General features: G+C 73.0%; 96 protein-coding genes, 3 tRNA genes and 3 pseudogenes (2 of these 102 cut by a window edge). 57 read left to right on the forward strand and 45 right to left on the reverse strand.

Translation table 11 applies throughout. From position 1 onward, the window contains the following. The 3 genes in view from cobA to ACYVAP_RS07290 are tightly spaced (each overlapping or abutting the next) and all read left to right on the forward strand, a layout consistent with a single transcriptional unit that may run on beyond the window. On the forward strand, window positions 1-87 hold the final stretch of the coding sequence (gene cobA / locus ACYVAP_RS07280) for a siroheme synthase family protein (protein ID WP_498860147.1). Its footprint begins 1,203 nt before the window's first position; the window shows 87 of its 1,290 coding nt (coding positions 1,204-1,290); its start codon lies off the left edge, out of view; it ends in the stop codon at window positions 85-87. Beyond that, complete coding sequence (locus ACYVAP_RS07285) at window positions 84-962, forward strand: uroporphyrinogen-III synthase (RefSeq protein WP_498860148.1); 879 nt, start codon at window positions 84-86, stop codon at window positions 960-962. The genes cobA and ACYVAP_RS07285 overlap by 4 nt, the downstream gene beginning before the upstream one ends. Next, window positions 959-1,720, forward strand: a complete 762-nt coding sequence (locus ACYVAP_RS07290; protein WP_498860149.1) for a sirohydrochlorin chelatase — start codon at window positions 959-961, stop codon at window positions 1,718-1,720. Before ACYVAP_RS07285 ends, ACYVAP_RS07290 begins: the two co-directional genes overlap by 4 nt. Window positions 1,721-1,750: 30 nt before the next feature. On the opposite strand, the gene ACYVAP_RS07295 is transcribed toward ACYVAP_RS07290, so the two are convergent. The 4 genes from ACYVAP_RS07295 to ACYVAP_RS07310 all read right to left on the reverse strand — a co-directional run bounded on the left by ACYVAP_RS07295 (window position 1,751) and on the right by ACYVAP_RS07310 (window position 5,353). Continuing rightward, complete coding sequence (locus ACYVAP_RS07295) at window positions 1,751-2,650, reverse strand: hypothetical protein (RefSeq protein ID WP_498860150.1); 900 nt, start codon at window positions 2,648-2,650, stop codon at window positions 1,751-1,753. A gap of 91 nt (window positions 2,651-2,741) precedes the next feature. Then, window positions 2,742-3,281, reverse strand: coding sequence for an HNH endonuclease (locus tag ACYVAP_RS07300; protein WP_264451705.1), 540 nt, complete (start codon window positions 3,279-3,281; stop codon window positions 2,742-2,744). A 136-nt stretch (window positions 3,282-3,417) separates the two neighbouring features. Beyond that, window positions 3,418-3,501 (reverse strand) — tRNA-OTHER (locus ACYVAP_RS07305). A gap of 316 nt (window positions 3,502-3,817) precedes the next feature. After that, the gene (locus ACYVAP_RS07310; RefSeq protein WP_498860151.1) at window positions 3,818-5,353 is read right to left on the reverse strand and encodes a UDP-N-acetylglucosamine 1-carboxyvinyltransferase; all 1,536 of its coding nucleotides are present in this window, start codon (window positions 5,351-5,353) and stop codon (window positions 3,818-3,820) included. A 244-nt stretch (window positions 5,354-5,597) separates the two neighbouring features. Between ACYVAP_RS07310 and nagE the strand changes: the two genes are divergently transcribed. From nagE to ACYVAP_RS07350, 8 genes are all read left to right on the forward strand, one after another. Continuing rightward, window positions 5,598-7,559: a PTS sugar transporter subunit IIABC gene (gene nagE, locus ACYVAP_RS07315; protein ID WP_498860152.1), complete on the forward strand. Its 1,962-nt coding sequence runs from the start codon at window positions 5,598-5,600 to the stop codon at window positions 7,557-7,559. A 347-nt stretch (window positions 7,560-7,906) separates the two neighbouring features. Further along, window positions 7,907-8,962 (forward strand): type 2 periplasmic-binding domain-containing protein, encoded by a 1,056-nt coding sequence (locus ACYVAP_RS07320; protein ID WP_498860153.1) that lies wholly within the window; start codon window positions 7,907-7,909, stop codon window positions 8,960-8,962. Between the two features lie 31 nt (window positions 8,963-8,993). Continuing rightward, window positions 8,994-10,070 carry an ABC transporter ATP-binding protein gene (locus tag ACYVAP_RS07325; protein ID WP_498860154.1) on the forward strand — a complete coding sequence of 359 codons (1,077 nt, stop codon included), beginning with the start codon at window positions 8,994-8,996 and terminating at the stop codon, window positions 10,068-10,070. A 23-nt stretch (window positions 10,071-10,093) separates the two neighbouring features. Next, a complete protein-coding gene (locus tag ACYVAP_RS07330; RefSeq protein ID WP_498860155.1) occupies window positions 10,094-11,875 on the forward strand; it encodes an ABC transporter permease in 1,782 nt (593 codons plus the stop codon). Next, window positions 11,872-12,855: a glycerophosphodiester phosphodiesterase family protein gene (locus ACYVAP_RS07335; RefSeq protein ID WP_498860156.1), complete on the forward strand. Its 984-nt coding sequence runs from the start codon at window positions 11,872-11,874 to the stop codon at window positions 12,853-12,855. Before ACYVAP_RS07330 ends, ACYVAP_RS07335 begins: the two co-directional genes overlap by 4 nt. After that, the gene (locus ACYVAP_RS07340; protein ID WP_498860157.1) at window positions 12,852-14,021 is read left to right on the forward strand and encodes a LacI family DNA-binding transcriptional regulator; all 1,170 of its coding nucleotides are present in this window, start codon (window positions 12,852-12,854) and stop codon (window positions 14,019-14,021) included. Before ACYVAP_RS07335 ends, ACYVAP_RS07340 begins: the two co-directional genes overlap by 4 nt. After that, on the forward strand, window positions 14,018-14,986 hold the full coding sequence (locus tag ACYVAP_RS07345) for a phosphodiesterase (RefSeq protein WP_498860158.1): 969 nt from the start codon (window positions 14,018-14,020) through the stop codon (window positions 14,984-14,986). The genes ACYVAP_RS07340 and ACYVAP_RS07345 overlap by 4 nt, the downstream gene beginning before the upstream one ends. Then, window positions 14,983-15,825, forward strand: a complete 843-nt coding sequence (locus ACYVAP_RS07350) for an HAD family hydrolase (RefSeq protein ID WP_498860159.1) — start codon at window positions 14,983-14,985, stop codon at window positions 15,823-15,825. The genes ACYVAP_RS07345 and ACYVAP_RS07350 overlap by 4 nt, the downstream gene beginning before the upstream one ends. A gap of 36 nt (window positions 15,826-15,861) precedes the next feature. Here the strand turns inward: ACYVAP_RS07350 and ACYVAP_RS07355 are convergent, their stop codons facing one another. From ACYVAP_RS07355 to ACYVAP_RS07380, 6 genes are all read right to left on the reverse strand, one after another. Then, complete coding sequence (locus tag ACYVAP_RS07355) at window positions 15,862-16,905, reverse strand: Gfo/Idh/MocA family protein (protein ID WP_498860160.1); 1,044 nt, start codon at window positions 16,903-16,905, stop codon at window positions 15,862-15,864. Continuing rightward, on the reverse strand, window positions 16,902-17,708 hold the full coding sequence (locus ACYVAP_RS07360; protein WP_498860161.1) for a ThuA domain-containing protein: 807 nt from the start codon (window positions 17,706-17,708) through the stop codon (window positions 16,902-16,904). Before ACYVAP_RS07360 ends, ACYVAP_RS07355 begins: the two co-directional genes overlap by 4 nt. 62 nt (window positions 17,709-17,770) lie before the next feature. Beyond that, window positions 17,771-19,465: a glycoside hydrolase family 13 protein gene (locus ACYVAP_RS07365; RefSeq protein WP_498860162.1), complete on the reverse strand. Its 1,695-nt coding sequence runs from the start codon at window positions 19,463-19,465 to the stop codon at window positions 17,771-17,773. Between the two features lie 63 nt (window positions 19,466-19,528). Further along, window positions 19,529-20,431 (reverse strand): carbohydrate ABC transporter permease, encoded by a 903-nt coding sequence (locus ACYVAP_RS07370; RefSeq protein WP_498860163.1) that lies wholly within the window; start codon window positions 20,429-20,431, stop codon window positions 19,529-19,531. Then, window positions 20,428-21,342, reverse strand: coding sequence for a carbohydrate ABC transporter permease (locus ACYVAP_RS07375; RefSeq protein ID WP_498860164.1), 915 nt, complete (start codon window positions 21,340-21,342; stop codon window positions 20,428-20,430). The genes ACYVAP_RS07370 and ACYVAP_RS07375 overlap by 4 nt, the downstream gene beginning before the upstream one ends. Before the next feature lie 35 nt (window positions 21,343-21,377). Continuing rightward, window positions 21,378-22,658, reverse strand: coding sequence for an ABC transporter substrate-binding protein (locus ACYVAP_RS07380; protein ID WP_498860165.1), 1,281 nt, complete (start codon window positions 22,656-22,658; stop codon window positions 21,378-21,380). A gap of 120 nt (window positions 22,659-22,778) precedes the next feature. Here ACYVAP_RS07380 and ACYVAP_RS07385 point away from each other — a divergent pair, with 120 nt between their 5' ends. Further along, complete coding sequence (locus ACYVAP_RS07385) at window positions 22,779-23,975, forward strand: ROK family transcriptional regulator (protein ID WP_498860166.1); 1,197 nt, start codon at window positions 22,779-22,781, stop codon at window positions 23,973-23,975. A 36-nt stretch (window positions 23,976-24,011) separates the two neighbouring features. Here ACYVAP_RS07385 and ACYVAP_RS07390 read toward each other — a convergent pair whose 3' ends face one another. Beyond that, window positions 24,012-25,349 carry a glycoside hydrolase family 125 protein gene (locus tag ACYVAP_RS07390; RefSeq protein ID WP_498860167.1) on the reverse strand — a complete coding sequence of 446 codons (1,338 nt, stop codon included), beginning with the start codon at window positions 25,347-25,349 and terminating at the stop codon, window positions 24,012-24,014. A 341-nt stretch (window positions 25,350-25,690) separates the two neighbouring features. Here ACYVAP_RS07390 and ACYVAP_RS07395 point away from each other — a divergent pair, with 341 nt between their 5' ends. Beyond that, the gene (locus ACYVAP_RS07395; protein ID WP_498860168.1) at window positions 25,691-26,536 is read left to right on the forward strand and encodes a Gfo/Idh/MocA family protein; all 846 of its coding nucleotides are present in this window, start codon (window positions 25,691-25,693) and stop codon (window positions 26,534-26,536) included. Window positions 26,537-26,649: 113 nt separating this feature from the next. Here ACYVAP_RS07395 and ACYVAP_RS07400 read toward each other — a convergent pair whose 3' ends face one another. The 4 genes from ACYVAP_RS07400 to ACYVAP_RS07415 all read right to left on the reverse strand — a co-directional run bounded on the left by ACYVAP_RS07400 (window position 26,650) and on the right by ACYVAP_RS07415 (window position 30,453). Then, a complete protein-coding gene (locus ACYVAP_RS07400; RefSeq protein WP_498860169.1) occupies window positions 26,650-27,228 on the reverse strand; it encodes an NADPH-dependent F420 reductase in 579 nt (192 codons plus the stop codon). Between the two features lie 227 nt (window positions 27,229-27,455). Further along, window positions 27,456-28,568, reverse strand: a complete 1,113-nt coding sequence (locus ACYVAP_RS07405) for a Gfo/Idh/MocA family protein (protein WP_498860170.1) — start codon at window positions 28,566-28,568, stop codon at window positions 27,456-27,458. A 23-nt stretch (window positions 28,569-28,591) separates the two neighbouring features. Then, window positions 28,592-29,326: a sugar phosphate isomerase/epimerase family protein gene (locus ACYVAP_RS07410; protein ID WP_498860171.1), complete on the reverse strand. Its 735-nt coding sequence runs from the start codon at window positions 29,324-29,326 to the stop codon at window positions 28,592-28,594. 83 nt (window positions 29,327-29,409) lie between these two features. Then, complete coding sequence (locus tag ACYVAP_RS07415) at window positions 29,410-30,453, reverse strand: LacI family DNA-binding transcriptional regulator (protein WP_498860172.1); 1,044 nt, start codon at window positions 30,451-30,453, stop codon at window positions 29,410-29,412. Window positions 30,454-30,638: 185 nt separating this feature from the next. On the opposite strand from ACYVAP_RS07415, the gene helR reads away from it, so the two are divergent. Further along, entirely contained in the window at window positions 30,639-32,867 is a 2,229-nt protein-coding gene (helR, locus tag ACYVAP_RS07420) for a HelD family protein (protein WP_498860173.1), read from the forward strand. Between the two features lie 24 nt (window positions 32,868-32,891). Here the strand turns inward: helR and ACYVAP_RS07425 are convergent, their stop codons facing one another. The 3 genes from ACYVAP_RS07425 to ACYVAP_RS07435 form a co-directional block, all read right to left on the reverse strand. Next, window positions 32,892-33,380 carry a hypothetical protein gene (locus tag ACYVAP_RS07425; protein ID WP_137770650.1) on the reverse strand — a complete coding sequence of 163 codons (489 nt, stop codon included), beginning with the start codon at window positions 33,378-33,380 and terminating at the stop codon, window positions 32,892-32,894. 114 nt (window positions 33,381-33,494) lie between these two features. Further along, on the reverse strand, window positions 33,495-34,994 hold the full coding sequence (locus tag ACYVAP_RS07430; protein WP_498860437.1) for a peptide MFS transporter: 1,500 nt from the start codon (window positions 34,992-34,994) through the stop codon (window positions 33,495-33,497). A 205-nt stretch (window positions 34,995-35,199) separates the two neighbouring features. Then, the gene (locus ACYVAP_RS07435) at window positions 35,200-36,699 is read right to left on the reverse strand and encodes a phytoene desaturase family protein (RefSeq protein ID WP_498860174.1); all 1,500 of its coding nucleotides are present in this window, start codon (window positions 36,697-36,699) and stop codon (window positions 35,200-35,202) included. Between the two features lie 108 nt (window positions 36,700-36,807). Between ACYVAP_RS07435 and ACYVAP_RS07440 the strand changes: the two genes are divergently transcribed. The 4 genes from ACYVAP_RS07440 to ACYVAP_RS07455 all read left to right on the forward strand — a co-directional run bounded on the left by ACYVAP_RS07440 (window position 36,808) and on the right by ACYVAP_RS07455 (window position 42,092). Further along, window positions 36,808-37,674, forward strand: a complete 867-nt coding sequence (locus tag ACYVAP_RS07440) for a siderophore-interacting protein (RefSeq protein ID WP_264450015.1) — start codon at window positions 36,808-36,810, stop codon at window positions 37,672-37,674. Between the two features lie 106 nt (window positions 37,675-37,780). Then, the gene (locus ACYVAP_RS07445; RefSeq protein WP_498860175.1) at window positions 37,781-39,109 is read left to right on the forward strand and encodes an O-acetylhomoserine aminocarboxypropyltransferase/cysteine synthase family protein; all 1,329 of its coding nucleotides are present in this window, start codon (window positions 37,781-37,783) and stop codon (window positions 39,107-39,109) included. Between the two features lie 80 nt (window positions 39,110-39,189). Continuing rightward, on the forward strand, window positions 39,190-40,422 hold the full coding sequence (locus ACYVAP_RS07450; protein ID WP_498860176.1) for an FAD-dependent oxidoreductase: 1,233 nt from the start codon (window positions 39,190-39,192) through the stop codon (window positions 40,420-40,422). Between the two features lie 167 nt (window positions 40,423-40,589). After that, window positions 40,590-42,092 carry an MDR family MFS transporter gene (locus tag ACYVAP_RS07455; RefSeq protein ID WP_498860177.1) on the forward strand — a complete coding sequence of 501 codons (1,503 nt, stop codon included), beginning with the start codon at window positions 40,590-40,592 and terminating at the stop codon, window positions 42,090-42,092. A 138-nt stretch (window positions 42,093-42,230) separates the two neighbouring features. Here ACYVAP_RS07455 and ACYVAP_RS07460 read toward each other — a convergent pair whose 3' ends face one another. The 3 genes from ACYVAP_RS07460 to metG all read right to left on the reverse strand — a co-directional run bounded on the left by ACYVAP_RS07460 (window position 42,231) and on the right by metG (window position 44,921). After that, window positions 42,231-42,440, reverse strand: a complete 210-nt coding sequence (locus tag ACYVAP_RS07460) for a hypothetical protein (RefSeq protein WP_498860178.1) — start codon at window positions 42,438-42,440, stop codon at window positions 42,231-42,233. Further along, on the reverse strand, window positions 42,437-42,964 hold the full coding sequence (locus ACYVAP_RS07465) for a Fic family protein (protein ID WP_498860179.1): 528 nt from the start codon (window positions 42,962-42,964) through the stop codon (window positions 42,437-42,439). The genes ACYVAP_RS07460 and ACYVAP_RS07465 overlap by 4 nt, the downstream gene beginning before the upstream one ends. Window positions 42,965-43,130: 166 nt before the next feature. Continuing rightward, window positions 43,131-44,921, reverse strand: a complete 1,791-nt coding sequence (gene metG, locus ACYVAP_RS07470; protein WP_498860180.1) for a methionine--tRNA ligase — start codon at window positions 44,919-44,921, stop codon at window positions 43,131-43,133. 390 nt (window positions 44,922-45,311) lie between these two features. Between metG and ACYVAP_RS07475 the strand changes: the two genes are divergently transcribed. After that, window positions 45,312-46,706, forward strand: coding sequence for a UTP--glucose-1-phosphate uridylyltransferase (locus tag ACYVAP_RS07475; RefSeq protein ID WP_498860181.1), 1,395 nt, complete (start codon window positions 45,312-45,314; stop codon window positions 46,704-46,706). A gap of 415 nt (window positions 46,707-47,121) precedes the next feature. Here ACYVAP_RS07475 and ACYVAP_RS07480 read toward each other — a convergent pair whose 3' ends face one another. After that, entirely contained in the window at window positions 47,122-47,511 is a 390-nt protein-coding gene (locus ACYVAP_RS07480) for a heavy metal-responsive transcriptional regulator (RefSeq protein WP_010552305.1), read from the reverse strand. Window positions 47,512-47,616: 105 nt separating this feature from the next. Between ACYVAP_RS07480 and merA the strand changes: the two genes are divergently transcribed. Next, the gene (gene merA / locus ACYVAP_RS07485; RefSeq protein WP_498860182.1) at window positions 47,617-49,020 is read left to right on the forward strand and encodes an NAD(P)/FAD-dependent oxidoreductase; all 1,404 of its coding nucleotides are present in this window, start codon (window positions 47,617-47,619) and stop codon (window positions 49,018-49,020) included. Window positions 49,021-49,402: 382 nt separating this feature from the next. After that, a pseudogene (locus tag ACYVAP_RS07490) lies at window positions 49,403-49,588 on the forward strand (transposase); the annotation flags it as partial. Window positions 49,589-49,623: 35 nt separating this feature from the next. Here the strand turns inward: ACYVAP_RS07490 and ACYVAP_RS07495 are convergent. From ACYVAP_RS07495 to ACYVAP_RS07505, 3 genes and pseudogenes are all read right to left on the reverse strand, one after another. Continuing rightward, window positions 49,624-50,441, reverse strand: a pseudogene (locus ACYVAP_RS07495) (AAA family ATPase). Further along, window positions 50,438-51,835 carry a transposase gene (locus ACYVAP_RS07500; RefSeq protein ID WP_498860183.1) on the reverse strand — a complete coding sequence of 466 codons (1,398 nt, stop codon included), beginning with the start codon at window positions 51,833-51,835 and terminating at the stop codon, window positions 50,438-50,440. Before ACYVAP_RS07500 ends, ACYVAP_RS07495 begins: the two are co-directional and overlap by 4 nt. Before the next feature lie 7 nt (window positions 51,836-51,842). After that, the gene (locus ACYVAP_RS07505; protein ID WP_006590953.1) at window positions 51,843-52,439 is read right to left on the reverse strand and encodes a recombinase family protein; all 597 of its coding nucleotides are present in this window, start codon (window positions 52,437-52,439) and stop codon (window positions 51,843-51,845) included. Between the two features lie 193 nt (window positions 52,440-52,632). Between ACYVAP_RS07505 and cmtR the strand changes: the two genes are divergently transcribed. The 3 genes from cmtR (at window position 52,633) to ACYVAP_RS07520 (ending at window position 54,571) form a co-directional block, all read left to right on the forward strand. After that, entirely contained in the window at window positions 52,633-52,992 is a 360-nt protein-coding gene (cmtR, locus tag ACYVAP_RS07510) for a Cd(II)/Pb(II)-sensing metalloregulatory transcriptional regulator CmtR (protein ID WP_006590980.1), read from the forward strand. After that, window positions 52,989-53,591, forward strand: coding sequence for a cadmium resistance transporter (locus ACYVAP_RS07515; RefSeq protein ID WP_062949375.1), 603 nt, complete (start codon window positions 52,989-52,991; stop codon window positions 53,589-53,591). The genes cmtR and ACYVAP_RS07515 overlap by 4 nt, the downstream gene beginning before the upstream one ends. Before the next feature lie 83 nt (window positions 53,592-53,674). Next, window positions 53,675-54,571, forward strand: a complete 897-nt coding sequence (locus tag ACYVAP_RS07520; RefSeq protein ID WP_498860184.1) for an aldo-keto reductase family protein — start codon at window positions 53,675-53,677, stop codon at window positions 54,569-54,571. On the opposite strand, the pseudogene ACYVAP_RS07525 reads toward ACYVAP_RS07520, so the two are convergent. Next, window positions 54,532-55,448: pseudogene (locus tag ACYVAP_RS07525) on the reverse strand (helix-turn-helix transcriptional regulator). The gene ACYVAP_RS07520 and the pseudogene ACYVAP_RS07525 overlap by 40 nt on opposite strands. A 398-nt stretch (window positions 55,449-55,846) precedes the next feature. Continuing rightward, the gene (locus ACYVAP_RS07530; RefSeq protein ID WP_498860185.1) at window positions 55,847-59,308 is read right to left on the reverse strand and encodes a bifunctional proline dehydrogenase/L-glutamate gamma-semialdehyde dehydrogenase; all 3,462 of its coding nucleotides are present in this window, start codon (window positions 59,306-59,308) and stop codon (window positions 55,847-55,849) included. A gap of 239 nt (window positions 59,309-59,547) precedes the next feature. On the opposite strand from ACYVAP_RS07530, the gene ACYVAP_RS07535 reads away from it, so the two are divergent. After that, on the forward strand, window positions 59,548-59,919 hold the full coding sequence (locus tag ACYVAP_RS07535) for a hypothetical protein (RefSeq protein ID WP_137770667.1): 372 nt from the start codon (window positions 59,548-59,550) through the stop codon (window positions 59,917-59,919). 127 nt (window positions 59,920-60,046) lie between these two features. Here ACYVAP_RS07535 and ACYVAP_RS07540 read toward each other — a convergent pair whose 3' ends face one another. Then, a complete protein-coding gene (locus tag ACYVAP_RS07540; RefSeq protein ID WP_498860186.1) occupies window positions 60,047-60,673 on the reverse strand; it encodes a thymidine kinase in 627 nt (208 codons plus the stop codon). A 58-nt stretch (window positions 60,674-60,731) separates the two neighbouring features. Then, window positions 60,732-61,967 (reverse strand): GNAT family N-acetyltransferase, encoded by a 1,236-nt coding sequence (locus ACYVAP_RS07545; protein WP_498860187.1) that lies wholly within the window; start codon window positions 61,965-61,967, stop codon window positions 60,732-60,734. A gap of 90 nt (window positions 61,968-62,057) precedes the next feature. Between ACYVAP_RS07545 and ACYVAP_RS07550 the strand changes: the two genes are divergently transcribed. The 8 genes from ACYVAP_RS07550 (at window position 62,058) to holA (ending at window position 73,001) form a co-directional block, all read left to right on the forward strand. Further along, window positions 62,058-63,014, forward strand: a complete 957-nt coding sequence (locus ACYVAP_RS07550; RefSeq protein ID WP_498860188.1) for a sugar phosphate isomerase/epimerase family protein — start codon at window positions 62,058-62,060, stop codon at window positions 63,012-63,014. 134 nt (window positions 63,015-63,148) lie between these two features. Then, complete coding sequence (locus ACYVAP_RS07555) at window positions 63,149-64,180, forward strand: 3-oxoacyl-ACP synthase III (RefSeq protein ID WP_137770671.1); 1,032 nt, start codon at window positions 63,149-63,151, stop codon at window positions 64,178-64,180. Further along, window positions 64,177-66,843, forward strand: a complete 2,667-nt coding sequence (locus tag ACYVAP_RS07560) for an alpha/beta fold hydrolase (protein WP_498860189.1) — start codon at window positions 64,177-64,179, stop codon at window positions 66,841-66,843. The genes ACYVAP_RS07555 and ACYVAP_RS07560 overlap by 4 nt, the downstream gene beginning before the upstream one ends. Then, window positions 66,840-67,835 (forward strand): NAD-dependent epimerase/dehydratase family protein, encoded by a 996-nt coding sequence (locus tag ACYVAP_RS07565; protein ID WP_498860190.1) that lies wholly within the window; start codon window positions 66,840-66,842, stop codon window positions 67,833-67,835. The genes ACYVAP_RS07560 and ACYVAP_RS07565 overlap by 4 nt, the downstream gene beginning before the upstream one ends. A 53-nt stretch (window positions 67,836-67,888) precedes the next feature. After that, window positions 67,889-68,596, forward strand: coding sequence for a vitamin K epoxide reductase family protein (locus tag ACYVAP_RS07570; protein WP_498860191.1), 708 nt, complete (start codon window positions 67,889-67,891; stop codon window positions 68,594-68,596). A 291-nt stretch (window positions 68,597-68,887) separates the two neighbouring features. After that, the gene (locus tag ACYVAP_RS07575) at window positions 68,888-69,604 is read left to right on the forward strand and encodes a ComEA family DNA-binding protein (protein WP_498860192.1); all 717 of its coding nucleotides are present in this window, start codon (window positions 68,888-68,890) and stop codon (window positions 69,602-69,604) included. Beyond that, window positions 69,604-71,979, forward strand: coding sequence for a ComEC/Rec2 family competence protein (locus ACYVAP_RS07580; RefSeq protein WP_498860193.1), 2,376 nt, complete (start codon window positions 69,604-69,606; stop codon window positions 71,977-71,979). Before ACYVAP_RS07575 ends, ACYVAP_RS07580 begins: the two co-directional genes overlap by 1 nt. Window positions 71,980-72,014: 35 nt before the next feature. Then, window positions 72,015-73,001, forward strand: a complete 987-nt coding sequence (holA, locus tag ACYVAP_RS07585; RefSeq protein WP_264449992.1) for a DNA polymerase III subunit delta — start codon at window positions 72,015-72,017, stop codon at window positions 72,999-73,001. A gap of 180 nt (window positions 73,002-73,181) precedes the next feature. Here the strand turns inward: holA and rpsT are convergent, their stop codons facing one another. After that, entirely contained in the window at window positions 73,182-73,448 is a 267-nt protein-coding gene (rpsT, locus tag ACYVAP_RS07590; RefSeq protein ID WP_137770678.1) for a 30S ribosomal protein S20, read from the reverse strand. 326 nt (window positions 73,449-73,774) lie between these two features. Next, window positions 73,775-74,458 (reverse strand): type II toxin-antitoxin system PemK/MazF family toxin, encoded by a 684-nt coding sequence (locus tag ACYVAP_RS07595; RefSeq protein ID WP_498860194.1) that lies wholly within the window; start codon window positions 74,456-74,458, stop codon window positions 73,775-73,777. 100 nt (window positions 74,459-74,558) lie between these two features. Between ACYVAP_RS07595 and ACYVAP_RS07600 the strand changes: the two genes are divergently transcribed. The 5 genes from ACYVAP_RS07600 (at window position 74,559) to hemW (ending at window position 81,121) form a co-directional block, all read left to right on the forward strand. Beyond that, window positions 74,559-76,256 carry a circularly permuted type 2 ATP-grasp protein gene (locus ACYVAP_RS07600; protein WP_498860195.1) on the forward strand — a complete coding sequence of 566 codons (1,698 nt, stop codon included), beginning with the start codon at window positions 74,559-74,561 and terminating at the stop codon, window positions 76,254-76,256. Further along, on the forward strand, window positions 76,246-77,160 hold the full coding sequence (locus ACYVAP_RS07605) for an alpha-E domain-containing protein (RefSeq protein ID WP_264449989.1): 915 nt from the start codon (window positions 76,246-76,248) through the stop codon (window positions 77,158-77,160). The genes ACYVAP_RS07600 and ACYVAP_RS07605 overlap by 11 nt, the downstream gene beginning before the upstream one ends. A gap of 261 nt (window positions 77,161-77,421) precedes the next feature. Continuing rightward, entirely contained in the window at window positions 77,422-79,293 is a 1,872-nt protein-coding gene (gene lepA, locus ACYVAP_RS07610; RefSeq protein ID WP_137770682.1) for a translation elongation factor 4, read from the forward strand. Further along, a complete protein-coding gene (locus ACYVAP_RS07615) occupies window positions 79,290-79,958 on the forward strand; it encodes an MOSC domain-containing protein (protein ID WP_498860196.1) in 669 nt (222 codons plus the stop codon). Before lepA ends, ACYVAP_RS07615 begins: the two co-directional genes overlap by 4 nt. Beyond that, entirely contained in the window at window positions 79,955-81,121 is a 1,167-nt protein-coding gene (hemW, locus tag ACYVAP_RS07620; protein ID WP_498860197.1) for a coproporphyrinogen-III oxidase family protein, read from the forward strand. The genes ACYVAP_RS07615 and hemW overlap by 4 nt, the downstream gene beginning before the upstream one ends. Window positions 81,122-81,218: 97 nt before the next feature. Here the strand turns inward: hemW and ACYVAP_RS07625 are convergent, their stop codons facing one another. From ACYVAP_RS07625 to ACYVAP_RS07640, 4 genes are all read right to left on the reverse strand, one after another. Then, entirely contained in the window at window positions 81,219-82,079 is an 861-nt protein-coding gene (locus ACYVAP_RS07625; RefSeq protein ID WP_498860198.1) for a DUF4870 domain-containing protein, read from the reverse strand. A 142-nt stretch (window positions 82,080-82,221) separates the two neighbouring features. Beyond that, complete coding sequence (locus tag ACYVAP_RS07630; RefSeq protein WP_498860199.1) at window positions 82,222-83,115, reverse strand: DUF3097 domain-containing protein; 894 nt, start codon at window positions 83,113-83,115, stop codon at window positions 82,222-82,224. A 74-nt stretch (window positions 83,116-83,189) separates the two neighbouring features. Next, window positions 83,190-84,047: a DNA-3-methyladenine glycosylase family protein gene (locus ACYVAP_RS07635; protein WP_498860438.1), complete on the reverse strand. Its 858-nt coding sequence runs from the start codon at window positions 84,045-84,047 to the stop codon at window positions 83,190-83,192. After that, on the reverse strand, window positions 84,044-84,556 hold the full coding sequence (locus ACYVAP_RS07640) for a methylated-DNA--[protein]-cysteine S-methyltransferase (RefSeq protein WP_498860200.1): 513 nt from the start codon (window positions 84,554-84,556) through the stop codon (window positions 84,044-84,046). The genes ACYVAP_RS07635 and ACYVAP_RS07640 overlap by 4 nt, the downstream gene beginning before the upstream one ends. A 219-nt stretch (window positions 84,557-84,775) precedes the next feature. Here ACYVAP_RS07640 and hrcA point away from each other — a divergent pair, with 219 nt between their 5' ends. The 3 genes from hrcA to ACYVAP_RS07655 are packed head-to-tail and all read left to right on the forward strand — an operon-like array spanning window position 84,776 to window position 87,814. Then, the gene (gene hrcA, locus ACYVAP_RS07645) at window positions 84,776-85,786 is read left to right on the forward strand and encodes an HrcA family transcriptional regulator (RefSeq protein ID WP_498860201.1); all 1,011 of its coding nucleotides are present in this window, start codon (window positions 84,776-84,778) and stop codon (window positions 85,784-85,786) included. A gap of 46 nt (window positions 85,787-85,832) precedes the next feature. Beyond that, window positions 85,833-86,975: a molecular chaperone DnaJ gene (gene dnaJ, locus ACYVAP_RS07650; RefSeq protein WP_259359790.1), complete on the forward strand. Its 1,143-nt coding sequence runs from the start codon at window positions 85,833-85,835 to the stop codon at window positions 86,973-86,975. 44 nt (window positions 86,976-87,019) lie between these two features. After that, window positions 87,020-87,814 carry an RsmE family RNA methyltransferase gene (locus ACYVAP_RS07655; protein ID WP_498860202.1) on the forward strand — a complete coding sequence of 265 codons (795 nt, stop codon included), beginning with the start codon at window positions 87,020-87,022 and terminating at the stop codon, window positions 87,812-87,814. Window positions 87,815-88,019: 205 nt separating this feature from the next. Here the strand turns inward: ACYVAP_RS07655 and ACYVAP_RS07660 are convergent, their stop codons facing one another. Continuing rightward, a complete protein-coding gene (locus tag ACYVAP_RS07660) occupies window positions 88,020-88,565 on the reverse strand; it encodes an NADPH-dependent FMN reductase (protein ID WP_498860203.1) in 546 nt (181 codons plus the stop codon). A 74-nt stretch (window positions 88,566-88,639) separates the two neighbouring features. On the opposite strand from ACYVAP_RS07660, the gene ACYVAP_RS07665 reads away from it, so the two are divergent. From ACYVAP_RS07665 to leuA, 6 genes are all read left to right on the forward strand, one after another. Further along, window positions 88,640-89,014, forward strand: a complete 375-nt coding sequence (locus tag ACYVAP_RS07665) for a histidine triad nucleotide-binding protein (protein ID WP_498860204.1) — start codon at window positions 88,640-88,642, stop codon at window positions 89,012-89,014. Beyond that, window positions 89,011-90,072 (forward strand): PhoH family protein, encoded by a 1,062-nt coding sequence (locus ACYVAP_RS07670; protein ID WP_498860205.1) that lies wholly within the window; start codon window positions 89,011-89,013, stop codon window positions 90,070-90,072. Before ACYVAP_RS07665 ends, ACYVAP_RS07670 begins: the two co-directional genes overlap by 4 nt. After that, window positions 90,069-90,530 carry an rRNA maturation RNAse YbeY gene (gene ybeY / locus ACYVAP_RS07675; RefSeq protein WP_498860206.1) on the forward strand — a complete coding sequence of 154 codons (462 nt, stop codon included), beginning with the start codon at window positions 90,069-90,071 and terminating at the stop codon, window positions 90,528-90,530. Before ACYVAP_RS07670 ends, ybeY begins: the two co-directional genes overlap by 4 nt. Before the next feature lie 16 nt (window positions 90,531-90,546). After that, window positions 90,547-91,869, forward strand: a complete 1,323-nt coding sequence (locus ACYVAP_RS07680) for a hemolysin family protein (RefSeq protein WP_498860207.1) — start codon at window positions 90,547-90,549, stop codon at window positions 91,867-91,869. Next, window positions 91,859-92,818 (forward strand): GTPase Era, encoded by a 960-nt coding sequence (gene era / locus ACYVAP_RS07685; protein ID WP_498860208.1) that lies wholly within the window; start codon window positions 91,859-91,861, stop codon window positions 92,816-92,818. The genes ACYVAP_RS07680 and era overlap by 11 nt, the downstream gene beginning before the upstream one ends. 331 nt (window positions 92,819-93,149) lie before the next feature. Beyond that, window positions 93,150-94,859 (forward strand): 2-isopropylmalate synthase, encoded by a 1,710-nt coding sequence (gene leuA / locus ACYVAP_RS07690; RefSeq protein ID WP_498860439.1) that lies wholly within the window; start codon window positions 93,150-93,152, stop codon window positions 94,857-94,859. 76 nt (window positions 94,860-94,935) lie between these two features. On the opposite strand, the gene ACYVAP_RS07695 is transcribed toward leuA, so the two are convergent. Further along, window positions 94,936-95,970: an EamA family transporter gene (locus ACYVAP_RS07695; protein ID WP_498860209.1), complete on the reverse strand. Its 1,035-nt coding sequence runs from the start codon at window positions 95,968-95,970 to the stop codon at window positions 94,936-94,938. A gap of 92 nt (window positions 95,971-96,062) precedes the next feature. Here ACYVAP_RS07695 and ACYVAP_RS07700 point away from each other — a divergent pair, with 92 nt between their 5' ends. Next, window positions 96,063-96,989 carry a LysR family transcriptional regulator gene (locus tag ACYVAP_RS07700; protein ID WP_498860210.1) on the forward strand — a complete coding sequence of 309 codons (927 nt, stop codon included), beginning with the start codon at window positions 96,063-96,065 and terminating at the stop codon, window positions 96,987-96,989. A gap of 88 nt (window positions 96,990-97,077) precedes the next feature. Here the strand turns inward: ACYVAP_RS07700 and ACYVAP_RS07705 are convergent, their stop codons facing one another. Then, a complete protein-coding gene (locus ACYVAP_RS07705) occupies window positions 97,078-97,815 on the reverse strand; it encodes an EcsC family protein (RefSeq protein ID WP_264449931.1) in 738 nt (245 codons plus the stop codon). A gap of 176 nt (window positions 97,816-97,991) precedes the next feature. On the opposite strand from ACYVAP_RS07705, the gene ACYVAP_RS07710 reads away from it, so the two are divergent. The 3 genes from ACYVAP_RS07710 to ACYVAP_RS07720 all read left to right on the forward strand — a co-directional run bounded on the left by ACYVAP_RS07710 (window position 97,992) and on the right by ACYVAP_RS07720 (window position 100,623). Further along, entirely contained in the window at window positions 97,992-98,756 is a 765-nt protein-coding gene (locus tag ACYVAP_RS07710) for a class I SAM-dependent methyltransferase (protein ID WP_498860211.1), read from the forward strand. A gap of 53 nt (window positions 98,757-98,809) precedes the next feature. Beyond that, complete coding sequence (gene recO, locus ACYVAP_RS07715; protein WP_264449929.1) at window positions 98,810-99,541, forward strand: DNA repair protein RecO; 732 nt, start codon at window positions 98,810-98,812, stop codon at window positions 99,539-99,541. Window positions 99,542-99,798: 257 nt separating this feature from the next. Then, a complete protein-coding gene (locus ACYVAP_RS07720; protein ID WP_498860212.1) occupies window positions 99,799-100,623 on the forward strand; it encodes an undecaprenyl diphosphate synthase family protein in 825 nt (274 codons plus the stop codon). On the opposite strand, the gene ACYVAP_RS07725 is transcribed toward ACYVAP_RS07720, so the two are convergent. Genes ACYVAP_RS07725 through ACYVAP_RS07745 form a run of 5 tightly spaced genes read right to left on the reverse strand, consistent with a single transcriptional unit; the run spans window position 100,526 to window position 104,130 of the window. Next, window positions 100,526-101,062, reverse strand: coding sequence for a DedA family protein (locus ACYVAP_RS07725; protein ID WP_498860213.1), 537 nt, complete (start codon window positions 101,060-101,062; stop codon window positions 100,526-100,528). The two genes, ACYVAP_RS07720 and ACYVAP_RS07725, sit on opposite strands and share 98 nt — an antisense overlap. Then, on the reverse strand, window positions 101,062-101,469 hold the full coding sequence (locus ACYVAP_RS07730; protein WP_264449926.1) for a Fur family transcriptional regulator: 408 nt from the start codon (window positions 101,467-101,469) through the stop codon (window positions 101,062-101,064). Before ACYVAP_RS07730 ends, ACYVAP_RS07725 begins: the two co-directional genes overlap by 1 nt. Before the next feature lie 56 nt (window positions 101,470-101,525). Further along, the gene (locus ACYVAP_RS07735; protein WP_498860214.1) at window positions 101,526-102,410 is read right to left on the reverse strand and encodes a metal ABC transporter permease; all 885 of its coding nucleotides are present in this window, start codon (window positions 102,408-102,410) and stop codon (window positions 101,526-101,528) included. Continuing rightward, a complete protein-coding gene (locus ACYVAP_RS07740) occupies window positions 102,407-103,183 on the reverse strand; it encodes a metal ABC transporter ATP-binding protein (RefSeq protein WP_498860215.1) in 777 nt (258 codons plus the stop codon). The genes ACYVAP_RS07735 and ACYVAP_RS07740 overlap by 4 nt, the downstream gene beginning before the upstream one ends. Beyond that, window positions 103,180-104,130: a metal ABC transporter substrate-binding protein gene (locus ACYVAP_RS07745; protein ID WP_498860216.1), complete on the reverse strand. Its 951-nt coding sequence runs from the start codon at window positions 104,128-104,130 to the stop codon at window positions 103,180-103,182. Before ACYVAP_RS07745 ends, ACYVAP_RS07740 begins: the two co-directional genes overlap by 4 nt. 137 nt (window positions 104,131-104,267) lie before the next feature. Between ACYVAP_RS07745 and ACYVAP_RS07750 the strand changes: the two genes are divergently transcribed. Next, window positions 104,268-105,659 (forward strand): glycine--tRNA ligase, encoded by a 1,392-nt coding sequence (locus tag ACYVAP_RS07750; protein ID WP_498860217.1) that lies wholly within the window; start codon window positions 104,268-104,270, stop codon window positions 105,657-105,659. Between the two features lie 89 nt (window positions 105,660-105,748). Here ACYVAP_RS07750 and ACYVAP_RS07755 read toward each other — a convergent pair whose 3' ends face one another. After that, a complete protein-coding gene (locus ACYVAP_RS07755) occupies window positions 105,749-106,822 on the reverse strand; it encodes an LLM class flavin-dependent oxidoreductase (RefSeq protein ID WP_498860218.1) in 1,074 nt (357 codons plus the stop codon). Between the two features lie 213 nt (window positions 106,823-107,035). On the opposite strand from ACYVAP_RS07755, the gene dusB reads away from it, so the two are divergent. From dusB to dnaG, 3 genes are read left to right on the forward strand one after another with little or no spacing between them, the layout of a single operon-like run. Then, complete coding sequence (dusB, locus tag ACYVAP_RS07760) at window positions 107,036-108,316, forward strand: tRNA dihydrouridine synthase DusB (protein ID WP_498860219.1); 1,281 nt, start codon at window positions 107,036-107,038, stop codon at window positions 108,314-108,316. A gap of 3 nt (window positions 108,317-108,319) precedes the next feature. Further along, window positions 108,320-109,669 (forward strand): deoxyguanosinetriphosphate triphosphohydrolase family protein, encoded by a 1,350-nt coding sequence (locus ACYVAP_RS07765; protein WP_498860220.1) that lies wholly within the window; start codon window positions 108,320-108,322, stop codon window positions 109,667-109,669. 4 nt (window positions 109,670-109,673) lie between these two features. After that, window positions 109,674-111,641 carry a DNA primase gene (gene dnaG / locus ACYVAP_RS07770; protein ID WP_498860221.1) on the forward strand — a complete coding sequence of 656 codons (1,968 nt, stop codon included), beginning with the start codon at window positions 109,674-109,676 and terminating at the stop codon, window positions 111,639-111,641. 196 nt (window positions 111,642-111,837) lie between these two features. Here the strand turns inward: dnaG and ACYVAP_RS07775 are convergent. Then, window positions 111,838-111,911: transfer RNA gene (locus ACYVAP_RS07775), tRNA-Ile, on the reverse strand. Between the two features lie 264 nt (window positions 111,912-112,175). Here ACYVAP_RS07775 and ACYVAP_RS07780 point away from each other — a divergent pair. Further along, window positions 112,176-112,251, forward strand: a tRNA-Asn gene (locus ACYVAP_RS07780). A gap of 80 nt (window positions 112,252-112,331) precedes the next feature. Further along, window positions 112,332-112,701, forward strand: the 5' portion of a protein-coding gene (locus ACYVAP_RS07785) for an OsmC family protein (protein WP_498860222.1). The gene runs 110 nt beyond the window's last position; 370 of the gene's 480 nt are visible here — the first part of the coding sequence; the start codon lies at window positions 112,332-112,334; its stop codon lies beyond the right edge, outside the window.

Below are 112,701 nucleotides of genomic sequence, written 5' to 3' on the forward strand. Positions count from 1 at the left end.
GGCCTGCTGCTGCCCGTCCCCCTCACCGCCCCCGCCGCCGGCACGGCGACGCCGGGCCCGACCACCCCCAGGGAGCTCATCACGTGACCACCGCCCCCGCCATGCTCTCGACGACCCTCCGCGGCCGTCGCATCGTGCTCGCCCTGGACCGGCGGGCCGAGGACCTCGCCGCCGCCCTCGAGCGGCACGGCGCCGAGATCCACCACGCCCCGGCGCTGAGCATGATCCCGCACGTCGACGATCCGCAGCTGCTCGCCACGACCCGTGAGCTGCTCGCCGATCCGCCGTCGATGCTCGTGGTGACGACGGGGGTGGGCCTGCGGGGCTGGTTCGAGGCGGCGGAGTCCGCGGACGTCGACGAGCGGCTGCGGGAGGCCCTCGCCGGGGCGAGCGTCATCGCGCGCGGGCCCAAGGCGCGCGGTGCCGCCCAGCAGGCCGGGCTCGCCGTCGACTGGGTCGCGGAGAACGGCACCTCCGCCGAGATCGCCGAGCACCTGTCCACCCTCGACCTGCAGGGCGTGCGGGTCGCCGTCCAGCACCACGGCTCCGGGGCCGACGGCCTCGACGAGCACCTCGCCGCGCTCGGCGCCGAGGTCGTGAACCTCACCGTCTACCGCTGGGGACCGCCGCGCGACCCCGCCGCCGTGCACCGCTCCGTGCTCGAGGCGAGCCGCGGCGAGGTCGACGCCGTGCTCTTCACCGCCGCCCCCGGCACCGAGAACTGGCTGCAGGCCGCGGAGGCCGCCGGCGTCATGCCCGGCATCACGGAGCACGCGGAGGCCGGTGACCTGCTGTTCGCCGCCGTCGGCCCGCTCACCGCCGGGCCGCTCGTGGATCGCGGCCTGCCCGCCCTGCTCCCCGAGCGCAGCCGCATGGGGGCGCTCGTGCGCGCCGTCGTCCAGCACTACACGCCCGACGCCCGCGCCGACCCCGCCGGTCCCCGAGGAGGGAACCCGTCATGAGCATCGTCATCGCCTGCTCCCACGGCACGCGCTTCGCCGAGGGCCGCGCCGAGATCGCCCGCGTGCGCGAGGCCCTCGCCGCCGCGCTCCCCGGGGACACGGTCCTCGAGGCCTTCGTCGACGTCGAGCAGCCCGAGGTCGCCGACGTCGTCGCCCGCGCCGTCGGCACCGCACGCGAGTCCGCCCCGGCATCCGAGGACGACACCGCCCGCAGCGTCGAGGTGGTCGTCGTGCCCCTGCTGCTCTCCACCGGGTTCCACACCGGCGTCGACATCGCGGGATCTGTCGAGCCGTGGCCCGAGGCCGTCGCCGCCGCCCCCATCGGGCCGCACCCGCGGCTCGTCCTCGCCCTCCGCGACCGCATCGCGGACCTCCCCGGGAACGACGCCGGGCACCGCCCCGGCGACCACGTGGTCCTCGCGGCCGCCGGCTCCTCGGACCCCGCCGCCGCCGTGGCCGTCCGCCAGATGCGGGACCTGCTCGCCCGCTGGCTGCCCTGCCCGGTGACCATCGGCTACGGGGCCGGCGCCGCGCCGTCGATCCCGGACGCGGTGGACTGCGCACGCTCCTCCGGTGCGCGTCGCGTCATCGCCGTGAGCTACGTGCTCGCCCCGGGGCACTTCGCGAACCTCGTCACCGCCGCCGGCGCGGATCTCACGACGGCGCCGCTGGGCGCGCACCCGGCCGTCGTCGACGTGCTCGTCGAGCGGCGCCGCGCCGCCGCCTCCATCGCGGCGGGGCCGCTCGCGACCGTCTGACCGTCGCGGTCCCGCCCGGGCTCGACCGGGTCAGACCCCCGCGAAGGACATCACCGCCACGGCGGTCTCCTCCGGAGCGCCCTGGTTCAGGGAGCGCTGCACCGTCCAGGGATCGCCCTCCGCGAAGGTGGTCGCGATGTCCTCGTCCGTGAGCAGCTCCGACCCGTCGTCGCAGCGGTACCAGCTGAACCGGCCGTTCCAATGCGTGTCGTGGTCGTGGGCGACCGTCGCGCAGAGGGCCCCGTCCTCGAGCTCGACGGTCATCGGGATCGGCTCCCCCTCGGACCCGAGCCCCGCGTCCAGGGCCTCGCGAGCGGTGGGGGAGTCGAAGCGCATGGCCGTGCGCTCGAGCGGGTCCGTGATGCACACCGTCGTGTCGCCGTCCTCGATCATGCAGGCGAGGAGGCTGTCCGCGGTCGCCCCGCAGGTGAACACGTCCTCCTGCTCGGAGTACGGCGAGACCGTCGGGCCGCCGAAGGAGCACGGGTCGTCCTCGCGCTCCTCGATCGTCCAGGAGTCGTCCACCCAGAGCGTCGTGAGCTCGGTGGAGCCGGAAGCGGGGGCGTCGCCCGGCGCGGGCGAGGTGTCCTCCTCCGCCGTGCCGTCCTCGCCGCCGTCCTCGGGCTCGGTCGGATCCCCGGTCTCGGCGTCGTCCCCGGCGCGGGTGGCCTCGATCGACATGGGGGAGGTGCTCTCCGTGGGGGCCTCGGAGGTCGACTCCGACGTGGGGCTCGCGGAGTCCTCCCCGGTGGCCTCCTCCGTGGGCGTCGCGGACTCCTCGGCGCCGCTCGTCGAGGCGGAGGGCTGCTCCTCCGCCGCACCGCCGCACGCGGTGACACCCAGCAGGAGCAGCGGCAGCGCCGCGAGCAGCGTGAGGAGACGGCGACGGAGGAGTGCGGCGCGCACGGACGGGGCGGATGAGCGGGGCACGGGACGGCTCCTCGTCGTCGATCGGACCTGGGGCGACCCATTCCACCGATCGTGGGCGACGAGCACAAGCCCCGCGGGCTCGGGCGGCGGATCAGCCGGCGATGCGGTCCGTGTCCACGATGATCAGCTCCATGTGCCCGCCCGCGGTGCGGTAGGCGCGGGAGGGGTCGTAGGGATCGAAGCGCAGCGCCATCCCCGCCTCCTCGGGAGTCCGGTCCGCCTTGCGGTTGTTGCACTCCTTGCAGGCGCACACGAGGTTCAGCCAGGAGGACTCGCCGCCGCGGGAGCTGGGCAGCACATGGTCCACGGTCGCGAGCAGGGCGTCGCACGCGGGCGTGCGGGAGACGCTGCGGCCGCAGTAGGCGCAGCTCCAGTGATCGCGCTCGTGCACGGCCCGGTAGGAGAAGCCGATCGAGCGCTGGCCGATGCCCTCCACCCAGGCGCCGCTGAGCTCACGTGTCAGGGCGAGCACCGTCGGCACGATGCGGTCCTCGACGATCGCGAGCTCGACGGGCTCCGCGACGCCGCGCCGGATCATGCCGAAGGCATGGCGCACGCTCGTGGTATGGAGCATCTCGCCGATGCCGGTGAAGGGGTCGTACCCCTTGTTGAAGACTCTGACCTGGCCCATCACCGACCACCTCCACGGAGCACGAGTCGCCGCCCCGGCATCGGGGCCGGAGCGAACGACTCGTCGTTCAGCACTCTCCGCATCGCCGCGCGCAGGCGCGGGAGCGGCTCTGGATGTCCCGGTGCCAGGGGACCCGTGGGAGGGGCGGGGATCGAACCCGCGAAGGGCGCTCTCGCCGTGAGGCAGGGAGCGGTGCGACGTGCCATGTCGCTGCCCTCCCTTCGCCGCGGTGCTCAGACCGCGGGCATCGGCAGGAGGAGCGTGCCGGCCGACGCATCGGCCGTTCGTCGGTGCTCGTGATGCTGCGTGCGCATCGGCTCCATGGCTCCTCCTTCCCCTGATGCTGCTGGTCGTCGCGGGCACAGCGCCCGCAACCTCGTCCAGACTGCCGCAGGGCGGGGCGGGTGGCAACCGATTTATCCGGAACAGGGGATGAATGCTCGGTGACCCGGGCAGGCGACCCCGGGGGCGTCAGGAACGGGCGACGCCCGCACCCCCGGGTGCGGGGAGCGGGCGTCGGCCGGGACGGAGGTGGATCAGATGTCGCGGAAGGTGGCGATCTTCGCGCCCAGGGCGTTGAGGCGCTCGGCAAGGTCCTCGTAGCCGCGGTTGATGACGTAGACGTTGCGCAGCACGCTCGTGCCCTTGGCGGCGAGCATCGCCAGCAGGATCACCACGGCGGGGCGCAGCGCGGGCGGGCACACGAGCTCCGCGCCGCTCCAGCGGGTGGGGCCCTCGATGAGCACGCGGTGCGGGTCCATGAGCTGCACACGGCCGCCGAGCTTCGTGAGGTCGGTGAGGTAGATGGCGCGGTTCTCGTAGACCCAGTCGTGCAGCTGGGTGCGGCCCTGCGCGGTCGCCGCGATGACGGCGAAGAACGGCAGGTTGTCGATGTTCAGGCCCGGGAACGGCATGGGGTGGATCTTGTCGATCGGGGCGGTGAGCTCCGAGGGATGGGTCGTGATGTCGACGAGGCGGGTGCGTCCGTTCGCGGCGAGGTACTCCTCGGAGCGGTCGTACCGGAAGCCCATGTCCTCGAGGACCGCGAGCTCGATCTCCATGAACTCGATCGGCACGCGGCGCACCGTGATCTCGGAGGAGGTGACGATCGCGGCGGCGATGAGGCTCATGGCCTCGATCGGGTCCTCGCTGGGCGCGTAGTCCACGTCGGTGCTGATCTCCGCGACGCCGCGCACGCGCAGGGTCGTCGTGCCGATCCCGTCGATGCGGACGCCGAGCTTCTCGAGGAAGAAGCAGAGGTCCTGGACCATGTAGTTCGGGCTCGCGTTGCGGATGACCGTCTCCGTCTCACGGCGGGCGGCGGCCAGGAGCGCGTTCTCGGTGACGGTGTCGCCGCGCTCGGTGAGGACGATCGGCTTGGCGGGGGAGGTGCCCGGGTCGAGGGTCGCCTGGTAGTGGCCCTCGGTCGCGACGACCTGCAGGCCGAACGGGCGCAGCGCCGTCATGTGCGGCTCGACGGTGCGGGTGCCGAGGTCGCAGCCGCCGGCGTAGGGGAGCTGGAACTGCTCGGCACGGTGCATGAGCGGGCCCATGAACATGATGATCGAGCGGGTGCGGCGGGCGGCGTCGGCGTCGATGGCCTCGAGGTCGAGCTGCTCGGGGACCATGATCTCGAGGTCGTTGTCCTCGTTGAGCCAGCGGGTGCGCACGCCGATGGAGGTGAGCACCTCGAGCAGGCGGTTGACCTCCTCGATGCGCGCCACGCGGCGCAGCACGGTCGTGCCGCGGTTGAGGAGGGAGGCGCACAGCAGCGCGACGCCCGCGTTCTTCGAGGTCTTCACGTCGATCGCGCCGCTGAGGGTGCGGCCGCCCTCGACACGCAGGTGGGTGGGGCCGGAGGTGCCGATGCCGACGAAGCCGGAGTCGAGCACGCGACCGATCTTCGCGAGGGTGTCGAGCGTCATGTTCTGCTGGCCCTGCTCCATGCGGTGCACGGCGCTCTGGCTCGTGGCGAGCTCGGTGGCGAGCTCGCTCTGGGTGAGTCCGGCGTGCTGTCGTGCGTCGCGGATGAGGGATCCGATGCGGGAGCGGTAGTCCTCGGTCGTCGTCATGCGGGGAGCGTATCTCAGATATGAGATAGAGAGTGGAGGTGGTGTGGGCGTCCCGGGTGAGCCTCGACACCCACGGGGAACCGTTCCCGGGGAACGCCCAGGCCAGACGGTGGGCCGCCGGTCCGAGCGGTCCGAGGCCTCGCGCCGACCGCTCGATCGCGTGCAGAATGGGGCCCGTTTGTGACCGGGGGAGCGGTGATACGAGCGGTATCGCGCACCCCGGCTTCTTCCTCGAGAGGTAACGATGAAGTTCTTCCAGCGCCTGGGCAGATCCCTGATGCTGCCCGTCGCCGTCCTGCCCGTCGCCGCGATCCTCAGCGGCATCGGCTATTGGATCCTCACCGGCACCGGCGACCCGAACAACGTGATCGGCGTGTTCCTCACACTCGCCGGCAACGCTCTGCTGAACAACCTCGCCCTGCTCTTCGCGATCGGCGTCGCGCTCGGCATGGCCACCAAGCCCGACGGCACCTCCGCGCTCGCGGGCCTCGTCTCCTGGCTCACCGTGACGACGCTGCTGGACCCCGAGAACGTCGCGACCTTCCGCGGGATCGACGTCGGCGAGGTCAACCCCGCCTTCGACAACCTGCAGAACGTGTTCGTCGGCATCCTGTGCGGCCTCATCGGCGCCTGGTCCTACGACCGCTTCAAGGACACGAAGCTCCCGGACGCCCTCGCCTTCTTCTCGGGCCGCCGCTCCGTGGCGATCATCAGCGCGGGGCTCTCGCTCGTGCTCGCTCTCGCCCTGTTCTTCGTGTGGCCGCTCGTCTACTCGGGCCTCGTCGCCTTCGGTGAGTTCATCGTGACCCTGGGCCCCGTGGGCGCGGGCATCTACGGCTTCCTCAACCGCCTGCTCATCCCGCTGGGTCTCCATCACGCGCTGAACTCGGTGTTCTGGTTCGACGTCGCCGGCATCAACGACCTCGGCAACTTCCTCAACGCCACCGGCACCCGCGGCGTCACCGGCCAGTACATGACCGGCTTCTTCCCGATCATGATGTTCGGCCTGCCGGGCGCCGCCCTCGCGATGTACACGACCGCGAAGACCTCCCGCCGCAAGATCGCCGCGGGCGTGCTGCTCTCGAGCGCCGTGGCGAGTTTCGTGGTGGGCGTGACCGAGCCCCTCGAGTTCTCCTTCATGTTCCTCGCCCCGGGGCTCTACCTCGTGCACGCGATCTTCACCGGCATCTCGATGGCGATCAGCGCGATGCTGCCCGTGCGCATGGGCTTCGGCTTCTCCGGCGGCTTCATCGACCTCGTGCTGGGCTGGGTGAACCCGATGGCGCAGAACCCGTGGGCGATCCCCGTGATGGGCATCTTCTGGTTCGTCGTCTACTTCCTCGTCTTCCGCTTCATCATCCGCCGCTTCGACCTCAAGACCATCGGCCGTGAGGATGACGAGGACCTCGAGGAGACGGACCCCGCCGCCACGGAGCAGAAGGGTGACAAGTACGCCGTCACCGCGACCGCCTTCCTCGCCGCCCTCGGCGGCAAGGAGAACATCCTCGACCTCGAGAACTGCGCGACCCGCCTGCGCATGGAGATCGCGGACACCTCGAAGGTCGACGAGCCCGCGCTGCGCCGTGCCGGCGCCGCCGGGATCATGAAGCCCGGCGGTCGCTCCGTGCAGGTCATCTACGGCACCTCCGTGCAGTTCGTGAAGGACGCCATGGAACGGATCATGAGCGGCCAGGAGGCCCCGGCCTCGACGGCCGCGGTCGATCACGCGGCGTCCGACGGCGCGACGACCGGGGCAGCGTCGGCCGGCGGTGCCACGGCCGGCACCGCGACCCGCGTGGGCCACCTCGTGCGCCTGCGTGCGCCGCTGCCCGGCACCGTCGTCCCGCTCTCCGAGGTCCCGGACCCCACCTTCGCGAAGGAGCTCATGGGGCCCGGCCTCGCGATCGAGCCCGAGGGCGGGCTCGTCGTCGCCCCGGCCGCCGGCTCCGTCACCCACGTCTTCGACACGGGCCACGCCGTGGCGCTCACCCTGGACGACGGCACCCAGCTGCTCATCCACGTGGGCCTGGACACCGTGCAGATGAAGGGTGAGGGCTTCGAGCGCCTCGTCGCGACCGGGGACCGCGTCGTCGCGGGTGATCCGCTGCTGCGGGTGGACCTCGCCGCCGTGCGCGCCGCCGGCCATCCGACGATCACCCCGCTGGTCGTGCTCGAGGACCCGGAGGCGGTCATCGAGCTCGTCTGAGCCCCAACCCCGCCGGGTGCGCTCCTCGGAGCACGCCCTGCTCGACGGCCCCTCGTCGCGGTCATGCACCGCGGTGAGGGGCCGTCATCGTGCCCGGGGCCTTGCGGGGGCGTCGAGGAGGTCCTATCGTGGCCGGTCATCGATAGGGGGAGCGCTCCCCCTTGTTCGATGGCTGTTCATCTTCTCCTGCGGTCGCCGTCGCCCGCAGGTCACTCCCGACGACGAGAGTCCTCGCAAGGGGGAGCGCTCCCCCTCCTGCTCCACGGCACCGGGACCGACCCGGCGCCACCCCGCATCGCCCGTCCTCCGCACCGGGGCCCCGCCCCGAGCACAGAAAGTGGTCCGCCATGCGCCAGCTCCTCAAGGCCTCCGCCGTCCTCGCCTCCGCCGCCCTCGCCCTCACCGCCTGCGGCACCGCCGGCGACGCCGCCTCCGGCTCCGACGACCCGTTGATCGTCTACACCAACTCCAACTCCGACGGCCGCGCCGAATGGCTGACCGAGCAGGCCGCCGAGGCCGGCTTCGAGATCGAGGTCGTCGGCCAGGGCGGCGGGGACACGACCAACAAGATCCTCGCCGAGGCCGGCAACCCCGTCGCCGACGTCGTCTTCGGGCTCAACAACGTCTACTTCAACCAGCTCGTCGACGCCGGCACCATCGACCCCTTCACCCCGGAGTGGTCCGACGAGGTCGATCCCGAGCTCGGCGATGCCTCGGGGGAGGGGAACTACTGGCCGATCGTGCAGCAGGCGATCCTCTTCACCTACGACGCGGACAGGACCTCCGCGAAGGACGCCCCCGCGGACCTCACCGACCTCTGGAACGATCCGGCCTACCAGGGCCGCTACCAGTCCGAGATCAGCACCGGCGCGGCCACCACCCAGATCGTCATGGCCGGGATCCTCACCCGCTACCAGGACCCGGACGGGGAGCTCGGCGTCTCCGAGGAGGGCTGGCAGCAGATCGAGGCCTACTTCGCGAACGGCAGCCCGGCCGTCGAGGACGTCGACCTCTTCCAGCGGCTCAGCGACGACGAGGTCGACTACGGCCAGATGGCCTCCTCCGGCATCCCCGCCCGCGAGGAGTCCTACGGCTTCACCGCCGGCCACCTCGAGCCCGAGGTGGGCGTGCCCTTCGTCGTCGAGCAGGTGGGCGTCATCGAGGGCACCGACCAGCTCGACGAGTCGCAGGCCTTCATCAACTGGTTCGGCAGTGCCGACGTGCAGGCGGCGTGGTCCGCCGAGTTCGACTCGATGCCCGTGAACCAGGGCGCGATCGACGCCGCCGATCCGGCGATCGTCGAGTTCCACGAGGGCCTGCAGCGCCAGGACATCGACTGGGGCTTCGTCACCGAGAACCTGGGCGGCTGGATCGAGAAGATCGAGCTCGAGTACCTGGGCTGATCCCGACCCGACCACCGAGGAAGGCAGAACGATGATCCGCTTCGACGGCATCCGGGTCGACTACGGCGACTTCACCGCGATCCACGACCTGGACCTCCATGTCCGCGAGGGGGAGTTCTTCACGCTCCTGGGCCCCTCCGGCTGCGGCAAGACGACCGCCCTGCGCACGCTCGCCGGGTTCATCACGCCCACCGCGGGCGACCTCCATGTCGCGGGCCGGCGCGTGACCCATCTGCCCAGCGACAAGCGGGGCATCGGCATGGTGTTCCAGAACTATGCGCTGTTCCCGTCCCTGGACGTGTACGAGAACATCGCCTTCGGGCTGAAGGTCCGCAAGGAGCCGCGGGCGGACGTCGACCGGAAGGTGCGGGAGATCGTGGAGCAGGTGGACCTCGCGCCCGCGCAGCTCGGCAAGAACCTCGCGGACCTCTCCGGAGGGCAGCAGCAGCGTGTGGCGATCGCCCGGGCGCTCGTGCTCCGCCCGGAGATCCTGCTGCTGGACGAGCCCCTGTCCAACCTCGACGCGAAGCTCCGCGCCCAGCTGCGGGTCCAGCTCAAGGACCTCCAGGAGCGGTTCGGCATCACGACCGTCTACGTCACCCACGATCAGGACGAGGCGCTCTCGATGAGCGACCGGATCGCCGTGTTCCACGACGGGCGGGTCGAGCAGGTGGGCACGCCGGAGGAGATCTACGACGCCTCCGCCACGGAGTTCGTGTGCCACTTCATCGGCGACGCGAGCCGGCTGGGGCCCGAGCTGGTCGGCGAGCTCTCCCGCCGCTCGGGCGGCGACCTGGATCCGGCGCTGCCGTCCTACGTGCGTGAGGAGAAGGTGCGCCTGGCCGTCGGTCCCGGCATGCCGACGCCCGGCGCGCTGCAGGGGACCGTGCGCCGCCGCCGCTACCACGGGCTGCGCTCGAGCTACGAGGTCGAGGTGCTCGGCAGCCTCGTGACGGTCATGCGGAGCGAGGACGGCTCCGCCCGTCCGGAGGTCGGGGAGGAGGTGGGCGTGCACCTCGATCCCGCCGCTGTGCTCCAGTACGGCCAGGGGTCCTCCGTCGGCGACGTCCCCTCCGCCGTCCCCGCCACCGCGGGCGCGACCCGATGACGGGCCGCGGGAGCATCCGCAGCATGCTCCGCTCCCCGCTCGTGTGGGTCGTCGGGGTCGTGCTCACCTGGTTCGTGGTCGCCCTGCTGGTCTGGCCCAACGCGAACCTCCTGCTGCAGACCTTCGCGCCCGAGGGCACGCCCACCCTCCGCGCGGTCGAGAAGCTCGCCTCCTCCGAGCGGGCGATGACCTCGCTCGCGCACTCCTTCCTGCTCGCCGCGGTGCTCTCCGTGACCGTCAACGTGGTGGGCGTCTTCATCGTGCTCGTCACCCGCTACTACGACATCACAGGCGCCCGCTTCCTGTTCCTCGGCTACGCGACGACGCTCGTCTACGGCGGGATCGTGCTCGCCGCCGGGTGGCGCTTCGTGTACGGGGCCGACGGCATCGTCACCGGTCTCCTGCAGAGCGTGCTCCCCGGGCTGCCCGAGGACTGGTTCAGCGGCTTCCCCGCTGTCGTCGTCGTGATGACCTTCGCGACCACGACGAACCACCTGCTGTTCGTCTCCGGTGCCCTGGGGAAGGTGGACCATCAGACGATCGAGGCGGCTCGCGCCATGGGCGCCTCGGAGTGGACGATCCTGCGGCGGATCGTGCTGCCGATGATGCGGCCCGTGCTGTTCGCGGTCACGGTCCTCACCTTCCTGGGCGGCCTCGGGGCGCTCTCCGCGCCGCAGGTCCTCGGCGGCCGGGACTTCCAGACCGTCGCGCCGATGATCCTCACCTTCGCCTCGAGTCCCGGATCCCGGGACATCGCGGCGCTGCTCGCCCTCGTGCTCGGCGTGGCGACCGTGCTGCTGCTCATCGTGCTCACGCGGGTGGAGAAGGGCGGCACCTACTTCTCGATCTCGAAGGTGTCCTCCGCGCTCGTGAAGCAGCGGATCGCGAACCCGGTGCTGAACGTCGCCGTCCACGTGCTGGCCTACGCGCTGTGCGCGGTGTACCTCGTGCCCGTGGCCGTGATCGTCCTGTACTCCTTCGTCGACTCGCGGTCGATCGGTGCCTCCGAGCTAAGCCTCGGCGCGATGAGCCTGGACAACTACGTGCGGGTGCTCGGCGACGGCCGCACGCTGCGACCCTTCCTGGTGAGCGTGGTGTACGCGGGGCTCACGGCCGTCATCAGCGTCGTGGGGCTGCTGTTCGTCGCGCGGATCCTCGTGCGCTGGCGGAACCCGCTCACGGCCGCGGTCGAGTACCTGCTGCACATCCCGTGGATCCTGCCCACGACGCTGATCGCCCTGGGCCTGATCATCAGCTTCGATCATCCGAGCCCGCTCGTGGGCTGGCAGGTGCTCACGGGGACCGCGGTGATCCTGCTGATCGCCTACGTGATCGGCAAGATCCCCTTCACCCTGCGCCTGCTGAAGGCCGCCTTCGCCGGGGTCGACGGCCGGCTCGAGGAGGCCGCCTCCCTCATGGGCGCCCGGTCGCTGACAGTGTTCCGGAGGATCCTGCTGCCCTCCGTGCTGCCCACGGCTCTCGCGATCGGGGCGCTGAACTTCAACAGCCTGCTCGACGACTACGACACCGCGGTGTTCCTCGCCCACCCGCTGTACCAGCCGCTGGGGCTCGCCATCAAGGCGGCGACGGAGGGGGACGCGAACCTCGACGGACGCGCGGACACCTTCGTCTATACCGTGCTGCTCATGATCATCACCGGGGCCACCATGTACCTCGTCTACGGCCGCGGTGTGCGCGGTCGCCCGCGTCGCCGGCGGATCGACGGCCCGGGCACGCCTGAGGCCGCCACCACCGGCCCCTCCACCGCCGGCTCCTCCGCGCGGCTCGTCCGGAGCGGGCGATGAGCCCCATGACGGCCGCCGGAGGGCGCGGCCCCGCCGCCACCGCACCGCGGGAGCTCGGGCGGCCCGAGCACGCCGCCGTGAACCGCGTCCTCGCCGAGCGCCTCGCGCGCCGTCGGCCCCTCGTCCTCGCCCATCGCGGCACCGCGATCGGCTCCGTCGCGGAGAACACTCTCGCCGCGGCCCGGGCGTCGATCGCCTCGGGCGCCGACATGGTGGAGATCGACGTGAGCGCCTCGACGGACGGCCGCTTCTACTCCTTCCACGACGGCACCGAGCAGGAGAACCTCGGCATCGGCACGAACCTGTGCACGCTCGACGCCGCGCGCATCGAGGAGCTGCGGTACGTGCGGGTGGACCGCCGGGAGCGGCCCGCCAGGGTCGAGCCGCTGCTCGAGCTGCTGGGTGCCCTGCGCGACCACCGCGGCCCGGACGGCGAGGAGGCGCTCGTGAACGTCGACCGCTCCTGGCCCTGGTGGCCCACGCTGCTGCCGCTGCTCGACCGCCTGGACATGACCGGCCGCCTGCTGCTGAAGTGCCCCGCGACGGCGACCGCGGCGCTCGACGTGCTTCGCGCGCAACCGGTGAAGCACCCCTTCGTGCCGATCTGCACCGAGCCCGAGCAGGTGGAGGACCTGATCGAGGACCGCGACCTGAACCTCGTGGGCGTCGAGCTGCTCGCGGGCACCGAGGACTACCCGTTCGTCGACGCCGGGTACATCGCGTCGCTGCACGCGCGGGGACTGCTCGTGCTCGCCAACGCCGAGGTGCTCACGAACGACCGGCCGCTGTTCGCCGGGTATGACGACGAGCGTGCGCTCGCCGAGGGCCCGGAGGCGGGGTGGGGACCGCTGATCGACCTCGGTGTCGACGTGGTGCAGACGGACTGGCCGTGGCTCCTGCATGCCTATCGTGAGCGTCGTGACGGCGACGCCTCCGCGCGACGCCCGGCGGAGCCCGACGACGCAGGAGACCAGGCATGAACGACGCAGGACGCACGGAGCGCACGGGGGACGGCCGGGACACGACGGGAGGGGACTACGCCCCGACGCCCGACGACGGCCCGACGGCGCCGCGTCCCCGTGCCCGCGTGCGCCTCGAGGACGTCGCCGCCGCCGCGGGCGTCTCCCGCACCTCGGCCTCCCGCGTCATGCTCGGGCAGGGGAAGGTCTCCGAGGAGACCCGACGCCGTGTGCTCGCGGTCGCCGACGAGCTCGGCTACGTCACCAACGTCGCCGCGAGCGAGCTCGCCTCCGGGGGCTCCTCCACCGTGGGCCTGCTGCTGCGGGACGCCTCGAACCCGGCCTACGGCCTGCTGTTCACCCAGCTGCAGCGCGCCGCGGCGGAGGCCGGGATCACGCTCGTGTCGATGACGATCCTCCACGACGAGAACGGACGGCGGCAGGTCGCGAGCCTGCACCACCTCATGGGCATGCGCGTCGCCGGTCTCATCGTCGCGACCGGCGGGGTCACGAGCGAGCAGCTCGAGCCCTTCCGGAACCGGCTCCCGATCATCCGCGCCGGCCGCCCGGAGACGAGCGGGAGGATCCACGCCGTCTCCTACGACGAGGAGGACGCGGGCCGCCGGCTCGCCGAGCACCTCCTCGGCCTCGGCCACCGCCGCATCGTCGTCCAGCTCGCCCGGCCCGAGGATTCCTACCCCGAGCACGTGCGCGGCACCGCGACCGCCCGGGCGCTCGAGGAGGGCGGGGCGACCGTGCACCGCCTCGTCTACCGACCGGGGGCGGACAGGATCGACGAGGCGATCGCGCTCGTGCGCGAGGACGGCGCCACCGCGATCACGGTCCCCAACGACCTGCGCCAGCTCGTCCTCATCCGTCGCCTCCGCGAGGCCGGGCTGCGCACCCCCGAGGACGTCGCGACCACGGGCTGCGACGGCATCCTGCCCGGCGTGGACCTGCTGGGCCTGACCACCGTGCGGATCGCCGTCGAGGAGGTCGCCGACCGCACGATCGCCCACATCGCCCGCATGATCGGCGTGCTCCCGGCCGGCCCCGGCCGCACCGACGCCCCGGGCCCCGACGACCCCGCCGGGGGTCCGCTCGTCCACGAGCGCGTGCCCGGCACCCTCCTCACCGGCGTCACCGCCGGCCCCGCCCCGCACCCCACCGGAAGGACCCCTGCATGAACCGCCCCGACCCCCGGAGCCCGAGCGGGACCGGACCCACCGACGCGCGGGGTGCCCTGCGCGCCGCGGAGCACCCCCGCGCCCAGCACACGCTCGTGCACCTCTCCGACACCCACTTCGTGCCACCGGGGCAGCTGCTCGCGGGCGTCGCCCCCGTGCGCGACCACCTCGAGGAGCTGCTCGAGGACCTCGTCGCCACGAACCTCCGTCCCGAGGCGCTCGTCGTCACGGGCGACCTCGCGGACGCCGGCGAGGCGCTCGCCTACCGGGACCTGCGCGGACTCGTCGAGCCCGTCGCCGAGCGCCTCGGCGCCGAGCTGATCTGGGTGATGGGCAACCACGACCACCGCTCCACGATGCGCACCGAGCTGCTGGGCCTCCCCGCGGACGACTCCCCGTACGACCGCGTCGTCCAGCTCGGCGGGCTGCGGATCATCGTCCTGGACACGACCGTGCCCGGCCACGCCCACGGCGAGATCCGCCCGGCCCAGCACGACTGGTTGCGCGAGGTGCTCGCGACCCCGGCCCCGGAGGGGACGATCCTCGCCCTGCACCATCCGCCGATCCCGTGCGTCCAGGACCTCGCCGTCACGGTCGAGCTGCGCGATCAGGGCCCCTTCGCCGAGGTGCTCGAGGGCACGGACGTGCGGGCGATCATCGGCGGCCACTTCCACTACTCGACCTTCGCGAGCTTCGCGGGGATCCCCGTCTCCGTCGCCTCCGCCACCTGCTACACGCAGGACCTCCAGACCCCGGACCGCGGCACCCGTGGCCGGGACACGTCGCAGGCGTTCAACCTCGTGCACGTCCACGAGGACACGATCATGCACTCGGTGGTGCCGCGCGGCGGCGGGGAGACCGTGGGACGGCACGTCGACGGCCCCACGACCGCTCGGATGCTCGCCGAGCAGGGCCTGTACATCCCCGAGGCCCCCGTCCCCGCCCGCTGGTCGGGCCGGCGATGAGGCTCCCCGAGGGCAGGCGGATCGTCTTCCTCGACATCGACGGCACGATCATCGCCCACGACGGCACGATCCTCGACTCCGCGGCCGCGGCGATCCGCGAGGCCCGGGCGGCGGGGCACCTCGTGCTGCTCGCCACCGGGCGCTCGCCGCGCGAGGTCGACCCGCGCCTCGAGGAGATCGGCTTCGACGGCGCCGTCCTCAGCGCAGGGGCCTTCGTGCGGATCGACGACGCCTGGATCATCGAGCACCCCATGCCCGCGCCGATGGTGCGGAGGATGGTCGAGGGCTTCGACGCGCTGGGCCTCGACTACGCGCTGCAGGCGCGGGACGGCGTCCATCCCAGCGCCGGACGGCGTGAGGACGTGCGCGAGGTGCTCGGGATCGACGAGGCCCAGCTGGGGGAGGCGGCCGAGGGGGCCGCGCACGCGCACGTCGCGAAGGCGGTGTTCCTGGGGCGCGAGCCGGACGCCTTCGCCCGCGTACACGCCCTCCTCGCCCCCGAGGGGTTCACGGTCATCACCGGCACCATGCCGAGCCTCGGCACCGGCGGCGGGGAGGTCTCCCCGGGGGACGTGAGCAAGGGCGCCTCGATCCTCGAGCTGCTCGAGCGGGAGGGCATCGACCCGTCCCGGGCGATCGGGATCGGCGACAACAACAACGACCTCGAGATGCTCGCGGCGTGCGGGGTGGGCATCGCCATGGGCAATGCGACCGCCGAGGCCCTCGCCGCGGCGGACGAGATCACCGGGGCCGTGCACGAGGACGGTCTCGCGGAGGCCTTCGCCCGGCACGGGCTGATCGCGCGTCCCCGGGCACGACGGGACCCCGCCGCGCCCTGAGCTGCGACGGGGTCCGGTGCGGGGCTCCTGCGCCGGTCAGGGCAGGCGCACCTCCTCGACCTGCCCGGAGACGGCGGAGCGGGTCGCCGCCTCCATGAGGGCGAGGCTGCCGAGGTTCGCCGCGCCGGCGGTCTCCGGGGCGGTGCCGTTCGCGATCGCCTCGGCGAACAGGGCGAGCCCCGCGGAGCGGCCGTAGAGCTCCTGCTCGGGCAGGGCGATCTCCTCGACGGTGCCGTCGGCGCCGCGCAGGGAGACGCGGTCCTCGTCCGCCGGGTGGGGGAGGTGGCCGCCGCCGCGGCTCGTGAAGGACAGCTCGCCGTCCTCGCCGGTGATCCGCCACTCGCCCGCCCACGGGGTGGGCTCGCCGCGGCTCAGCCAGCTGCCGCGGTAGGAGACGAGCAGGCCGTCGGCCATCTCGATCGTCATGAGGGCTGAGGCCTCCTCGACGTACTTGCTGTACGAGGGGTCCTTGACCTTCGTGTAGACCCGCAGGGCCTCCTGACCGGTGACCTTGCGGAGCAGGTCGAAGTGGTGGATCGCCATGTCGTGGATCAGCGGGTGCGGGAACCGGTAGTGGGGGTGGTCGGCGAAGGGCCGGTCGTTGTCCCACTGGCGGAAGTCGATGCTGATCCCGGCGAGCTCGCCGACGGCGCCCTCGGCGAGCAGCCGCTGCGCCTCCCGCGGGGCCGGGTAGTTGCGGTAGTTCTGGCTGACCTGCACCACGAGCCCCAGCTCCGCGGCGCGGCGGGAGACCGTCGCGGCGTCCTCGACGCTCGTGGCGAAGGGCTTCTCGACGATCACGTGCTTGCCTGCCTCGAGCGCCTCGAGGGCGAGCGGGGCATGGGTGACGGCCGGCGCCGTGATGACGACGGCGTCGGCCTCGACGCCCGCGAGGGCGGCGGTGAGGTTCGGGAAGGTCTGGTCCTCGCGCAGGCCCAGGTGCTCCTGGACGGCGCGGAGGGTCGGCTCGCTCGGGTCGGCGATCGCGACGACCTCGACGGCGTCGACCGCGGGGATCGCGGTGCGCGCCCAGTCGCCGCCCCAGCCGCCGAGGCCCACGTGGATGAGCCGGAGCGTCATCGGGTGGCCTCCTCGGTGGTGGTGGTGGTGGTGGTGGCGGTCTCGGCGGTGGATGCGGCGGCGCCCGCGAGGGCGGCCCAGTCGCGGCGGGCGGGGTTCGAGACCGCCGGGGTCGCGCGGACCTCCGAGGCCGGCGCCGCCCACTGCACGGCGTTCGCGAGGACGCGACGCACCTGCGGGTGGAAGTAGACGGGGTACTCCTGGTCGCCGGGGCTGAAGTAGAAGATGCGCCCGCGGCCGCGGGTGAAGGTCACGCCGGAGCGGAACACCTCGCCGCCCTCGAAGGAGCTGATGAACACCTGGTTCTCGGGCTCGGGGATGTCGAAGTGCTCGCCGTACATCTCCTGCTTGTCGATGACGAAGGGCTGATCGACGCCCGCGGCGATCGGGTGGCCGGGGGAGGTGGTCCACACGATCTCCCGCTCGCCCTCGTTGCGCCAGGAGAGCGAGCAGGTGGTGCCCAGCAGGCGGGTGAAGATCTTCGAGAAGTGACCCGAGTGCAGGACGATCAGCCCCGTCCCGCCGAGGACGGCCTCCTGGACGCGGGCGACGACGGCGTCGTCGACCTGGTCGTGGCCGATGTGGCCCCACCAGAGGATGACGTCGGTGCGCTCGAGCACCTCGGCGGTGAGACCGTGCTCGGGATCGGCGAGGGTCGCGGTGGCGACCTCGACCTCGTCGCCGAGCAGCTCGGCGAGGCCTTCGGCGATCGCGCCGTGGATGCCGGAGGGGTAGATCGCGCGGATCTCCTCCTGGGTGGATTCGTGGATGTTCTCGTTCCAGACGAGGACGCGGGTGGTCATGTCGCGGATGCTCCTGTTGGCGTTGTCGTTGTCGTTCGGCGTGGCCGGTCCCGGGGCCCGGCTCAGCGCCGGATCCAGGCCGTCGTGCCCGCGGGGAGCACGGCGGCGCCGTCGGCCGCCGCCTCGAGCGGGCCGCTCGCGAGGAGCAGCTCGCCGGCGGGGAGCGTCGTGCCTGCGGCGCCGAGGTTCGCGACGGTGAGCCAGCCGCCGGGTCGCTCGAAGGCGAGCACCTCGCCGCCGTCGATGCCCGCGGCCCAGGTGAGCTCCTCGGCTCCCTGGAGCTCGCGGCGCAGGCGCAGCGCCTCCCGGTACAGCTCGAGGGTCGAGCCGGGCACGCCGTCCTCCGCCTGCACGGACGAGCTGCCGAACCAAGCAGGCTGGGGGAGGTGCGCGCCGCCCTCGCCGAAGCCGAAGGAGGAGCCCTCGCGGGTCCACGGCAGCGGCACGCGGCAGCCGTCGCGGCCCACGCCGTCGAAGCCGCGGTTCTCCGGGGTGGTGCGGAAGAACGCCGGGTCCTGCCGGTCGGCGTCGGGGATCTCCGCGACCTCGTGCAGGCCCAGCTCCTCACCCTGGAAGAGGTAGGCGCTGCCGGGCAGGGCGAGCTCCACGAGCGTCGCCGCGCGGGCGAGCCGCAGCCCGCGCTCGCGGTCGATGCCCTCCTCGGGGCCGCCCTCGGCGAGCCAGGCGGTGCCCTGCTTCTCGCGACGGCCCTCGAGCGGCGGCAGGCCGTAGCGGGTCGCGTGGCGCACCACGTCGTGGTTCGAGAGCACCCAGGTGCTCGAGGAGCCGGAGAGGGCGGACTGCTCGAGGTTCGCGGTGATGATGCGGCGGAAGGCGCCCGCCTCGGGGTCGGCGACGAGCAGGTCGAAGTTGAAGGCCTGCCCGAGCCCCTCGGGGCTCGCGTACCGGGCGCGGCGCTCGGGGGAGTCCACCCAGGCCTCGGCGACGGCGGTGCGGGGCGGGTCGTACTCGTCGAACACGCGCCGCCACTCGGCGTAGATCTCGTGGACCTCGTCGCGGTCCCACAGCGGGTGGGTGCCGTCCTTGGGCATCGCGGAGAGCTCCGCGGAGGAGGGGAGCACCTCGGTGAGGTCCTTGGCGAGGGAGTTCGCGACGTCCACGCGGAAGCCGTCCACGCCGCGGTCCGCCCAGAAGCGGAGGGTGGTCAGGAAGTCCTCGCGCACCTCGGGGTGCGCCCAGTTGTAGTCGGGCTGCTCGGTGGCGAAGGTGTGGAGGTACCACTGCCCGTCCTCGACGCGGGTCCAGGCGGGGCCGCCGAAGGCGCTCGTCCAGTCCGCGGGCGGGAGCTCGCCGTGCTCGCCGAGGCCGTCGCGGAAGATGTACCGCTCCCGCTCGGGGGAGCCGGGCCCGGCGGCGAGCGCCGCGCGGAACCAGGCGTGACGGTCCGAGGAGTGGTTGGGGACGATGTCGACGACGACGCGGATCCCGGCCCCGTGGAGCGCGGCGACCATGGCGTCGAAGTCCTCGAGGGTCCCGATGCGCGGGTCCACGCCGCGGGGGTCGTCCACGTCGTAGCCGCCGTCGGCCAGCGCCGAGGGGTAGAAGGGGCTCAGCCACACGGCGTCGACGCCGAGCGCGCTCAGGTAGGGCACGCGGGAGGTCACGCCGCGCAGGTCGCCGATGCCGTCGCCGTTCGCGTCGGCGAAGGAGCGGGGGTAGATCTGGTAGACGGCCGCCTGGCGCCACCAGGTGGGGTCGGGGGCCGGGGCGGCGGGGTCGGCGGCGGGGACGGTCATGGGAGGGAGCTCCTCGGATCGGTGTCGGGTGGTCGGGGTGGGGACGTCAGCGGCGGGGCCGAGTCACTTCACGGCACCCTGGGTGAGGCCGGAGATGACCCAGCGCTGCGTGATCGCGAAGACGACGATCGCCGGGGCCATCGCCATGAGGTAGCTCGCGAAGGCGACGTTGTAGCTGTTGGAGAACTGCGTCTGGAACATCTGCTGGAGCACGGGGATCGTCTGCAGCTCGGGGTTCGAGGTGATGAGGCTCGGCATCATGAAGTCGTTCCACGAGCCGAGGAAGGCGAAGATGCCGACGGTCGCCGCCATGGGGCCCAGCAGCGGCAGGATCAGCCGGAGGAACACCTTCACGGTGCTCGCGCCGTCCATGCGCATCGACTCCTCGAGCTCGATCGGGATCGAGCGCAGGAAGGCCGTGAACAGCATGGTGTTGAAGGCGAGCGCGAAGACGATGTGCAGGATCGCGACGCCGAGCGGGTTGTCCAGGCCCACGATGCCCGTGAGCCGCACCTGCGGCAGGGCGACCACGGGGAAGGGGATGAACATCGCCGCGAGCAGGTAGAAGAACGACCAGCGGAACAGGCGGCGGTCCCAGTTGCGCACGATCGCGTAGGCGGCGAGCGCGGAGATGATGATCTCCCCGGCCACGGAGACGGCGGTGACGAACACGGAGACCGCGAAGGCGCGCGGGAAGTCGGTGAGCTCCCAGGCCCCGGTGAAGCCCTCGAGGCTCCACGGGGAGGGGAGGCTGAACGCCTTCCCGTCCATGGCCTGGGCGCCGGTCTTGAAGGCCATCGAGACGGTCACCAGCAGCGGCACGAGCACGCTGAGCGAGCAGACCAGCAGGATCACGGTGAGCCCGGTGGCCCGACGGCCGCTGCGGCTGCCGCGACGGGGGCGTCGCGGGGCGGAGGAGGCGTCACCCGTGACGCCGGGACGGGGGAGAGTGGTCGAGGTGCTCATGCGCCGAAGCTCGCCTTCCCGCGCGTGATGCGCAGCTGCACCACGGCGATGATGATGCTGATGACGAAGAAGACCGCGGCGTTGGCCATCTGGTAGCCGTAGTCGCCGCCGCTGAATCCCTTGAAGATCGACATGGCGACGCTGCGGGTCGCGGTGCCGGGGCCGCCGTCGGTGAGTCCCACGATGATGTCGTAGGCGTTGAGGTAGTTCTTGAAGCCCAGGATCGTGTTGATGACGACGTAGCCGGAGACGAGCGGCAGCGTGAGCCGCCGCAGCTGCTGGAACCCGGTCGCGCCGTCGATCGCGCCCGCCTCGTAGACCTCGGCGGGGATCGTCACGAGCCCGGCGATGTAGATGAGCATCGTCGAGGGGATCGTGGACCACGCCGTGACGATGACGATCGCGATCCACGCGAGGTCCTCGTTCGCGAGGATCGAGGAGGAGAGCGCGTCGATCCCGAGGGCCTGCCCGATCGCCGGGAGCGAGTTCGAGAACAGGAACTGGAAGACGAAGGCGATGATGATGCCGGAGATGACCATCGGCAGCACGAAGATCGTGCGCAGCAGCGACTGCAGGCGGATCCGGGCGGTGAGGCCGAGCGCGAGGGCGAAGCCGATCGCGTTGACCACCACGACGGTCACGAGCGCGAAGCCGAGGGTGAACAGGTAGGAGCTCACGATGCCCTCGTCGCGGAACAGGGCGATGTAGTTGCGCACCCCCACGAGGTCCCAGTCGCCGAAGCCCATGGAGTTGGTGAAGCTGTAGCCGAAGCCGAGCACGGCCGGGAGCGTGATGGCGAGGGTGAACAGGACGAGGGCGGGGAAGAGAAAGAGGTAGTAGACGGGATCGGTGCGGCGCCGGCGTGCGCGCGGTGCCGTGTCCGTCGCGGATCCGGGTGTCGTCGTCGACATGCTGCGGACTCCTTCGGTGGTGGTCGGCGGGGTGGTCACTGGCGGTAGGCGAGGCGGGCCCAGTCGGAGTCCATGCGGCGCAGCACGGGCTCGGGGTCCGCGCCGAGCGCGATGGACTGGATGTAGTTCTCGTAGGGGATCGTCAGCGGGATGAACTGCGAGGCGCCCATGGTGAAGGCGCCGCGGTCGTAGTACTCCTGCATGGGGGCGATGCGGGGGTCGCTCACGGGCGGCGCGTCCTTCGTGGTGCCGAAGGCGAGGAAGGACGCGTTGTACTCGTCCTGCACGGCGGGCTCCATGAAGCGGGTGAGCAGCTCGCGGGCGCCCTCGGGCTGGTCCGCCTGCTCGGGGATCCACAGCGAGAGGTCGATGTTCACGCGGATCCTCAGGTCCTCGGCGGAGTCCGTCATGGGCAGCGGGAAGGTCCCGAGGTCCACGTCGGTCCCGGCCTTGTCGATCTCCGCGAGCGCCCAGGGGCCCTGGAAGTACATGGCGGCCTCGCCGTTGGCCATCGCGGTGTTGCCGTCGCCGTAGCCGCGGCCGGCGGCGTCGGGGTTGAGGAAAGCGAGCAGCTCGACCATGCGCCGCATGGGCTCCAGGAGAGTGCGCTGGAAGGAGACCTCGGAGTCGGGGCCGACGGCCTCGCCCTGAGCGTTCATGGTCTTGAAGAAGGAGCGGACGTCCACCATGCCGCCGACGGTGTAGTCGAACAGGCCCTGGGTGATCGTCCAGGTGTCCGCGAGGGTGGCGTAGATAGGGGTCACGCCCGCGCCCTGCAGCTCCTCGCACACGTGGAGCATCTCGTCCCAGGTGACCGGGACCTCGAGGCCGTGCTCCGCGAAGATCGCCTTGTTGTAGATGACCGACGCTCCGGTGACCGAGTAGGGGATCACGCTCGTGCGGCCCTCGTAGCCGGGGTACCAGTCCGCGAGCGCGAGCACGTCCTCGCGGATGGTCGCGGCCTCGGGCATGTCGGAGAGGTCGCTGAGCGCGCCGCGCTCCATGAAGCGGGCCATCTCGAGGTTGTAGTTCTGGCAGGCGATGTCCGGCGGGGAGGCACGGACGAAGCTCGCCGAGAGGTTGGTGGCGACGTCGTGGACGTAGCGGTAGGCGGACTGCGCGCCGTTCGCCTCGCCGACGAGGTCGCGGAAGAAGGGGATGGCCTCGGGCTTGGACTGGTAGAGGGTGACGGTGGGGCGGCTGCTGCCGGTGCATCCGGCGAGCAGTCCTGCGGTGAGCGCGGCGCCGCCGGCGAGCACGGCGCGGCGGCCGGGCCGCGCGGACGCGGAGGGGTGGGCGGGGCGAGCAGGTGACAACGGCGTCTCCTTGTCGGGCGAGGACGACGGGGCGTCCACGGGGCCGGGGATCCAGATAAATCTAAGGTCTAGATTTAGATAGTGGAGAAAATAGACCCGCCCGTCCGCTACCGTCAAGCCATGGTCCACGGCACGGCACGATCCCCTCGGCTGCTGCGGCGGATGAACTCCGCCGCACTGCTGCGCTTCGCCCTGGACACCGAGGAGTTCACAGCGGGCGAGGCGATGGCCGCGAGCGGCCTCACGCGCGCGACCGTGCTCGGCGTGTGCACGGATCTCGTGGCCGCCGGCTGGCTCGAGGAGCTCGCGGACTCCCGTGAGGCGGGGCTGACCCAGCGCGGCCGTCCGGCTCGTCGCTACCGGCTGCGCGAGCAGGTCGGCGTGCTCGTCGGCGTCGACGCCGACGAGGCCGTGCTCCGGGTGGAGGTCTCTTCCCTGCGCGGGCGGCGGCTCGCGGAGCGCACGCTGGAGCTCGAGGGCCCCACGCGGGACGGTCCCGCGCGTCGCGAGCTGGTCTCGCGCACCGTCGCCGAGGTCCTCGCCGAGCCCGCCGTGGGCGGCGCACCCTCCCTCCTGACGGTCATCGGCGTCCCCGCCCCGGTCGACGCCGGCGGCGCCTCACCCACGGACGACCCGCCCTTCTGGGCGGCCATGAACCCCGGCTTCGCGGACACCCCCGGCGCCCGCGTGCTCGTCGAGAACGACGCGAACCTCGCCGCCCTCGCCGAGCACGCCCATCGGCAGGTCGCCCACATGGCCGCCCTGCTCACGGGGGAGCGCTTCGGCGCGGGTCTCGTCGTGGACGGCCGGCTCCTGCGCGGACGCCGCGGCGGTGCGGGCGAGATGCGCATGCTCGAGCTCCTCGTGGGCAGCGACCCGGATGCGGGCACCACCGACGGCCTCGGTGCCCTCGCGAGGCGCTGGGCGCTCGGCGCGCTCGCCCGCGACGACGGATCCTCCTCGCTGCGGTCCGTGGACCCCGAGGTGCTCGGCATCGCCGAGGTCCTCACCGCCGCGGCGGACGAGGACGCGCTCGCGCTCGGCGTGCTGCGTCGGCTCGGGGAGCGACTCGCCCGGATCGTCGCCGTGATCGAGAGCCTCCTCGACGTCGAGGAGATCGTGCTCTGCGGCGCCGACATCACGGGCATCGGCCCGGTGCTCGACGAGGCCCGGACCGTGCTCGAGGAGCAGTTCTCCCCTCCGTGGCCCGAGCTCACCGCGAGCACGCTGGGACGGGAGGTCGTCCTGCGCGGTGCGGTCGCGCTCGCGCTGGACCGGCTCCGCGAGGACCCCCTCGCCCTGCGGGACGACGGCTGACGCAGGCCCACGGCGGGACGTTCGCGAGGGCTCGTCTCAGGCCGTGCGGGCCTCGGAGAGCGCGCGCTCGGCGGCGAGCGCGGGGTGCGGTCCGTCCACGAGGTGCAGGGCGAGCTCGCAGAGCATCGAGTCCGCCCAGGAGAACCAAGGGCGGCTGAAGCTCGTCGGGTCGTCGACGTGGAAGGACTCGTGCATGCGGCCCGTCCCGGCATCGGTGCGCAGCAGGAGGTCGAGGATCTCGAGGGCGCGCTCCCGGGTCCCGGTGAGCCCCTCGACCGCGAAGGCGATCGGCCAGACGTGCTCGGGCAGCGTGTGCGGGCTGCCCACCCCGGAGGCCACGGAGCCGCTGAAGTAGAAGGGGTTCCGCTCGCTCAGCACGAGATCGCGGGTCGCCGCGGCGATCGCCGGGTCGTGGACCGAGGCGGCGTCCAGCGGCAGGGAGAGCAGGGACGGCATGTTCGCGTCGTCCATGACGAGCGTGCCGCCCAGTCCGTCGACCTCGTAGGCGTAGACGGAGCGCCCGCCCTCCTCGAGCACGCCGTGGCGGCGCACGCCCTCGAGCAGCTGCTCACGCAGGGCATCGGCGTCCGCGGCGAGTGCCTCGTCCTCGAGGTCCGTGCGGGCGAGGTCCGCGATCGCGAGCAGCGCCTGGGCGGCGAGCAGGTTCGCGGGGATGTTGTAGCCGTAGGTGCAGGCGTCGTCCGACGGGCGGAAGCCGGACCACGTCATGCCGGTGACGCCGACGGGCGTGCCGCGGCCGTCGCGCTCGAGGGTCTCGGTCGGGATGCCGACGTCCCGCACGAAGCGGTAGCTGCTGCGGGCCTCGTGTTCCGTCTCGAGCCGCCAGTGGTCCACGACGGTGCGCAGGGCGCGATGCGCGGTGTCGTCCAGGACGCCGCGGCGCAGCTCCTCGCTCCCGGCGAGGCGCAGCAGGCGGTGGGTGAGGACCACCGGGTATGCGAGGGAGTCCACCTCGTACTTCTGCTCCCAGACGTGCGGGTCCTCGCAGAGGTCGCGGTCGTCGTGGTGGGCGCCGTTCCCCGTGAGGTTGAACGAGTTCGCGTAGGGGTCGTGGACGATGCAGCGCAGCTGCCGTCGCACGACGGCCGCGAGGAGCTCCGCGAGCTCGGGGCTCTCGCCGACGAACCGCAGGTAGGGGAGCATCTGCGTGGTCGAGTCCCGCAGCCACATCGCGGGGATGTCCCCGGTGATGACGAAGGCGGTGCCGTCGCCCGGTGCGGTGATGGTGTCGGTGAGGGTGCGCAGCAGGGCCTGCTCGACGAGGAGGCCTGCGCGGTCGCCGAGCTGCTCGCGCACGCGCTGGGCGGCGGCGGTGAGGACGGCGCTGATCGGGGGCTCCACGGTGAACGTCACCGGCTCAGCCTAGGTGAGGGCGAGCGCTTCCCGGGCGTCGATCCAGGGATTCTCCCTGCTCGCTCGCGGGCGGTCCTGCGGAGCGGTGCGGTGGGCGCCGTCTTCGCACTTCCCGGCGAGCATGCCTCGTGTCGGGACATGGGATGGGTTATGTGCGGACAAGAGACCGATGGAGCTGTCGAGGAGGACGCCGTGCTACTGGGACTGGTGGGATATGGGAACGGCGGGCGGCTCTTCCATGCGCCCTTCATCGAGGCGGCGCAGGGGGTGGAGATCGCGGGCGTCATCGCCCGCGCCCCTCGCACCCGGGAGGCCGTGGCGGCGGATCTCCCGGGGGGGGGGTGCCGATCCACGGCTCGCTCACCGAGCTCCTCGCCGCGGGGGTCGACGCCGCCACGATCACGACGCCGCCCGCGACGCGGCGGGATCTCGTGCTCGAGGCCCTCGCCGCCGGCGTGCATGTCGTCGCGGACAAGCCCTTCGCCCCCACCGCTGCGGCGGGGCAGGAGCTCGCCGATGCCGCACAGGAGGCGGGGAGAGTCCTGTCGGTGTTCCGCAACCGCCGCTTCGACGCCGACCTGCTCACGCTGCGCGGCGTCCTCGGGAGCGGGAGGCTGGGCGAGATCTGGCGGGTGCACTCGCGCTTCGACCTCGACCAGCCCGAGGCCGGGCCCGACGGGGGGCTGCTGCGGGACCTCGGCACCCATCTGGTGGACCAGATGATGTGGCTGCTGGGCCCCGTCTCGAGCGTGCACGCCCAGTGGGACGAGGTCGAGCTCCCCGCAGGGCGCACCGATGCCGCCTTCGTCCTCTCGCTGCGCCACGACTCCGGCGTGACCTCCTACGTGAGCTCCACCAAGCTCACCCACCTGCACGAGAGGACGCTCCGTGCCTACGGCTCCGCGGGCTCCTACGTGGTCACGAGCGCCGACGTCCAGGCCGAGGCGGTCGCCGCGGGACGTCATCCGGCGGATGAACGGGCGGGCTGGGGGTTCGACGACCCCTCCCGCGCCGGACTGCTCCGCACCGCCGCGGGGGAGGAGCGGGTGCCCTCTGTCCAGGGCGACTACGCCGCCTTCTACGAGCAGCTCGCGCGGGCCTGCGCGGGGGAGGGGCCGCACCGTCCCCCGCGCACGAGGGTGTCGCGGTGCTCGCCGCGCTCGACGCCGCGCGGGAGAGCGCCGTGAGCGGGCAGGTCGTGTCGGTCCTGCGCTGACCGGGGCGTCCTCCGACGACGGACGGGCGGGGACGGGGCGTGCTCGCCCCGTCCCCGCCTGTTCCCGGCTGCGAGGGGATGACCTCAGCGGGCCAGGCCGAACCCGCCGGTCCAGGAGATCTTCTCGCCGGCGGCGAGGGTGAGCTGGAGGAAGCCGACGGCCTCGAGCTCACGGGCGCGGGAGAGGGCGCCCGCGTCGGCGGCCTCGAGGCCGCCCTCGCGGACGAGGCCCAGGAGGGTCTGCTTGGCGGCGTCGTCGTCCCCGGCCACGAGCACCGTGGTGGTCAGTGCGCCCACGGTGCCGCTCGCGAGGGTCGCGGCGAAGTTCGTGTTGAAGGCCTTGAGCACCTTCGCGGTGGGCAGGGCGGACTGGATCTGCGCGGCCGCGGAGGAGTCCGCGGGAACGACGAGGGAGTCGAAGGTGGAGAAGTCCAGCGGGTTCGTGATGTCCACGACGACCTTGCCGGCGAGCTGCTCGGCGTGGGTGTCGAGGATCTCCGCGACGGCCGGGTGCGGGACGGCGAGCACGACGATGTCGCCGGCGAGCGTCGCGGAGGCGGCATCGGCGTGGGCGACGTGCTGGATGTCGGCGCCGCCCTTCGCGAGCACGCCGGCGATCGCGGTGGCCATGGATCCGGTGCCGAAGATCGAGACGGTGGTCATGGGGTTGTCCTCCTGGGTTCGGGGCCCGCTGTCGCGCACCCCCGGAATTAGTTGATGAGGCAACTTTAGACCTCGATGGTTGAGAAAGCAACTATTGGGCTGTCCTGTCCGTCACGCCCGAGGGGTGGCGTGCCCGGAACGGCTCCGGCCACGACCTCGGGGGAGGGGTCGTGGCCGGAGCGTCCCGCGACGGGAGGTGATCGGGCGCCCCGTGCGGGGCGCCGGGATCACAGGGTTGTCGCGAAGGGATCGAAGTCCGCGGGCATGGGCTCGACAGGGGTGAAGGTCGAGGTGACCTCGACGGTCTCGCCCGAGCCGATCGAGGCCTCGATCGCGAGCATCACGTCGAGGACATGCGCCGCGATCTCGCCCTGGCCGCGGTGCGGGACACCGGCGCGGATCGCGCGGGCCATCTCGAGCACGCCCAGGCCGCGGCCGGTGACGGGGCCGGCGGCCGGGATCGCGGTCGCCTCCTTGCCGCGGTACACGGTGAGCTCCGAGTCGCCGTCGAACACGTTGGGGTCCGGGAACGAGAGCGTCGCCTCGGTGCCGTAGACCTCGACGAAGCCCGCGCGCGAGTTGGGGTTGTCGAAGCTCAGCAGCGTCGTCGCGTTCTGGCCGGACTCGAAGCGCAGGATCGACGTGACCTGGGTGGGGACCGTGACGTCGAAGACCTCGCCGGCCTTGGGGCCGGAGCCGATCGTGCGCTGCTCGCGGGCCTTCGAGCCCGCCGCGGAGACGCTCTGGACCGGGCCGAGGGCCAGGACGAGGGTCGTCACGTAGTAGGGCGCGATGTCGAACAGCGGGCCCGCGCCCTCCTGGAAGAGGAAGGCGGGGTTCGGGTGCCAGTCCTCCGGGCCGGGGGTCTGGAACAGGGTCAGCGCGCTCGCGGGGGTGCCGATGGTGCCCTCGCGGAGGGTGCGCAGCGCGGTCTGGATGCCGGCGCCGAGGACGGTGTCCGGGGCGCCGCCCACGCGCACGCCCTTCTCCGCCGCGAGCGCGAGCAGCGCGGCCGCGTCCTCGGAGGCGGTGGTGATCGGCTTCTCGGTCCACACGTGCTTCCCGGCCTCGACGATCCGGCGGGAGACGTCGAAGTGGGCGGTGGGGATCGTCAGGTTCACGACGATCTCGATGCCCGGGTGGTCCAGGACGACCTCGGGGCCGCCGTGCAGCTCGATGCCGTACTCCCCGGCCCGCGTGGCGGCCGCCTCGGGGACGATGTCGCCGATCGCGAGCACGGCGACGTCCGGGAAGGAGGTGAGGTGCGTGAGGTACTGCTCGGAGATGACGCCGGCGCCGATGATGCCGACGCCGACGGGTCCGGTGGAGGTGCTGGTCATGAGGTTCTCTCTCCGTAGGGGTTTCAGGCGCGAGCGCGCAGGTAGGTGAGCGAGGTGGCGATGCCGTCGAACATGTCGCCGGCGTACTGGTCGAACTCGATGACGCCGTAGTCGACCCCGGCGCTCGCGGCGAGGGTGCCGGGCAGGGGCATGCGGCCCTCGCCGAGCGGGAGCTGGCCGGCGGGGTCCTCGGCGAGGTCGCCGTCCTTGAGGTGGACGAGGCGCACGCGGTCGCCGAGGGCCGAGAGCAGGGCGGGGACGTCCGCGCCGCCGACGGCGGCCCAGTAGGTGTCCACCTCGAGCACGACCTCAGGGTCGAGCTGCTCGGCGAGCACCTCGAGCGCGCTGCGGTCGCCGATCCGGGAGGAGACCTCGAAGGCGTGGTTGTGGTAGCCCACGCGGATCCCCTCGGCGGCGGCCTGCTGGGCGCGCTGGTTCAGGCGCTGGGCGATCGAGGCGACGCCCGCCTCGTCCTTCCAGTCCTCGGGGTTCCAGAAGGGGTCCACGAGGTAGGTGACGCCCACGGCCTTCGCGGCCTCGAGCACCGGGGTGAAGTCGTCGTCCCCGAGGAAGGACTGGTGCGCGCTCGGGAAGGCGATCTCGAAGGAGTCGCGAGCCTTCACGAGCTCGTCGCGGCGCTCGAGCAGGGCGAAGGGCTCGGCGACGGCGAACCCGAGCTCGACCAGACGGCCCACGGTCCCCTGGTAGTCCTCGGCGAGGGCGTCGCGGACGCTGTACATCTGGACGGAGATCTGCACGGGTGCTCCTTCGCACGGTGGACGGCGGCAGGCCGTCGCTTAATCGATTCGAACGGAAGTATTCCCGGGTGCCGAGGACGGTGTCAACGCGGTCCCGCCCCCGGATCGACGCTCGAGGCGCGCACGATCAGCCGCGACGGCGCGGAGCGGCGCACGGTGCCCGCGGTCGCGCCGCCGTCGAGCAGTCCCAGCAGCAGTGATCCCGCCTCCTGGCCCTGTTCGTACGGGCGACGCGCGAGGGCGGTGATCGGCGGATCGACGTTCTCCGCGATGGCCGAGTCGTCCCAGCTCAGCACCGCGACGTCCCCGGGCACGGCGCGGCCGTCGGCGAGCAGCGCCCGCTGGGCCCCGAGGGCGAGCAGGTCGCTCGAGGCGACGACCGCCGGGCGCTCCCCGAGGTCGAGCGGGAGGTGTCGCAGCCCCTCCTCGCCGCCGGAGCGCGTGTACGGCCCGGAGACCGCCGCGTGCGCGATGCCGGCACGCGCGCAGAGCCCGGCCACGAGCTCCGTGCGCCGGTGCTCGTGCTCGTAGACCAGCGGCCCCGTGAGCTGCAGGCAGGCGTCCCTCCCGGTGTCCACCAGGTGCGCGACGAGCGTCGCCGCGTCGGCCGCCTCGGCCCCCGCCAGGCGCACCCCCGGGCCCGTCCCCTCCCAGGCGCCGAGGACCACGAAGGGCAGGCCCAGCTCGGCGAGGAGCGCCGGCCGAGGGTCCTCGATATGGAGGTCCAGCAGCAGCACGCCGTCCACCCGGCGCTGCTCCGCCCAGGAGCGGAACACCGCCATCTCCTCCTCGGCGCCGCCCGCGACGAAGCGCAGCAGCAGCTCCCGTCCGGCGGCGCTCGCGGCGGACTGGATGCCCGCGGTGAGCGCGGCGAAGAACGGTTCGTGCGAGACCTCGCGCGGGTCACGCGCGAGCACGAGGCCGACGTTGCCGCTGCGCCCCTGCCGGAGGGCGCGGGCACCGGAGTGCGGCGTCCATCCGACGGTCGCGGCGTGCGCGAGCACGCGATCGCGGGTGGCGGCGCTGACCCCGGGCTTCGCGTTCAGGGCGTAGCTGACCGTCGCGGGGGAGATGCCGAGGTCACGGGCGATCGTCGCGATGGTGGGGCGGGCCGGGGGCCGCGGCATGGTGCAGAGCGCTCCGGTGCGTGAGGAGGGGGAGGACGCGGGTGCGGCGCGGAGGCCCCCCCGATCCGTCCGCCGTGATCAGGATACGCCCAGGTAGGGGGCTTGCGGCAAGGGCCCCCGGGTGGTGCACCATCACTCCTCGCACCGCTCCGCCGGGCGGTGCGAGGACCACCCCGGGGGGACGCGTGAACCAGCCCAGCACCGACCTTGCCAGCACCGACCGCTCCTGCATCGACCGCTCCAGCACCGACGAGCAGCACCTCGCGGCCGCCCGCGACGAGCTGGACCGCCAGGTGCGGGTGCTCCGGGACCGGCTCGACGCCGTGCTCGCCGGCCGTGGGGCGGGGGAGCAGGGGCGCCTCGAGCGTGACGAGATCGCGGAGCACCTCCGCTCCCGCCTGCGCGGGCTCGCCGCCGTGAGCGGGGACCTCGTCCTGGGGCGCATGGACCTCGCGGGCGGCGGCTCGCTGCACGTGGGCCGCATCGGGGTGAGCGGGCAGGACGGGCGTCCGCTGCTCGTGGACTGGCGCTCGGAGGCCGCGCGCCCGTTCTTCGCCGCGACGAGGGCGGAGCCGCTCGGCCTCGTCTCGCGGCGTCGCTACCGCTGGTCGGGCGGGCAGGTCACCTCCTTCTGGGACGAGCTGCTGGATCCTGCTGCGACGCCGCCGTCGGACCTGCGGCCCGACGGCGAGTCGGCGCTCCTGGCGAGCCTGGGGCGGGCGCGCGGCCCCCGGATGCAGGACGTGCTCACCACTCTCGCAGCGGACCAGGACGCGATCATCCGCGCCGATGCCCGGCGACCGCTCGTGGTGGACGGCGGACCGGGCACCGGCAAGACCGTCGTCGCCCTGCATCGCGCCGCCTACCTGCTCCACCACGACCCGCGGCTGCGCGCGGGCCGGGCCGGGATCCTCGTCGTCGGGCCCAGTCGGCCCTATCTCGACTACGTCGCGGACGTCCTGCCGAACCTCGGCGAGGACGTGCTCACGGCCACCCCTGCCGACCTCGTCCCCGAGGCGGCGACGGCCCAGTCCTGCGCGGACCCGGAGCTCGCCGCGCTCCTCGCCGACGCCCACCTGCTCGACGCCGTCGACGCGCGGGTCGCGATCGACGAGCGGCCGCCCCGCACCACGGTCGTCGTGGACTCCGCGGCGGGGGAGCTCGTGATCGGCCCCGAGGAGTGGAGCGCCGCCTTCGCGGCCGTCGACCCCGGCACCGCGCATGACCACGCCCGCGAGGCCGTCCGCGAGGAGCTCGCGGAGATCATCGCCGTGCGGCTCGACGAGGAGCGAACCGTGGACGATGTCGACGCCGACGACGACGCCGACGGCCGGGAGGACGGCCGCTCCGCCGAGGAGCTGCTGCCCGACCTCCTCGCGGACGACGAGCTCAGGGCGACGCTCGAGGGGGCCTGGCCACTGCTGGATCCCGTGCAGGTCGTCCGGGACCTACTCGGCGACCCGGCGCTGCTGCGGCGATGCGCGCCCTGGCTCGACGCGGCGCAGATCTCGCAGCTCCTGCTGGCGCCCGGCGCGCCGTGGACCCTCGAGCACCTCCCGCTGCTCGACGCCGCCCGCCGGCGCATCGGCGACCCGGAGCGGGAGGCGCGCGCGGAGCGTCGGGCGCGGGCCGTCGCCCGGGACTCCGCCCGCATGGACGAGGTGGTCGCGGACCTCGTGGCGGACGACCCCACCGAGATGCGGCAGATGTCCATGCTGCGCGGCGACGACCTGCGCGGCGCACTCGATGCGCAGGTCGTCACCGAGGCCGCTCCTGTCGACCCCTTCGAGGGGCCCTTCGCGCACCTCGTCGTCGACGAGGCGCAGGAGCTGACGGACGCGCAGTGGCGGATGCTGCTCGCGCGGTGCCCGTCCCACCGGGTGACGATCGTCGGCGACCGCGCGCAGGCGGTCGCCGGCTTCCCCGAGAGCTGGGGCGAGCGGCTCGCCCGGGTGGGGCTGCCGCGCGTCGACGTGGCGACCCTGCACCTGAACTACCGCACCCCGGCGGAGATCATGGAGGTCGCGGCGGAGCAGATCCGGGAGGCCGTCCCCGGGGCGTCCGTCCCGGAGTCCGTGCGGCGCACCGGACGGCCCGTGCGCGGGGGGCGCCTCGCCGAGCTCGAGCAGGTGCTGCGGGCCTGGCAGGAGCGGATGACAGGCGATCACGCGGCCGACGGCGGCCCCCTGGGCACCGCATGCGTGATCGCACCGGAGCACCTCGAGCTGCCGATTCCGCCGTCGGCCCCGGAGGGGCGCATCGTGTGCCTCAGCCCCGAGCTCGCCAAAGGCCTCGAGTTCGACCTCGTCGTGCTCGCGGACCCGGACGGCCTCGGGGAGGGCGTCGCCGGTGCCGTCTCCCGCTACGTCGCGATGACGCGGTCCACCGCGGATCTCGTCGTGCTGCGTCCCTGATCGGGGCGGGGACGCGCAGGCGGGTCAGTCCGCGCGCGAGTAGCGGTAGACGAAGCGGTGCAGCGTCGAGTCGTCGGTGACCACGGAGACGATCCGCAGCAGCTGGTCGCCCGCGGGACGCAGCTCGTCGAGGATCTCGGTGTCGCCGTCGGAGAGGCGGCGCATGCCGCAGGGCTCCTCGTCGTCGGAGAGCACGAAGAGCCGGCCGCCCTCGCACAGCACGCGGCCCGGGAAGGCGTCGGCCGTCGTGCCGAGCACGCCGTCGGAGGCGAAGATGTCGACCTGCTCGTCGGCGCCGGCGGCGGCCTCCTCGTCGAGGTGGCCGTCGTCGGAGATGTGCAGGGTCAGACCGCTCGCCGGGGACAGCGGGGGGAGATCCTCCGCGGGCGAGCGGGTCCAGGACCGGGCCAGGCGCGCATCGGACGTGAGCACGCCCTCCCCGTCGCCGTGGAAGGCGTCGAGCTCCCAGGTGCCGGAAGCCGCGTTCAGCCCGAGTTCGTCGAGAGTGAGCATGCGCTCCACGCTAACGGCCCGCCGGACGATGAGCGACATCGTCCCGGCGGGCCGTGGTGTGACCTTCGCGGCTCCGGGCCCGTCGGGACCCGGCCGCGAGGGCTCAGGAGGGGATCAGCGCACCCCGCGCATCCCCCGGGAGACGGGGCGGGCGATGAGCAGCATGATGACGCCGATGCCGATCGTCACCGCGCCGAGCACACCGAAGTAGCCGACCTCGGCATCCGCGGAGTAGAAGGTCGCGAGCGAGCCGGAGAGCGACGTGCCGAGCGCGACGGCGAGGTTGTACAGCGCCATCATCATCACCGGGTAGGAGCGCGGCGCGAGCTTCGTCGCGAGCGAGAGCCCCACGGGGGAGATCCACAGCTCGCCCAGGGTCGCGACGAGCATGATCAGCGCGATCCACAGCACCGGCACCGAGGTGATCGCCGCCATCGGCAGGAAGAGCACGAAGGCGGAACCCATGAGGATGATGCCCACGCCGAACTTGGTGGGCGTGATCGGGTTGCGGCTGCCGAGCTTCGCCCACAGCGCTGCGAAGACCGGGGCGAGCACGATGATGAAGAACGGGTTGAAGGACTGCACCCAGGAGATCGGCATCTCCCAGCCCAGCACGGAGCGGTTCAGCCGCGTGTCCGAGTACAGGGTGATGACGGTGAACTGCTGCTGGAAGAGCGCGAAGAACGCGGCGGTGCCGATGAACAGCGGGATGAAGGCGACCACGCGGGAGCGCTCGTCGGCGTCCAGCTTCCGGCTGCGCAGCAGCAGGGCGAAGATGACGACCGCGCCGATCACCGCGAGCGCGGAGACGATCGTGGCGAGGTTCCCCGGGTTCACGAGGCCCGTCGCGACGAGCACGATGATCGCGACCACGACGACGAGCGCGGTGCCCGCCCAGACCGGGTACTGCGAGCGGGGCAGCGGGTCGGGGACGCGGTGCACGGACTCGGGCAGCCCCTTGCGGGTGAGCACGTACTGGACCAGGCCGATCGCCATGCCGATCGCGGCGAGGCCGAAGCCCAGGTGGAAGCCCCAGAGGTCCTGGGCGAGGCCGGTGACGAGCGGGCCGAAGAGGCCGCCGATGTTCACGCCCATGTAGTAGAGCGAGAAGCCGGCGTCGCGGCGGGGGTCGTTGACCTCGTAGAGCGAGCCGACGAGCGTCGCGGCGGTGGACTTCAGGCCGCCGGAGCCGACGGCGACGAGCATGAGGCCGATGACGAGGCCCGGCACGCCCGGCAGCAGCGAGAGCGCGATGTGGCCGAGCATGATCATCACGGCGGAGGAGAAGAGGGTCTTCTCCGGGCCGAGCAGGCGGTCCGAGACGAGGGCGCCGAGGATCGAGAAGATGTAGACGGAGCCGCCGTAGGCGCCGACGATCCCGAGCGCGGTGGTCTTGTCGATGCCGAGGCCGCCCTGGGTCGCCGCGAAGTACATGTAGATCGCGAGGATGCCCTGCATGCCGTAGAAGCTGAAGCGCTCCCACATCTCGACGCTGAACAGGTTCGCGAGCGCACGCGGGTGACCGAAGAAGGTCTTCCCGGTGGGGTTGTGCGGGTCGTGGGCGCCGGCGCCCGCCGTGGCGACGGTGCCGCCGGCGGTGGCGTCCGCGGGCACGGCGTCCTGCGGGCGCGGGGGATTCTGGGGTCCGGTGGAATTCACGATCATCCATCCTGCGCCGCATAAGTTCACGGATCAACGTGAGAACCCTCGATGTGACCCGTTCCCCTGCATGCAGCCACCTGCATGACTGTGCATCGTCGGGTGCGGCCACGGGTGCCCTGCGTCACCCTGGCCTGGAAAGACGGGGCCCTGACCGGCCTCAGCGGGGGAGCGGCGCGAGCTCCGGGAGGTCGCGGATCCCGAAGCGATCGCGCAGCACGCGTCGCGCGGCGTGCCAGCCGCTCATCCCGTGCACCCCGGGACCGGGAGGCGTCGCCGCGGAGCACAGGTACCAGCCGTCGGCGCCCAGGCGGTACGGGTCCGCGGTCGCGGTGGGCCGCGCGATCATCGAGCGCATCGTCACGGCGCCCAGCGCGATGTCCCCGCCCACGAGGGACGGGTTGTGCGCGCCCATCTTCGAGGCCGGGACGCCGCGCGCGGCGACGACGAGGTCGCGCACCCCGGGCGCCATCGTCTCGAGCCGGCGCAGCACCAGCTCGGTGGGATCGGTCGGGTCCCCGTGCGGCACGTGGGCGTAGGCCCAGACGGGGCGCAGCCCGCCCACGGCCCGGGAGGGATCCGCGACGGCGGGGTCGCTCACGAGCACCATCGGCTCCTCGGGCATGCGGCCCGCGGCGACCTGCGTCTCGGCGCGCGCCATCTGGGCGCGGGTGCCGCCCACGTGCTGGGTCCCGGCGCGCCCCACCTCGGGATCGCGCCAGGGGATCGGCCCGGAGAGCACGAGGTCCACCTTCGCGGCGGCGTCCCCGTGCCGGAACCGTCGCAGGGAGCGCTCGAGCCGGCCGGGCAGGCGGTTCGCGAGGATCCCGGCCGCGGCGGGCGCCGTCGTGTCCAGCAGCACCGCTCGCGCGGGCGGCACGTCCCTCCAGGTGCGCACCCGCTCGCCGGTGCGTATCCGGCCGCCGTGCGCGCGCAGGTCCGCGAGCAGGGCGTCGGCGATGGCCTGGGAGCCGCCCACGGGGACGGGCCAGCCGCCCGCGTGGCCCAGCGAGGCGAGCAGGAGGGAGGTCGCGGCGGGGGCGAGGCCGGGCAGCGGCCCGATCGCGTGGGCGGCGACCCCGGCGAGGAGGGCCCGGCCGCGCTCGGTGCGCAGCGGCCGGTCCCAGAGCGGGGTGCCCTGGAGCCCGAGGAGCGCGCCGAACCGGGCCGCCGTGACCACGCCGCCGGGGGAGAGCAGGGAGGGCGGGACGGAGCGCTTGTCCCCGAGCGCGAGATCGACGACGGTCCCTGCGTGGGCGGCCAGCGCGCCGACGCTCCTGCCCCAGGCGGGGCCGTCCGCCCCGAGCCCCTCGACGGTGCGGTCGAGGTCGTGCCAGGCGACGGCCGAGCGCTCCGTCCCGATCACCTGGGCGTAGGAGGCCTCGGGGACGCGCAGGTCCACGCCGCGCGCGGGGAGGTCGAAGCGCTGCAGGAAGGGGCTCGCGAGGGCGAGCGGGTGCACGGCGGAGCAGAGGTCGTGGCGGACGCCCGGTGCGAGACCGAGGTCCTCGGTGCGGGACCCGCCGCCGAGGGTGGAGGTCGCCTCGAGGACGAGCACCTCCAGCCCGGCGCGGGCGAGGGTGACGGCGGCGGCGAGGCCGTTGGGCCCGCTGCCGACGACGACGACGTCGTGCTCGTGCGGACGGGGCGCGGCGCTCATGGGCCCACGGTATCCGGGGCCGCCGCGCCGTGCGGGGACGGCGGTCCCGCGGCACCGCCTGCTGGACAGCTGTTTTTCGTCACAAGTTCTGCGCGTAATCTGGCGGGCATGGACAGAACGAGCACCGCGACCGCCGCCCCCGCCCCGCAGAAGCGCCCCCAGCGGGTGCAGGCGGTGCTCGAGGTGCAGGCCAAGACCAGGATCTCCCCGCGACTCCTGCGGATCCGTCTCGGCGGTGAGCAGTTCGGGCTCCTGCGCCGCAACGAGCACACCGACTCCTACGTGAAGCTCCTGCTCGCGGATCCCTCCTCCGGGCTGACCCCGCCCTACGACCTCGACGCGATCCGCGAGGCCGCCCCGGAGAAGCTCCCCGTGCGCCGCACCTACACGGTGCGCCGCTGGCACGACGCCGAGCAGGCCCTCGACCTCGACGTCGTCCTCCACGCCGAGGAGGACGCCGACGGCGGCACCCGCATCGCCGGCGTCGCCGCGCGCTGGGCGGACGAGGCGCTCCCCGGGGACCGCATCGCCCTCAGCGGTGCAGGCGGCGCCTACACGCCCGACCCCGATGCCGCCCGCCACCTCCTCCTCGGGGACCACGCGGCGCTCCCCGCCGTCGCCGCCGCCCTCGAGTCGCTGCCGGCGCACGCGACGGGCACCGCCCTGGTGCACCTCGACCACGCCGACGACGCGCTCGACATCCCGCACCCCGCCGGCGTCGAGCTGCGCTGGGTGGTGGGGGAGCGCGAGCAGCTGCTCGCCGAGGCGGCCGCCCTCGACCTCTCCGACGTCAGCGGCCTGCAGGTGTTCTGCCACGCCGAGCGGGGCCTCACGAAGTCGCTGCGTCGCCTGCTCGTGTCCGAGCGGGGCGTCCCCAAGGAGCAGCTCTCGATCTCCGCGTACTGGGCGCTGGGACGGGTGGAGGACCAGTTCCAGGCGGAGAAGCGCGAGCCGATCGGCGCGATCGACTCCTGAGCCTCCCGCTCCTCCCCGGCAGGTGGCGCCACAGTTCGTCACGAACCTTCGCCCCTGCCCCTCCCGTGCGCCACGGTGGACCCACAGCGACGCACGGGAGGACACCATGAGCACAGCCGCAATCCACGCCGGGTGGCGAGCCGAGGACGCGCACCGCGCCGTCAACCCGCCCATCTACGCGACGAGCGCCTACGCGCACCCCGACCACGACTCGCTCAAGAACCTCTTCGCCCGCCGCAGCGACGGCTACGCCTACTCCCGCTCCGGCAACCCGACGACGGCCGTGCTCGAGGAGCGGATCTCCGCCCTCGAGGGCGGCACCGACGCGATCGCGGTGGCGAGCGGCCAGGCGGCGGTGACGATCGCGCTGTGCGCGCTGCTCGCCCCCGGCACCCACGTCGTCGCCTCGCAGCGCCTGTACGGAGGCACCACCGAGTTCCTCGACGACACGCTCGCCGATCTCGGTGTGCGCACGACCGTCGTGGACCCTTGGGACCCGGGCGCCGTCGCCGGGGCGATCGAGGAGGACACCCGCGCGGTGCTCGTGGAGTCGATCGCCAACCCCGGGGGCGAGCTCGTCGACCTCCCCGCGATCGCCCGGATCGCCCACGAGCGGGACGTCCCCGTCGTCGTCGACTCGACGCTCGCGAGCCCCGCCCTGTACCGGCCCGGCGACCACGGGGCCGACGTCGTCGTCCACTCCGCCACGAAGTACCTCGCAGGGCACGGCACCACGCTCGCCGGGCTGATCGTCGACACGGGCCGGTTCGACCCGCGCCGATGTCCGGAGCGCTGGCCGCGCCTGACCACCCGCAACGCACGCTTCGGCGTGACCTTCTCCCGCGAGTACGAGCACGGACGCTCCGGGCTCCTCGCCTTCGCCCGCGCCAAGTACATGACCGACTTCGGGGCGACCCTGCCCGCCTCGAGCGCCCAGCAGGTGTTGCTCGGCATCGAGACCCTCGACCTGCGCATGCGGGCGATCAGCAGCACCGCGCGCACCCTCGCCGAGCGGCTCGACGCCGAGCCCGGCGTGCTCCGCGTCAACCACCCGCAGCTCCCCCACCGCGAGGACCGTGCGATCGCCGAGCGCGACTTCCCGCTCGGGACCGCGGGTGTGTTCTCCGTGGACCTGCCGGCGGGGGAGGCGGGCGCCCGCGCCTTCACCGACGCTCTCGAGCTGTGGACCATCGCCGTGAACATCGGCGACGTCCGCTCGCTCGTGTGCCACCCGGGCACCACCACGCACTCCCACCTCACCGAGGCCCAGCGGGGCATCTGCGGCGTCACCCCGGGCACCGTGCGCCTGAGCGCCGGGCTCGAGGACCTCGAGGACCTCTGGACGGATCTGCAGCGGGGGCTCGCCGCGGTGCGCCGCCTCGCCCCCGAGGTCACCGCTGCCGCGTCCGCCGCGACCGAGACCGCCGCCGTCTGAGCGCTCCCGTCGGCGCGCCGGCCGGCGTGAGCCCCGTCGCCCCGGGGAACACGATCGGGCCGACGCCGGTTGACCGCGTCATGAGCGCTCCCGCCAGCACCGCCCGCCCGGGCGAGTCCCGCGTCGCCGACGCGGTCGGCGTCCTCGACGCCGTCGTGATCGGGGCAGGGCAGGCCGGGCTCTCCGCGGTGCACCACCTCCTGCGCCGCGGCGCCCACGCCCCGGGAGCGCCGTCACCGATCGAGGGTGCGCCCTCCGGGGGACCGGCCGTCGTGGTGCTCGATGCCGAGGAGGGCCCGGGCGGCGCCTGGCGCCACCGCTGGGACGCGCTGACCATGGCCACGGTCAACGGGATCCGTGAGCTGCCGGGAATGCCGCCTGTCGAGCCCGTCCCCGAGGAGCCCGCGAGCCGCGCCGTCCCCGACTACTTCGCCCGCTTCGAAGGACGGAACCCGCTGCCGATCCTGCGCCCCGTCCGCGTCACCCGCGTCGCGGACGACCGCACCTCACCCCCTGACCCGGCGACCGGACTGCCGCTGCTGCGCGTGCACGCCGAGCGGACCGATGGCGGGACGGCCCCCGCGCCGCTGCGCACCCGCGCCCTGCTGAACGCGACCGGCACCTGGACCCGTCCTTTCGTCCCCGCAGTGCCCGGAGCCCGCGACTTCCGGGGCCGCACCCTCCACACGGCCGAGTACATCCGTGCCGCGGACCTCGCCGGCCTCCGCATCGCGGTGGTCGGCGGCGGGATCAGCGCGCTCGGCTTCCTGCTGGACCTCGAAGGGGTGGCGGAGACCACCTGGTACACGCGACGGGAGTCCGTCTTCCGGGACGAGCCCTTCACCGAGGAGGCCGGCCGGCTCGCCGTCGCCGGCGTCGCCGAGCGGGTGGAGGCGGGGCTCCCCGTGCGCAGCGTCGTCTCGGCGACCGGCCTCGCCTGGACGCCCGCCCTGCGCGCCGCCGCCGACCGGGGCCTGCTGCAGCGCCACGAGATGTTCACGCGGATCCTCCCCGACGGCGTCCTCGAGGCCGACGGCCGACGGCGCGACGTCGACGTCATCCTCTGGGCGACCGGCTTCCGCCACGAGCTGCGCCATCTTCGCCCCCTCCACCTCCACGGCCCCGCGGGCGGCATCCGGATGCAGGGCACCGCGGTCGCCGCGGATCCCCGGATCCACCTCCTGGGCTACGGTCCGAGCGCGTCGACGATCGGAGCGAACCGCGCGGGGCGCGCGGCGGTCGGCGCCCTGCTGGTCACCCTCGCGGGAGACGTGCACGAAAAGCCTGGCGGAAAGGCCCCGTCCCGGGAATAGTCCTCCGCGGGACGTCGTTGCGATCTCCCGTAGCCGTCCCCGGCCGCGGTCGTGCCGACCGCCCGGCCGCACCCGCGCCCGCCTCCTCCTCGGCAGCCGCCCCTCTTCCCGTCCGCCTCGAATCGCCGTCACCCACCGACGGCCGTCCGCTCCCCTGCAGGAGACGCATGACCACCACCGACACCACCGCCGCGCGCGCCGCGCAGCCGGAGATCGACCCGCAGGGCATGCGCGTCATCTGGCTGCTCCTGGTCGCCGCGTTCGTGGCGATCCTCAACGAGACCACGATGGGCATCGCGATCCCGCACCTGAACGTGGATCTGGGCCTGCCGCCGGAGCTCGGCCAGTGGCTCACGAGCGCCTTCATGCTCACGATGGCCGTGGTCATCCCGACCACCGGCTTCCTCCTGGTGCGCTTCACCACGCGCCAGGTGTTCCTCGCCGCGATCAGCGCGTTCACGCTGGGCACCCTCGTGAGCCTGCTCGCGAACGGCTTCCCGATGCTGCTCGGCGGGCGCGTCATCCAGGCCGTCGGCACCGGGGTCATGATGCCGCTGCTGATGACGACCATGATGAACGTCGTCCCCGCGCACATCCGCGGCCGCATGATGGGCCGCGTGGGCATGGTCATCTCGCTCGCCCCGGCGATCGGCCCCTCGCTCTCCGGCCTCGTGCTGGACACGCTCGGCTGGCGCTGGCTGTTCGGCATCGTGCTCCCGATCGCGATCATCGCCCTGCTGCTCGGCGCGAAGTGGATGACGAACCTCGGCGAGACCACGAAGGCCCCGATCGACGTGCTCTCCATCGTGCTCTCCGCCGGCGGCTTCGGCGGCATCGTCTACGGCCTGAGCCTGTTCGGCTCCCACTCCGCGGAGGGCTCCGCCACCGGGGTCATCCCGGGCACCACGGCGCAGACCTCCGGCGGGATCCTGCTGGCCCTCGGCATCGTGATCCTCGGGGGCTTCGCCTGGCGCCAGCTCACCCTGCAGCGCAAGGACGCGGCCCTCCTGGACCTGCGCGTGTTCCTCTCGCGGAACTTCACGATCTCCGTCGTGATCATGGCGGTCATCGCGATGGCCATGTTCGGCACGCTGACCCTGCTGCCGCAGTACCTGCAGAACGTCGCCGGTCTCGACGCGCTGCTGTCCGGGCTGATCCTCATGCCGGGCTCGATCCTCATGGGCCTGCTGGGCCCCGTCATGGGACGCATCTACGACGCGCGCGGGCCGCGCACGCTGCTCGTGCCCGGCACGATCATGATCGCGGGATCGCTGTTCTACTACGCGACCGTCACGGAGACGACCCCGTGGCCGGTGCTGATGGTCGTGCAGTCGGTCATGAGCGTGGGTCTCGCGATGTCCTTCACGCCGCTGTTCTCCGCCTCGCTCGGCTCGCTCGTGCCGCGGCTGTACTCGCACGGCTCCGCCGCGCTGAACACGCTGCAGCAGGTGGGCGGCGCCGCCGGCGTCGCCGTGCTCATCGGCCTGTACTCGAGCATCCTCCACACGGGGGAGCAGGACGGCCTGGCGACCGCCGCGGCCGGCGCCCCGGGCGCGCGCGCGGCGTTCCTCGTGGCCGCCTTCATCGCGCTGGTCCCGGTGGTCCTCGCCTGGCTCGTCCGCAAGCCGGAGGAGTCCGAGGACATGCCCGCAGGGAGCCACGGGCACTGACCCCCACCTCCTGACCGAGCCTTCGCCCCGGTCCCTCGACGGCCGCGCAGCCCTCCGGGTGCGCGGCCGTCGTGCGTCATCGTCAGGAGGGGACGCGCGAGCTCGGGGAGGACGTGATGGTCCGGGCCCGGAGACGGCTCAGCTGCGGCTCCTCGGGCGCATGGCCTTCTTCGCCCGCTGGTACCAGCCGGCGGTGGAGATCATGTTCGGGAGGCCGCCGCCCACGATCGCGCCGGCCGTCGCGCCGGTGAGGCGGTCGTTGCAGCGTTCGCAGAGGATCCTGCCCGTGTAGGTGCGGTGCGGGGTCCCGCGGATCTTGCTCCGGCACTGATCGCATCGCTGGCTCATGGGGCGATCGTCCCACGGCGCCGCGGCCGGTGCGAGTCGAGGATCCTGCTCGACCTCGCGGCGGAGGGCGGCGTCGCCACCGCGGTGCAGCCGGTCACGTCCCGCAGCAGCCCCGCGGAGACCGGCGCGGTCACGGTGCGCAGGAGGCCGGTCCCGCGCAGCATGGCGTGCACGAGCGCCCGCCCGGTGCGGCCGTTGCCGTCGGTGAACGGGTGGATCGTCTCGAACTGGGCATGGGCGAGGGCCGCGTGCAGCAGGGGAGGCAGGTCCGTGCGGGCGACGAAGTCGAGGAGGTCCTCCATCGCCGCGGGCACGTCCTCGGCCTCGGGGGCGACGAAGCCCGCCCCGACCGGTGAGCTCGCCCTGCGTCCCACCCAGACGAGCTGCTCGCGTAGGCGGCCGGCGTCCTGGCCGTGGACGGCGTCGTCGCCCAGCAGGGCGCGGTGGATGTCCAGGCACCGCCGTGAGGTCGAGGCGGACGGCGAGGGCGAGCGCGGCCGCGGTCTCGCGGTCCAGGCCGACAAGCGCCGCCTCGGCGTCGGCGACGTCGGTCGCGAGATCCGCCGGGAGCGGGAGCGGGAGGGGGGACCGCGAGCGGGGGAAGTTCAACCACGACGGCTCCTTGCTCACCGTTTCTCAGAAAGTGAGAGCAAGGAGCCGTCGGAGGTCCAGGAGAAGCCGGGTGACCTGTCAGTCGGTGCCGAGCCGGTCCAGCTCCTCGTCCACGATCTTCGGGTCGAGCTTCGTGAAGATCGGCGTGGGCTTCGCGACCGGCCGGCCGGTGACGACCTCGCGGTGCCCCCATGCGGGGACGCCCGTGTAGTCGCCCGTGATGATCGGGTACGCGGGACCGCCGTCGAGATCCTCGACCTCCTGCAGCTGCGGCAGCGGCGCGATCTCCAGCTCCCCGCCCAGTGCCTTCTCCACCGCATTCGCGGAGAAGGGCAGGAACGGCGCGAGCATCGTGTTGAGGTCCGTGACGGCCTGAGCGAGCACGTGCAGGACCGTGAGCAGGCGCGGGCGCTGCTCCTCGGCCTTGAGCTTGAAGGGCTCCGTCTCGGAGACGTAGCGGTTCGCCTCGCCCACCAGGCGCATGGCCTCGGCGATCGCGGCCCGCTGGCGGTGCGCGGCGATGAGCGAGCCCACCGTCTCGAAGCCCGCCTCGATCTGCTCGAGCAGAGCGCGGTCGATCTCCTCGAGCTCTCCGGCCTCCGGGATCTCGCCCACGTTCTTGGCGATCATCGCCGCGGTGCGGTTCACGAGGTTGCCCCAGCCGGCGACGAGCTCGTTGTTCGTGCGGGAGACGAACTCGGACCACGTGAAGTCCGCGTCCTGGTTCTCGGGGCCGGCGGCGGAGATGAAGTAGCGCAGCGCGTCGGGCTGGTAGCGGGAGAGCACGTCGCGCACGTAGATGACGATGTTCTTCGAGCTCGAGAACTTCCGGCCCTCCATCGTGAGGAACTCGGAGGAGACCACCTCGGTGGGCAGGTTCAGCTCACCGAACCGGCCCGGCTCGCCTCCGCGATCGCCCTTCCCGTTCTGGGCGAGCATCTCCGCCGGCCAGATCTGGGAGTGGAAGACGATGTTGTCCTTGCCCATGAAGTAGTAGGTGAGCGCCTCGGGGTCGTTCCACCACTTCCGCCACGCGTCGGCGTCGCCGCTGCGCCGCGCCCACTCGATGGAGGCGGAGAGGTAGCCGATCACGGCATCGAACCACACGTACAGGCGCTTGGTGGGCTGGTCCTCCCAGCCCGGGACCGGGATGCCCCAGTCGATGTCGCGGGTCATCGCGCGGGGGCGGATGTCCTTGAGGATGTTCTGGCTGAAGCGGATGACGTTGGGGCGCCACAGCCCGGTCGCCTCCCGCTCGTCGAGCCAGCGGCCCAGCTCGCCGGCGAGGGCGGGCAGGTCGAGGTACCAGTGCGTGGTCTCCACGAACTCCGGGGTCTCGCCGTTGATGCGGGAGACGGGGTCGATGAGGTCCGTCGGGTCGAGCTGGTTGCCGCAGGTGTCGCACTGGTCGCCGCGCGCGCCCGGCGCCCCGCAGATCGGGCAGGTGCCCTCGATGTAGCGGTCCGGCAGCGTGCGACCGGTCGACGGCGAGATCGCGCCGTGGCCCGTCTGCTCGATCATGTAGCCGTTGTCCCGCACGCTCACGAACATGTCCTGGACCACCTGGTAGTGGTTCCGGGTCGTGGTGCGGGTGAAGAGGTCGTAGGACAGGCCCAGGGCGACGAGGTCCTCGACGATCACCCGGTTGTTGCGGTCCGCGAGCTCGCGGGCGGTGACGCCCTCGGCGTCCGCCGCGACGAGGATCGGGGTCCCGTGCTCGTCCGTGCCGGAGACCATGAGCACGTCGTGGCCGGCCATCCGCATGTAGCGCGAGAAGACGTCGGAGGGGACGCCGAAGCCGGCGACGTGGCCGATGTGGCGGGGACCGTTGGCGTACGGCCAGGCGACCGCGGACAGGACTGTGCTCATGGGGACCGATTCTAGGGGAGGGCGGAGCCGCCGGGCGCCCCTGGCCGCGCAGGAGCTCCCCAGCTCCTCCCCGGGACCTGCCCAGGTCCTCACCGGCTCCTGTGCGGGAGGCTGCCCGGCCTCGCACGGGCCGTCGCGCGTGTGCCCGGCCTCGCACGGGCCGTCGCGCGTGAGGATCATCCGCGCGGGGGTCGGACCCCCGATCTCGACCCCGCTGCCCCCTCCACGAGGGGCGGGAGGCCGGCTGAGGCGGGGGCCGGATCGGTGGCGGTCATCGCTCCTCCTCGAGCAGCGGCCGCGGGAGGACTCCCGCCCGGCTCCGCGACCAGTCGAGCACCGGGCGCGGGTCGGGGGAGGAGGAGCGGGCCCCCTCCGGATACGCTGGTGCACATGAGCAACGAAGGACTCCAGGCCGCACAGCGGAAGATGGCCGACGCCGGCGTGGCGCAGACGGCGATCGACGTCTTCTCCCACTACTACGGTCAGCTCGAGGAGGGCGTCACCGGGTCCATCCCCGAGGACACCATCGAGCCCTACCTCGACCCGCCCCGCCTCGAGGACGTGACCATCGACCCGGCGCAGGCGAAGAGCGCCTTCGACCAGCTCGTCGTCATCAACCTCAACGGCGGCCTCGGCACCTCGATGGGCATGGACCGCGCGAAGTCCCTGCTGCCCGTGCGGGACGGGAAGAGCTTCCTCGACCTCATCGTCGAGCAGGTCCTCGCCGCCCGCCGCGCCACCGGCTCCCGCCTGCCGCTCGTGTTCATGAACTCCTTCCGCACCCGCGAGGACACCCTCGAGGTGCTCGCGAAGCACCCCGACCTCCCCGTGGGCGACCTGCCGTTGGACTTCCTGCAGAACATGGAGCCCAAGCTGACGGTGGACGGCCTCCAGCCCGTCACCTGGGACGCCGATCCCGATCTCGAGTGGTGCCCGCCCGGCCACGGCGACATCTACACCGCCCTGCAGACCTCCGGCCTGCTCCAGCAGCTGCTCGACGCCGGCTTCACGTACGCCTCCGTCTCCAACTCCGACAACCTCGGCACCGTCCCGAGCCCCGTCCTCGCCGGCTGGTTCGCCTCGACCGGCGCCCCCTACGCCGCCGAGCTGTGCCGCCGCACCCCCGCGGACCGCAAGGGCGGCCACCTCGCCGTGCGCCGCTCCGACGGCCGGCTCATCCTGCGCGACACCGCGCAGACCCCGCCGGAGGAGATGGACTACTTCACCGACGAGCACCGTCACCCGTTCTTCCACACCAACAACCTGTGGTGGGACCTCGAGAAGCTCGACGCGATCCTCAAGGAGCGCGACGGCGTCATGGGCCTCCCGCTCATCCGCAACGAGAAGACGGTCGACCCCGGCGACAAGACCTCGACGCCCGTCTACCAGATCGAGTCCGCGATGGGCGCCGCGATCGAGGTGTTCGACGGGGCGACCGCGATCGTCGTGGGCCGCGACCGCTTCCTGCCCGTGAAGGCGACGAGCGACCTGCTGCTCGTCCGCTCGGACGTCTACGACCTCGACGAGCGCCGCGCGCTCGTGCAGAAGGTCGACAGGGTCCCCGGGGTGTCGCTGACCTCCGAGCCGTACAAGCTCATCGGCGACTTCGAGCTGCGCTTCCCGCAGGGCGTCCCCTCCCTCAAGGAGGCGACGAGCCTCGACGTGCAGGGCGACTGGACCTTCGGCGCCGACGTCTCCGTGGTGGGTGCGGCCGTGCTCGGCGAGGAGGGCGGCACCGTCCCCGAGGGCGCCCACGTGGGCACCCGCGTCGGCACCGAGGGCTGACCCCCTCCGCCTCCCCCTGCTGCTGATCAGCCGGCCCCGGTCCCCTCGAGGACCGGGGCCGGCCGCATGCCCAGCCCCGCGCGTGAGAGGTACTGCCGTTCCCCGGAACGACAGGGACTCCCACGCGCTCTGCGATGCTGGTCGGATGGGATCCGACCACCGACGAAGGAGCAGCACATGACCGCACCGATCCCCGATCTCGTCCTGAACAACGGCGTGTCCATGCCGCCGATCGGACTGGGCGTCTTCCAGAGCCCGCCTGTGACTCCGTCCGCTAATTGGCGGGGTTCTTCGGTCGCTTCGTGGCGGTCTCACTGACGAGCGATGGCCAGCGGGGCCGGGTCGATCGGTCCCCGGGACGCTGTTCGGCACCAAGCGGTGGGCACTGCGCCAGCCAGGTTCGGGACCGTGCGGATCACAGGTAGCGGCAGATGGTCGTGGCGTCGCAGTTGGTCGGGTCGACCGTGGCGGCAGCGTCGCTGAGTTGGGCGACGGTGTGTCGCAGTGCCTGTAGGTCGGCGATTTGGCGGTCCAGGTCGTCCAGGCGGGTCTCGAGCAGATCTTGCACGTGCCGGCAGGGTGCGACCCCGGCGTCGCGGATGTCGAGGACCTCGCGGATTTGGGCCAGAGTGAACCCAGCGGTGCGGCTGCGGCGGATGAAGCCCAGGCGCGCCAGGGCTTCAGCGGCGTAGTCGCGGTAGCCGTTGGCGGTTCGGTCCGGTGCGGGCAGCAGCCCGGCTTCTTCGTAGAAGCGCAGCGTCTTGGTTGTGGTGCCGCTGGCCTCGGCCAGCTCACCAATCCGCACGGCGCCTCCTTGCTCGAACGGCTTCCACGTTCATCTTGACCTTTCCCTGCACTGGAAGGTCCATTCTGGTCACTGGAGACGTGCAACGCAAAGGAGATGTGCGATATGGGTGAGGACTACGACGTCGATTTGGCCGTGATCGGGTCAGGAGGCGCGGCCATGTCGGCGGCGATCGTGGCCAGCCAGGCCGGCAAGAGTGTGGTGTTGATCGAACGCGGCGTCCTCGGCGGCACGTGCGTGAACATCGGCTGTGTGCCGTCCAAGACGCTGCTGGCGGCCGCCGGAGCGCGGCACGCCGCGCTGACCAACCCCTTCGCAGGCGTCCCGACGTCAGCCGGACCGGTGGATCTGGGCGCCCTAGTGGCGCAGAAGGATGGCCTGATCGAGAGCCTGCGCGAGGCGAAGTACGCCGACGTAGCCGCCGCCTACGGCTTCGAGGTCCGCTCGGGCCAGGCCGCCTTCCTGAACAAGGACACCATGGCCGTCGACGGCGCGGTGCTGCGGGCCCGGGCCTACCTGATCGCCACCGGCTCCACCCCCGCCGTCCCGGACGTGGCCGGCCTTGAGTCCGTGGACTGGCTGACCTCGACCACGGCGATGGAGCTCACCGAGCTGCCCAAGTCCCTGGTCGTCATCGGTGGCGGCTATGTCGGGATGGAGCAGGCCCAGCTGTTCGCCCACCTCGGTGCCCGGGTGTCGGTGGTCGGGCGTCTGGCGCCCCACGCCGAGCCGGAGCTGGCCCAGGGGCTTCGGGAGGTTTTCGCCGACGATGGCATCACGGTGGTCGAGGAGCACGCGACCGCGGTGGCCACCGGCATCGGTCCTCATGGACAGGACGTCGTGGTGAGCACCGCCTCCGGCGCGCAGGTCCGCGGAGCACGGCTGTTGGTGGCCACCGGGCGCTTCGCGCGCACCGACGGCCTGGACCTGGCCGCTGCCGCGGTGGACGTGGACGAGCGGGGCTTCGTCGTGGTCGACGAGTCCCAGCGCACCTCCAACCCGCGCATCTACGCCGCCGGTGACGTCTCGGGGGCTCCTCAGTACGTCTACGTAGCCGCCGCCGGCGGTCGGGCCGCCGCGCTCAACGCACTTGCCGACGACGGTCGGGCCACGCCCGCACGCGTGGACTACACCGGTCTGCCTGCGGTCGTGTTCACCAGGCCCCAGCTGGCCTCGGCAGGGCTGACAGAGGACGAGGCCCTCGCCCGCGGGTACGTGTGCGACTGCCGGGTCCTGGGCCTATCCGACGTCCCTCGGGCGTTGGTCCAGCACGACACCAGGGGCGCGGTGAAGCTCGTAGTTGACGCCACGACCGGCAAGGTGCTGGGCGTGCACGCTCTGGCCGACGGCGCCGGGGAGATCATGCTGGCGGCCACCTACGCCATCAAGGCCGGCATGACCGTTGATGATCTGGCCGACACCTGGGCGCCGTACCTGACCATGGCGGAGAGTCTGCGCATCGTCGCCGGCCTCTTCCGCAACCAGATGCCGACGTCCTGCTGCGCCTGAGATCCCTCGTATCCACTGGCCCAATCCGAGGCCCGGGCCGGAGCGCCGGGGACGCCTGGTCCTCGGTACTGGTGCAGCAGTGCGCCTGTTCTGCATCGGGCACCCTTGCTGCTGGCCTTCAGTGTAGTCGGTCTCGGCGCGGTGTTTTCACCGGCACCGCCGCCGTGCTCACTATCGCCGCCATCGTCCTGGCAGTGACCGGAGCACGCCGCGCCGACCTCATCTCGCCGGTAGCTGTGGCGGCACGGAGGCTGAATCCTCGCTGTGTGGTTGGGCCGGTTCAGGGTGGCGTTGAGAAAACTCGCCGGTGGTGGTGGGGGCCTGACCCTTGTTCGTGGACACGCTGATTCCAGCATCTGCTGGGGAAGCGAGATCATGAACCATGGCCAGGAAGAACTACTCCGAAGAGTTTCGCCAGCAGGCGGTTGACCTGTACGAGTCGACACCGGGAGCGACGCTCCGCGGTATCGCGGAGGACCTCGGGATCGTCCGAGGCACGCTGCGACAGTGGCTCGAGACCCACGGGAGTGGGAAGAAGACCGCGGCTGACGGTGTGACTTCGTCTGCTGAATGGCGGGGTTCTTCGGTCGCTTCGTGGCGGGGTCAGGTGACACCGATGACCAGGGTGCTCTGTGCGGCTTCGATGACGTCGTTGGTGATGGTGTCGAGTTCGTTGATCTTCAGGACCCGCTGGATCTGGGGGAAGAGGCGTTCGAGGAGCCGGAAGTTGCCGCGGGTGATCCGTGCGATGGCTGCGATGGCTTGGGCGTCGGTGAAGTCGTCGGGGTCGAGGGTCTTGCCGAGGGATCGCCAGTGTCGCTCGAGGACGAACAGCAGTTCGTCTTGTCCCAGGGGCCGGTACTGGTGGGCGAAGCCGACTCGGCTGTAGAACTGGGGTAGTGGCTGAACTGCTTCTCCAGGCCGGGCATGCCGATCAGGATCAGGGCGATGCCGTCGCGGTCGTAGCGATCGCGCAGCAGTTCCAGCGCGGCGGGACGCAGTCGTTCGGCCTCGTCGACGATGATCAGCTCCACGTAGTTCCTGCCGTGTCGCCATCCCCAGGCCTCGGGAGTGGCCGTGCCGGGAGGTACGAGGTGCTGCTCGATGCACATGTTGGTGCGGGTGATGGCTTGGGTCAGCTCGTCCTTCAGGGTCCGCGGGGTGGTCAGCACGCTGGGGGTGTAGAGCACGGTGCGGCTCCGGTTCAAGGCGGCGTAGATCTTGGCGTCGTTGTCGGAGCGCGGCCCCCAGTAGGTCAGCAGGTCATGAGCCTTCTCGTAGTGTGCGTAGCGGCGTGCGGAGAGTGTCTTTCCTACGCCGGCTGATCCGAAGCACAAACCGATGGTGTGCCCGCGGCGCACGGCGTCGGCGAACTCGGTGAAGCGGCGGTGCTCCTTGGTGACGATGAAGCGCTGGCTCACCTGAGGTCCTCCTTGTAGATCTTCAACGCCGACCTCGGCGCCGGAGCCGGTGCTTCGGTGATCCGTGGCGTCTCGGTAGGTGCGGCCACGAGGGCGATGCGTTCGTTGATGCCGGCTCGCAGCGCCCGGCGGCGGGCGTTGCGCGCGGCCTGGATCTCCTTGAGGCTGACCTTCTGGTCGTGGTGCTCTTGGTTGACGGCCTTGCAGACGAATTCGTCGTGATCGAAGACGCGGATCTCGGTGATGTCGCGGGGGTCGTAGCGGATCACGACCGAGCGTCCGACGTAGCCGGCCAGAGTTGGCGAGACGTAGCGCAGGCCCTGGAAGCGGATGCCATCGCGGCGCACGACGCGGGTCTTGGCGACGGTTAACAGCAGTCTGTCGAGGTCTTCCAGGCTCTCGGGCATTCGGGGCAGCCAGCCATCGGCGATCCACGCGCTGCGCGGGGAGGTTCCGAGCTCGCTGTGCGTGCGGTCGTTGTAGGTGGCCACGAACGCCTCCAGGGCGCTATCGAGGGCGGCCAGGGACAGTTTCGGTGTCGGCCAGGGGTGCCCTTCGGTGATGAGTCCGGGCAGGGTGGCGAGTAGCTCGGTGTTGATGGTGCCGAAGAACCGCTCGATCTTGCCCCGTCCCTGGGGTCGGGCGACGGTGGAGTGGATCAGTCGGATGTGGAGGTCGACGGCGGTGTGGGCGAGCTGGTCACTGGTGAAGTCGCTGCCGTGGTCGACGTAGAGCACGTCGGGCAGGCCGCACATCGGCCAGGCCGGGTCGGTCTTGTGCCAGATCGCTTGGCGCAGCGCCAGGGCGGTGTTCATCGCCGACGGTGCGCCCACGAAGACTGTGTAGCCGCAGACCGCCCGGGAGCAGTCGTCGAGGATCGTTGTTAGCCATGGCCGTGCGGGCTTGCCGTCGGTGCCCACCACCAGGATGTCGAGCATGGTGTGATCGGATTGCCACATCGCGTTGGGCAGCTCTGCTTGCCGGCGTAGCACCAGCTCGTGCTTGTCGCGGTAGGACGCTGCGCCCTCCAGGGCGAGGGTGACCATGCCGGGATCCAGGGTCCGCACGATGTCCCACACCACCGAGTAGGAGGGGACCGGCCACCTCCGGGCGGCGCAGATGCCCGTGACTTTGCGATGGATCGTGGCGATGGCCGGCCGCGGCTTGCTCAGTGCCAGGCCCTCGATCAGGTCGACGAGGTCGGGCGGAAGGCGGCGGGAGCCGGCGTCCGCCCGTGAGGCTGTCTCCGGTCCGGCGTAGCCGTCGGCGCGGTAGCGGGCGTGCCAGCGCTCCAGGGTCCGCAGCCCTACATCGGTCTCGCGAGCTAAGCGCGCGAGGGGCACCTGGTCCTCGACGTGGAGCCTGAGGATTCGCCACCGCGCTCGAGCGTCCACGACGCACCTACTGCACGACGTTCTCGCGCCCGCGCTCGGCGCGCTGAAGGGCGCGGTAGACCGTGGAGCGGCCCACGCTGAACAGCTCGGCCAGCTCGCCCACGGTGTGCTCGTCGGCAGCATGTAGCTGGACGAGGTGAGCTTCTTGCCGGGGGGTGAGTTTCGGTGACTTCCCGCGCAGCCGGCCCTTGGCCTTGGCGACCTTCATCCCCTCGCGGGTGCGGGCACGGATGAGGTCGGCTTCGAACTCGGCGACCATCGCCAGCACGTTGAACAACAGTTTCCCCATCGGGTCGGTCGGGTCGTACACCGATCCGGCGATGCTCAGCTTCACTTCCCGCGCCGCGAGGTCGTCGGCGATCTGGTGGGCATCACGGACTGAACGCGCCAGCCGATCGAGCTTGGTGACCACGAACGTATCGCCGTCCCGACAGGCAGCCAGCGCCTGCCGCAGGCCCTCACGGTCGGCGTTGCGGCCCGTGAGCCCGTGATCGACGTAGATGCGCTTGGGATCGACGCCGAACGCCGCGAGTCCGTCACGCTGCGCGGTCAGGTCCTGCTCGTCGGTGGAGACTCGGGCATAGCCGACCTTCAAGGGGGACATGCTCCCCAGTGTGTCATATAGCCTCCCTTCACCGGACAGTTCACCGGACGGGTCTTACGGGACAGCCCGCCAGGCGTGCCGTCGTTCCTCTCGATCAGTAGCGGTGGTGTCCGGTGAGGGTTCCCCTTACGGGCATGCGATCTGGGCTGACGCCTGTGACCGAGTGTTCAGTGCGCGCTGTATAGTTCAGTCCATGCTGACTATTGCTTCGCGTCTCGACGTGATGAACCGCCTGGGTCGTGCACTGGCCGACCCCACTCGATCCCGGATCATCTTGACCCTGCTCGACCATCCCGCTTACCCGGCGGAACTGGCCCGAGATCTGGACCTGACACGCCCGAACGTGTCCAACCACCTGGCATGCCTGCGCGATTGCGGGATCGTCGTCTCCGAGCCCGAGGGTCGTCGGACACGATATGAGATCGCCGATTCGCACCTGGCGCAGGCGCTGACGGCACTGGTCGATGCCACCCTGGCAGTGGACGAAGACGCCCCGTGCATCGATCCCGCCTGCTCGCTTCCCGGATGCGACGCAGCTGGGGAGGGCGCATGATCCTCACCTCGGTCTTGCAGGCGATGGGCCTGTTCGCAGCGACCAACATCGACGACATCATCGTGCTCTCCCTCTTCTTCGCGCGAGGGGCAGGCCAGCGCGGCACTACCGCCCGCATTCTGGCCGGCCAGTACCTCGGATTCGCCGGCATCCTCGGTGCCGCGGTCCTGGTGACCATCGGCGCCGGAGCATTCCTGCCCTCGGCAGCCATCCCGTACTTCGGTCTCATCCCTCTGGGCCTCGGCCTCTGGGCCGCATGGCAGGCCTGGCGCGGAGACGATGACGACGATGACGACGAGGCCAAGGTTGCCGGCAAGAAGGTCGGCGTGTGGACCGTCGCAGGCGTCACCCTTGCCAACGGCGGCGACAACATCGGCGTCTACACCCCTGTCTTCCTCAGCGTGGAACCTCTCGCAGCAGTCGCCTACTGCATCGTCTTCCTCGCGCTCGTCGCGGTCCTGGTGGCCCTGGCAAAGTTCGTCGCCACCCGCCCCCCGATCGCCGAAGTGCTCGAACGCTGGGAGCACATCCTCTTCCCCATCGTTCTCATCGGCCTCGGCATCGTGATCCTCGTCAGCGGCGGAGCCTTCGGACTCTGACGTAGCGGCAGCGATCCAAACGGCCCCGACCGGGCGCACCCCTCTCGGTTCAGACCGCGACACCTACCTGCAGCCAGTCCTGCGTGATCGCGGCAACAAGACCGCCACGGAGCGCTGCAAAAACCCCGCCACCAAGCGAACGAAGCCACAGCCCGCCCGAGGAGACCGCCGCCGCGGTCGACACGGCGCTGCGCGCCGGCTACCGCCACATCGACACTGCCGCCGCCTACGGCAACGAGCGCGAGGTGGGCGAGGGCCTGCGCCGCTCGGGCGTGGACCGCGAGGACGTGTTCCTCGAGACCAAGGTGTGGGTGAGCGACTACGGCGACGACGAGACCCTCCACGCCTTCGACAAGGCGACGGGCAAGCTCGGCGTCGAGACCCTCGACCTGCTGATCCTCCACCAGCCGATCCCCACCCGTTTCGAGCGCACCCGCGAGGCGTACCGGGCGCTCGAGACGCTGCTCGCGGACGGGAAGGTGCGCGCGATCGGCGTCAGCAACTTCATGCCCGGGCACCTCGACGCCCTGCTCGAGCAGGCCGCCGTCGTCCCGTCCGTCAACCAGATCGAGCTGCACCCCTACTTCCAGCAGGCGGAGGTGCAGGCGAAGGACGCCGAGCACGGCGTGCTCACCCAGGCCTGGTCGCCGATCGGCGGCATCACCTTCTACCCGGGCTGGGGCGTGGACCGCCGCAGCGTGCTCGCCGATCCCACCATCGGGGAGATCGCCGCCGCGCACGGGGCGACGCCGGCGCAGGTCATGCTCCGCTGGCATCTCCAGCAGGGACGCTCGGCGATCCCCAAGTCCGTCACGCCCTCGCGGATCCGCGAGAACCTCGAGGCGTTCCGGATCGAGCTCGACGAGCAGGAGCTCTCCCGCCTCGACGCCCTCGAGACCGGCGTGCGCGGGGGCCCCGACCCCGAGACCCCGAGCGACGCCTACTTCGACGTGGTGATCCCCGAGGCCCCGGAGGCCTGAGCCCCCGCCGTCGGGCCGCCTGCGGTCTCCGGACCGCGGGCGGCCCACGCCGCGAGCATGCGCAGGCCGTCCGCGGAGGGCGATCCCGGCGCCGCGGTGTAGACCAGGAGCCGCAGATCGTCCTGCTCCGCGAGATCCATCGCGAGGTAGTCCAGGTCCAGGTCGCCGACCACCGGATGGTGCAGGCGCTTGGAGCCCGCCCGGTGGAAGCGGACGTCGTGCCGCGCCCAGCGCACCGAGAACTCCGTGCTGCGCGTGGAGAGCTCGCCGATCAGGTCGCTGAGGTCCCGGTTGCCGGGGTGGCGCCCCGCCTCGATGCGGAGCATGCCGGTGACGTCGTCCGCGGAGCGCTCCCAGTCCCGGAAGAACGTGCGGGAGGCGGGGTCCAGGAACAGGAAGCGCGCCGTGTTCAGGGGCCGGACGGGGCTCTCCATGAGCGGCGCGTACAGGGCATGCCCCAGCGCGTTCGCCGCGAGCACGTCGTGTCGGGCGTTGCGCACCCACGCAGGGGCGTCGGTGATCGCGTCGAGTACGTGCTGGACCACCGCGGGCACGCAACGCGCGGAGAGGTCGAGCGGGGTGGGCGGGTGCCGGCGCCGGCACGCCGTGCGAGGTCCAGCAGGTGCTCGTGCTCCGCCTCGTCGAGCTGCAGCGCGTGGGCGAGCGCCTCGAGCACCGAGCCGGAGGCACCCGAGAGGTTCCCCCGCTCGAGGCGGATGTAGTAGTCCACGCTCATACCCGCGAGCATTGCGACCTCCTCACGGCGCAGCCCGGGTACCCGCCGATGGCCGCCGTACGCGGGCAGACCGGCCCGGTCCGGGGTGAGGTGGGCGCGGCGGGAGGTGAGGAAGTCGCGGACATCGGACTGCAGGCTCATCCCACGAGCGTAGGAGCGCTCGCGCCGACCCGGGAGGTTCCGGCGTCACCTCCCTGGGCTCGGCACCGGCCGGGTCCGGGACCGGGCACCTCAGGTGACGCAAGGCCCGCCGGTGCGACGTGGCGAGGGCGAGGATCCGCGCGACACCTGCCTGGTCGAGCAGGTGCGGGCCCCTGTCCGTCTTCCGGGAGCCGGTGACCGGGTCGGTCTCCGGGTCGCGACGGGGACGGTGCCGCGGTCGTCGTCCCGGTCGTCCCGGTCGTCCCGGTCGACCTGGGGCCACCCGATCCCGCCGGGCGAGGGGAGGCCGGGTGCGGCGGCCTCCCCGGATCGACGCAGATCGAGCAGCTCCACCGCCTGCTCGCGGTCGCCCGCGGCGGAGCCGAGGACGGGCGCGGCTACAGCTCGCCACGCTCCCAGCCCCGGCCGCCCGTGAGGTCCAGCGGATGCGGCAGCGGGTTGCCGTAACGGTGGGCCGTCGCGCTGATCGCCTGCTCGCGCAGGAAGGTCAGCAGCTCGACCCGGCCGCTCGCGAGCACGGGGCCGGTGAACAGGGCCACCTCGACCCGCTCGGCGTGCGCAGCGCGCAGCGCGTCGTCGACCTCACCGATGACCCGCACCCGGTGCTGGTCGAGGCCGGCGACCCGGCCCGCGAACGCGGCCGCGTCCTCGACGCGCACCGCCCCGGGGTCCTGCCCGGCGGCGACGGCGACGGCGAGCAGCGCCGGGTCCGCGAGGGAGACCTCGACCGGGGCGCCCGCCGTCGCGGCCGCGTGCAGCACCCGCTCGAGCTCCGCGGCGCTCGTCCCCGCGGCTCCGCGCACGAGCACGGGCAGCGGCAGGTGACGCAGCACGTTGATCTCCCCATGGAGGTCCTGCACGTCCCGCGGGGCGAGCAGCCCGGCGAGGTGATCGCGGTCCGAGGCCTTCGCCGCCTCGAGCCACGCCGCCGGGTCCTGCTCCCGGGAGGGCACGGCGGGGGAGTCGGCGAGGTCCTGGAGGTGGACGAGGTAGTGCGGCCCGCCGGCCTTGGAGGTCTGTCCGATCGCCGAGCGCTTCCAGCCGCCGAAGGGCTGGCGCTGCACGATCGCGCCCGTGATGCCGCGGTTGATGTAGAGGTTCCCGGCCTCGACGTGCTCGGTCCACCAGGCGATCTCCGCCGGGTCCAGCGAGTGCAGGCCGGCGGTGAGGCCGTAGTCGGTGCCGTTCTGGATGCGGACGGCGTCCTCGAGGGTGTCGGCGTGGATGACGCCCAGCACGGGTCCGAAGTACTCCGTGAGGTGGAAGGCGGAGCCCTCGCGCACGCCGACGCGCACGCCCGGGGACCAGAGCCGGCCGGAGTCGTCCAGCTGCCGCGGCTCCGCGAGCCAGGACTCGCCCTCGCCGAGCTCGGTGAGTCCCGAGAGCAGCTTCTCGCCGGGCGGCTCGATGATCGGGCCCATCTGCACGGTGGGGTCGAGCGGCTCGCCCACGTGCAGGGAGAGCACGGCGTCGGCGAGCTGCGCGTTGAAGCGCCGCGAGCGGGAGACCGAGCCGACGGTGATGACGAGGCTCGCCGCGGAGCACTTCTGCCCCGCGTGCCCGAAGGCGGAATCGGCGACGTCCTTCGCCGCGAGGTCGAGATCCGCCTGCGGCGTCACGATGATCGCGTTCTTGCCGCTCGTCTCCGCGAGCACCCGCAGCGACGGGCGCCACGAGGAGAACAGGCTCGCGGTCTCGTAGGCGCCGGTGAGGATCAGCTGGTCGATCCGGGGATCGGTGATGAGCGCGCGACCCACCTCGTCCTCGGGGACGTCGATCAGGGTGAGCACGTGCTCGGGGATCCCGGCCTGGTGGAGCAGCGCCCCGATCAGGGCGCCGGTGCGCCGGGCCTGCGGGGCCGGCTTCATGATGACGGCGCTGCCGGTGACGAGCGCGGCGAGGGCGCCGCCGGTCGGGATCGCGAGCGGGAAGTTCCAGGGCGGGGTGACGAGGGTCAGCGGGCGCGGGGTGAGGGACAGCTCGCCGTGGCGCTCGAGGCGCTCCGCCTGCTCGGCGTAGTAGAGCGCGAAGTCGATCGCCTCGCTCACCTCCGCGTCGCCCTGGGCGAGGGTCTTGCCGGTCTCCGAGGCCATCACCTCGAGCAGCTCGGCGCGGTGGGCGGCGAGCACGCGGGCGGCCCGCCGCAGCAGCAGCGCCCGCTTCTCGGTGCCGAGCGCGGCCCAGCCCCTCTGCGCCTCGAGCGCGGCGGTGATCGCCGCATCGACTCCCTCGCGGGTGCTCACGCGCGCCGCCTCGGCCTCGTCCGCTCCGAGGGTCGAGCAGCGGATCCGGTGGGTGATCTGGCCGGCCCACAGGTGGTTGGCGCGCACGGAGACGTCGGTGTCCGGGGTGTTGCGGAAGCGTCCCGGTACCGTGGGCAGGGCGGGGTCGCCCAGCTCGGGGCCGCCGTCGAGCGGCTCCTCACGCCGGTCCTGGGTGCGGTGGGTCTCGGCGGAGACCTCGCGCAGCGCCCGCTCGAGCGAACGGGAGAAGCGCTCCTCCTCGCGCGCGTAGAGCTCCTCGGAGCGGTCCAGCTCGACCAGGGCGGACATGAAGTTCTCGGGGGAGGCGTTCTCCTCGAGCCGGCGCACGAGGTAGGAGACGGCGACGTCGAAGTGCTGGGGGTGGACGACGGGGACGTACAGCCGCATGCTGCCCACCGCCTCGCCGACGACGGCCTGGTGGCCGGGGGCCATGCCCGCGAGCATCTCGAACTCGACTCCGCCCTCGCCGCCGCCGGGAATGCCGCGCTCGGTCATGAGCAGGTGGGCCAGTGCGATGTCGAAGAGGTTGTGGCCGGCGACCCCGAGCCGCACCGCCGCCAGCTCCTCGGGGCGCAGGCAGTCCAGCAGCATCCGCACGTACTGGGCGTCGGTCTCCTCCTTGGTCAGCAGGGGAGCCTGCTGCCAGCCGTGGAGCGAGGCCTCGACCTTCTCCAAGGCGAGGTTGGCGCCCTTGACCAGGCGCACCTTGATCGGCTCGCCCCCGGCGGCGACCCGGCGGCGGGCGAAGACGCGCAGCCGCTCCATGGCGCGAGGGGCGTCCGGCAGGTAGGCCTGGAGGACGATCCCGGCGGGGAGGTGGGCGAGCTCGGGCCGGTCCAGGAGCTTCTCGAAGACCTGCAGGGTCAGCTCGAGGTCGCGGTACTCCTCCATGTCCATGTTGAGGAAGGTGGGGTGCTCGGAGCGGGCGGACTCGAGGTACAGCGGGAGCAGCGTCTCGACGATGTGGTCGACGGTCTCCGCGGCGGCCCACAGGGGCAGGTGGTCGACGATCGAGGAGACCTTGATGGACACGTAGTCCACGTCGGGGCGGGCGACGAGCTCGTGCACCCCGGCGAGCCGGCGCGCGGCCTCCTGGGCGCCGAGGACGGCCTCGCCGAGGAGGTTGATGTTCAGCGTGGTGCCGTCCGCGGTGAGGCGGGCGATCGAGGCGGTGAGCGGGGCGGGCCGGGCGTCGAGGATGAGATGGGAGACCATCTGGCGCATGACCCGCTGCGCGGTGGGGACCACGAGCTGCGGGGCGAGCCGCGAGGCCGCACCGCCGAGGCCGAGAACGCGCCGCAGCGGCGCGGGCAGGAAGCGCGGCGGGTCCTGGGCGAGGCGCCGCAGCTCCACGGCGGCGGCGCGGGGATCCTCGGGTCGGATCACCCGGTCCACGAAGGCGAGCGTGAAGTCCAGGCCCTTCGGGTCCCGCAGCAGCCCCGTGAGGAGCTCCGAGGAGGAGGGCACGGGCCGCGCCGCTGCCTCGGTGACCCAGGCCCTGACCTGGGCGGTGATCTCCTGGGGGGTGAGGCTGGTGGGACGGGCGGTCTCGCGCTGAGAGGAGGACGAGGACAACGTGCACTGCTCCTTGGGTCGCCGGATCCACGGCGGGTGGTGGGTCGCGGGGCGACGCTGCCCCGACTCCCGCATCGTAGGGCCTCGGGCAGGCCCGCATCGACGATCCTGCCGCCCTGCGCGACCGACCGGTCGGCGAGGGGTCCGCGTTCATCGGAACGTGACACGGTGGCCGGATTCCGGCATGCTCGACGTGTCCCACGTCGCATCCGGCGTGCCGTCCGACGAAGGAGATCATCGTGAAGAAGTTCGTGTTCCTGGCCGGTCTCGCGATCGGCGTGGTGGTCGGCTCCCGCCTGGGCCGCGGCCCCTACGAGTCCCTCGAGCGCACCGCGAAGCAGGTCGCCGGGGATCCCGAGGTGCAGCGCCGTGCCGGTCAGGCCAAGGAGGCCGCGGGCAAGGTCGCGCACGACGCCGCGGAGACCGTCAAGGCCAAGGCGCCCGAGGTGGCCTCGGCCGCGAGCGGCGCCGTCTCCGGTGCCGCGAGCGCCGCGAAGGAGAAGGTCTCCGGCTCCTCCGACGACGCGGCCGACGCCACCGTCGCCGAGGACTCCACCGCGGCCGCCGGCGGCGACGCCGAGGTCGGCGAGGACCGTCCGCTGAGCTCCTGATCGCACGTGCTCGCGAGGTGGTGCGGCCCTGAGCGTCCTCGCTCCTCGCAGCGGTGAGCAGATGGCCCCCGTCCCTCAGGGACGGGGGCCATCTGCTGTCGTCGTCCCGCTCGACGGTGCGGAGCGCTCAGCCCAGGACGTGCACCCCGGCCCGCTCCTGCTCCTCCATGAAGCACGGCCCGCACAGCGAGACGTAGGTGACCGCCCCGGTCGCGCCGTCGGCGCCCTCGTCGATGGCGACCTGCTCGCCCTCGAAGACGAAGCGGCCGTCCACGGTGCGGGTGTTGAACTCGGCCTGGGAGCCGCAGCGGCACATGGTCGGCAGCTTCTCGACGTTGTCGGCGAGCTCGAGCAGCCGCTGGGCGCCGGGGAACGCGGCGGTGCGGAAGTCGGTGCGCAGCCCGTAGCAGATCACCGAGATCGACTCCGCTTTCGCGAGGCGCAGCAGCTGGTCGATCTGCGCGGGCTCGAGGAACTGCGACTCGTCGACGAGGACGGCGTGCAGCGGCCGACGGTCCAGGGCGTCCGCCGCGTCGAGGATGTGCCGGCGCAGGTCCTCGCCGGGGGCGGCGAGCACGTCGACCCGGCGCTTCGCGCCGCCGCGTGCGACCACCCAGTCCTCGCCCTTGGTGTCGAGCGCGGGCTTCACGGTGATCGTGGCGAGGCCGCGCTCGTCGTAGTTGTAGGCGGTCTTGATGAGGGTGTCGGACTTCCCGGAGTTCATCGCTCCGTACTTGAAGTGCAGCTTCGCCATGCGGGGTGGTCGCTCCGGTGTCGGGGTGTCGGGAAGGGGCTCCGTGAGGGGGCGGTGCTCAGAACTGGTCCATGACCGCGGGCCGGGGCCCGGCGAGCAGCGCATCGAGCAGGGTACGGGCCGCCGGGTCCGCCTGCACGCCGAGGCCCAGCCGCTCGGCGTCGGCGAGGGAGCGGCCGCCGATCAGCAGGAGCGACGCCGCATGGACGTCGAGGTGCACGACGGGGAGTTCCTGTGCCCCGTCGGCCCCGTCGTCGGGGCTCGGGAGCGGGACGGCGTGCACGACGCCGTCCGTGATCTCCACGCGCCACGCACCGGCCGCGGCCGTCGTGCCCGCAGGCAGCGCGGCATCGTCCACCTCGAGGCGCAGCGCGCCCTGCAGCCCCGCCGGGGCGGGCCGCGCGGTGAGCGCGGCGGCCGTGTCCGTCACGCGCACCATGACCAGCGGCATCACCTGCGGGTCGTGCCGGGCGCGGCCCCCGGGGAGGGCGTCGAGCACCGGGTCCTCGGCGCGCACCCGCAGTCGCAGCGTCTCCGTGACCGTGGACCAGGTGCCGAGCGAGCGCAGCAGCTCGCGACGGTCCTCGCGGCTGCGACCCAGCAGCTCGTGCACCTCGAGCCCCACGCCGTCCTCCCCGCCCGTGCGGGTGAAGGAGACGTAGCCGTGGGCGGTGCCCGCCTCGTCCTCGAGCAGCACCGCGTGCCAGGGCTCGGCCGGGAGCTCGGTCCCGAAGAGCGGCCCTTCGCGTGTGAGCATGCCGTTGTCCCCGGCGGTGAGCTCCCGGTACAGGGCGCGCACCCGGTCGAAGGAGCCGGCGGTCACGGGCACCGTGCGACGGTCCGGGACGGGGCGCAGCCGCTGGAGGTCCAGCAGCGGCACGCGCAGGAACCCCACCTCGGTGACGACCTGATAGCCGAGGGCCCGGTAGATCGCGACGTTCGCCGGGTAGAGCATCGAGAAGGCCATGCCCTCCTGCGTGCAGCGCGCGAGGACGGCGGTCATGAGCTCGCGGAACAGGCCTCCCGCCCGATGCGCCGGGTGGACGGCGACCCCTCCGATCCCGCCGCAGGCGACCGTGCCGCCGGCGAGGGTCACGCGGTCCTCGCGGATCTGCGCGCCCGCGGCGAGCACCCCCTCGGCGCCGCCGGGCAGGGACGCGGAGTCGATGCCCAGCGGGATGATCCCGGACGCGAAGGGCCTGCCCGGGTCATCTCCCGCGGTCCCGCCGAAGGCGAGCGCGCTCAGGCGGCGGTAGGCGGCGGCGTCGGCGGTCGTGAGGTCTCGAACGGGCATGGCGCGAGTCTAGGTGGGCTCCCGCGGCGCCCAGGGGCGCCGTTGCATACTTGTCGCGGCCGCGCTCGAGCACGGCCAGGAGGAGGTCCCGTGAACCAGCGCAGCGAGCAGGGGTCGCGCCCCGCGCCCCGCAAGCCCATCACCCGCCCGAGCACTGCGCACCGCTCGGGACGCGAGGCCCTGCACCGTCGGCTCTCCGCCGGCGACCCGCGCAGCGACCAGGTTCCCGCGCGCCGGATCCCCGTGGGCCTGTCGACCTCGTGCGTCTTCCCCTCCGGGGTCGAGGAGGCCTTCCGGCTCGGGCAGCTCATCGGCTACGACGGCGTCGAGGTGATGGTCTCCTACCCCAAGGACAGCCAGGACGTCGCCGAGCTTCGCGGCTACTCGCGCCTCTACGAGCAGCCGATCATGTCCCTCCACGCGCCCACGCTGTTCTTCCTGCAGGGCCTGTGGGGCCGGGACCCGTGGGTGAAGATCGAGCGCACGGTGCAGATGGCCGTCGACCTCGAGGTGCCCACGGTCGTCGCGCACCCGCCGTTCCGCTGGCAGGGGAAGTACGCCCACGGCTTCGTCGACGGCGTCGCCGATCTCGAGGAGCGCTACGGTGTCGCGATCGCCGTGGAGAACATGTACCCGTGGCGGCTCGGGGTGCGCGAGGTGCTCACCTACCTCCCCGACCACGACCCCACGGACGAGGACTACGAGCACGTCACGGTGGACCTCTCGCACGCCGCGACCGCGGGGGACGACGCCCTCGCGATGATCGACCGCCTCGGCGACCGGCTCACCCACCTGCACCTCGCGGACGGTTCCGGCTCGACCACGAAGGACGAGCACCTGCCGCCGGGGGAGGGCAACCAGCCCTGCGCGGAGGTGCTGCGGCGGCTCGCGAACACGGGCTGGGGCGGTTCGGTGCTGCTCGAGGTCAACACCCGCGGGGCGGGCGGGGCCGAGGGCCGCGAGCGGATCCTCCGCCAGTGCCTCTCCTTCGCACGGCACCACCTGGGCCACCACCTCGACGAGCCGGGGGAGGCCGACGCTTCCTGACGTGGGATCGGACACCCCACGGCCCACTGCCAGGAGCCAGTGGGAGGATAGGGGCCATCTGCGCCCGATCCACTCGTGCATCCAGCGGGGGCCGGCGCCGAGCCCGACGACGACAGACGAGGTAGCGCACGTACATGGGGAATGCGAACACGGGATTCGTGCACAGGAACGCGGCGCTGCTCGCCGTGGAGATGAGCCTCCCGCAGGTCACCGTCACGTCCGACGAGATCGACGAGATGCTCGCCCCGGCGCGCAAGCGGCTGCGCCTGCCCAAGGGCGTGCTCCAGCGCGTGGCGGGGGTCTACGAGCGACGCTGGTGGCGTGACCGCGAGAACGGCTGGAAGCAGGGCGTCGTGCTCGCCGCCGAGCGCGCGATGGCCAAGGCCGGCATCATGCGCGACCAGGTCGACCTCATCATCAACGCCTCGGTCTCCCGCCAGCACCTCGAGCCCGCGGTCGCGACGACGGTCCACCACTCGCTGGGCCTGCCCACGAGCGCCATGAACTTCGACATCACCAACGCGTGCCTCGGCTTCGTCAACGCGATGACCATGGCCGCGGGCCTCATCGACTCGGGGCAGGTCCGCTACGCGCTGATCGTCGGCGCGGAGGACGTCGAGCGCGCCCAGCGCGGCACGATCGAGCGCCTGAACTCGAAGACCGCCGTGCGCGACGACTTCAACAACCAGTTCGCCTCGCTGACCCTCGGCTCGGGCGCCGCCGCCGCCGTCATCGGCCCGGCGGACGAGCACCCCGAGGGCCACCGGCTGAAGGTCACGCAGGCCCGGGCCGGCACCCAGCACCACGAGCTCTGCATCGGCGACATGCACGACATGCGCACCGACTCCGCGGGCCTCCTCGAGAACGGGATCTCCCTGATCCTGGACACCTGGAAGGACGCGAACGACGCCGGCCACGACTTCCGCTCGATCGAGCACATCATCCCGCACCAGGTCTCGATGGTGTACACCCGCAACTTCTCGAAGATCACCGGCGTCTCGATGGACCGCATCCCCGTGACCTTCCCGGACTGGGGCAACATCGCCGCGGAGGCCGTGCCGATGACCCTCGCCCACCACCAGGAGAACATCGCCCGGGGCGAGCGCGTGCTGCTGCTCGGCGTGGGCTCCGGACTCAACACCGCGATGATGGAGGTCGAGTGGTGAGCACCCGCCGCCCGCAGCCCGAGCCCCCCGCCCTGCCCGGCGTCGACCCGCGCATCCAGCGCACCCTCGAGGTGCGCGACCACGCGGGGGAGGAGCGCCGCTGGCACCTCCTGGACTCCGCCCCGCTGCTCGCCGAGCGCGGCGTCACCCCGCGGGGCACGCTGCTCGCGGTGCACGGCAACCCCACGTACTCCTTCCTCTACCGCTCGCTCGTGCGGGAGGACATCCCGTGGCGCGTGATCGCCGTGGACCAGCTCGAGATGGGCTGGTCCGAGCGCACGGGCACCCCCCGTCGCCTGCAGGACCGCATCACGGACCTCTCCCTGCTCACCGATGCCCTGGACCTGCGCGGCCCGGTCGTCACCGTGGGCCACGACTGGGGCGGCATCGTCTCGGTGGGATGGGCGCTGGACAACCGCCACGACGTGGTCGGCATGGTCCTCACGAACACCGGCATCCACCAGCGGATCGGCGAGCAGCTGCCCAGGGCGCTGCAGCTCGCGACGACCCCCGCGGTGCTCCCCGCGACGACGTCGATCACCGACGCCTTCCTGCGCACGACGCTCGCCCTGTCCAAGCCCGCGCTCCCGCGCGAGGTCCAGGACGCGTACCTCGCGCCCTACCGGGGCCGCTCGCGTCGCCGCGGCATCGAGACCTTCGTCGCGGACATCCCCGCCGCGGAGGACCACCCCTCCCGCGCCACGCTCGAGCGGCTCGCCGAGGGCATCCGCGAGATGCAGGTGCCCACCCTGTTCGCCTGGGGCCCCAAGGACATCACCTTCTCCGACCGCTACCTGCGCGATCTCATCGCGCGGGTCCCGCACGCCGCCGTGCACCGCTTCGAGGGCGCCTCGCACCTCGTGTGGGAGGACGCCGACGTCGCCGGTCTCGTCGCCACCTGGCTCGCGGACACCTTCGGCGAGGACGCGTCCGCACCGCCCGCGCCGGCGCCGGCCGCGGTCTCCACCTACGCCGAGCAGGCGCCCGCGGAGCCCGTCGGCGCGCCGATCGCCCGCCTCGCCGCGGATCCCGCGCACGCCCACGGGCCGGCCGTCGTCGAGATCGCGGGGCACGGCACCGCCGGCCGCGAGATCTCCTGGTCGCTGCTGCACCGCCGCGTCGAGGACGTCGCCTGCGGGCTGCTCGCCCACGGGGTGCGCCCCGGCGACCGGGTCAGCGTGCTCATCACCCCCGGCGCGGATCTCACGGTCGTGCTCTACGCGTGCCTGCGGATCGGCGCGGTCGCGGTCATCGCGGACGCCGGCCTCGGCGTGGACGGCCTCACGCGCGCCGTGATCGGCTCGCACCCGGACTGGATCATCGGCATCCCGAAGGCGCTCGTCGGCGCCCGCGCGCTCGGCTGGCCGGGTCGCCGGATCAGCGTCGAGCAGCTGCCGACGGTCGACCGCCGTGCCCTCGGGGTCGAGACCTCGATCGCGCAGCTCGCCGCGGAGGGCGCCCGCATGCGGGACCTCGGCGCCCCGCTCGACGCCCCGCACCCCGCCCCGGGCGCCGACGCCGCCGTGCTCTTCACCTCCGGCTCGACCGGTCCCGCCAAGGGCGCGGTATACACGCACGCCCAGCTCGGCGCCATGTTCGCGGCCGTCGGCGACACGCTCCGGCTGGACCCCTCCCGCGGCCTGGTCGCCGGCTTCGCGCCCTTCGCGCTGCTCGGCCCGGCGCTCGGCGCGCCGAGCGTCGTCCCTGACATGGACGTCACCCGGCCCGGAGAGCTCACCGCGCAGGCCCTCGCCGACGCGGTCGACGCCCTCGGCTCGCCCGCCGTGTTCACCGCCCCCGCGGCGCTGCGCAACATCCTCGACACCGCCGCCTCGCTCGACGACCGCGGCCGCGCGGCCCTCGCCCGGGTGCCGAGCTTCTTCTCCGCCGGCGCCCCGATCCCCGCGCACCTGCTGCGCCGGCTGAAGGACCTCATGCCGGCCGCGAGCGCGCTCACGCCGTACGGCATGACCGAGTGCCTGGCCGTCACCGCGATCTCCCTCGAGGGGATCGAGGCGGCCGGCGAGGGCTCCGGTGTGTGCGTCGGCACCCCCGTCCCGCGCGTCGAGGTGGCCCTCGCGCCGCTGGACGCCGAGGGCAGGACCACCGGCGAGATCACCCAGGAGCCGGGCGTGACCGGCGAGATCCTCGTCCGGGCCCCGCACGTGCGGGACCGCTACCTCATGCTCTGGGGCACGACACGCACCTCCCGGCGCTTCGAGGGCTGGTACGCCACCGGCGACGCCGGTCACCTCGACGAGGACGGCCGGCTCTGGGTCGAGGGGCGCACCACCCATGTGCTCGCGACCGCCGAGGGCCTGTTCACCCCGGTCCGGATCGAGGAGGCCGCCGAGGCCGTCCCGACCGTGCGCCGGGCCGGCGCCGCGGTCGTCGGCCCCCGCGGCACCCAGCAGGTCGTCGTCGTGCTCGAGACGGAGGACGACCACCGCCCCGGCCGCGCGACCCGGCCGCGCCCGGCGTCGCCCGCGCTCCAGGAGGCGGTGCGCCGCGGCGTCCGCGAGGCCGCCGGGGTGGGCGTCGTCGCCGTGTTCACGACGCGCTCCCTGCCCACGGACATCCGCCACAACTCGAAGATCGACCGGGCCGCGCTGTCCCGCTGGGCCGAGCAGACCCTCCGCGGCGAGCGCGCGGACGCGCTGTGAGCGCCCGCAGCGTCCTCGTCACCGGAGCCTCGGGCATGCTCGGCGGCGCCGTCGCCGAGCGCCTGCGGGACCGCGGCGACGCCGTCCGCGCCTTCCAGCGGCGACCCGCCGGTATCCCCGGCGTCGCCGACGTGCAGGGCTCGCTCACGAGCGCGGAGGACGTCCGCCGCGCCGTGGACGGGGTCGATGCGGTCGTGCACCTCGCGGCGAAGGTCTCGATCTCCGGTCCCGAGGAGGAGTACCGGGCGATCAACATCGGCGGCACCGGGAACGTCGTGGACGCCCTGCGCGAGCGCGGCGGCGGCGCCCTGGTCAACGTGTCCTCGCCGTCCGTCGCCCACCTCGGCACCGCGATCGTGGGCCTCGGGGCGACCCCGGCGGATCCCGCGCACGCCCGCGGCCCCTACGCGCGCACCAAGGCCGCCGCGGAGCAGCTCGCCATGGCCGCGGACGGCCACGACGGCCTGCTCGTCACCTCTGTGCGCCCCCACATCGTGTGGGGCCCCGGCGACACGCAGCTCGTGGGCCGCATCGTCCAGCGGGCCGCCGCCGGCCGGCTGCCGCTGCTGGACGACGGCATGGCGCTCATCGACACGACCTACGTCGACAACGCGGCCGACGCGATCGTCGCGGCCCTGGACCGCGTCGAGGACGTCCACGGCGAGAGCTTCGTCGTCACCAACGGCGAGCCGCGCACCGTGCGGGACGTGTTCGGCGGCTTCTGCGACGCGGCGGGGGTGCCGCGGCCGACGCTCCGTGTCCCCGGCGCCGTGGGCCGTCTCGCCGGTCGTCTCGTCGAGGCGGTCTGGGCGGTGCGACCGGGGGAGGACGAGCCGCCGATGACCGAGTTCCTCGCCGAGCAGATGTCCACCGCGCACTGGTTCGACCAGCGGGCCACCCAGGACCGCCTGCGCTGGAAGCCCGCGGTGAGCGTGGACGAGGGCTTCGACCGCCTCGCCGCGTGGTTCCGGGAGCACCCCGTCACCGCCTGAGACTGCTGCAGGACCGACACCGAGCCCGAGCTCGAGACCGAGGGAGAACCGCCATGACTCCGACCCCTGCCGAGGGCGACCGTCACCGGGACAGCGGGAGCGGTGCGTCCGATCAGGACGCCGCGCTGCTCGCCGAGATCGACGCCGAGCTCGCGGCGGAGCGCGCCGCCCGTCCTCGGGCGGGCTCCCGGACCGTCGGCGCCGTGCTGCTCGTGGGCGGCCTCGCGGGCTGGATCGCCGCGCTCGCGCTGTTCATGGACAAGATCTTCCTGCTCGAGAACCCCGGCGCGAGCCTCGGCTGCGACATCAACCCGTTCATCTCCTGCGGCACGGTCATGATGACCTGGCAGGCGAGCGCGCTCGGCATCCCCAACATGGCGATCGGCCTGGGCGGCTTCGCGATCATGGGCGCGATCGGTGCGCTCATGCTCTCCGGGGCGACGCTGCCGAGGTGGTTCCGGTGGGCGCGCCTCGGCGGGATGACCTTCGCCTTCGCCTTCGTGCACTTCCTCGCCGTCTCCGCGATCTTCGTGATCCGAGCGCTGTGCCCCTGGTGCATGGTCGTGTGGACGGTGACGGCGCCGATGTTCTTCGCGACCCTCGCGCACACCGTCGAGTCCGGGGACCTGCGCGTCCCGGCACCGCTCGCCGCCGTGCTGCGCCGCTGGGTGCTGCTGACGATCGCCTGGTACCTGCTCGTGGTGCTCGTGATCGCCGTGGCCTTCTGGAACCAGTGGCTCGCGACCTTCGGCATCGCCTGATCGTTCCTCCCCACCGCCCCGTCGTCCCCACCGGACGGCGGGGCGTCGTGCGTCCCCCTGCCGATCCCTACGGTTCGGGGCATGGGAGCACGCAGCAGGAGTCGGGACATCGCCCCACGACCGGGACGGCACCGGTTGGGCGGCCGGGGCGGGCACAGGACCGGCGGCGCGGGAGGGCGTCGGGGTCGGACCGGTCCGGAGCCTCTCGTCGAGGAGATCCACCACGAGCCGCCGCGACCCCCGCGCCGGGGGCTCCCGGCGCCCTCCGCCGCCTCGCTGCTCGGGATCGGTGTGCTCGTGCTGCTCGCCGTCGGCGTCGTCCACCTCTCCACCTCCGGGTCCGCGGTGCCGGTCACCGAGGGTGAGGGCACCGTCGCGATCGCCGTGAGCGGCACGGCCTCCGCCGGGGAGGACGACGCCGGCGCCTCGGCCTCCGGTGGAGCATCCCCGGCGGGCCCGGCGTCCTCCGCGCCGGTCGCGACGCAGGAGGCGGGGGCGGCGTCGGCTGGGGGAGCGCCGGTGGACGGCGCTCCCGTCGTCGTGCACGTCTCCGGGCAGGTCGCGAGCTCGGGCGTCGTCGAGCTGCCCGCCGGATCCCGCGTCGCCGATGCCCTCGAGGCCGCCGGCGGCGCCACCGACGAGGCCGATCTCGCGGCCGTGAACCTCGCACGCCCCCTCACCGACGGCGAGCAGATCCACGTGCCCGCGCCCGGGGAGGAGGTCCCCGTCGGAGACGGGGCAGAGGCCGCAGGCGGCGGTGCGGGAGGCGCCGGCGGTGCGAGCGGTGGCGACACCGGTGCGGGCGGGGGAGAGGGAGGCACGGTCGACCTCAACACCGCGAGCGCCGAGCAGCTCGACGCGCTGCCCGGGGTGGGGCCCGCGATCGCGCAGCGCATCGTCGAGCACCGCGAGGCCAATGGCCCCTTCACCTCCGTCGACCAGCTCGAGGAGGTCTCCGGGATCGGACCGGCGACCCTCGAGGAGATCCGGCCGCGGGCGACCGTCTGATGCGCCGCGGTGACCTGCGCCTGCTGCCCGCGGCGACCGCCGTCTGGGCCCTCGCGGTGCTCGGCATGAGTGCGGGCACCGCCGCGGCGATCGCCGGCGGCGCCGTGCTCACCGCCCTGGTCCTCGCCGCCGTGCTCTGGTGGGGCGGCCGGAGCCTCGCGCACCGCCTCCTCGCCCACCTGGGGCTCGGGGTGCTCGCCGCCGCGCTCCTGCTCCCCGCCCTCCACCGCGCCGAGACCGCGACAGGCCTCCTCGAGGACGCCGCGGCGCGAGGCCTCGTCGTCGAGCTGGAGGTGCGTCTCGGCGGGGATCCGGAGGCCCCGAGCACCGGTCCCGTCTGGGCCCGTGAGGGCGTCGGGGCGATGGCACGCACGGTGAGGGGTCCCGTGCGCCTCGGCACGGAGCAGCAGCTCCTCCCGGCCTCCGTCCCGCTCCTCGTGCGGGCGCAGGGCACGGAGCCCGCCGAGCAGCTGCGCGGCGCGCGGGACGGGAGCGTGATCGCCGTGCGCGGCACCGTCCGGGCGGACGGCGGACTGGTCGTGCTCCGCGCCCGCGAGGTCCGCGTCGTGCCGGTCGGCGGCGTGCGCGGCGCCCTCGAGGACGCCCGCCACGCCCTGCGGGAGCAGAACCGACGCGCGACCGCCCATCTCCCACCCGACGAGGCCGCCCTCGTGCGCGGGATGACCACCGGCGACACCCGCGGGCTCTCCGAGACGAGCGAGGAGATCATGCGGCGCGCCGGGATCTCGCACCTCGTGGCCGTCTCCGGGGCGAACATCGCCCTCGTGATCGCGGCCGTGCTCGGCCCGCTGCTGCTGCTCGGCGTGCGCCGCCGGCGCCGGATCGCGCTCGCGGCCCTCGCGATGGCCTCCTACGTGTGGCTCGTGGGGGACGAGCCCAGCGTGCAGCGCGCCGCGACGATGGCCGCCCCGCTGCTCGCGGCCCGCTTCGCCGGGGTTCGCGCCTCCCCGGTCGCCGCGCTCGCGATGACCGTGTCCCTGTGGTCCGTGCTGGACCCCGTGACCGCCGCGTCCATCGGCTTCCTGCTCTCGGCGCTCGCCACGGCCGCGATCCTGCTCGCCTCACCGCCGCTGGCCGCGGCGATCTCGGGAATGAGCGGCGGCCGCGTGGGCCGCACGGCGGCGCTCGTCCTCGCGGTGCCCCTCGTCGCCCAGCTCGCCTGCACCCCCGTGCTGATCCTGCTCGCCCCCGAGATCTCGATCTGGGCGGTCCCCGTCAACATGGTGGTCGGGCCGCTCGTCGGGCCCAGCACCGTGATCGGCCTGCTCGCGCTCCTGGTCGGCATGCTCTGGTCGCCGGCCGGCAGTGCGCTCAGCACGGTCGCCGCGGGCGGCGCGCATCTCGTGCTGCTCGTGGCGCGCACGGCGGATGCCCTGCCCGGATCGAGGATCGCGGTCCCCGAGGGCGCGCCCGGGGTGCTCGGCGTGATCGCCGTGATCATCGGCCTCGCCGTCGCGGTCGCGGTGCGGCGGCATCCGCTCACGCGCTGGGTCGTCGCCGCGGTGCTCGTAGTGGTCCTCGCTCCGGGGGCGGCGAGGTGGCTGCCGGGGCAGCGCGCCCCCTCCTGGGCGGTCGCCGCCTGCGCCGTCGGCCAGGGCGATGCGCTGCTGCTGCGGGGCACGGGCGCCGACCCGGTGACCGTGCTCGTGGACACCGGGCCGGACCCGGCCGCGCTGAGGGAGTGCCTGGACCGGCTCCAGGTGCATCGCCTGGACCTGCTCGTCCTCACGCATCCCCACGCCGATCACGTGGGCGGCCTCGCCGCGCTCACCGGGGACCGTGCGCCCGCGCAGCAGTGGATCTGCCCGCTGCCCTCCGCGCGCTCCGTGATCGTCCCCGGCGTCCCGGTGACCGGGGCGATCACCGGAACGGCATGGGAGCAGGAGGGCCTCGCGCTGGAGGTCCTGTGGCCGCCGAGCGCCGAGGCCGCGGAGGACGCCGCCGCGCGGGAGCACGGCGGGGAGGAGGGAGCGGAGAACGACTGCTCGCTGGCCCTCGACGCCCGTCTCGGCACCGACGCGGCCGACGGCGGCGGCACGCGGCTCGTGGCGCTCGGGGACCTCGAGCCCGCCGCCCAGTCCGAGCTCGCGGCCCTCGCCCCCGGGCGGGCAGACATCGTCAAGGTCGCCCATCACGGCTCCCGCTACCAGGACGAGGAGCTGTACGCGCAGCTCGACCCGGAGCTCGCGCTGGTCACGGTGGGGAAGGAGAACACCTTCGGCCACCCCACGACCCGGACCCTCGACATGCTCGCGGGCGCAGGCGCCGACGTCGCCCGCACCGACCTCCACGGGACCGTGGTGCTTCCCGCAGAGGACCCCCTCGCGCCGCGGAGCGTCGGTCCCGGCCGCTAGGATCGATCCGGTCCCCGTCGATGAGAAGGAGCACTGTGAGCGACGTCGAGTGGCACAGCGTCACGCCCGCCCCGATCGTGCTGATCCAGGGCACCGAGACGCTGATCGCCGACCGCGCCGTCCAGCGGCTGCGAGGCCTCGCGCGCGAGCAGGACCCGGGCGTGGCGATCCACGACCTCTCGGGGGAGGCGCTCACCGCCGGCGCCCTCACCCAGGTCGCGAGCCCCTCGCTCTTCGGCGAGCCGCGGTTCGTCGTGGTCCCCGAGCTGCAGGCCGCGCCCGAGGCCCTGATCCTCGAGCTCCTCGACTACCTGCCCCGCCCCGAGGAGGACGTCTCCCTCGTGCTCGTCCACCGCGGCGGTAATCGTGGCAAGAAGCTCCTGGACGCGCTCAAGAAGGCCGGCGTCCCGCGCGTGGACGCGAGCCCCGTCAAGCGCCCCGCGGACAAGCAGGCCTTCGTCGCCGCGGAGTTCGCGCGCGCCGACCGTCGCGCCCAGCCCGAGGCGATCACCGCCCTCGTCGACGCCTTCGGCACCGATCTCGCCGAGCTCGCCGCGATCAGCCGCCAGCTGATCGAGGACACCACCCCCGAGCCGGGGGAGCAGCCCGCACCGATCACCGCGCAGGACGTCCACGCGCTCACGGCGGGACGCGTCGAGTCCACCGCCTTCGCCGTCGCGGACGCCGCCATCGCCGGCCGCGAGCAGGAGGCCCTCCAGCTCCTCGCCCAAGCGCAGCTCGCGGGGGCGGACCCGGTGCCGATCGTCGCGGCGGTCGCGATGAAGATGCGCCAGCTCGCGAAGATCACCTCACCCGGGGCGAGCGCCCGGACCCTCGGCATGCCGGACTGGATGATCCGCAACCTCTCCCGCGAGGCGCGTGCCTGGAACGACCGCTCCCTGGCCCGCGCGATCGAGGCCGTCGCCCGCGCCGATCACGAGGTCAAGGGCGCCGGCCGGGATCCCCGCTGGTCCGTCCAGCGCATGGTGATGGAGATCTGCCGGGCCCGTCGCTCCCGCTGAACGACGCGCCGCCGGGCAGTCGTCACCTCCCGGACCCTCGACCTCTCGGATCGCCGGGCGGACGGCCCCTCGGCCAGGCTGCCCCTCGGACAGCACGGAGCCCCGTGCACCGAGGTGCACGGGGCTCCGTGGCTGCTGGACCCGGGGGTCCCGCCGATCAGATGATCAGGAGATCAGCGATCAGGCGGAGACGCCGGCGACGAGCTTCGCGAGACCGGACTTGCGGTTCGCGGCCTGGTTCTTGTGGATGACGCCCTTGGAGACGGCCTTGTCGAGCTTGCGGGAGGCGAGCTTCAGCGCCTCGCCCGCCGCCTCGGCGTCACCGGAGGTCACCGCGGTGCGGACCTTGCGGGTGTAGGTCTTGAGCTCGGACTTCACCGCACGGTTGCGCAGGCGCGCCTTCTCGTTGGTGCCGATCCGCTTGATCTGGGACTTGATGTTTGCCACGAAGACTCTTCTCTTGTGCTGCTGCTGTGATGGGTCGTCCGCAGCGGCTGAGGATCGGATCCGACGGGGACGGGCGGTGGGGATTCGCCGGGAGACGTCGGACCCGGGTCGCTGCCACGGGTACTCGCTCGGGTCGCACCGACCGGCGGACCCTGACACGGCGGGTCGCCGAGATGCGCACACCTCGCGGTATGTCACACATACAAGGAGAGACATTAGCAGAGGGCGAATACCCCGGTCACGATGCACGGGGCGTGTCCTGCATCCCATCCGCGCCCGCTCGCTCCCGCGGAACAGCAGGTCCGGAGGGCGTCGGCGGCCCGGGGTCAGCCCCAGCCGTGGGCCGAGCGCACCGCGGCGGCGACCCGCTCGAAGGCCTCGGCGGGCAGGCGGCCGTCGGCCCGCCGCACCGCTGCGGGGGCGATCCGCAGCAGGCGATCCGCCCGCACCTCGGAGGCGCGGCCCTGGGAGTCCCAGTCGCCCGTGCCCACGTCCACACACAGGTTGCCGTGCTCGTCGCGGGACGTGTCGCCGGAGCCCACGCGGTCCTTCGAGGTGAGCATGAGCGCCACGAGGGTGGGGCCCGAGCCGTCCGCGCCGCCGTCGGCCGCGTCCTCGAGGGCGATGACGAGCACCGGCCGGTCCTTGCCCTGCGCGAGGGACTCCTCGTAGTGCACCCAGGCCCAGACGACCTCGCCGGGGTCGGGCACGTCGTCGGGGTGCGGGGCGTAGGTCATCGTCACCGGCGAGGAGGTGCTGCGGTCCGCGAGCACGTCGGCGTTCCCATGGGCACCGCCGCCGGCGCGACCGTCGGCGGACCCTCCGCCCTCGCGCCGGGTGGAGGTCGAGGACCGCCCGGTGCTCCCGATATCCCCGCCCGTGCCGCCGCCGCGGCGGGAGTCCTGGAGGGCGTCGATCGCCGAGCGGCCGAGGTCACGGGCCGCGCGCCTCGCGGCCGGGGAGCGGAGGACGGAGCGCAGCACGGAGGACAGCCGGGAGCCGAAGGGCATGGGGACCTTCCTGGGGACGGGCACGGACGCCGGGTCTCGAGCGGGTCACGCCCGGGGGCGGGGCACGGTCCCCGACGGGAGACGGTGTTGAATGGTAGCCATGTCCGACCGCTCCCTCTTCGACGGCACCGGGCCCGGGACCGACGGCGACGAGATGTTCGCCGCGGACGGCGGGCTCCGCCCTACCTACGCACCGCTCCACGACGCGCTCGTGCAGCTGGGCGAGGAGGAGTTCCGATCGCGCTCGGAATCCCTCGCCCGCTCCTACCTGGACCAGGGCGTCACCTTCGACTACGCGGGGGAGGAGCGTCCCTTCCCGGTCGACGCGATCCCGCGGCTGATCGCCGCGGAGGAGTGGGCCGAGGTCAGCGAGGGCATCGCCCAGCGCGTCCGCGCGCTCGAGGCCTTCCTCGAGGACCTCTACACCGACTCCCGCGCGGTCGCGGACGGCGTGATCCCGCGGGAGCTCGTGGACTCCTCCACCTACATCGTCGACGCGATGCGCGGCTACGTCCCGCCCAACGGCGTGCGCCTGCACATCGCCGGCATCGACCTCGTGCGGGACGGATCGGGCGGCTTCCGGGTGCTCGAGGACAACGTCCGCACCCCCTCCGGCGTGAGCTACGTGCTCTCCAACCGCCGCGCGATGGTGCAGACCTTCCCGGAGCTCTTCGCCCACCGGCCCGTGCGCAGCGTCGGCGAGTACCCCGGCCGGCTGCTCGCGGCCCTGCGCGCCGCCTCGCCGGACGTCGGCGGCGACGAGCCGACGGTCGTCGTGCTCACCCCCGGCCGCTACAACAGCGCCTACTTCGAGCACTCGCTGCTCGCCCGCACGATGGGCGTCGAGCTCGTCGAGGCGTCGGACCTCGTCGAGCGGAACAACCGCGTCTACATGCGCACCACCGCGGGCCTGCGCCGCGTGGACGTCATCTACAAGCGCACCGACGACGACTTCATCGACCCCGAGGTGTTCCGCCCCGACTCGATGCTGGGCGTGCCCGGGCTCGTGCGGGCCGTCCTCGCCGGCAACGTGGTCGTCGCCAACGGCATCGGCAACGGCATCGCCGACGACAAGCTCACCTACACCTACGTGCCGGACCTGGTGCGCTACTACCTCCACGAGGAGCCGATCCTGCGCAACGTGGACACCTGGCGGCTCGAGGAGCCGGAGGCCCGCGAGGAGGTGCTGGACCGCCTCGCCGAGCTCGTGGTCAAGCCCGTGGACGGCTCCGGCGGCAAGGGCATCGTCATCGGCCCGGCCGCCTCGCGCGACGAGCTCGACGAGCTCCGGCGTCGCCTGCAGGCCGATCCCCGCGGCTGGATCGCCCAGCCCGTCGTCCAGCTCTCCACGATCCCCACCCTCGTCGAGGACGGCCTGCGGCCCCGGCACGTGGACCTCCGTCCCTTCGCCCTGAACAGCGGCGAGGACGTGTGGGTGCTGCCCGGCGGCCTCACCCGCGTGGCGCTGCCCGAGGGGGAGATGATCGTGAACTCCTCCCGTGGCGGCGGCTCGAAGGACACCTGGGTGCTCGCGGGGACCCGGCCCTCCCGGGTCGAGGTCCCGACCTCCGCCGGCACGGTGCGGGTGGTCGAGGAGGACGCGGCCGACGCCCCGCTCGAGACCGGCGTGGACGAGTCCTTCGTCGCGGACGCCGCCGAGCGCGAGCCCGACCGGGCCCTCGAGCCGATGCCGATCACCTCCGCCATCCCGATGCTCGACGCCGACGACCTCGCCGAGGAGCACGAGGACCGGACCGACGACGGGCGCACGACCGAGGAGGCGCACGATGCTCAGTAGGATCGCCGACGCCATGTTCTGGATCGGCCGCTACGTGGAGCGGGCGGACCAGACGGCCCGCGTGCTCGACGTGAGGCTGCAGTCGATCACCGAGGACGTCAGCGGGGACGTGGCCCCCGCCTGCGCCGCGGTGCACGAGATCTTCGGCAGCCCCGCGCCCGAGGGCTCCGAGCAGTCCGTGCAGAAGGTCCTCGACCGCCTCGTCACCGACCGGTCGAACCCGTCCTCGATCGCGGGCTCCCTGCAGACCGCCCGCGAGAACGCCCGCGGCGCACGCGAGGTGCTCTCGACCGAGGTCTGGGAGTCGCTGAACACGACCACGCTCGGCATGCCCCGCGGCGTGCGCCCGGCGCGGATGCACAGCGTCTTCCAGTACGCGAAGGACCGCTGCGCGGTCGTGAACGGGCTCGTCGACGGCTCGATGACCCGCGACGAGGCATGGCTGTTCTGGCGGCTCGGCCAGCTCGTGGAGCGGGTCGACATGGGCGCGCGCATCCTCCAGGCCCACGACCTCGAGGACTCCTCCGACCAGGCGACGGTGCTGCTGCTGCGCACCTGCAGCGCCCACGAGGCCTACATCCGCTCCTACCGGGGGCGGGTGGACGCCTCCGCCGCGATCTCCTTCCTGCTCCTGGACTCGATCTTCCCGCGGTCCGCCGCGCACTGCCTGCTCCAGATCGACGAGGCGCTCGAGGTGCTCGCGCGGATGCACGGCGCGGGACCGGACCGCCTGGGCACCGCGGATCCCGGCCGGCGGATCGTCGGCCGCGCCGTGGCGAGCCTGCGCTACCGCTCGCTCGAGGAGCTCACCTCGGACTTCGACGCGGAGATGGAGCAGCTCCAGCAGGTCACCGGTGCGGTGACCCGCACGCTCGGCTCGACCTACTTCCACCCGGCGCACTGAGAGGACCGTGCCGCCCCATCGGGGACCGTCCTCGCTGGGCTGCGCCCCTCCCTCATCGGAGGCTCGCGGGTGGTGCGCATCATCCTGCCCGGCGGGATCCCGACGGAGGGCGGCCCCGCACACGGCCTGTGACCTGCCCCGGGCTCCGTGCGCCGTGGCGGGCCCTGCGCGGCGTCGCGTGAGAGCATGGGTCCACACGCCGTCCGGGCGGCGCCTCAGCGCGCCCCGGGCCCGTCCCCACCACAGAGAGGACCACCGCCGGTGACCCCCAGGATCGCTGCCGACGAGGCACGGGACATCCAGCCCGCGTCCACCCCCCAGGAGCGCATCCGCAACTTCTGCATCATCGCGCACATCGACCACGGGAAGTCCACCCTGGCCGATCGCATGCTGCAGATCACCGGGGTGGTCGACGACCGCTCCATGCGCGCCCAGTACCTCGACCGCATGGACATCGAGCGCGAGCGCGGCATCACCGTGAAGAGCCAGGCCGTGCGCATGCCCTGGCAGGTGGACGGCACGAACTACGCGCTGAACATGATCGACACCCCCGGGCACGTCGACTTCACCTACGAGGTCTCCCGCTCGCTCGCCGCCTGCGAGGGCGCGATCCTGCTGGTCGACGCCGCGCAGGGCATCGAGGCGCAGACCCTCGCGAACCTGTACCTCGCGATGGAGAACGACCTCACCATCATCCCGGTGCTCAACAAGATCGACCTGCCGGGCGCGGATCCCGAGAAGTACGCGGCGGAGATCGGCCAGCTCGTCGGCGTGGACCCCGAGGACGTCCTGCGCGTCTCCGGCAAGACCGGTCAGGGCGTGCCCGAGCTGCTCGACCACCTCGTACGCACGCTCCCGCAGCCCCTGGGCGACCCCGACGCCCCCTGCCGGGCGATGATCTTCGACTCCGTCTACGACACCTACCGCGGCGTGGTCACCTACATCCGCGTGGTCGACGGCTACCTCCGCTCCCGCGACCGCATCGACATGATGTCCACGGGCGCGCACCACGAGCTCCTCGAGATCGGCGTGAGCTCCCCGGAGCCGCATGCGACGAACGGCGTGGGACCCGGCGAGGTCGGCTACCTCATCACCGGCGTGAAGGACGTGCGCCAGTCCAAGGTGGGCGACACGATCACCACCTCGGTGCGCGGCGCGACGGAGCCGCTCGCCGGCTACTCCGACCCCAAGCCGATGGTGTTCGCGGGCCTCTTCCCGATCGACGGCTCGGACTACCCGAACCTGCGCGACGCGCTGGACAAGCTCAAGCTCAACGACGCCGCGCTGAACTACGAGCCGGAGACGTCGACGGCGCTCGGCTTCGGATTCCGCGTGGGCTTCCTGGGCCTGCTGCACCTCGAGATCATCCGGGAGCGCCTCGAGCGCGAGTTCGACCTCGACCTCATCTCGACGGCGCCGAGCGTCGTCTACCAGGTGCGGATGGAGGACGGCACACAGGTCGAGGTCATGAACCCCTCGGACTTCCCGACCGGCAAGGTCGCGGAGATCCACGAGCCGATCACGAAGGCGACGATCCTGGTCCCGGCCGAGTTCATCGGCGCGGTCATGGAGCTGTGCCAGTCCAAGCGCGGCACCCTCGGCGGCATGGACTACCTCAGCGAGGACCGTGTCGAGCTGCGCTACACGCTCCCGCTCGCGGAGATCGTCTTCGACTTCTTCGACCAGCTGAAGTCCCGCACCAAGGGCTACGCCTCCCTCGACTACGACGTCTCCGGCTCGCAGACGGCGGACCTCGTCAAGGTCGACATGCTGCTGCAGGGAGAGCCCGTCGACGCCTTCAGCGCGATCGTGCACCGCGACAAGGCGTACCACTACGGCGTCGAGATGGCAGGGAAGCTCAAGAACCTCATCCCGCGCCAGCAGTTCGAGGTGCCGATCCAGGCCGCGATCGGCGCCCGGATCATCGCCCGCGAGAACATCCGCGCGATGCGCAAGGACGTGCTCTCCAAGTGCTACGGCGGCGACATCTCCCGCAAGCGCAAGCTGCTCGAGAAGCAGAAGGAGGGCAAGAAGCGCATGAAGAACATCGGCTCCGTCGAGGTCCCCCAGGAGGCCTTCATCGCCGCGCTCTCCTCCGACGCCGCCGAGCCCAAGGACGGGAAGAAGAAGTGAGCGCCCTCGCGGCGGGCTCGCGGGGCACGGTCGAGGCGGTGTGCGTCGTCGGCGCCCTGCGCCCCGATGCCGGAAGCGTCGGCACCACCGCGATCGACAAGCGGCCCGTGGACGGCCCCGTCGCGATCGGCGAGCTGGGACTCTACGCGGACGTCCAGGCGGACCGCGCCCACCACGGCGGGCCGGACCAGGCCGTCTATGCGATCGACGCCGCGGAGGCCGAGCACTGGTCCGCGCAGCTGGGCCGCCCGATCGGTGCGGGCGGACTCGGCGAGAACCTGCGCGTGCGCGACCTCGCGGTCGACGACCTCGAGATCGGCGCGAGCGTGCGGGCGGGCACGGCGGTGCTCGAGGTGACCGCGCCGCGCACCCCGTGCATGACCTTCCAGCGCTGGATGGGAACGGACGACTTCCGCGCCCGTTACCACGAGCGCGGCCGCACGGGCGTCTACTTCCGGGTGCTCGAGCGCGGCGAGGTGCGCGCCCGGGACGAGCTCCTCGTGGAGTCCGCGCCCGGGCACGGTGCGACGGTCGCCGCCGTCTACGCGGGCGCCCGCGACCGCGACCTCACCCGCCGCCTGGTCCGCTGGGCCGACGGCGCAGGCGTCGCCCTGCACCGCGAGCTCGAGGCCCGCGCGCAGCGTCATCTGAAGGACGAGCGGTGAGCGCCGCGGGCGGCGCCCGGGACCTCTCCGTCTACATCCACGTGCCGTTCTGCGCGGTGCGCTGCGGCTACTGCGACTTCAACACGTACACCGCGACGGAGCTCGGCGGCGGCGGCTCGCAGCGCGAGTACCCCGACAACGCGCGGCGCGAGATGGACCTCGTCCTCGCCGACGACCGCGCCGCCGGATACGAGTACGAGCAGGTCTCCACCGTGTTCTTCGGCGGCGGCACGCCCACGCTGCTGCCCGCCGCGGATGTCGTCGCGATGCTCGACCACCTCCGGGGCCTGATCCCGCTCGCACCGGACGCGGAGGTCACGACCGAGGCGAACCCCGACTCCGTCACCGCCGAGTCGCTGCGGGTCCTCGCCGACGGCGGCATCACCCGCGTCTCCTTCGGCATGCAGTCCGCCGTGCGCTCCGTGCTCGCGACCCTGGACCGCACCCACGACCCCGAGCGCGTGCCGCAGGTCGTGCAGTGGGCGAAGGACGCCGGGCTCGCCGTGAGCCTCGATCTCATCTACGGCACCCCGGGGGAGACCCTCGCGGACGTCGAGACCTCCGTGCGGGCGGCCCTGGCCTGCGAGGTCGACCATCTCTCCGCGTACTCCCTCATCATCGAGGGCAACACGGCCATGGCGCGCCAGCTGCGCAAGGGCGAGATCGCGGAGCCCGACGGCGACGACATGGCGGACAAGTACGAGCTCGTCGACGACCTCGCGAGCGCGGCGGGCCTGTCCTGGTACGAGGTCTCCAACTGGGCCCGGACCCCCGCCCACCGCTCCCGGCACAACCTCGCCTACTGGCGCGGCGGCGACTGGTGGGGGATCGGCCCCGGGGCGCACCGCCATCGTGACGGGCTGCGCTCGTGGAACGTCAAGCACCCCAGCCGCTACGCCGCACGGCTCGCGGAGGGGGAGCTGCCCGTGCAGGAGTCGGAGACGCTCGATCCGGCCACCCGGGCCACCGAGCGGATCCTGCTCGAGCTGCGGATCGCCGACGGCCTGCCCGTCGAGGCGGTGCCGGAGCAGACCCGCGACCAGATCGCCGTGCACGCCGCGCGCGGTCACCTGGACCCGGCGGCCCTCGAGACGGGTCGCCTGGTGCTGACGCGGAACGGGCGGCTGCTCGCCGACGCCGTCGTCCGCGACCTCGTGCCCTGAGCCGAGGCCCGCGCCCCCACGTGACGGAGCCCCCGTCGGTCCGAGGACCGGCGGGGGCTCCGTGCCGGGTGGGTGGTGCGGCCCGCGGCCGCGGGGCTCACTTCACCAGGCGGATGTTCAGCGGGTAGTTCCACCAGATGCCCTGGTTGGCCTTGACCGCGCCGATGATGGCGAAGATGACGTGCAGCAGCGCCGGGACCCACACGAGCGGGACGAGGATCGAGCCGATGCCGAGGGTGACCACCGCGAGGATCGTGATCACGATGGTGAGCACGACCTCCGCGATGACGGTGGCGATCGCGGCGTTGAGCGACTCCGCGGCGTTGTAGCGCACGTAGCGGTCACGGTCCTTGTAGACCAGGAAGATGATCAGCGGACCGACCCAGCCGAGGAAGCCCGCGCCGATGACGTAGCCGAGCACGGCGGAGAGCTGCGCGAACATCGACCACATGCGGGAGTCGGAGGGGCTCACGGGCTGCCCCGAGAGCGGCCCCTCGAAGGCGCCCGAGAAGCCGGGGGGAAGCGGCGCGGCCGACGGGTGCGCGTCGCCGGTGTAGCCCTGGGGGCCGCCCTGGGGCGCACCGTACGGGGCCTGGCCCGCGCCGGGCTGACCGGCGCCGTAGGGCTGGTGCTGGGCTCCCGGCTGCTGGCCCGACGGAGCGGGGCCGGCGGAGGCCGCGCCATCCGCGGCGGGAGCCTGGTAGGGCGAGGGCGCGCCGTACGGGGACCCCGTGCCGGCGGAGGACGGCGCCCCGTAGGGCGACTGCGGCGCCGCGTACGGGGAGGACGCGGCGGCGCCCTCCGGGGCGGCCGCGGGCCGGGAACCCGGGGCCTGGCCGGTGCCGGGCGCCGGCTGCGACGCGGGCTGCTCGGCTCCCGAGCTCTGCGGGGCGCTCTGGTCAGGATCGGTCGCGGGACGACCGCCGAAGGGATCGTGCGGGTACTCGTTCTGGCTCATGGCCCCTCCTCGGGAACGGCGCCGGCGGGACCGGCGATCTCGTGAACAGGGTCCAGCCTACGGAGCGCGGGCGCACGCGTCACCGTGGCGAGCCGCCGTGGCGCCCGGGGGACATCCCCCAGGCGCGCGGGACCGCCGGGGGTCAGGCGTCGACGGTCACGAAGTCGATGAGCTCCTCGATGCGGCCCGAGAGCGTCGGCTCGACGTCGGCGTAGGAGCGGACGGTGGCGAGGATGCGCTGCCAGCCGCGGGCGATGTCCGCCTGGTCCTCGTGGGGCCAGCCGAGCGCGGCGAGCGTGCCGACCTTGATGTCGGTGCCGCGCGGCACGTGCGGCCAGGCGGGGATGCCCACGCGGGCCGGCTTCACGGCCTGCCACACGTCGATGTACGGATGCCCGAGCACGAGGACGTTGCCGCGGGCCCCGGGCTGCGCGAGCGCCTCCTGCGCGATCCGGGTCTCCTTGGAGCCCGTCACGAGGTGGTCGACGAGCACGCCGATGCGGCGGGTCGGGGAGGGGCCGAACTCGCGGATGCGCTCCACGAGGTTGTCCGCGCCGTCGAGCAGCTCGACGACGACGCCCTCGATGCGCAGGTCGTGGCCCCAGACCTTCTGGACGAGCTCGGCGTCGTGCTTGCCCTCGACCCAGATGCGGGAGGCCCGGGCGGTGCGGGCGCGGGCGCCCTCGACGTAGACGGAGCCGCTCGCGGAGCGCTTGGGACCGGTGGGCGCCTGCTTCGCGACGGCCCGGGTGAGGACGACGGGCTTGCCGTCGATCATGTAGCCGGGGCCCAGAGGGAAGGAGCGGACCCTGCCGCGGCAGTCCTCGAGCTCGACGACCGTCTCCCCGGCGATCTTCTCGACCCGCAGGATCGCGCCGGTGAAGCCGGTCGAGGCCTCCTCGACGACGAGGCCGCGCCGGGCCGGCACCTCCCGGGAGGCGGGACGGCTGCGGTGGTGGGACGGCGGGCCGGAGGCGAGCACGTCTCGGCTGTAGCGGTCGGGGAATCGCGAGGTCGGGGCAGGCACGCCCGGCACCGTACACCGGCATCGGCGCCGTTCCGGGGCACCACGCTGGGGCAGTCGGACCGGCGGCCAGGACGGCGGCCGTCTCAGGCGGGATGCGCTCCGGACCCGGCCCACAGCCGCACCGCCGCATAGCTGCGCCACGGCCGCCAGCTCTCCACCACCGCGGGGTCCTCCCCCGCACCGGCGGCGACCATCGCCCGCTTCAGGACGGCGTCGGAGGCGGGGAAGGCGTCCGGATCGGTGCCGGCCCGGATCGCCGCGCAGGCGAGGGTCCACGGGCCGATGCCGGGCACCGCGGCGAGCTCCTCCGAGGTCGGCGCCCGGTCCGGGAGGTCCGCGAACAGCGCGGCGGTCGCGAGCACGGTGCGGGTGCGGGACCGCGTGAGCCCGAGCTCGTCGCGCAGCCGATCGGGATCGACCCGGGCGAGCGCCGCGGGACGAGGGAACCGGCGCAGCGGGCCGACGGGCGTCGCCGCCGTCGCCTCGCCGTGCGCCGCGAGCAGCCGGGAGCCGAACAGGCGGCCGGCCGCGAGGGAGACCTGCTGACCGAGGACGATGAGGACCACCGCCTCGAACGGGTCCGGGTACCGGGTGATGCGCAGCCCGGGCCGCGCGGCGACCTGCGCGGCGAGCACGGGGGAGCGGGAGAGGTGCGCGTCGATCGGCGCGAGGTCCGCGTCGAGGTCGAACCAGCGGCGCACCTGGGCCTGCAGGTCCTCGAGCACGGCCGGGTCCGCGGCGGAGGTGCGCAGGGCGATGCCGTCCGGTCGCGGGGTGAGCGTGACGGGCACCGGGCCGGCGGGGCCGGTGAGGAGGCGGGTCTGGGTGCCCTGCGACGGGTCGAGGTGGTCCAGGCCCGTGATCGTGTGCGCCGCGAGGGAGCCCCACGCCGCGGCGGCGTCGAGGGGCCCGCGGGAGGGGACGAGGATCTCGGTGCTCAGAACAGCCGCGCCCCGTCCTCCGCGGAGGGCTCCTCGAGGGCGAGCAGGGCGCGCTTGCGCTCGAGCCCGCCCGCGTAGCCGGTGAGGGAGCCGTCGGCCCCTACGACGCGGTGGCAGGGGACGATGATGCTGATCGGGTTGTGGCCGACGGCCTGGCCGACCCGCTGGGCGAGGCCCGGCCCGCCCAGCTCGCGGGCGATCTCCCCGTAGGTGGTCGTCGTCCCGTAGGGGATCTCGCGCAGCCGGGCCCAGACCCGTTCGGAGAACTCGCCTCCGTCGGTGCGCACGGGCACGTCGAAGTCCGTGCGCTCCCCGTCGAGGTACTCGCCGATCTGGGTCGCGACCGCGGCGAGCACGGCATCCTCGCCCGCGGTGACCTCGGGCCCCTCGCTGCCGGGGGCGAAGGGGTAGGTGTGGCCCGGGAAGTAGAGGCCCACGAGCGTGTCGCCCTCGGCGAGGGCCGTGAGCGGGCCGAGGGTGCTCGGCAGGACGGCATGGCGTGCGGTCATCGGGACCTCCTGGATCTCCGTCGTCATGCACGGTAGTCGCCTGCCGGCGCCCTCGTGTGAGGCGGGCGGGCGAGGCGGCCTACCGTCGTGGTGCACGCCCGTGGCGAACGCCTCCCGGGGAGGGGTCCCGGGGGCGCGTAGGATTGGCACTCGGCGGCCCCGGGTGCCAGCGTCTCTCCGGCGCCCGCAGCACGGCACCACCGCACACGGACCAGGGAGGTGAGAGGGACGGATCCCCGCAAGCTGCAGATCCTCGGCGCGATCGTCGAGGACTACGTCGCGACCCGCGAGCCCGTCGGCTCGAAGTCCCTGCTCGAACGGCACGAGCTCGGCGTCTCCGCCGCGACCGTGCGCAACGACATGTCCGCCCTCGAGGAGGAGGGGCTCATCACGCAGCCCCACACCTCCGCCGGCCGCGTCCCCACGGACAAGGGCTACCGCGCCTTCGTCGACCACGTCGCGGCGATCAAGCCGCTCTCCACCCCTGAGCGCCGCGCGATCCGCGCCCTGCTCGAGGACTCCGGGGACGTCGAGGAGCTGCTCGCCCGGACGGTGCGGCTGCTGGCCCAGCTCACCCAGCAGGTCGCCATGGTCCAGTACCCGGCGCGCCGCCAGGCCCGCATCCGCCACGTGGAGCTCGTGAAGGTCGCCGAGTCCCTCCTGCTGGTCGTGCTCATCACCGAGTCCGGCCGCGTGGACCAGCGCACCATCCCCGTCACCCCCGGGCGCTCCGCGGAGCACTACGCGGGCATGCGCGATGCGCTGAACCGGGCGGTCGCGGGCCGTGAGGTCACCGATCTCTCCGCCCCGCTCGCGGAGCTGCTCGAGACCGTGCCGCCGATCGACCGTCCGGCGGTCGTGGAGGTCTCCGAGGCGCTGGTCGCGCTTGCGGCGAGCCGCGCCGAGGGCCGGATCATGATGGCCGGCACCGCCAACCTGGCGCGCTCCGCCGAGGATTTCTCCCGGGACGTCGAGCCGCTGCTCGACGTGCTCGAGGAGCAGCTCGTGCTGCTGCGGCTGTTCACCGAGATGCACGCCTCCCCGGGCGCGGTCGAGGTGCGCATCGGCTCCGAGCTGCGCGACCAGGCGCTGAACCAGGCCGCGGTCGTGGGCGCCGGCTACGGGGCGGGATCGCACGTCGCGATCCTGGGCCCCTCCCGCATGGACTACGTCACCGGGATCTCGACCGTGCAGGCGATCGCCCGCTACGTCTCCCGCTTCCTCGCATGACCCTCCTCCTGAACGCACCCCTCCCGACCACGCAAGGACCCACCAGGTGAACGACGACTACTACGAGCTCCTCGGCGTCTCGAAGGACGCCACCACCGAGGAGATCAAGAAGGCGTACCGGAAGCTCGCCCGCTCCCTCCACCCGGACGTCAACCCGGACCCGGAGGCCGCCGAGAAGTTCAAGAAGGTCTCCCAGGCCTACGAGACGCTCTCCCACGAGGACAAGCGCCGCCAGTACGACATGGGTGGCGGCCCGGGCATGGGCGGCGCCGGGTTCGGCGGCTTCGGCGGCGCGGGCGGCTTCGACATGGGCGACATCTTCGACATGTTCGCCGGGGCCGCGGGCATGGGCGGCCGCGGTCGCGGCCAGGGCCCGATCCCGCGCCGCCGCCGCGGCGGCGACGTGCTGCGCCGCGCCACGATCGACCTCCGCGACGTGGTCTTCGGCTCCGAGCAGAAGGTCTCCTACCGCACCGCCGTGCTCTGCGAGCGCTGCGACGGCTCCTGCAGCGAGCCGGGCACGAGCCCCACCCGCTGCACCGCCTGCAACGGCTCCGGCCACGTGCAGCGCGTCGCCCAGTCGCTCCTGGGCCAGATGGTGACCATGGCACCCTGCCCCACCTGCGAGGGCCACGGCGACGTCATCGAGTCGCCCTGCACGGCCTGCTCCGGCCACGGCCGGATCTCCCAGCAGCGCGAGGTCACCGTCCGCATCCCCTCGGGCGTCGAGACCGGCACCCGGATCCAGCTGCGCGGCGAGGGCGAGGTGGGCGAGGCCGGCGGCCCCGCCGGCGACCTCTTCGTCGAGCTCTCGGTCAACGACCACGAGACCTTCGCCCGCTCGGGCGACGACCTCGTCACGACCCTCGCGGTCCCGATGACCTCCGCGGCGCTCGGCGCGACGATCCCGCTCGAGACCTTCGACGGCGTCCAGCAGGTGGAGATCCGCGCCGGCTCCCAGCCCGGCGAGGAGTTCGTGCTCAAGGGCCTCGGCGTCACGCCGCTGCGCCGGGAGCGCCGCGGCGACATCCGCGTCGTGCTCGACGTCGACGTGCCCTCCTCGCTCACGGACGAGCAGCGCGATCTGCTCGAGCAGTTCGCGGCCCTGCGCGGCGACGAGGCGGACCGCCCCAGCCCGCGCGTGCACGGCCCCTTCGCGAAGCTCCGCGAGCGCCTGCGCGACCTCTGAGCATCGCGCCGAGCTGACCCTCGATCCCGGCCCCAGGAGCGGACATGCCCACCACGCCCCCCGGATTCCTGATCCTCGACGACGCCCTCGAGGGCGCCGCGGAGGGTGATGCGCTCACCCTCGACGGTGAGGAGGGTCGCCACGCCGCGAAGGTCGCCCGGATCGGCGTGGGGGAGCAGGTGCTCCTCACCGACGGCCCGGGCCGCCAGGTCCTCGCCGAGGTCACCGCCGCGGCCAAGGAGCAGCTCGAGCTGCGCCTGCTCGGCGATCCGAGCGCCCCGGCCCCGCGGCTCCCGCGGCTCGCCCTCGTGCAGGCGCTCGCGACGGGCGGGCGCGACGAGCAGGCGGTCGAGTCCGCGACCGAGCTCGGCGCGGACCGCATCGTCCCCTGGATCGCGGAGCGCTCCGTCTCCGTGTGGCGCGGGGAGAAGCTGCGCAAGGGCCGCGCCCGCTGGCAGGGCACCGTCCGCGCGGCGGTCAAGCAGTGCCGGCGGCCGGGCATCCCCGAGGTCGACGAGCCCGTCGCCACCGCCGCCCTCGCCGAGCAGGTCGCCGCGACGACCGCCGCGGGCGGGATCGTGCTGGTCCTGCACGAGCAGGAGTCGGTGGGGCTCATGTCGCTCGTCGCCGAGCTCCGCCGTGCCGGGGGAGCCGGGGGAGCGGTGCCCGAGATCGTCGTGGTGGTGGGGCCCGAGGGCGGCATCGCCCCCGCCGAGCTCGACCGGCTCCGTGCCGCGGGCGCCCGCTCGGTGCTGCTGGGACCCGAGGTGCTGCGCTCCTCGACCGCCGGACCGGCCGCGCTCGCGGTGCTGAGCACGCTCGTGGGCCGCTGGGGCTGATCCCGCACCCGGCGGGAATCGGGAGAGCGACGGCCGGAGGGGCCATCGCGTGGCTGCTCGCCGCTCTCCCGTCCGCTCCTGCTGGTGCTCGGCGTCGTCGTCTTCACCCGCCTCTCCCAGCACATGGCACGAGCCCCGGCCACGGAGCGCACAGGACCCCGCCGGCTCGTGGCCGGCGGGGTCCTGGGCGGTGGGGGAGGCGCGGTCAGACGGCGGCGGCCTGCAGGGCCTTCGCGGTCGCGGCCTCGAGGCCGGCGGTGAGCGCGGCGGCCTTCTCCTCGCGGGCGGTGATCTCGCCCTCCACGGAGAGGTCCTCGCCGAAGCCGAGGCCGATCTCGGCGATGACGTCCGCACCCACGCGGCGCATGAGGGCGCCCAGGTGGCCGAGCACCTCGGCGGCGTCCATCCAGCCGTAGCCGACGATCACGGTGGGCAGCTCGGCCCACTCGGTGTACAGCCAGTCCACGGCGTTCTTGAGCGCGCCGGTGTAGGAGCCGTTGTACTGCGGGGTCACGATCACGATCGCGTCGAGGGCGCCGATCCGCTCGGCCCAGGCCTGACCGTGGGCGGTCGTGGGGCGGGCACCGGACTTCGGGGCGTGGGGCTCGTCGAAGGCGGGCAGCGTCTCGACGGCGAGATCGATGAGGTCGATCTCGACCTCCGCCGGGACGGACTCGCGCACCCACTGGGTGACGGAGTCGGAGACGCGGTTCGGGCGGGCGCTGGAGACGAGGATTCCGAGCTTTGTCATGGTGACCAGAACTCTTCGGCGGCCTCATCTGTTCCCGGATCCGGCGCGAGCTGCGTCACGCGTAGACTCGAGGCATGAGCTCCACGACCCCCGGTGCCGCCCCGCACGCCGACCCGGACTGCGTCTTCTGCCGGATCGTCGCCAGCGAGATCCCCGCGGACCGCGTCCACGAGGACGACTCCGTGATCGCCTTCCGCGACCTGAGTCCCCAGGCGCCCCTGCACATGCTCGTCGTGCCGCGCGCGCATTCCCGCGACGTCCGCGAGCTCGCCGCGGAACCCGCCCTGCTCGCCCATGTCGCCGAGGTCGCCGGCCGCGTCGCCGCCGAGCACACCGACGACGGCGACTTCCGCCTGATCTTCAACACCGGCGAGAACGCCGGCCAGACCGTCTTCCACGTGCACGCGCACGTCCTCGCGGGCGGGACGCTCGCAGAAGGAGCGATGTGACCAGCTCGAACGATGGACTCACCCCGCCTCCCGGCACCACCCCCGAGGTGCAGGAGCGGCGGCTCGCGATCCCCGACCACCTCAGCCCCTTCCAGGTGCTGGGCGAGAACGACCAGGCCCTCGCCGCCCTCGAGGACGCGGTCCCCGGGACCGACGTCCACGTGCGCGGTCACCAGGTGACCCTGCGCGGCACCGGTGACGCCCTGCGCCGCAGCGAGCACATCATGCGCAGCCTCATCGAGCTCGCCGCGACCGGCCAGGCCGTCACCGCCGAGGCCGTCCAGCGCGCCGCCGCGCTCTACGGCGACGAGCGCGCCCAGGGAGAGCAGCTCGAGCGGGTGCTCTCCCGCACGATCCTCTCCTCGCGCGGCAAGAGCATCCGTCCCAAGACCCTCGGCCAGCGCGAGTACATCGAGGCGATCGACACCTCGACGATCACCTTCGGCATCGGTCCCGCGGGCACCGGCAAGACCTACCTCGCCGTGGCGATGGCGGTCCAGCAGCTGCTCTCGCAGCGCGTGCAGCGGATCATCCTCACCCGCCCCGCGGTCGAGGCGGGGGAGCGGCTGGGCTTCCTGCCCGGCGGGCTCAACGAGAAGATCGACCCGTACCTGCGGCCGCTGTACGACGCGCTGCACGACATGCTCGATCCCGAGTCGATCCCGCGGCTCATGGGCGCCGGCACGATCGAGGTCGCCCCGCTCGCCTACATGCGCGGTCGCACCCTGAACGATGCCTTCATCATCCTCGACGAGGCGCAGAACACGACGCCCGAGCAGATGAAGATGTTCCTCACCCGCCTCGGCTTCAACTCGACCATGGTCGTCACCGGCGACGTCACCCAGGTGGACCTCCCGAGCGGCCACAAGTCCGGCCTGCGGGTGGTCGAGCAGGTGCTCCAGGGCGTCGAGGACATCTCCTTCTGCCACCTCTCGCCGCGGGACGTGGTGCGCCACCGCCTCGTGAGCGACATCGTCGAGGCCTACGGGCGCTGGGAGATCGGCCCGGGCGGGAACCGCGACTCCCGCCACCGCGGCGGGAAGGGCGGCCCGCGATGAGCATCGAGGTGCGCAACGAGACCACCGCCGTCGTCGAGGAGACCGAGTTCGTCGAGCTCGCCCGCTTCGTCTTCGAGTCGATGCACCTGCACCCGGCGACCGAGCTGTCGATCACCCTCATCGACGAGCAGGCCATGGAGCGCCTCCACGTGCAGTGGCTGGACCTCCCCGGCCCCACGGACGTCATGAGCTTCCCGATGGACGAGCTCACCCCCGGCTCCGCGGAGCACCCGGCGCCCGAGGGTCTGCTCGGCGACGTCGTGCTGTGCCCCTCGGTCGCCGCGAAGCAGGCGGCGGAAGCCGGCCACAGCACCGTCGAGGAGCTGCTGCTGCTCACCGTGCACTCGATCCTCCACCTGCTGGGCTACGACCACATGGAGGCGGAGGAGCGCAAGGTCATGTTCGACCTGCAGCGCACCCTGCTGCTCACCTTCCTCGCCTCCCGTCCCGCATCCTGAGGACCCCGCCCACCCCATGACCGCGGACCTCCTCACCCCGCTCGCCCTCGCCGCCCTGGCGGTCCTCGGCGCCGTCGTCGCCGCGGTGCTCGCCGCCGCGGACTCCGCGCACCGCTCCGTCACCCGGCAGGACGTCACCGGCGCCCTCGAGGAGCGGCCCGCCGAGGCCGCCGCGCAGGTGCGCCGCCAGTACGAGGACGCCGGGCGCACCCTCGCCTCCGTGGGCATCGGCACCGTGCTCGGCGAGACCCTCGCGACCGGCGCGGCGACGGCCGCGCTCGTGCTCGTGCTCGACGGCTGGGTGCTCCCGCTGATCATCGGCGTGCTCGGCAGCGCGATCGTGCTGTTCTGCGCCGCCTCCGTCGCGGGCCGCACCGTGGGCCGGCGCCGCTCCGCACGGGTCATCGTCTCGACCCGGCATGCGACGGCCGCCGCCCGCGTGCTGCTCTGGCCGGTCGCCGGGGCGCTGCTGCGGATCGGGGCGACCGTGACCCCGGGCGTCGCAGAGGACCCGTACGAGGCCGCCGCCGCGGCCCGGCGCGGGGTGGACCGCGCGCTCGAGAACGAGCACCTCCGCTCCGACGAGCGCTCGATGATCCACGGCGTCTTCGAGCTCGGCGGGACCATGGTGCGCGAGCTCATGGTGCCGCGCACGGACATGGTGACCGTCCCCGCTGACGGCACGGCGGAGGCCGCCATGCGGCTGTTCGTGCGCTCCGGCTTCTCCCGCGTCCCCGTCGTGGGGGACGACGTCGACGACCTGCGCGGCATGCTCTACCTCAAGGACGTGATGCGCACGATCCACGCGCCGCGCGACCCCCGGCCCGGGCGGCCCGTCTCCGAGATCATGCGGCCGGCCCGCTTCGTGCCCGAGTTCGTCCCCGCGGACGAGGTCCTGCGGCAGATGCAGGCGAGCCGCGTGCACATCTCGATCGTCGTCGACGAGTACGGCGGCGTCTCCGGGATCGTCACGATCGAGGACATCGTCGAGGAGATCGTGGGCGAGATCGCCGACGAGCACGACCGCGTCGAGCCCGAGATCGAGGAGGTCGCGCCCGGCACGTTCCGGGTCCCGGCCCGCGCCGGCGTCGGCGAGGTCGGCGGGATCTTCGGCCTCGACATCGAGGACGAGGACGTCGACAGCGTCGGCGGCCTGCTCGGCAAGGTCCTCGGCGAGGTGCCGATCGTCGGCTCCTCGGGCGAGGCCCACGGCCTGCGCCTCGAGGCGGAGTCCACCTCCGGGCGCCGCAAGCGCCTCTCCACCCTTCTCGTCTCGCGGGCACCGCGCCCCGGCGACGACCACCACCCGTCCCCTCCGGAGGATCCCGATGACCGCTGAGACCCCCGCCCCCGATCCCGCCGATCACCGCGCGGGCTTCGTCGCCCTCGTCGGCCGGCCGAACGTCGGCAAGTCGACGCTCACGAACGCGCTCGTGGGCGAGAAGGTCGCGATCACCTCCTCGAAGCCGCAGACCACGCGCCGCGCGATCCGCGGCATCGTCACGCGCGAGGACGCGCAGATCATCCTCGTGGACACCCCCGGGGTGCACCGGCCTCGCACGCTCCTCGGCGAGCGGCTGAACGACCTCGTCCGCGAGACGCTCGGCGAGGTGGACGTCGTGGGCTTCTGCCTCCCCGCCGATCAGCGGATCGGTCCCGGCGACCGCTTCATCGCGGAGGACCTCGCCGAGATGCGCTCGGGCCGGCGCGGCCCGAAGGTCGTCGCCGTCGTCACGAAGACCGACCTCGTGACCCGCGACCAGCTCGCCGAGCACCTGCTCGCCGTGGACTCCCTGCTCGACGTCGACGAGATCGTCCCGATCAGCGCCGTCACCGGCGAGCAGGTGGACCTGCTCCTGCAGGTGATCGCCGGGCTGCTCCCGGAGGGGCCGCAGCTCTACCCGGACGACCAGCTCACCGAGGAGTCCCGCGACGACCGCATCTCCGAGCTGATCCGCGAGGCGGCGCTCGAGGGCGTGCGCGACGAGCTCCCGCACTCGATCGCCGTCGTCGTCGAGGAGGTCGTGGAGACCGATTCCGACGACCCCTTCGCCGAGGTCGCGCCGGGGGAGGGGCGGCTCGTGGTGCGGGCGAGCCTCTTCGTCGAGCGCGACAGCCAGAAGGGCATCATCATCGGCCGCGGCGGCTCGCGGCTGAAGGAGGTCGGCTCGACGGCCCGCGGGGAGATCAACCGCCTCCTGGGCCGCAAGGTGCACCTCGACCTCCGGGTCAAGGTCGCCAAGGAGTGGCAGCGCGACCCCAAGCAGCTGGGGCGGCTCGGCTTCTGATCCGCGGCCCGATCCGTGCGGTGCCGCCGCAGCGCGCCGACCCGTCCCGTCTCGCATCGCGACCGCGGCCGGGGAGCCGCGGCGGCGGTGCTACGGTGACGGCGTGCGTGGATCGATGCTCCTGCTTCTCCGCCGCGACGGGGCCTGACGGCCGGAACCCCGCCGCGGCTGATGTCGTGCCCCGGCGTTCGGCTCCCCGTCTCGTGAAGGACCATCGATGACCACCCCCAGCTCCACCACCGCCCCCGTCGTCGCCGACGTGCCCGCGACCCTGGACCCCTCGGTCCCCGTCGTCGGCCCCCGCGGCGACACCCCCCAGCAGCCCTCCGGCATGCCCGTGCACCGCTACCGGCCGTTCCACGAGCAGATCGCCGTGGACCTCCCGGAACGCACCTGGCCCTCCCGCCGCATCACCCGCGCGCCCCGCTGGTGCGCCGTGGATTTGCGCGACGGCAACCAGGCCCTCATCGATCCCATGAACGCCCAGCGCAAGCTGCGGATGTTCGAGCTGCTCGTGCAGATGGGCTACAAGGAGATCGAGGTCGGCTTCCCCTCCGCGAGCCAGACCGACTTCGACTTCGTGCGCACCCTCATCGAGGAGGACCGCATCCCGGAGGACGTCTCCATCCAGGTGCTCACCCAGTCCCGCGAGCACCTCATCGAGCGCACCTACCAGGCGCTCGCGGGGGCGCGCCGCGCCGTGGTGCACCTGTACAACTCGACCTCGATCGTGCAGCGGGACGTAGTCTTCCGCGCCGACGAGGACGGCATCCTCGACATCGCCGTGCAGGGCGCCCTGCTGTGCAAGAAGTACGAGGAGACGATCCCGGACACCGAGATCACCTACGAGTACTCCCCGGAGTCCTACACGGGCACCGAGCTCGAGTACGCCGTGCGCGTGTGCAACGCGGTCATCGAGATCGTGAAGCCCACGCCGGAGGACAAGATGATCATCAACCTCCCGGCGACCGTCGAGATGGCGACCCCGAACGTCTACGCCGACTCGATCGAGTGGATGCACCGCCACCTGGACCGCCGGGACTCGATCGTGCTGTCCCTGCACCCGCACAACGACCGCGGCACCGGCGTCGCGGCGGCGGAGCTCGGCTATCTCGCGGGCGCGGACCGCATCGAGGGCTGCCTGTTCGGCAACGGTGAGCGCACCGGCAACGTGGACCTCGTGACCCTGGGCCTGAACCTGTTCAGCCAGGGCATCGACCCGCAGATCGACTTCTCGCACCTCGACGAGGTGCGCCGCACCGTCGAGCACTGCAACCAGATGCCCGTGCCCGAGCGCAGCCCCTACGGCGGCGACCTCGTGTTCACGGCGTTCTCCGGCTCCCACCAGGACGCGATCAAGAAGGGCCTGGACCGCATGGAGGCGGACGCCGCCGCGGCGGGCCGCACACTCGAGGAGTCCGAGTGGCGGGTCCCGTACCTGCCCGTGGACCCCAAGGACCTGGGCCGCTCCTACGAGGCCGTGATCCGCGTGAACTCGCAGTCCGGCAAGGGCGGCATGGCCTACCTGCTGCGCACCGAGCACGGGCTGGACCTGCCGCGCCGCCTGCAGATCGAGTTCTCCGGGATCGTGCAGCAGCGCACCGACTCCGAGGGCGGCGAGGTCTCCTCCGAGGCGCTCTGGGACGCGTTCACCGACGAGTACCTGCCGGCCACGGATCCGGACCGTCGCTGGGGCCGCTTCGGCTTCCGCGGCGTGCAGCAGGAGTCCACGGGGGACGGCGAGGACCGTCTCACCGTGACCCTGCTCGTGGACGGCGAGGAGCACGAGATCACCGGGATCGGCAACGGTCCGCTCGACGCCTTCACCAAGGCGCTCGCGGAGCGTCACATCCCGGTGCGGATCCTCGACTACGCCGAGCACGCGCTCACCGAGGGCGACGACTCGCTCGCCGCGTCCTACATCGAGTGCGAGATCGGCGACCGGATCTTCTGGGGCGTCGGCATCGACGGCTCGATCACCCGCGCCTCCCTCGAGGCGATCGTCTCCGCGCTGAACCGCGAGCACCGCGCCCGCGTCTGAGCAGGTGAGCAGACGGCCGCCCGGCCGGCACGGAGGGGGTCTCCCCTCCGTCGCCGCCGGGCGGCCGTCCTGCTGCTCAGCGCCGCTCGGCGTCCTCCGCGAGCTCCGCGTCCGGGAGCACCACCGGCATCTCCCCGGTGAGCGTGGCGTGGGTGGGGGTGGGGAGCTCCCAGCCGGGCTGCTCGTCGGCCGGCTGCGGCTGGTCCGGGGCCGCGCCGCGGGCGGTGAGCGTGATGCCCACGCTCGCGCCGACCACGAGCAGCCCCGCGGCGATGCGCAGGGGTGTCGCGCCCTGACCGATCAGCAGGACCCCGGCGATCAGGGCGATGACGGGCTCGAGGCTCAGCAGGATGCCGAACACGTGGCGGGGGAGACGGCGCAGCGCCGCGAGCTCGAGCGTGTAGGGCAGCACCGAGGCGAGCAGGGCGGTGCCGATGCCGAGCGAGAGCAGGTGCAGGTCCGTGAGGCCCGCGACCGCCCCGGGCGCCCCGAGGGGCAGCACCACGAGCGCGCCGACGGCCATCGCGACGGCGAGGCCGTCCTGGCCCGGGACGAGCCGGCCCACCCGTGCACTCGCGAGCACGTACAACCCCCAGAACACGGCGGCGATCAGGGCGAAGAGCACACCGATCCCGTCCAGGGCGGTGTCGCCGGTGGCGGACTCGAGGCCGAACAGGCTCACGCCGCCCAGGGCGAGCACGACCCAGAGCAGGTCGGTGCGGCGGGTGGAGAGCACGGCGGAGACCGCGAGCGGCCCGAGGAACTCGATCGCGACGGCGGTGCCGAGCGGGATGCGCGCGATCGAGACGTAGAAGGCGCCGTTCATCCCGCCGATCGCCCCGCCGAACAGGAGCACGGCGATCCATTGCTCCCGGGTGAAGCGGTGCAGCTTCGGGCGCACGATCACGAGCAGCACCACGGCGGCGATGCCGAGGCGCAGGGCGGTCGTGCCCCAGGAGCCGAGCTCGGGGAAGAGCCGGGTCGCGAGCGCGGCGCCGAACTGGAGGGAGGTGCAGGAGCCGAGGATGAACAGCACCGGCGTCAGGGGCACGCCGGAGCCGCCGCGGGTCGTCCCGAGGGCGGTGGTGGGAGCGGGGGAGGAGGTCGTCACGGGTCCACTCTGAGGCCCCGTGTCCCTTTCGGTCCAGCGCATGTTCCCGACGTGTACCGTGAAGGGATGCTTCATGGACGAGAGGGTGTGCCGTGCTGAACCTCCACCGACTGTTCCTGCTGCACGAACTGCGCAGGCTGGAGACCATGTCCGCGGTCGCCGCGGCCCATTCCCTCTCCCCCTCCGCGGTCTCCCAGCAGCTCTCCCACCTGGAGCGGGAGACCAGGGTCACTCTGTTCGAGCAGGCCGGACGGCGCGTCATCCTCACGGACGCGGGCATGCAGCTCGCCCGCCGTGCCGAGGAGATGCTCGGGCTCATCGAGTCCGCCGAGGCCGAGCTCGCCCTCGCCCAGGGTGAGGCGAGCGGGGTGCTGCGCGTCGCCTCCTTCCAGACGCCGATGATCGCCCTGGCCCCCGCGACGGTGAGCATCCTCGAGCAGAGCCATCCGGATCTTCGGATCGAGCTCGCCCAGCGCGAGGTCGACGAGGCCTACGAGGGGCTGCTCGCCCACCGCTTCGAGGTGATCCTCGGGGAGGACTACCCGGGCGGGCGGCGGGTCGTGCGGCGCGGCACGGACCGCGAGGGGCTGCTGGACGACCCGCTGCTGCTCGTGCTCCCGAGCGCCGGAGCGTGGTCCGCCCCGGCGACCCTCGCGGACCTCGCCGAGGCGCCGTGGGCGCTGGACCCGGAGGACACCCGCACCGGCGACTGGGAGCGCACCTACCTGCGCTCCGCCGGCATCGAGCCGAGGATCCGCTTCGACACCCCGGACCCGCTGCTGCAGGTGCACCTCGTGCGCTCGGGCCACGCCGTGGCCTTCGTCCCCGGCATCATCGCCTCCGAGCACCTCGGCGGGACCCGTCCGGTGCGGCTGCCCGGCGACCCTCAGCGCTCGCTCTACACGGCCGCCCGGGCCGGAGCGGCGGGCCACCCCGCGCTGCTGGCCTTCCGGGCCGCGCTGCTCGAGGCCGGCGCCGCCCCGCGCGACCTCGCCGGTCTGGACCGGATCGGAGGCTGAGCGCTTCCCGGAGGGGAGGACGTCGCCCTCATGCAGCCTCGCGTGCAGATCGGCGCCGTGGTCCGATGCCCGCGTCGCCCGTCGCGCCTCAGCCCCGGTCAGGGAACTGCGCGAGCGCCGCGGCGAGGATGCGGGAGAGCTGCCGGCGGTCGGAGAACGCGCCGATGACCGCGCCGAGCCCGGGGATCGCCTTGCCGAACAGGCGCACCGAGCGCATGCCGAAGCGGGAGAGCGCGCGGCTCGCGATCGCGGCGGCGACGTCGGACTGCGGGGTGCGCTGCATGCGCTGGGTCGCGACCCGCGCGGCGGCGCCCGCGACCGGGCCGAGGCCGAGGCCCTTGAGCAGGTCCTGGGAGTCCTCGCCCACGAGGGTCGCGAGCACGCGGGTGCGGATCTCCTCGTCGTCGAGGTCGTACCCGCGCACCACGGCGATCGCCCCGACCATGCGGGTGGCCTGCACGTAGAACTCCAGTACGTTCGTGGGCAGGAGGAGCGGGAGGGTGATGAAGCCGCCGAGCCCCGTGAGGAAGCCGCCCACGGTCACGCCGCGCCGGTGGCTGCGCACGAGGCGACGGATCGCGACCTCGGGGCGGCGCCTGCCGCGGCCCCGGCGCGCGCGCTCGGCGACGGCCGCGGCGGAGGAGTAGGTGAGGCGGCCGTCCAGCCCGATGTCCCGGATCGTCTCGACGGTGCGGGCGAGGGCGCCGCGCTCGGCATGGATGTGCTGCTCGTCGCCGCGGCCGCGGTCGCGGCGGGCGGCCTTCATCGCCGCGCGGGTGGTGCTGCGGGCGTTCTCGTCCTGGCGCAGGATCTGCCTGATCCCCATGGCCCCTCCTCGATCGGTGCTCGCGGGGCGGCGACGCCGCCCGCCCTCATCATGCCGTGCGCCGGGGCCGGCGTCGCCCCGTCGGCGGACCTTCCGGTCGACCCGGTCCCCTCCAGTGATATCTTGACGTCAAGATAAATCTGGGTCGGACCCCCGGCCCGACGGAGAGGACACCGATGGCCATGCGCTGGGACCCCGACACCTACCTCGCCTACGCGGACGAGCGCGCCCGCCCCTTCCTCGAGCTCACCGCGAGAATCCGCGCCGAGGCGCCGCGCACCGTGGTCGACCTCGGCGCCGGGCCCGGCACGCTCACCGCCCTGCTCCACGAGCGCTGGCCCGAGGCACAGGTCACCGCCGTCGACTCGAGCGCCGAGATGATCGAGCGCGCGAGCGCGATCGAGGGCATCGGGGTCCAGCACGCCGACCTGCGCAGCTGGCGGCCCGACTCACCCGTGGACGTGATCGTCGCGAACGCCTCCCTGCAGTGGGTGCCGGACCACCTCGCGCTGCTGCCCCACCTGATCGACCATCTCGCCCCCGGCGGATGGCTGGCCTTCCAGGTGCCGGGGAACTTCGAGGAGCCCAGCCACACCCTGCGCCGCGAGCTCGCCGCCCAGGAGCCCTTCGCCGCGCACACGGCCTGGGTGGACCACCCCGCCTCCCACGACCCCGCGGTCTACCTGCGTTCCCTGCAGGAGCGGGGCTGCGAGGTCGACGCCTGGGAGACCACCTACCTCCACGTCCTGCACGGCGAGGACCCGGTGCTCGAGTGGGTCAAGGGCACCGGCGCCCGGCCCACCCTGCTCGCCCTGCCCGAGGACCTGCGCGCCCGCTTCGAGGCCGAGCTCGGCGCGCGGCTGCGGGAGGCCTACCCGGAGACCGGCACCGGCGTCGTGCTGCCCTTCCGGCGTGTGTTCGCCGTCGCGCGGAGGCCCTGAGCCCGGCCCGCCTGCCGCCGTGCGTCCCCGTGCGACGGTAGATTCGAGGGACCATGCAGAAGCTCTACCGTGACCATGCGATCGTCCTGCGCACCCACCCGCTGGGCGAGGCCGATCGCATCATCACGCTGCTCACCCGCACCCACGGGAAGGTGCGCGCCGTCGCCAAGGGCGTGCGCCGCACCGCGAGCCGCTTCGGAGCCCGCCTCGAGCCCTTCACCCTCGTCGACGTCCAGCTCCATGCCGGCCGCGGCCTGCACACCGTCAACCAGGTCGTGACGATCGAGGCCTTCGCCGGGCCGATCAGCGCGGACTACGCGCGCTTCACCGCCGCGAGCGCGATGCTCGAGACCACGGACCGGCTGACCGACGAGGTCGTCGACCCCTCCCAGCGCGGGTTCCTGCTGCTCGTGGGAGCCCTGCGCACCATGGCCGCGGGCCGCATCCCACCGCCGCTCGTGCTCGACTCGTTCCTGCTGCGCACCCTCGCCCTCTCCGGCTGGGCGCCGGAGCTGAGCGTCTGCGCCTCCTGCGGCGCGCACGGGCCCCACCACGCCCTCGACATCCGCGCGGGCGGGCTCGTGTGCACCGCCTGCCGGAAGCCCGGCGCACGGGCCGTGCGCCAGGCCGCCGTCGAGCACATGATCTTCCTGCTCGCGGGCGATTGGGAGAACGCCGTCACCGCCGAGGAGTCCGTCGTGCACGAGGCGGGCAGGATCATCGCGGACACGATCACCTGGCACCTCGAGCGCTCCGTGCGCTCGCTCAGCTACGTCGAGCGCTGAGCGCCGGTGGGCGGGGAGCGGGCCCATCCCCGAGGACGACGGCTCGCCCGGGTGCTCCGTGCTGACCTCCCCGCGCTCGGCCGCCCCAGGCGCGGGAGGCGCCGTGCGGGGCACGGGGGTCCTTCCGAGCGGTGACACAGGAGCCGCGGCACGCCTCGGGCGGGGGAGTCCCGCCTCCCAGCGCCGGGTCATCCGCCGTCATGTTCACGGATACGATCAGCGGGTCCGTCCACGTCCTGCCCCGGGAGGCCCTCCCCATGCCCGCCGACGCCCCCTACGCCGCGCCCTTCGAGCACCCGAGCGGCGCTGACGCCCCGCAGCTGCCGCGGGAGCTGGTGCCCGGGCACGTCGCGGTGGTCATGGACGGCAACGGCCGCTGGGCGAACCGCCGGGGCCTGCCGCGCACGGCCGGCCACGAGGCGGGGGAGGCGGCGCTGCTGGACGTGGTCGCGGGAGCCCTGCAGATCGGCGTCACGCACCTCTCCGCGTACGCCTTCTCGACGGAGAACTGGAAGCGCTCCCCGGACGAGGTGCGCTTCCTCATGGGCTTCTCCCGCTCCGTGCTGCGCCGCCAGCGTGACACCCTGAACAGCTGGGGTGTGCGGATCGTGTGGATCGGTCGGGAGCAGCGGCTCTGGGGCTCGGTGATCTCCGAGCTCAAGGCGGCCGAGGAGCTCACCCGGGGCAACACCCGGATGACGCTTTACATGTGCGTGAACTACGGGGGCCGCGCCGAGATCGTCGACGCGGTGCGTGAGATCGCGGAGCAGGCGCGCGCGGGGCGCCTGCGCGGCCGCGGGATCACCGAGAAGAGCTTCGCGCGTCACCTCATCGACCCGACGATGCCCGACGTCGACCTGTTCCTCCGCACGAGCGGGGAGCAGCGGACCTCGAACTTCCTGCTGTGGCAGGCCGCCTACGCGGAGCTGGTCTTCGTGCCGGAGCTGTGGCCCGACATGGACCGGGTGGTGCTGTGGCGCGCGATCACGGAGTACGCGCGGAGGGATCGTCGCTACGGCGGGGCCGTGGATCTGCCGGGCTCGGATCCTGAGCGCGACGACGCGCCCGGGAGCGACGGCTGAGCACGACCACGACGACCAGCAGGATGACGAGCGCGAGCACCGCGACGGCCGCCCAGGGCGAGCGGAGGAACAGCTCGAACCAGGCGGCGAGGGCCACGAGCCCGATCGTCGCGTAGACGACCGCCCAGGCGAGGCCGCCGATCGCGAGCGCCGGCAGGTACCGCCGCAGCGGCATCCCGGTGAGGCCAGCGGCGGCGTTGGCGGCGGTCTGGAAGCCCACGGTGAGGAAGCTCAGCGCGACCACCGGCGCGCCCCAGGAGTTGACGATCCCGGTGGCGCGGCGCACGCGCGGGGAGGCGAGCAGCTCCGCGACCCGGCCGCGGTCGGCGACGGAGCGGGCGCCGCGGGCGATCGCGTAGGTGGCACCGGCGCGGCAGAGGATGACGACGTAGAGCACGCCGACCGCCGGCAGCAGCGGCAGCGACCGCACCCACTCCATCATCGGGAGGAGGCCTCCGCCCGGGCGGCCTCGCACCCTGTGCACAGGCCGAACACCTCGAGGGTGTGGTCGAGGTCGGTGTAGCCCTGCTCGCGCGCGATGCGGGACATGGCGGCCTCGAGCTCGGGGGCGAGGAACTCGACGGTGCGCCCGCACTCGCGGCACACGAGGTGATGGTGGTGCCCGGTCGCCTCGCACTGGCGGTAGCGGGTCTCGCCGTCGTCGCCCACGAGCACGTCGAGGCGGTCGGACTGGGCGAGCGCCTGGAGGTTGCGGTAGACGGTCGCGAGGCCGACGGTCTCGCCGTCGGCCCGCATCTGCTCGTGGATCTGCTGGGCGCTGCGGAAGTCGTCCTGCCGGGAGAGCGCCTCGAGGATCGCGGAGCGCTGGCGGGTGTTCCGTTGCATGCCCCGATTCTCCCTCATGGGGGTCGGGACCTCCATCCCCGGTGACCCGTGCCGCGTCATGCCCGGGCCCGTGTCGGCTCGGCCGCGGGGCGCCGCGAGGGCGTGGGTCGCACCGCCTTGACGACGAGTCCGAGCACGTAGACGCCGATCGTGAGGAGGACGATGACGCCGCCGGGCGGGAGGTCCACGCTCGCGGTGATGATGAGCCCCGCCACGGCGCACACGACCGCGATGACCATGGCCGTGCGCATGGTCCGCGCGAAGCCCACCACGAGGGTCTGGGCGGCGGCGACGGGGACGATCATGAGCGCGGAGACCATGAGCGCGCCCACGATCCGCATGGAGAGGGTGACGGTGAGCGCGGCCATCATCGCGATGAGCACGTTGACGGCGCGCACGGGCAGGCCCGAGGCGCGCGCGAACTCCTCGTCGCTCGTGACGGCGGCGAGCAGCCCGTTCAGGCCGAGGCCGATCCCGAGCACCACGACCGCCAGCACCACCGCGATGATGACGTCGGGCCCGGTGACGGTCGAGAGCGAGCCGAAGAGATAGCCCATGAGCGACTGGGAGGTGCCTCCCGCGAGCTTGATGATGACGACTCCGCCGGCGATGCCGCCGTAGAAGAGGATCGCGAGGGCGACGTCCCTGCTCGTGTGCCCGATCTCGCGGACGTACTCGATCGCGATCGCGCCGATCATCGAGGCGACGAGCGCGCCGGGGATCGCGAGGAGGTCCGCGGGGCTCGCGGCGAGCCAGGCGCCCACGAGCCAGCCGACGGCCACGCCCGTGAGGGCCACGTGGCCCAGCCCGTCGCCGAGCAGGGAGAGCTTCTTCTGGACGAGGAAGGTGCCCACGACGGGCGCGGTGAGACCGATGAGCACGGCGATGATCAGCGGGTAGCGCAGGACGTCGGAGGTGAGGAGTTCGAGGGGCGAGATCATGCGGGGTGGATCTCCTGTCCGAGGCAGTCGTCGATGTGCCCCGCGGGGCCGCTGTGGTCGTCGTGGTCGTCGCCGTGGGACTGCGCGGGCAGGGCGGCGACAGGGCCGTCGTGCACGATGCGGCCGTGGTCGAGGACGACGGCGCGGTTGAGGTGCTCGGCGAGCGCGCCGGTCTCGTGGAGGACGACGAGGATCGTGGTGCCGCTCGCGGAGAGGTCCCGGAACAGGCCGGCGATGAGCTCCTGGGTGGGCAGGTCGATGCCGGCGAAGGGCTCGTCGAGCACGAGCAGCTCGGGGCGGCGCACGAGGGCGCGCGCGATCATCACGCGGCGCCGCTGACCGCCGGACATGCGGGTGACGGGTCGGTCGGCGAGGTCGCCGAGGCCCACGGCGTCGAGCGCTTCCTGGACGCGGCGGTCGCTGCGGCGCACGGTCCAGGTGCGCGGTCCCAGCAGCCCGGCGGCGACGGCCTCGCGGGCGGTGGCCGGGATCGAGCCGCCGCTCGAGCTGTCCTGGGGCACGTAGCCCAGGCGCGAGTGCCCGGCACGGCGACGGGCGGGGGAGCCGAGCAGGGCCACCTCGCCGCACTCGAGGGGCAGCAGGCCCAGCAGCGCCCGCAGCAGGGTGGACTTGCCCGAGCCGTTCGCACCGAGCAGGGCGACCATCTCGCCGGGCGCGATCCGGAGATCCACGCCGTCGAGCACGGGGGAGCCGCCGAGGCTCACGCGGAGGTCGCGCGCCTCGAGCACGGGATCGGAAGAGGGACGGCTCATGACCAGCTCGCCATCAGGGCCTTCGCGTTGCTGCGCATGACCGCAGGGTAGTCCTGGTCCTCGGAGAGCTGGGTCTCGAGGTTGTCGAGCTCCGCGGCGGTGACGCCGACGTTCTCCGCGAGCGTCTGAGCGACCTTGGGGGAGGCCGTGGTCTCGAAGAAGATGGTCGTGACCGCCTCGTCCTTCACGACCTGCTCGAGCTGGAGGAGACGTTGGGGGGACGGCTCGGTCTCGGGGTCCACGCCGCTGATCCCGACCTGGTGGAGGTCGTAGCGGTTCGCGAGGTAGGCGAAGGCCGTGTGGCTCGTGACGAAGGTGCGGCTCCCGCTCACCGAGGAGAAGTCCTCCTCGAGCTCGGTGTCGAGGGCCTCGAGGTCCGAGCGGAGGGTCGTCGCGTTCGCGGTGAGCTCCTCGGCGACGTCCGGCAGCTGCTCGCCGAGGCGCTTCGCGATCGCGTCGCCGATGTCCGCCATGCGCTGCGGGTCGTGCCACAGGTGGGGGTCGTCGCCGGCGAGGTCGTGCTCCTCGCCGTCGTCGCCGGATCCGTCCTCCTCGTGCTCGTGCTCGTCCTCGCCGGAGCTCGCGAGCAGGGTGACGACGCTCGAGACGTCGAGCACGTTGTCGCTGCCCTCGCTCGCGATCGCGTCGTCGAGGGCGGTGGCGAGGCCGGGGATCTGGAGCACCAGGGCGGCCTTCTGGATCTCGAGGGTCTGCTTGACGGAGAGCTCGAGGCCGTGGGCGTCGGCGCCCGGCGTCGCGAGCTGGATCATGTCGATGTGGTCACCGGCCACGCGGGTCGCGAGGTACTCCATGGGGTAGCAGGCGGCGACCACGGCGGGCTTGCCGTCGGAGCCGGATCCGCCCTCCCCGCAGGCGGCGAGGACCGCGGTGCCGGAGGCGGCGCCGAGGAGGGCGAGGAGGTGGCGGCGGCTGGGTGCGAACGACATGACAATCATTCTCACGAGCAGTGCGGCCGACGGCAAGCGGCACCGCGGTGAGATGCGGCATTCGTGGGCACCGTCACAGCCGCGGGGCTGGCTATGCTGGGGCACCGTCCGTCCCACCCGTCACCAGGAGCACCCCCGTGGCCAAGGCCCCCGCCAGCACGCTGGACAACGTCATCGCACTCGCCAAGAAGCGCGGCTTCGTGTTCCCGGCCGGTGAGATCTACGGCGGTACGCGCTCCGCATGGGACTACGGCCCCCTGGGCGTGGAGCTCAAGGAGAACATCAAGAAGCAGTGGTGGCGCACCTTCGTGCAGTCCCGCGGCGACATGGTGGGCCTGGACTCCTCGATCATCCTGCCCTCGAAGGTGTGGGAGGCCTCCGGCCACGTCGCGACCTTCACCGACCCCCTCGTCGAGTGCCGCAGCTGCCACAACCGCTTCCGCGAGGACCACCTGCTCGAGGAGTTCGAGGCGAAGAAGGGCCGTGAGCCCGAGGGCGGCCTCGCCGAGATCCCGTGCCCCCACTGCGGCGTGCGCGGCGAGTTCACCGAGCCCCAGCAGTTCTCCGGGCTCATGAAGACCTACCTCGGCGCCGTCGAGAACGAGGCCGGCCTCGCCTACCTGCGCCCCGAGACCGCGCAGGGCATCTTCGTGAACTTCCTCAACGTGGTCACCGCCACGCGCATGAAGCCCCCCTTCGGCATCGGCCAGGTCGGCAAGTCCTTCCGCAACGAGATCACCCCCGGCAACTTCATCTTCCGCACGCGCGAGTTCGAGCAGATGGAGATCGAGTACTTCACGCCGCCGGCGGAGGCCGACCAGCACTTCAAGGAGTGGGTCGAGGCCTGCTGGGACTGGTACATCGATCTCGGCATCAAGGAGGAGAACCTCCGCCGCTTCGACGTCCCCGAGGACGAGCGCGCGCACTACAGCGCCGGCACGATCGACCTCGAGTACCGCTTCGGCTTCTCCGGCAGCGAGTGGGGCGAGCTCATGGGCATCGCCAACCGCACCGACTTCGACCTCTCGAGCCACACCGAGGGCTCGGGCACGAAGATGCAGTACTTCGACCAGGCCGCGAACGAGCGCTACACGCCGTTCGTCATCGAGCCCAGCTTCGGCCTCACCCGCGCGATGATGGCCTTCCTCGTGGACGCCTACGCCGAGGACGAGGCGCCCAACACCAAGGGCGGCGTCGACGTGCGCACCGTGCTCAAGCTCGACCCGCGCCTCGCGCCCGTCAAGGCCGCGGTGCTGCCGCTGTCCAAGAGCGAGGACCTCGTGCCCCGCGCCGAGGAGCTCGCCACGAAGCTCCGCAAGCACTGGAACGTCGACATGGACGTCTCCCAGGCGATCGGTCGCCGCTACCGCCGCCAGGACGAGATCGGCACCCCGTTCTGCATCACCGTCGACTTCGACACCGCTGGCGATCAGGCGGTGACGATCCGCGAGCGCGACACGATGGCGCAGGAGCGCGTCGCCCTCGACCAGGTCGAGTCCTACCTCGCGGCGCGTCTGCTCGGCGCCTGAGCCGCGCGGCCCGAGGCCCCCGTCCCGCAGCAGCGGGGCGGGGGCCTCGTCCGTTCGCGGTCCGCTCCGGGCCGTGGTGGCCGGTCGCGTCAGGCCCCGCGCAGCAGCGGGACGACCTGCTCAGCCCAGGTGGTGAGGATCCGGCGCACCACGGGGTACGGATGGCCGAAGGGGAGGGCGAGCACGAGCTCGTCCGCCGCGGCGAGCGCGCGGTCCTCCGCGAGGAAGGCGGCCACGGCCTCCGGGGCGTCCGCGACGACGCGGCCGAAGGCGACGGCCATGCCGCCGATCCCCGCGCCGCCCTCGCGCATCGCCTGCTGGCGGGAGCGGTCGCGCTCGATGAGGTCCGCGAAGGCCTCGAGGTCCGCGGGATCGGCGACCGGGAGCATCTGCCGGCTCGCTGAGACATGCCCCTCGCCGTGACCGGCTGCGCGGCTCGCGGCGCGGTACGCCTCGATGACCGCGAGCTGGAGCTCCTCGAAGGAGCGGCCCGCCTCTCCGGGCTGGAGCGTGGAGACCTGCAGGCCGATGCCGAGCTTCCCGGCGCGCTCCGCGCTCGCCACCGATCCCGCACCGTAGGCGATCCGGGAGCGCAGCGAGGCCACCTGCGGGCGGATCCGCAGCGGCGTGCCCTCCGCCTCGGTCTCGAAGAACTCGTCCGCCGTGGAGACCTGCTCGCCGCCCACGAAATCCAGGAGGTCGTGGAGCACGGCGTCCACGCGGGGGCGCACGCCCTCGGGCACGGGGCCGAAGGCGCGCTCGTTGACGTGGTCCTGTTTCGCGTAACCGGAGCCGACCCCGATCCGCAGGCGGCCGCTCACCAGGAGGTCCGTCGTCGCGAGGTCCTCGGCGAGCCGTCCCGCGTTCTCGAAGCGCAGCGGGATGAGCGCGGTGCCGAGAATCAGGGTCGAGGTGCGCTGTCCGGCGGCGGCGAGGAAGGGCAGCGGGGAGGAGAGGTAGTCCTGCAGGTGGCGGTGCCGCACGTAGCCGTTGTCCAGGCCCATGCCCTCGGCCCGCGCGAAGAGGTCCAGGCCGTCGTCGAGCCCGTGGGAGCGGCCGCCGGCGGCGTCGATGCCGGTGTGGTCGACGAAGGCCAGGAACCCCATGCCGAGATGGGCGAGGGGTCCTGCCGCGGGGGCGGGGGAGTCGGCGGGGGAGGTCATGGCTGCTCCTCATGGCCGGGCGCATGCCGACCAGGGTGATTGAAGGGTCAAGAACAGCCTAGGTCCCCGCCGCCGGGCCCGCACCCCCGGGTCATCGGGCGTCATCGGCCCTCGTCCCGCCGAGAACGGCCGGCCCTCCCCAGGACAGCCGGATGCACATCACCCCAGCGGCGCCTCCCGCGCGACGGGCCCGGGTGGGACAATCGGCAGACGATGACCCTTCTCCACGACGCCCCCACCTCACCGGACGGCTCCGCGCCCGGCACCGCCGCGAGAGCCGACGCGAGGTCGGCAGCCCCCGCCGGATCCGTGCCCGCCCCGGCGCAGGGCTCCCGCGAGCGACGGCCGCTGACGATCGGCCCGCTCACCGTCGACACCCCCGTCATGCTCGCGCCGATGGCCGGCGTCACGAACATGGCCTTCCGCGTGCTGTGCCGCGAGTTCGGTGCCCGGCACAGCGTCGACGACGGCGGCCTGTTCCCCACCGAGATGGTCACCACGCGCGCCCTCATCGAGGACCACACCGAGTCCTGGCGCCTGCTGCGGATGGCCGATCGCGAGCGCCCGCGCTCCGTGCAGCTCTACGGGGTCGACCCGACCGTCGTCGCCCGCAGCATCGAGATGATCCTCGAGCGGGACGCCGCGGACCACATCGACCTCAACTTCGGCTGCCCCGTGCCCAAGGTGACCCGTCGCGGAGGAGGCGGCGTGCTGCCCTGGAAGGACGAGCTGTTCACCCGCATCCTCCGCGCCGCGGTCGACGCCGCCGGGGACGTGCCCGTCACGCTCAAGACCCGCAAGGGCGTGGACGACGCCCACCTCACGTACCGCGACGCGGGCCTCATCGCCCAGGAGGTCGGCGCGGCCGCGATCACCCTGCACGGCCGCACCGTCAAGGAGCAGTACTCCGGCACCGCCGACTGGACCTCGATCGCCGACCTCAAGCAGACCGTCACCGACATCCCGGTGCTCGGCAACGGCGACGTGTGGTCCGCCGAGGACGCCCTGCGGATGATGGACGAGACCGGGGCCGACGGCGTCGTCGTCGGCCGCGGCTGCCAGGGCCGGCCGTGGCTCTTCGCCGATCTCGCCGCCGGGTTCTCCGGCAGCGACGAACGCGTGCGCCCGGGTCTCGGCGACGTCGCGGCGATCGTGCGCCGCCACGCGGAGCTGCTCGCCGAGTTCTACGAGGATGAGGGCCGCGGCGTCCGCGACCTGCGCAAGCACGTCGCCTGGTACTTCAAGGGCTACCCCGTCGGCGGGGACATGCGTCGTCGCCTGACCACCATGGAGTCCCTCGCGGACCTCGACGAGAAGCTCGCGGACCTCGACCTGGACGCGCCGTACCCCGGCGAGGCCGTGGAGGGACCGCGCGGGCGCAGCGGGCACGCCCGCAACGCCGTCGTGCCCCAGGGCTGGATGGACAGCCGCTCGCTGAGCGCCGATCACCGGGAGAGCCTCCACGAGGCCGAGCTCGACGTCTCGGGGGGCTGAGGGATGAGCACCACCGCCGCCTCCTCGACCTCCGCCGCGGCGCCCGCGCGCGCGGCCCGGGTCCCCGTCGGCTACACGGAGCCCGACCTCGAGCGCTGGGCCCCCGAGGAGCCCAAGTCCGAGGCCCGCACGCCCTTCCAGCGCGACCGGGCACGGGTCCTGCACTCCTCCGCGCTGCGCCGCCTCGGCGCGAAGACGCAGGTCCTCGGCGCCGGCTCCGACGACTTCGTCCGCACCCGTCTCACCCACTCCCTCGAGGTGGCCCAGGTGGGTCGTGACATCGGCGCCGAGCTCGGCTGCGACCCCGACGTCGTCGACGCCGCCTGCCTCTCCCACGACCTCGGCCACCCGCCCTTCGGCCACAACGGCGAGAAGGTCCTCGACGCGATCGCCGAGGACTTCGGCGGCTTCGAGGGGAACGCGCAGACCCTCCGCCTGCTCACCCGGCTCGAGCCCAAGGTCATCGACGAGGACCGTCCCTACGGCCTGAACCTCACCCGCGCCGGGGTGGACGCCGCGATCAAGTACCCCTGGGCCCGAGCCGAGGGACCGGACCCGGCCTCCCCGAAGTTCGGAGCCTACGCGGACGACCTCGACGTCTACACCTGGGCGCGAGAGGGCGCGATCCCGGGGCGCAAGTGCTTCGAGGCGCAGGTCATGGACCTCGCCGACGACATCGCCTACTCCGTCCACGACGTCGAGGACGCCGTCACCGGCGGGACCCTGGACCTGCGACGCCTGCGGGACCCGATGGAGCGGGCCGCGGCGCTCTACGTCGTCCAGGACTGGTACGTGCCCGGCGAGTCGATCGCCGCACTCGACGAGGCGCTCGGCCGGCTCGAGGCGGAGCCCTGGTGGGTGCTCGACTTCACCGGCGACATGCGCTCCGCCGCCGCGCTCAAGGACATGGCCAGCCAGCTGATCGGCCGCTTCACCCGGGCCGTCGTGACGACCACCCGGGAGCGCCACGGCGACGCCCCGCTCGCCCGCTACCGCGGCCAGGCGGAGCTGCCCGAGGAGTCCCGCCTCGAGATCGCCGTGCTCAAAGGCCTCGCGGCCGCGTACGTCATGTCCTCCGCCTCGCAGCAGCCCGTCTACGAGCGGCAGGAGGAGATCATCCGCGACCTCTACGCGCAGCTGTGGAACACCGGCACCACGCACCTCAGCCCGCTCTTCGCCGAGCTGTGGGAGGCCGCGGAGGACGACGACGCCCGCCGCCGCGTGATCGTGGACCAGATCGCCTCCTACACCGACGTCACCGCCGGGCGCCTCCACGAGCGGCTCTTCGACCGCGGCGCCACGCACGTCACCGCGGCGGACACCCCGCTGCCCGGCCTCGGCGCGGAGCTCTGAGCCCGTGGCCCAGGGACTGATCCGACGCTCCGACGTGGAGCTCGTGCGCGAGCGGGCACGGCTCGACGAGGTGGTGGGGGAGCACGTCACCCTGCGCGGCGCCGGCATCGGCTCGATGAAGGGCCTGTGCCCCTTCCACGACGAGAAGACCCCGAGCTTCCACATCCGGCCCCAGCTGGGCCACTGGCACTGCTTCGGCTGCGGCGAGGGCGGGGACGTCATCGCCTTCGTCCAGAAGATCGACCACCTGAGCTTCGTCGAGGCCGTCGAGATGCTCGCCGCGAAGTACGGCGTGCAGATCCAGTACGAGGAGAGCGGCAAGGGCGGCGGCGACCGTCCCGACTTCGGCACCCGCCGCCGTCTCCTGGACGCGCACGCGATCGCGGAGGAGTACTACCGCGAGCAGCTCGGCACCGAGGCCGCGGAGATCGGCCGGCGCTTCCTCACCGAGCGCGGCTTCGACCGCGAGGCGGCCGAGCGCTTCGGCGTCGGCTTCGCCCCCGAGGGCTGGGACTCGATCACGAACGTGCTCCGGGGCCGCGGCTTCACCGAGGCGGAGCTCACCGCGAGCGGCCTCGTCTCCGCGGGCCAGCGCGGGGTCTACGACCGCTTCCGCGGGAGGCTCGTCTGGCCGATCCGCGACATCACCGGCAACACGATCGGCTTCGGCGCCCGTCGCCTGCTCGAGCAGGACAAGGGCCCCAAGTACCTGAACACGCCGGAGACGGCGATCTACCACAAGTCCAGCGTGCTCTACGGGCTGGATCTCGCCCGCAAGGAGATCGCGACCCAGCACCGGGTCGTCGTCGTCGAGGGCTACACCGACGTCATGGCCGCGCACCTCGCCGGTGTCACCACCGCCGTCGCCTCGTGCGGCACCGCCTTCGGCGCGGACCACGTGAAGATCGTGCGCCGCGTCATGGGCGACTCGAACCCCTCGGCCGGGCTGCGCCTGAACACCGACGGTCGCGGCCTCGCCGGCGAGGTCGTCTTCACCTTCGACGGCGACGCCGCCGGGCAGAAGGCCGCGCTGCGCGCCTTCGAGGAGGACCAGCGCTTCGTCGCTCAGACCTACGTGGCCGTCGAGCCGAGCGGCATGGACCCCTGCGAGCTGCGGATCGCCCACGGCGACCAGGCCGTCGTGGACCTCGTGGAGTCCCGCCGCCCGCTGTTCGAGTTCGCGATCCGCAGCGCGATCGCGCAGGTGGACCTCGACACCGTCGAGGGACAGGTGACGGCGCTGCGCATGGCGGCGCCGGTCGTCGCCGGGATCCGGGACCGGGCGATGCGCCCCGAGTACGCACGGCGGCTCGCCGGCTGGCTCGGCATGGACGAGCGGACGGTGCTGCGCGCCGTGCACGACGCCGCCCGCTCCGAGGGGCGCAGCGGTGGCCGCCACGCCGAGACGGTCGAGCCGCCCTCGGGGACCCGCCCTCCCGAGGAGGACGAGGCCCCCGCACTGCCGGTGCCGCGCCTCGCGGACGTCGTCAGCCGCCGCGACCCGGTCGGACAGGTCGAGGTGCAGTCCCTCGCCGTCATGCTCCAGGCCCCGCAGCTGCTCGACGAGGCGAAGGTCGCCGCCCTCCCGGACGACGCCTTCCACGTCCTCTCCCTGCAGGGCGTGTGGGACGTCATGCTCGCCGCCGGCACCCTGCTCGACGCGGTCTCCGGTGCCCTGCACCCTGCCCGCTACCTCGAGCAGGTCCTCGAGATCGCGGGGGAGACGGTGCGCCCGCTCATCGTGGAGATCGCGAACCTCGAGCTGCCCGCGCGCACCGAGCCGGCCCTCGAGAAGCTCGGCGACTCGCTCATGGACCGGCTCACGGAGCTGTCGATCACGCGCGAGTACTCGGTGCTCAAGCAGCGCCTGCAGCGGACGGATCCCTCGGACGGCGAGCGCTATCAGGAGATCCTCGGCCGTCTCGCCCAGGTGCAGGAGCGTCGTCGCTCGCTCCGGGGCGCGGGCGATTAGCCGCCCTCGGCCCCTCCGTCCCCCGATGCCCGGGCGCGGCCTCCGCCTCGCCGGCACCCTCGAGGGGGTGCGGGGGCCGACGGCGGCAGGCTCGGACCGTCTCCGCGCGTCGACCAGGTCGAGCGTGGGTGAGGAGGCGATCCTCGATCTCCTCGGCACGGGCCGGCCGACGAGCTCGGGGTGCGCCGGAGCGGAGTAGCCCAGGAGGGGCTTGAACCCTCGACCGACGGATTATGAGTCCGCTGCTCTGACCGGCTGAGCTACTGGGCCTCGGCCCTGCAGGAGGGCCGCGCTGAATCTACCACCGGGCTGCAGGCCCTCGTCGCACAGGGCGGCCCGCCGCTCGGGCGCCCTCTCGTCCCGGGTGGTTGAGCCCGAGCTGCTCGTGCGGGCCTCCACCGACCCCTCCGCCCCGAAGAGCCCGATGGACGGCGCGCTGCGCCCCACCGAGTCGTGATTTAGGGCATAGTCACCGGTCGGAGGCCGATTCGGGATGCGAGGAGGCCGGAGGCTTGCTAGAGTCGTCCAGGTCGATCCCGCGTAGCTCAATCGGCAGAGCATTCGACTGTTAATCGAACGGTTACTGGTTCAAGTCCAGTCGCGGGAGCCAGTATCACCGAGAACAGCCCCGGCCCAGCGCCGGGGCTGTTCTCGTTCCCCATCCCACCCCTCCGTCACCCGGGAGATCCCATGGTCCTGCCCCACGACAGCTTCCCGCTCCCCGAGGGCGTCACCGAGGCGAGCGTCTGGGTGGACCGCGTGGGCGAGCGGTCGCTCGTGGGCCGCAACCAGCGCGGCGTCGAGATCCCCATCGGCTCCGGTGAGGGGCAGGTCAACCCCGGCGAGCTGCTGAAGATCGCGCTGCTCGGCTGCGCGGGCATGAGCTCGGACCGCACCCTCGCGCGCCGCCTCGGCGAGGAGTTCCCGATGCGACTGTGGGCGCACGACGAGTCCGACGCCGAGCAGGACCGCTACCTCCGCATCGGCGAGGAGATCCAGCTCCCCCTCGAGGGCCTGGACGAGAAGGAGATCGCCGCGGTCGTGAAGGTGTTCGGCCGTG

This window comes from Brachybacterium horti (assembly GCF_054777615.1).

Excerpts from the sequence above, each read along its gene's own strand:
- ACYVAP_RS07375 (WP_498860164.1), bottom strand. The coding sequence starts at position 21,342 with ATGTCGACGACGACACCCGGATCCGCGACGGACACGGCACCGCGCGCA.
- ACYVAP_RS07455 (WP_498860177.1), top strand. The coding sequence starts at position 40,590 with ATGACCACCACCGACACCACCGCCGCGCGCGCCGCGCAGCCGGAGATC.
- ACYVAP_RS07475 (WP_498860181.1), top strand. The coding sequence starts at position 45,312 with ATGAGCAACGAAGGACTCCAGGCCGCACAGCGGAAGATGGCCGACGCC.
- ACYVAP_RS07355 (WP_498860160.1), bottom strand. The coding sequence starts at position 16,905 with ATGACGCTCCGGCTCATCCACGTGGGCCTCGGCGGCTGGGGCGGCGAC.
- ACYVAP_RS07415 (WP_498860172.1), bottom strand. The coding sequence starts at position 30,453 with ATGCCGCGGCCCCCGGCCCGCCCCACCATCGCGACGATCGCCCGTGAC.
- ACYVAP_RS07505 (WP_006590953.1), bottom strand. The coding sequence starts at position 52,439 with ATGTCCCCCTTGAAGGTCGGCTATGCCCGAGTCTCCACCGACGAGCAG.
- ACYVAP_RS07450 (WP_498860176.1), top strand. The coding sequence starts at position 39,190 with ATGAGCGCTCCCGCCAGCACCGCCCGCCCGGGCGAGTCCCGCGTCGCC.
- ACYVAP_RS07720 (WP_498860212.1), top strand. The coding sequence starts at position 99,799 with ATGCCCGCCGACGCCCCCTACGCCGCGCCCTTCGAGCACCCGAGCGGC.
- ACYVAP_RS07360 (WP_498860161.1), bottom strand. The coding sequence starts at position 17,708 with ATGACCACCCGCGTCCTCGTCTGGAACGAGAACATCCACGAATCCACC.
- merA (WP_498860182.1), top strand. The coding sequence starts at position 47,617 with ATGGGTGAGGACTACGACGTCGATTTGGCCGTGATCGGGTCAGGAGGC.
- ACYVAP_RS07445 (WP_498860175.1), top strand. The coding sequence starts at position 37,781 with ATGAGCACAGCCGCAATCCACGCCGGGTGGCGAGCCGAGGACGCGCAC.
- metG (WP_498860180.1), bottom strand. The coding sequence starts at position 44,921 with ATGAGCACAGTCCTGTCCGCGGTCGCCTGGCCGTACGCCAACGGTCCC.
- ACYVAP_RS07755 (WP_498860218.1), bottom strand. The coding sequence starts at position 106,822 with ATGACCTCCCCCGCCGACTCCCCCGCCCCCGCGGCAGGACCCCTCGCC.
- ACYVAP_RS07655 (WP_498860202.1), top strand. The coding sequence starts at position 87,020 with ATGCCCACCACGCCCCCCGGATTCCTGATCCTCGACGACGCCCTCGAG.
- dusB (WP_498860219.1), top strand. The coding sequence starts at position 107,036 with ATGACCCTTCTCCACGACGCCCCCACCTCACCGGACGGCTCCGCGCCC.
- ACYVAP_RS07350 (WP_498860159.1), top strand. The coding sequence starts at position 14,983 with ATGAGGCTCCCCGAGGGCAGGCGGATCGTCTTCCTCGACATCGACGGC.
- ACYVAP_RS07580 (WP_498860193.1), top strand. The coding sequence starts at position 69,604 with ATGCGCCGCGGTGACCTGCGCCTGCTGCCCGCGGCGACCGCCGTCTGG.
- ACYVAP_RS07745 (WP_498860216.1), bottom strand. The coding sequence starts at position 104,130 with ATGTCGTTCGCACCCAGCCGCCGCCACCTCCTCGCCCTCCTCGGCGCC.
- era (WP_498860208.1), top strand. The coding sequence starts at position 91,859 with ATGACCGCTGAGACCCCCGCCCCCGATCCCGCCGATCACCGCGCGGGC.
- ACYVAP_RS07385 (WP_498860166.1), top strand. The coding sequence starts at position 22,779 with ATGGTCCACGGCACGGCACGATCCCCTCGGCTGCTGCGGCGGATGAAC.
- ACYVAP_RS07600 (WP_498860195.1), top strand. The coding sequence starts at position 74,559 with ATGTCCGACCGCTCCCTCTTCGACGGCACCGGGCCCGGGACCGACGGC.
- ACYVAP_RS07540 (WP_498860186.1), bottom strand. The coding sequence starts at position 60,673 with ATGGCGAAGCTGCACTTCAAGTACGGAGCGATGAACTCCGGGAAGTCC.
- ACYVAP_RS07425 (WP_137770650.1), bottom strand. The coding sequence starts at position 33,380 with ATGCTCACTCTCGACGAACTCGGGCTGAACGCGGCTTCCGGCACCTGG.
- ACYVAP_RS07660 (WP_498860203.1), bottom strand. The coding sequence starts at position 88,565 with ATGACAAAGCTCGGAATCCTCGTCTCCAGCGCCCGCCCGAACCGCGTC.
- ACYVAP_RS07595 (WP_498860194.1), bottom strand. The coding sequence starts at position 74,458 with ATGCCCTTCGGCTCCCGGCTGTCCTCCGTGCTGCGCTCCGTCCTCCGC.
- ACYVAP_RS07625 (WP_498860198.1), bottom strand. The coding sequence starts at position 82,079 with ATGAGCCAGAACGAGTACCCGCACGATCCCTTCGGCGGTCGTCCCGCG.
- ACYVAP_RS07515 (WP_062949375.1), top strand. The coding sequence starts at position 52,989 with ATGATCCTCACCTCGGTCTTGCAGGCGATGGGCCTGTTCGCAGCGACC.
- ACYVAP_RS07765 (WP_498860220.1), top strand. The coding sequence starts at position 108,320 with ATGAGCACCACCGCCGCCTCCTCGACCTCCGCCGCGGCGCCCGCGCGC.
- ACYVAP_RS07640 (WP_498860200.1), bottom strand. The coding sequence starts at position 84,556 with ATGACCGCACGCCATGCCGTCCTGCCGAGCACCCTCGGCCCGCTCACG.
- ACYVAP_RS07665 (WP_498860204.1), top strand. The coding sequence starts at position 88,640 with ATGAGCTCCACGACCCCCGGTGCCGCCCCGCACGCCGACCCGGACTGC.
- ACYVAP_RS07680 (WP_498860207.1), top strand. The coding sequence starts at position 90,547 with ATGACCGCGGACCTCCTCACCCCGCTCGCCCTCGCCGCCCTGGCGGTC.
- ACYVAP_RS07335 (WP_498860156.1), top strand. The coding sequence starts at position 11,872 with ATGAGCCCCATGACGGCCGCCGGAGGGCGCGGCCCCGCCGCCACCGCA.
- leuA (WP_498860439.1), top strand. The coding sequence starts at position 93,150 with ATGCCCGTGCACCGCTACCGGCCGTTCCACGAGCAGATCGCCGTGGAC.
- ACYVAP_RS07400 (WP_498860169.1), bottom strand. The coding sequence starts at position 27,228 with ATGACCACCGTCTCGATCTTCGGCACCGGATCCATGGCCACCGCGATC.
- ACYVAP_RS07330 (WP_498860155.1), top strand. The coding sequence starts at position 10,094 with ATGCTCCGCTCCCCGCTCGTGTGGGTCGTCGGGGTCGTGCTCACCTGG.
- ACYVAP_RS07555 (WP_137770671.1), top strand. The coding sequence starts at position 63,149 with ATGGGGAATGCGAACACGGGATTCGTGCACAGGAACGCGGCGCTGCTC.
- ACYVAP_RS07605 (WP_264449989.1), top strand. The coding sequence starts at position 76,246 with ATGCTCAGTAGGATCGCCGACGCCATGTTCTGGATCGGCCGCTACGTG.
- ACYVAP_RS07370 (WP_498860163.1), bottom strand. The coding sequence starts at position 20,431 with ATGAGCACCTCGACCACTCTCCCCCGTCCCGGCGTCACGGGTGACGCC.
- ACYVAP_RS07310 (WP_498860151.1), bottom strand. The coding sequence starts at position 5,353 with ATGACGACGACCGAGGACTACCGCTCCCGCATCGGATCCCTCATCCGC.
- ACYVAP_RS07710 (WP_498860211.1), top strand. The coding sequence starts at position 97,992 with ATGGCCATGCGCTGGGACCCCGACACCTACCTCGCCTACGCGGACGAG.
- ACYVAP_RS07730 (WP_264449926.1), bottom strand. The coding sequence starts at position 101,469 with ATGCAACGGAACACCCGCCAGCGCTCCGCGATCCTCGAGGCGCTCTCC.
- nagE (WP_498860152.1), top strand. The coding sequence starts at position 5,598 with ATGAAGTTCTTCCAGCGCCTGGGCAGATCCCTGATGCTGCCCGTCGCC.
- ACYVAP_RS07440 (WP_264450015.1), top strand. The coding sequence starts at position 36,808 with ATGGACAGAACGAGCACCGCGACCGCCGCCCCCGCCCCGCAGAAGCGC.
- ACYVAP_RS07300 (WP_264451705.1), bottom strand. The coding sequence starts at position 3,281 with ATGGGCCAGGTCAGAGTCTTCAACAAGGGGTACGACCCCTTCACCGGC.
- ACYVAP_RS07570 (WP_498860191.1), top strand. The coding sequence starts at position 67,889 with ATGACTCCGACCCCTGCCGAGGGCGACCGTCACCGGGACAGCGGGAGC.
- ACYVAP_RS07405 (WP_498860170.1), bottom strand. The coding sequence starts at position 28,568 with ATGACCAGCACCTCCACCGGACCCGTCGGCGTCGGCATCATCGGCGCC.
- ACYVAP_RS07320 (WP_498860153.1), top strand. The coding sequence starts at position 7,907 with ATGCGCCAGCTCCTCAAGGCCTCCGCCGTCCTCGCCTCCGCCGCCCTC.
- ACYVAP_RS07365 (WP_498860162.1), bottom strand. The coding sequence starts at position 19,465 with ATGACCGTCCCCGCCGCCGACCCCGCCGCCCCGGCCCCCGACCCCACC.
- ACYVAP_RS07705 (WP_264449931.1), bottom strand. The coding sequence starts at position 97,815 with ATGGGGATCAGGCAGATCCTGCGCCAGGACGAGAACGCCCGCAGCACC.
- ybeY (WP_498860206.1), top strand. The coding sequence starts at position 90,069 with ATGAGCATCGAGGTGCGCAACGAGACCACCGCCGTCGTCGAGGAGACC.
- ACYVAP_RS07735 (WP_498860214.1), bottom strand. The coding sequence starts at position 102,410 with ATGATCTCGCCCCTCGAACTCCTCACCTCCGACGTCCTGCGCTACCCG.
- ACYVAP_RS07435 (WP_498860174.1), bottom strand. The coding sequence starts at position 36,699 with ATGAGCGCCGCGCCCCGTCCGCACGAGCACGACGTCGTCGTCGTCGGC.
- ACYVAP_RS07725 (WP_498860213.1), bottom strand. The coding sequence starts at position 101,062 with ATGGAGTGGGTGCGGTCGCTGCCGCTGCTGCCGGCGGTCGGCGTGCTC.
- ACYVAP_RS07740 (WP_498860215.1), bottom strand. The coding sequence starts at position 103,183 with ATGAGCCGTCCCTCTTCCGATCCCGTGCTCGAGGCGCGCGACCTCCGC.
- ACYVAP_RS07545 (WP_498860187.1), bottom strand. The coding sequence starts at position 61,967 with ATGCCCGTTCGAGACCTCACGACCGCCGACGCCGCCGCCTACCGCCGC.
- ACYVAP_RS07325 (WP_498860154.1), top strand. The coding sequence starts at position 8,994 with ATGATCCGCTTCGACGGCATCCGGGTCGACTACGGCGACTTCACCGCG.
- ACYVAP_RS07345 (WP_498860158.1), top strand. The coding sequence starts at position 14,018 with ATGAACCGCCCCGACCCCCGGAGCCCGAGCGGGACCGGACCCACCGAC.
- ACYVAP_RS07340 (WP_498860157.1), top strand. The coding sequence starts at position 12,852 with ATGAACGACGCAGGACGCACGGAGCGCACGGGGGACGGCCGGGACACG.
- ACYVAP_RS07290 (WP_498860149.1), top strand. The coding sequence starts at position 959 with ATGAGCATCGTCATCGCCTGCTCCCACGGCACGCGCTTCGCCGAGGGC.
- ACYVAP_RS07460 (WP_498860178.1), bottom strand. The coding sequence starts at position 42,440 with ATGAGCCAGCGATGCGATCAGTGCCGGAGCAAGATCCGCGGGACCCCG.
- recO (WP_264449929.1), top strand. The coding sequence starts at position 98,810 with ATGCAGAAGCTCTACCGTGACCATGCGATCGTCCTGCGCACCCACCCG.
- cmtR (WP_006590980.1), top strand. The coding sequence starts at position 52,633 with ATGCTGACTATTGCTTCGCGTCTCGACGTGATGAACCGCCTGGGTCGT.